This window comes from Labrys sp. F242, assembly GCF_057813875.1.
In genome coordinates this window covers 568,955-662,717 of sequence record NZ_JBVASG010000004.1, presented here as the reverse complement: position 1 = coordinate 662,717, position 93,763 = coordinate 568,955, and the positions used below count along the sequence as shown (strand labels likewise).

Sequence of the window (93,763 nt, the reverse complement as noted above, 5' to 3'; positions counted from 1 at the left end):
AAAAGCGCAGATCCGGCCTTCTGCAGAAGGCCGGATCTGCGCTTGATGCCACTTCAACCGCAGCGCAATGACAAGGGGGTCAGTTCCTCACTTCGCCAAAGGGGTCAAATCCTCGCTTCGCTTGACATCCTTGTTGACGGTGGCCCAGGCGCGCCTTTCGGCCTCCTTCTCGGATACGCCGCGAGCCTCGTAACCCTCGGCGATATGGTCGGCCTTGCGTTCCTGCTTGTCGGTATATTTCGACTTGTCTCCACGGGGCATGATGGGCCTCCTTTGTGCTGGTCCTCCAAACCAATACGGCCGTGCCAGGTTCCCGAATGGCCTCGACATGGCGAAAATCGTCGAGGAAATCGAGGAGGGCCCGCATGTCCGGACGCGAGCGATCCGATCAGACGGTCTGCTCTTTTGTGGCCAGAAGATGCAGCGCCGCTTCCGCGCGGCGGCGATAGCTGCTCGAACGGGCCTTCATGAACGCTGCGCGCAGCTTGCCGGTTTTGAAGGAGTCGAGGATGAGGGCCGGGACATAGCTCTTGCGGGCGACCGCCGGTGTGTTGACGAGATGATATGATACCTGGCGTATGACGGCGGCAATCTGCCGTTTGCGGCCTGTTATGTTAAGAGCCGGCGTCAGGGCGGCGAGTTCCTGGACGGCCCATTTGCTGGCGCCCAGCAGGCGCAGATCCTTGGCCGTGACGTCGATGCCGGAAATGTCGCGCAGATAGGCGTTGATGTCGCCTGCTTCGATGGGGTGGAGGGCGCCGTCCGCACTTACGAACTGGAACAGCCTCGGCCCCGACAAGGCGCGCAGGCGGCCGAGGGCGCGGGCGAGGGCGGCATCGTCCGTCATGCAGCGTATGGGCTTGCCGCCCTTGCCGCGAAACCGCAGTTCGACCCGGCCCGCCTTGATAGTGAGATGCCGTTTGAGCAGGGTGGCGGCGCCATGGCTGCCATTGTCCCGCGCATAGGCGGTGCCACCGACCCGTATATGCGTGCTGTCGATCAGGGCGACGGCGCAGGCGATGGCCTTGTTCCGATCCAGCTTCGGAGAGGCGAGGTCGCGGCGGACAGCGGCCCGGATCCTGGGAAGCGTGCGCAACAGCTTTACCATGTTCAAGGCCTTGCGGTTTTCCCGCCGGCGTTCCCACTCGGGATGATAGCGATATTGCAGCCGTCCCGCTTCATCCCGACCGACCGCCTGGATATGCGCCCGTTCGTCGGACGCGATGCGGACCTGAGAATAGGCCGGTGGAATGGCCAGGGCGCGAAACCGCGCCAGGGCCGCCTTGTCGGCGATCCGATGGCCCTGAGCATCGAGATATGAAAACCCCCGCCCGCAGCGGCGCCGGCAAAGGTCGAGTTGATTGGGCGATACGATCCTCAATCTTGGCATCGCTCCCTCCTAGAGCAACGTGCGATTTCTCCGAACCGCACTTTTACTCTAACTCTTTGTTTCGACGCGTCTTTGCGATTCCAGGTGACCCGGTCAAATCGCAAAACGCTTTAGCAGCGGATCAACGGCGCAAAAAGGGACTGGTTCCAAACGCAGCGAACACATCAGGCTATCCGCCCAGGGAACCCCTATGGTTGTCGAGGGTTAGGGAGAGTGTACCGAGCCATGTGTGGCGTAGTCCACGAGACGGTTGCCGCAAGGATGGCTGTGCTCAAAGGAGCGATACCATGAGATCCAAACAAGGCGGAACCGGCATGGCGCCCTATGCGGCCGAGTCTCGGCACGAAATCCGCACGCTTGGTCGCGATGGACAACGAAATGCTGAAGGGCAGCTGATGCCATCCGGCGCGGCGTTACCCCCGCACTCGTCAGGCAGGCTGCAGAGAGATCGGCTCCCAAACCAGGGAGCGTGGAAGAAGGCGGCACGAAACGCAAGCGGGCACCGCCGTCGTCCCAGTCTCGATAGAATCACAATCGACCTAACAGGAGCAGCAAGAGCAGAATGACGACGACAAGGCCGAGGCCGCCACTCGGCCAATATCCCCAGCCGGTCGAATAAGGCCATCTTGGCAGGGCGCCAAGCAGTGCAAGTATAAGAATAACGAGGAGAATTGTGTAAATCATGCTAATCTCCTTTCAATCGGTGGGTAGAAACTCACATGATTGGGAAATTGTTCCGTGTATGTATGATAATTACTGACAGATTTCTGAAGGCATATTCAGGTATCTGGAGAATTCCTTGTGAAGATTGGCTGAAATCGACATTCCGCGGCACGCTCGCCCTGTTGCAGATGCCGATATCGGACCAGTCAGCAATCTTTCTGGTTGGGGAGGATACGATGTCCCGCCTTCGTCTACTGGTATCTCTTGCGGGTGGATTCGCCATCGTCAGGCTGCTCGACGAAAATCGGCGTCTACGGGTGGAACTCGACGCCCGTATGGCCCGGGAAGCAATCTTGGACGAGAAGTCCAAGCGCGGATTGGGCGGGGAGCGCCATGCCGGGACTGAGGCGATGCGCTATCCTCCTGGGCAGTGGGATGAAGTGGATGAGGCGGCGGACGCATCCTTTCCCGCCAGCGATCCCCCCGCTTTCAATAGCCGCCGCACGACATGAATGGGCTTCAGAACATTTCGGCTCCTGGCGAGTTTGGTAGCGGTCTCGAAACAGGAGGACGACATGGATTGGAATCGCGTGGAAGGAAACTGGAAGCAGCTCAAGGGTCAGGTGAAGGAGCAATGGGGCAAGCTCACCGACGACGACCTGGATGTCATTGCGGGTCAGCGTGAGCAGCTCGAGGGCAAGCTTCAGGAGCGCTATGGTCTCACCAAGGACAAGGTCCGCTCGGAGATCGATTCCTGGTACGCCAGCCGGAACTGGCAATAAAACAAGCGCCCCGGATCACCGTTCGCGTGGTCCGGGGCGCGCTTGATTTCGGGGGAATCGCGGCCACGGCGGCGCGTAGCGCCTCAATCGGCACAATAGGTCTAACTCTTTGCTTGAATCGTAAAACGTTGGAGCCGCTCCATCAAGGTCTGGGCATCATGTGGTGCCTGCAGCTTGTCGGTATTGTCGAAGAAGACGAAAACGTCGCGCCGTCGCGATATGTCCTCGGGCTGTCCCACCAGCCGGCTTTCGACCGGTGTCCTGCCCAGGGCCCACGCCTTTACCCGTCTTGCCCAGAGATCGATCGCCTCAGCATCGTAAGCGCTGCGATAGAGTTCCTTTGATCCATGCAGCCGGCAATAGATGAATTTCGACGTGACATCCATGACAAGCGGCCAGTCGACACTGTCAGCGCAGACGAGGGTCACATCGTGCTCGCGCAGCAGTGTGATGAAATCGCTGACGAGGAAGCTCTCGTGTCGGATTTCGAGAGCATGTCGTATCGGCTGCTCTCTCGGCGTCTTCAGCCACGGTTCGGTGCGGAGTTTGTCGTCATGCTTCCTGGCGGCATGCACGGCGGCGGCGGTATCGCGAGGCAGTTGCTTCAGGAAATCCGCGAGTAGATCCGCATCGAACCGGAAACTGGGCGGCAGCTGCCACAGGATCGGGCCCAGCTTGTGCTCCAGGCGTAATACGCCGGAAGCGAAGAAATTGGCGAGCGGCGCCGAAATCTCGCGCAGCCGCTTGACGTGGGTGATGAAGCGCGGGGCCTTGACGGCGAAGACGAAATCATCGGGGGTCTGCTCGAACCATCGCGCGAAGGTCGTCGGCGTCTGCAGACGATAGAAAGTGCTGTTGACCTCTATCGTCTTGAAAACACTGCTGGCATAGGCGAGTTCGCTCCTGTGCGGCAGTCCTTCGGGATAGAATTTGCCGCGCCAGGGCGGGTAGTTCCAACCCGATATGCCGATGCGGACATCTGCACGGCGCATGCCGATCTCCCCCACGCGGTCCAAACCCATTTTTGATCAAACCGGCACCGGCACATGCTGTTCCAAGTGCGCTATCCAAAGGAACGAGCGGCAGCAATCGGGACGACGCGGGTATCGAAGATGAAGGACGGCGGGCTGCGGCGACTCGAATGAAGGTGTTGAGGTTTATCGCTTAGGGGCGGAACAACCTTCGCGCTCCCTGCGTTGAATTAGCACACCACACCATCTCAGCCGCCAAAGGAAGGGGATTTTCCTTGCCGGATATTCATGTGACCGAGAACACTGAGCGGACCGACATAGTAAAGCTGATCCCTGCCTTGCGCGCTTTTGCACGCACCTTCTGTCAGGAACCCACCGATGCCGACGACCTGGTTCAGGAAACGCTTCTCAAGGCTCTCGCCAATATCGATCAATTCGAACCGGGAACCCGGTTGAAGTCCTGGCTCTTCACGATCATGCGCAACAGCTATTGCACAAAGGCCAAGAAGAGGAGCCGTGAGGTGCTGCGCGGCGACGACACGCTGTTCGATAGTGCGGTGCCGTCGGGCGAACAGGAATGGAACGTCAGGATGGGTGAAGTCGGCCGAGCGTTCCAGAACCTGCCCGACAAATACAAGGAGATCATCGCCCTCATCGTGATCCTGGGCGAATCTTATGAGAACGCGGCGCAGATCTGCGGCTGTGCCGTGGGCACGGTCAAAAGCAGGCTCAACCGGGCGAGGGCCCGCCTGACCTTTGAAATGGGCGAGGAGGATTATAGGCAAGCGAGCTAGTCACGCACGCTCGGCCTGCCGCAATATCCGCGTTCCTGGTAGAAGTCGGAGCGCCTCGCCAGCCAACCGTTACAAGCTTGTAGCGGCACCGTGTTGGCAGGCCTCCTGTCGGGCGACTCCCGGGGAGCGGGCAGGGTAGCCGTCATGCATGCCTTCTCAAGGCATCACGGGAATTTCAAGGCATCACGGGAATTTCGGCTTCCTTGCAGGCTTCGAGGAAGGCGGCTCGCGCATCGTCGGGCCCCCCGATCCCGGCCAGAACATCCAGACAAGTCCGCTGCGCTTCGATGAATTTCGGCCCGATATCAGCAGACCATTCGTTCTGCAAATAATAGGATGCCTCTTCGGTGGAAGTCAGAATCCTGACGTTTCCGCTGTCGGCTCCGAGCTGGACCGGGCGGCTCCAGGGTTGGGTGTCCATATCACATCTCCTGATTAACAACCCGGGTAGGGTCGGATGGTTCCGGGCGGAGCGCGCCATGACCGGTTGGCGCAGGCAGGCAGTCTCCGCCCTTGAGGAACGTATCGGCAGGAAAAGGGTTTGGGGGCGACAAGCAGATCGAGAGAAGGAGGCTGACATGACCCCTACGATCGAAAAGGACAATGTCCAGCCGGCCCCGCGCGATGGGCGGGATACGCAAAACATTACAGCCGATACCGTTCGGCAGGGGCCAGCGGGCTGGCGGGTCCTTTATGTGCTGGTGGTGGGAACGGTTGGCGCTGCCCTGGCCTGCCTCGTTGCTTATCTGGCCTGGGCATATCTCCGATAGGATTGGGCCCTTTCGTTCCGACGCCATCGGACGGCAAGGCCGACAACGACGGAGCGCAGGAACAATCGCACCGACGCTCGGTTTGAGGAATAGTCGCGGGTGTCGTCGCCAGAGCTCTCGCGGCGGTCATCGTCGAGCCTGGAGGTAGATCTATGGCGCCACGAGCGAACTGGAAGGGATTCCTGAAAATTGCGGAGGTTGCTTGTCCGGTTGCGCTCTACACGGCCGCATCGGCTTCCGATCGCATAGTATTTCACACGCTCAACCGTGCAAACGGCCATCGCGTCCATCGTGTCTTCATCGATGGCGAGACTGGCAAGACCGTGCCTCGGGAAGAGCAGGTCAAAGGCTATGAGACAACACCAGGCGACTATGTCGCACTGGAGCCGGAGGAAGTCGCATCCGCCGTGCCGGAAAGCGACAAGACTCTGGCCGTCGACGCCTTCGTGCCATGCAGGGAGATCGACGATGTCTATTTCGACAACCCCTATTATCTCGCGCCGGCCAATGGGGAGGCCGAGGAAGTCTATGCGGTGATCCGCGATGGCATGAGCGCCGGCGAGGTCGCGGCGCTGGCCCGAACCGTACTGTTCCGGCGGGTCCGGACGGTGCTGATTCGGGCGCATGGGCCGGGGCTGATCGCGACCACGCTCAATTTCGACTATGAGGTGCGCCCGGCCGAGGAGGTCTTCGATGACGTTCCGGACCTCACCATCGAAGGCGAGATGCTGGATCTGGCCAAGCACATCATCCAAACCAAGTCCGGCGCATTCGATCCATCGCAATTCGAGGATCGCTATGAACAGGCCCTCGCCGATCTGGTCAAGGCCAAGATCGCAGGAAAGCCGGTTCCGGTCCGCAAGGAGCCTGCCCGCGAAAAGGTGGTTGATCTGATGGCGGTCTTGCGCGAAAGCGCGGGGGTGACTGGCATCAAACCGGCGCGGCGATCCTCGGCGCCCCCCAAGGCCGCTCGCAAGACGACCACGCGCAAGACGACTGCGCATAAGACTCGGCGCAAGGCGGGCTGAGATGAGCGCGCTCGAACCCTATCACCACAAACGCGATTTCAAGGTGACCCCCGAACCCAAGGGACGAGCCGGTCGCAGGCGCGGCAACAGCTTCGTGATCCAGAAGCACGACGCCAGGCGGCTGCATTATGATTTCCGGCTCGAGATGGACGGCGTGCTCAAAAGCTGGGCGGTAACCAAGGGACCCAGCCTGGTCCCCGGCGAAAAGCGCCTTGCCGTGCATGTCGAGGACCATCCGCTCGACTATGGAGATTTCGAGGGAACCATCCCCAAGGGGGAATATGGCGGCGGCACCGTGGTCCTGTGGGATCGGGGCACTTGGCAGTCGATCGGGGATGCGCATCGGGGCTATGACAAGGGGCATCTGGAATTCGAGCTGAAGGGCGAAAAGCTTGCCGGCCGCTGGCATCTGATCCGGATGCGCGGCAAGCCACGCGAAAAGCGCGAGAACTGGCTACTGATCAAGGCAGAGGACGAGGCCGCTCGTCCGCCGGACGCCCCCGACATTCTGGAGGAACGGCCGGAATCGGTGAAGACGGGCCGCGATGTCGCCGAGATTGCGGGCGAAGAACCGGGCTGGTCATCCAAGACGGGCAGGATTGCTCCCAAGGCCAGGCGGACCCGGCAACCAGCAGGTCGACACAAGCCCGGCACCGTCTCCGATCCGGCCTCGATCAAGGGGGCAAAGAGGACGCCGATGCCGGATTTTGTCGAGCCGACGCTCGCGACGCTCGTTGCCAAGGCGCCGACCGGTCCCGATTGGATCCACGAGATCAAATTCGATGGCTATCGCCTGCAGGCGCGCATCGAGGCAGGGCGGGTCAAGCTCCTGACCCGCAGCGGTCTCGATTGGACCGGAAAGTTCGGCAAGCGGGTGCCGGCAGCATTGCAGGCCCTGCCGATAGGCTCGGCGCTGCTCGATGGCGAGTTGGTGGTCGAGGCCGGCACAGGAGCCTCTGATTTTTCCTCTCTGCAGGCCGATCTGAGCGAGGGTCGCTCCGACCGCTTCGTCTATTATGGCTTCGATCTCATCCATCTTGACGGCTATGACCTCCGGGCCTTGCCGCTCGTCCGGCGCAAGATGCTTTTGCAGGAACTGCTCGCCGATGCCGGGGCGGAGATCCGCTTTTCCGATCACTTCGAGGCGAGCGGCGCCATGGTCCTGCGTCACGCCTGCCGGCTGAGCCTCGAAGGCATCGTCTCCAAGCTTCGCACAGCCCCCTACCAATCCGGGCGCGGCAGGAGCTGGGTCAAGTCCAAATGCTCGGCGCGCCAGGAGTTCGTGGTCGCCGGCTATGTGCCATCGACGATATCCCGAAAGGCGATCGGATCGCTCGTCCTCGGCGTCTATGAAGACGGGGGCCTGGAGCCGGTCGGCCGGGTCGGCACCGGATTCACCCGTTCGGTCGCCGAAGCTCTGTTCGGGCGCCTGGAGGGCATGCGCGTCAAGCAGAACCCGTTTGCCCGCCCGCTCACCGCCGAGGAAGGGCGGGAGGTGCGTTTCACGCGCCCGGACTTGGTGGCCGAGGTGGAATTCCGGGCCTGGACGGCCGATCGTCATCTGCGCCATGCTGCCTTTCGCGGTCTTCGCGAGGACAAGCCGGCAAAAGAGGTCGTCAGGGAGACCAGGAAAAAGGCAGGAACCATGGCTGCAGCACCGCGCCGAACCGTGAAGCTCACCCATCCCGACCGGCTCTATTGGCCGCAGGAAGGCGTGACGAAGGAAGGGCTTGCCGATTACTATGCCGAGGTGTGGCGCGCCATGGCCCCCTTCGTCGTCGGCCGACCGCTGGCCCTGCTGCGTTGTCCCGATGGCATCGAGGGACCTCGCTTCTTCCAAAAGCACGCCTGGAAGGGCGTGAACGAGCACATTCTTCAGGTGAGCGACCCCAAGGACCGGGATGGCGAGCCCCTGATCGCGATCGAGGACCTCGACGGCCTGATCGGCCTGGTCCAGGCTGCCGTCCTGGAGATCCACCCGTGGGGATCGACGCTCGCCGATTGGGAGCGGCCCGATATGATCACAATGGATCTCGATCCCGGTGACGATGTCGCGTGGGGCGAGGTCATCGCAGCCGCCGAACAGGTGAAGGAGCGGCTGGAACAGGCCGGGTTAACTGCTTTCGTGAAGACGTCGGGTGGCAAGGGGCTGCATGTAGTCGCTCCCTTGAAGCCGAAAGCCAACTGGCCGAAGGTCAAGGCTTTCACCAAGGCCATGGCCGATGCCATGGCCGCCGACAGTCCGGATCGCTTCGTCTCAACCATCGCCAAGGCAAAACGCCACGGCAAGATCCTGATCGATTATCTGCGCAATCAGCGCGGCTCAACGGCGGTTGCGCCCTATTCGACGCGAGCGCGGCCGGGTGCCGCCGTTTCCATGCCGCTCGCCTGGGAGGAACTGGCGCCCGCGATCGGGCCGGCCTATTTCACCGTGACGAACACGCCGACGCGGCTATCGGCCCTTGCCGCCGATCCCTGGGCGCATTTCCTCGAGGCGGCCGTGCCCCTCGAAGCCCGGACGGTGCGCAAAACAGCTTGAGAGAGGGCGGTACGGAGATCAGCGTCGTGCCTCGCGCGCCAGGCTCCGGCGCAGGGCATCCATGATGCTGACCACCTTGCCGGGCACTTCGGTCTTGGGCTGGGCCGCGGACCGACGCCGCCCTTTCTTCTTGGTGGCGATAATTTCGAGAAGACGCTCCTGCACGGGATCGCGGACCATCTCCGGGCTCCAGGATTTCGTGCGCCCATCGATCAATTTTTGCATGAGCTGCAGCGCGGCCTGATCGGGACTGATATTGCCGAGCTTGTCGAAATAGGTGCCGGGGTCACGGACCTCGTCGCCGAAACGCAGGGTCCACACGACGATGCCCTTGCCGCGGGGCTCCAGCATTACCGCACGCTCCCGCCGATACATCACCAGGCGGGCAATGCCGACCATCTGCGTCGTCGCCATGGCGTCCCGGATGACCGCGAAAGCTTCCTCCCCGACAGGATCGTCCGGCGTCAGATAATGCGGTTTGTCGAGCCAGATCCATTCAATGTCCTCCTGCGGCGCGAAGAGTTCGATGTCGATGGTACGGGTGCTCTCCAGAGCGACGGCCTCGATCTCGTCTTCCTCGAGCATGACATAGTCATCCTCGCCGCGCTGATAGCCCTTGACCTCGTCGTCCTCCTCGACGTGCTTCCCAGTGACCGCATCGACATATTGACTGACGATACGATTGCCGGTCGCGCGGTTGAGCGTATGGAACCGGACTTTCTCGCTCTCCGACGTCGCCGGCGTCAGCGCCACCGGGCAGGTGACCAGCGAGAGTTTGAGGTAGCCTTTCCAGAACGGGCGAGAAACCATGGGGCTTTCTCCTGAGGCAAGGCACGTTCATGTCTGAACGCCGGGAGGCTCTTTCTATGTCTCCCGCACGAAGATATCGGCGTTTGTCGTCACCGCGTGGGGCCAAGGGCGCTCGGTGATGCGGGCGTCCGGATCGAGCTGACCATCGGAGATGACATGCCAGACCGTGTTGAGGCGGTCGCCGCGCGACAATCCGCTATAGGAACAAAGCAAATCTCCGCCAGCGGTCGAGGCCGTGAAGGCAAAACTGATGCAATGTCCGAGATGAAGGCCCGAGACGGCGATCTCCGTGCCGTAGAAGCCGCTTTCGAGGAGCGCCGTCTTGAAAGTGCCGGTGATCCTGCCTTCCGCATCATCGGTAATGGTGAGGATCGATCCGTATTGGTTCTTCCATCTGCCTACCCAGCTCATTCCAGTCCTCCCTATCGGCTCTCCCGCCCTTGTCGGCGCGGTCGCGCCGGGCGAATGAGACGATGTGCGCCGACGGGACGGCGTGCTCTCGGCATGTCCGCGAGGGATCATTCCTGAAGAAGAACAAGCTTCGGCGCGGATTGTTTCATGCCGCCGACCGGAGCTGTGGCCAACCTCGATGGCCTGAGCGACGCGAAGGCTTGCCAATCACCGTGGTGTGACGGGTAGCGACAAACCCAACCAGCCTCGTCCCTCGGGATGCCTTGAGGAACTCCATATCCGCTGGGCAGTTAGATTCTCGATTACACGAGAGGGAACGGCCATGATGGATATCCGCGAAAATATGGAAGTCGTTGACGCCAATGATCAACATGTCGGCATTGTAGAAAGCGTGGAAGGCTCCTCGATCAAGTTGAGCAGCGAGGATATCCTGGATCCCCGGGAGCCTTTCATCGACATATCCCAGGTGTCCGCGGTCGAGGGGAACAAGGTGAGGTTGCGGCAGAAGGTATCGGCCGTTGCGACGCGAGCTTTCCTGTCTTCCGAGGAATAGGCAGCCGCGCTTGCCAGAGCGACGGCTGCCTCATGCCACAACGGGTATTTTCCGAGCCACTTAATGCGCGGGCGCGTAGGTCACGATTTCGCTCGCCGCATTTTCGACCGCTGGCTTAGAATAGAGCAGGGGCACATATTGTCCATCGGCCCAGAGCGGCGCGAGATCGCGATAATGGGGGCTGAAGGGATTTCCCGATTGTCCGGGCGCGTTGATGACGCGGCTGGCATCCCAATTGCCGACATCCAGCACCATGCGGAAGGAAGCGCCAGAGGTCAGGCGAAAGTCCGAGCTGCGATAGCTCGTGGCATGGGGCACGTTGCTGGCACCTCCGAGCTCGAGCGGGCCCACACGCATTTGCGCCTGGGTCGAGGGGTCGGCAAGCGACGTGAGCGCGTGATCGAATTGGGCATGGTGCAGCCGCCCCCAGCGCCATTGGCCGGCCTCCTCGCCGAGAAGCTTGGAAACCTCCGCGACCGCCGCGCCGATGCTCCGCAGCAGCAGCTTGTCGCGTGCCGCGGCCGGATCGGTGCCGAGCGAGGCATCCGGTTTCTCCAGAAGCTCGAACATCGCGCCGACGCTCGGCTTGGGAATGAGGGAGCGAGCCGCCTCCGGTACGGTGGCGTTCACCAGCGCCGGACCGATATGCTTGCTGATCCACACCTCGAACAGGGCGGCGGCCGCGCTGTCGCGGTCATCGCGCGCATTCCAACCACGCAAGAGCTGCAGCCCCTTGCCTATCTGGGGATCATCGGATTGCAGCGGCTTGAGAAGCGCGATCAGGCGCCGGCCAAGCATGGTGGTGTCGTCGTTCTGCAAGGCCATTGCGTCGGCGAGGCTGAATTTCTTCTTGTCCTGCAGTACCTCGACGATGCGGTCCCAGCGGGCGGGATTGGCCCAGGAATCGAAGCCGATGCGGCGCTGCGCGACCGGATAGTCGGGCGGCAGGTTCATCTGGTTGGCGGTGGCGAAATAGCCGGTCTTCGGATTGAAGACGCTCGGCAATTCATCCAGGCGCAAAAAGCCCTGCCATTCATAGCGCCCGTCGCCCGGCACCGGCAGCAGACCGTCATAGCTAAGGCGGCGCGGCGCCATCCCACCCGGCTGCCAGCCGATATTGCCCTTGGTATCGGCATAGATCTGGTTTTCCGAGGGCGCGCCCCAGCGCTTCATCGCAGCCTGGAATTCAGGCCAGGTCTTCGCCGTCATGTAGTCGGACGAGCCGAAATAGGCCGAGGTTCCCGGCTCGAACCAGACGGAGCGAATGGTAAAAGCCAGATTGCGCTTGGCATCGGTGGCTAGAACCGGCCCGTGCCGGGTGAAGCGCATCTCGATCTCTTGTGGCTCGGCGCCCTTGACCTCGACCTTTTCGCGCACGATCCGGATCGGTTCCCAGTCCGTGCCGAACTTGACCTGATCGGGATTGCTCGGATTGAGTGCCTCGACATAGAGATCTTCCTGATCCATGCCGAAGATCGTCAGGCCGAAAGCGATGCGGCCATTATGGCCGATCGAAATGCCGGGCAGCGCCGGTTCGCCGGCGCCGATCACATTCATGCCCGGCGCGACGAGGTGAACGATATAGCGCAGGGACGGCACGCTATGGTCGCGATGCGGATCATTGGCCAGGATCGGGCGCCTGGTTGCCGTGCGCTTGCCGGAGACGACCCAATTGTTGGAGCCGATCGTCTCGACCTTGGTCTGCGCCTGGGCAAGGAGGGTGTCAGGATCATAGGCCTGCGCCGCCTTCTTGCCCGCCCCGAACTTCACCGGATCGGTCGCAAGCGTGTAGTCCTTGAGCACATCCCGTGGAATTGAACAGGGATCGAGGCCATCGGGAAGCTTCGTCGTCCAGGCGGGTTCGAATTGAGCCTGGAGCCTGTCGGCCTGGAGCCCGGCAGCGCAGGCAATTTGTGCGCGCTGCACTTCGAGCTCGACATTGCGCGTCAGACCGTGACTGCGGATACGCACGATATCGTCCGCATTCCACAGATCGGGACGCGAGCCGGCGATCTTGAACTCCTCGGGTAGCGGCTGCGCACCCTCCCGCGTTTCCTGGACATAGGCGTTGACGCCGGCAACGAAGGCGTCCGCGTAGTCTTTCGCATGCGGCCCGTAGGACTGCCATTCCTTGCCCATGTCGCCGCGATAGAGGAACAGGCGTGCCGCACGGTCCTGCTCGACATAGCTCGAACCGAAATCCCTGGCCAGAAGACCAAGGCCGCGCTTGCGCCACAGATCAATCTGCCACAGGCGGTCGCGCGCGGCATTGTAGCCTTGCATGAAGAAGGCATCGCGCCGGTTGGCGGTATAGAGATGCGCGATACCCCAGTGATCGAGGATCATTGTGGCAGGTTGCTGCAAACCGCGGATATTGTGGGTCTGTTGCCGTACACCCGATGAGATTTCCGCAAGAGCAGGTGGAACCCAAGCGACCAACGCGACGGAGCTTAGAAAGATGGTCAGGCTACGAAGCATATCAATGACCTTATTTTTCTATGCGGTACACTTTTGAAAATTATGATTATTTTGAACAGGACGCGAATAGTGGCGTCATTTCTATCGTCAGACAAGATGCTTATCTTCGTCTCTTCCGGAATATCCGTCGCCAGAGCCGCATGTCTTGCTTGAATTGGACACCGCGAGGCCAAGCCTCGCCGTCGCAGGCGGATAGCGTGCATGGGCGGGGGCAGACCTGGGCCGTCGTGTCAAAATAGGTTTAATTTACTGAAAAAAATCTTGCAGTAACAATATGTTATTGCATATTTTTCAATTCATGAATGAAATCTTGTGCCGTATAGGCGAAAGGGCTCAAGGCACCATTTGCGATGCCCTAGCGGCCGTGAAGATCGCCGTTCTTGACGGTGTTGTTCTCTTTGGAGCTGTCCGCGAGCACGAGAAAGCGCGCCGATAAAGGCAGGCTGGCGCCGCCGAGCGCGCGGGCATGAATGCCCACGGTTCCCTCGCGCACATGGGGCGTTCTAAGTCCCTCAACGTCGATTCTGCCGAATGCCTCGCGCACGGCGTCGACCAGGCGCGCCCTGACATCGGACGGCATCCAGCCATCGATGACGGCTGCCTCGAAATCGATCACGGCACAGGACGAGACGATGGCGTACGCCAGGGCGTCGGCCGCCTTGCGGATCCAGAGCTCGACTTCCTCACCCAGATCGCCCCATACCTCGGGCGATGTCCATAGATGCGCGGCTTCGATGCCGCGTTCCTTCAACGCCTTTTCCAGCATGGCGATGGAGGCGACGTCGATAAGCTGGGTCGGCCTGCCGTCAGGGCCGGGGACAGGCATGGAGCCGAGCGCGCCGGCATTGCCGGTCTGGCCGCCGAACAGGCGGCCGTTCAACACGATACCCCCTCCGGCAAAGGCGCCGATATAGAAATAGACGAAGTCACGCACGCCTGCGAACTGACCGAAGACGAGTTCGGCCCCACAGGCTGCGGTGGCGTCATTCTCCAGATAGACCGGAAAATCGCAATTCGACTGGAGGTCGGCCTGGATGCTGCGATCGCGCCATTCGTCCATCACGGCGGGCGGGGCACCGGCCGCATCGGCCCAGTTCCACAGCTCGAACGGCATGGCGATGCCGAGCCCCGCGATGCGTTTGTTCGCGGCAGGACTGAGCGTTGCCCTGATGGACGCGATGCCTTCGAGCGCAAAGCCAATCGTCTCGCCCGGAGCAGGGTAGTGGTAGGACTTGTGCAGCATCGCGCGCACATTGCCCAGGAAATCGATCAGCACCAGATCGGCGCTGCGCCGGCCGATCTTCAGGCCGAGGAAATAGGCGCCTTCCGGATTGAGCGCCATGGGGATCGAGGGCTGGCCGATGCGTCCGCGCACCGGCTCCTGGCGCGTCAGCAAGCCTGCTTCTTCCAGTTCCCGCATGATCACCGAAACGGTCTGCAGTGACAGGCTGGTCATGCGGGCGATGTCGGATTTGGCCAGGGCGCCGTGCTCGCGAACGAGCGAGAGCACGATACGCTCGTTGTGGTCGCGCATACCACTCTGGTTGGTGCCGCGATGAAAGCGGTTCTCGGCCAGTTCGGGCGAACCAGCCTTCTGGGTGCCAGCCTCCATCCCATTTCCTCCCCGTAAGCAGAGTTTCTTAATATTGCCCGTTCGCGGACAATATTAAGAAACTCTGCAAGTGTCTGAAATCTTGCACCTTCCTCTCGTTCGAATCCGTGGCTCGAACGAGAGGAAGCTGCATTGGGCTACATCGCTCCTTTCACCAAGAATGGGCGCTTCGTGCAAGGGCGTCAATAAATAACTAAATAAGACTTATTTATTTATTGACAAGGCAGGCAGGGATGATGTTTTTTATGTCCAGGCGCCAATGCGGCAATGAAGGCGCCCCGAAAGCGAGGTCCGGGCAGCCGGCCAAGCGATCCAAAATGGGAGGAATATGATGAAAAAACGTGTCCTGAAGTCGGCGCTGTTGTGCGTCAGCGCCCTGTCTCTCGGTGTCTTTGCGACCCCAGGCTTTGCAGCCGATGTCGGTGCCTGCCTGATCACCAAGACCGACACCAATCCCTTCTTCGTAAAGATGAAGGAGGGCGCGACTGCCAAGGCCAAGGAGCTTGGCGTCAACCTCAAGGCCTATGCGGGCAAGATCGACGGTGACAATGAGAGCCAGGTCTCGGCCATCGAATCCTGCATCGCCGACGGGGCAAAGGGCATTTTGCTGGTGCCTTCGGACTCCAAGGCCATCATCGACTCCGTCAAGAAGGCCCGCGCCGCCGGCATCCTCGTTATCGCGCTGGACACGCCGCTGGAGCCGATCGACGCCGCCGACGCCACCTTCGCCACCGACAATTTCAAGGCCGGCGAACTGATCGGCCAATGGGCGCAGGCGACGCTGGGCGGCAAGGCCAAGGAAGCCAAGATCGCCTATCTCGATCTCAATCCGAGCCAGCCGACCGTCGATGTCCTGCGCGACCAGGGCTTCATGAGTGGGTTCGGCATTTCCAAGATCGCCAATCCGACCAAGATCCAGGATTGGGGCGATGCCCGCAACGTCTGCCACGACGTGACCAACGGTAATGAAGAGGGTGGCCGGTCCGCCATGGAGAATTGTCTCCAGAAGGACCCGATGATCAACGTCGTCTACACCATCAACGAACCGGCCGCCGCGGGCGCCTATGAGGCGCTGAAGTCCGTCGGCCGCGAGAAGGACGTGCTGCTCGTCTCGGTCGACGGTGGCTGCCCGGGCGTGAAGAACGTCGCTGAGGGCGTCATCGGCGCCACCTCGCAGCAATATCCGCTCAAGATGGCGGCCATGGGCATCGAAGCCATCAAGAAATTCGCCGATAGCGGCGAGAAGCCCAAGCCCACCGAAGGCAAGGCGTTCTTCGACACCGGCGCCACCCTCGTCACCGACAAGCCGGCTTCCGGCGTCGAATCCATCGACACCAAGAAAGGTAAGGACCTGTGCTGGGGCTGATCTGAGCTCAGCCCGGCCAACGTTCAATCTTGTTCTTACGGAGGAGCGGCCCCCGCGCCGCTCCTTTTGCGAGGGGCCCCGCCCCGCGGGAGGAGACCAAAGATATGACCGATCCTTCGGCAAATGTCGGACGTCCACAGGACTTCGAAAAAGTCCTCTCGGGCAGCGACACCAGCGTAGCCAGTTTCGACGTTCACAAGAAATCACTCCTGGAAAAGGCACAGCACTTCCTGCACGGAAATCCGGCGATGGTGCCGTTGATCGTGCTGGTACTGTCCACCGCCATCTTCGGCATCATCCTGGGCAGTAAGTTCTTTTCGGCCTTTTCATTGACGCTGATCCTGCAGCAGGTGGCCATCACCGGTATCGTCGGCGCAGCGCAGACTCTGGTCATCCTGACGGCCGGCATCGACCTCTCGGTCGGCGCGATCATGGTGCTGTCCTCCGTTGTGATGGGGCAGTTCACCTTCCGGTACGGCCTGCCGGTTCCCCTATCGATCCTGTGCGGCTTCGCCTGCGGTGCCCTCTGCGGCTATATCAACGGACTGCTCGTCTCCCGCATGAAGCTGCCGCCCTTCATCGTCACGCTGGGCAGCTGGCAGATCATCCTGGCAGCCAATTTCCTCTACTCGGCCAATGAGACGATCCGCAGCCAGGACATCGCGGCCCAGGCCCCGCTGCTGCAACTCTTCGGTGCGAGCTTCCGCTTCGGAGGCGCGGTCTTGACGGCCGGCGTGGTCGCCATGGTGCTGTTGGTCGCGGTCCTGTGGTACGTGCTCAATCACACTGCCTGGGGCCGGCATGTCTATGCCGTGGGCGATGATCCCGACGCGGCCGAACTTTCCGGCGTCGGCACCAACAAGATGCTGCTCCAGGTCTATACGTTGTCCGGCCTCATCTGCGCCCTGGCGGGCTGGGTCCTGATCGGCCGCCTCGGCTCGGTTTCACCGACCTCCGGCCAGTTTGCCAATATCGAGTCGATCACCGCGGTGGTCATCGGCGGCATCTCCCTGTTCGGAGGCCGCGGCTCGATCCTGGGCATGATCTTCGGCGCCCTGATCGTCGGCGTGTTCCAGCTCGGCCTCAGGCTGGTCGGCACCGACCCGCAATGGACCTACCTGCTCATCGGCGTTCTCATCATCGGCGCCGTGACCGTCGACCAGTGGATCAGAAAGGTTGCAGGCTAATGGCACAGGAACCCATTCTCAGCGCACGCGGCCTGATCAAGCGCTATGGCCGGGTCACCGCTCTCAACAATTGCGAGTTCGACCTCTATCCCGGTGAGATCCTCGCCGTGATCGGCGATAACGGGGCTGGCAAATCGTCCCTGATCAAGGCCTTGTCGGGCGCCATCACGCCCGACGAGGGGGAAATCAGGCTCGACGGCAAGGTCGTCAACTTCAAGTCGCCCATCGATGCCCGCGAAGCGGGGATCGAGTGCGTGTACCAGAACCTGGCTCTGTCGCCGGCCCTGTCCATCGCCGACAACATGTTCCTGGGGCGGGAGATCCGCAAGCCCGGCATCCTCGGCCAATGGTTCAAGATGCTCGACAGGCCCGCCATGGAAAAGCGGGCCCGCGAGAAGCTGACCGAACTCGGCCTGATGACCATCCAGAACATCGGCCAGGCGGTCGAGACCCTGTCGGGTGGCCAGCGCCAGGGCGTCGCGGTGGCGCGTGCGGCCGCCTTCGGATCGAAGGTGGTTTTCATGGACGAGCCGACTGCCGCTCTCGGCGTCAAGGAAAGCCGCCGTGTCCTGGAACTCATCCTCGACGTGAAGCGGCGGGGGCTGCCGATCGTGCTGATCTCGCACAACATGCCGCATGTCTTCGAGGTGGCCGATCGCATCCACATCCACCGGCTCGGCCGGCGGCTCTGCGTTATCAATCCCCGAGACTACACGATGTCCGACGCGGTCGCCTTCATGACGGGTGCCAAGAGCCCGCCGGAGGAACTGGTCGCAGCCTGACAGATACGAGGGCCGGGGGGCGTTGTCCCCCCGGCTGGCGTGTTTCTTGCTTCGCCTCCTTATCGACGAAGCCATCAGGAGACGATGCTCCATACCAAAAGCAGCATCGTCTCCCAACCCGAGAAAGGCCACCATGGCGCTGAACCCAACGCTCGCACGGGTCACCGATCGGATCGTGGAGCGGTCCGCCGCCCTTCGCCGTCCCTATCTCGCGCGCATGGCGCGCGCCCGGGCCGCCGGCACCGTTCGCGCCCATCTGTCCTGCGGCAACCAGGCCCATGCCTATGCGGCCATGCCGGCGGACGACAAGGCGACGCTGGTCAAGGGCGGCGCAGGCAATCTCGGCATCATCAGCGCCTATAACGACATGCTCTCGGCGCACCAGCCCTATGAAAGCTACCCCGACCTGATCCGCGCGGCGGCGCGTACGGCCGGCGGCACGGCGCAGATGGCCGGCGGTGTTCCGGCGATGTGCGACGGCGTCACCCAGGGCCAGGCCGGAATGGAGCTGTCGCTGTTCTCGCGCGATGCCATCGCCATGGCAGCCGGCATCGCGCTCAGCCACAACACCTTCGATTCGATCGTCTATCTCGGTGTCTGCGACAAGATCGTGCCGGGCCTCGTCATTGCGGCGGCCGCCTTTGGCCATATGCCGGCGATCTTCGTGCCGGCCGGGCCGATGGCGAGCGGCATCCCCAATGATGAGAAGTCCAAGGTGCGCCAGCTCTTCGCCACGGGCCAATGCGGGCGCGACAAGCTGATGCAAGCGGAGATGGCGGCCTATCACGGGCCGGGCACCTGCACTTTCTACGGCACGGCCAACACCAACCAGATGCTGATGGAATTCATGGGCCTGCATTTGCCGGGTTCGAGCTTCGTCAATCCCAACACGCCCCTGCGCGATGCGCTCACCGTGGAAGCCGCCAGGCGTGCCTTGTCGATCTCGGCCCTGGGCAACGACTACACGCCGGTCTGCGACGTGCTCGACGAGCGCGCCTTCGTCAACGGCATCGTCGGGCTCAACGCCACGGGCGGCTCCACCAATCTGCTCATTCACATGATCGCCATGGCGCGGGCGGCCGGGATCGTGCTCGACTGGCAGGACTTTGCCGATCTTTCGGACGTAACGCCCCTGATGGCACGCGTCTATCCGAACGGGCTCGCGGACGTGAACCATTTCCATGCCGCGGGCGGTCTCGGCTTCATGATCGGCGAACTGCTCGAAGCCGGGCTGCTGCATCCCGACACGCGCACCGTGGCCGGCGAGGGGCTGGCCCGCTACACCCACGAACCGAAGCTGATCGATGGCGCCCTGGTGTGGTCGGAGGGTACGAGCGCGTCGCTGAACCCCAAGGTGCTGCGGTCGGCCGGTGAACCATTCCAGCCGACAGGCGGCCTCAAGCGGCTCCGAGGCAATCTCGGCACCGGCGTGATGAAGGTTTCGGCCGTGGCACCGGAGCGCCATGTCGTCGAGGCGCCGGCACGCGTCTTCGCCGACCAGGAGGCGGTCAAGCAGGCCTTCCGCGCCGGCGAATTCACCGACGATACTGTGGTGGTGGTGCGCTTCCAGGGGCCGAAAGCCAATGGCATGCCGGAACTGCACAGCCTGACCCCGATGCTCTCCGTGCTGCAGGACAAGGGGCTGAAGGTTGCCCTCGTCACTGATGGCCGGATGTCGGGCGCTTCCGGCAAGGTGCCCGCGGCGATCCATGTCAGTCCCGAGGCGCTCGACGGAGGGCCGCTTGCCAGGCTCGAAGACGGTGACCTCGTGCGCGTCGATGCGGTTTCGGGCACGATCGACGTGCTGACGCTGGGAGCGCTCGAGCGGGCGAACGTCCAGCCGGATCTCGCCGGCAACGAATTCGGGGTCGGGCGCGAGCTCTTCGGCTTGTTTCGCCGGCAGGTCTCGGCGGCGGAAAACGGCGCCTCGCCTCTGTTTGGATGATCGGGGCGCCCATTCCAGCGTGCACCGGCATCGCGGGTGTGCATTCGGCTTATTCGGTTGAGTCGAAATCGTCCTCTCGCATGGCCAGCATCGCGGCCAGCGTGGACAGGCCGCTATCGAGCTGGTCCATGGTCGGGCTGGCCAGCGCCAGCCGGACGGCGTTGGGCGCATGGCCTGGCGTCACGGCGAAGGTCGTGGAGGGAGACAGGGCAATGTCGCGCCTGGCCGCCGCCGCGACGAAGGTTTGCGAGCGCCAATGCGCCGGCAATGTCAGCCATAGATGGTAGCACTTTTCGTTGGTTTGAATCTCGAAGCCCGAAAGGCGCTCGGCGGCCAGCTTCTGGCGCGCGCGGGCATCCAGGCGTTTCAGCCTGGAGAGTTCGGCAGCGGTGCCATCGCCCATCAGTCGCTGCGCCGCCGCAAAGGCAAAGCCGGAGGCGGTCCATCCGCCCGAGCGCACCGAAGCCATGATGGTCTCGCGCAAACGCTGCGGCGGCACGATGAAGCCCAAAGTCAGGCCCGGCGCGACCTTCTTGGACAGGGAGTCGATGACGACGCACCGTGCCGGCGCGAGAGCTGCGAGCGGCGGCTCGTCGTCGAGGAAGCCGTAGACATTGTCCTCGATGATCGGAAGGTCGAGCTTTTCGGCGACGTGCAGAAGGTCGGCCCGGCGCGCCGCGCTCATCGTCATGTTCAGCGGGTTTTGGACAGCCGGCTGGACGTAGAGCGCCGAAAGATGGGCCTCATGGTGCGCCTTTTGCACCGAGTCGGGACGCAGGCCGCCCTCGTCCATCGCCAAGGGCACCAGCGTGATGCCGAGCCGCGCGGCAACGCCCTTGATGAAAGGGTAGGTCAAGGCCTCGACGCCGCAGCGCCCGCCGGTCGGAACGATGGCGGCAAGGGCGGCCGCCAGGCTCTGGCGGCCATTGCCGGTAAAGACGAGTTGCTCCGGGGTTGGCGACCAAGCGTCCCGCGAAAGGAAGGAGGAGGCTAGGGTTCGCAACGCCGGGGTTCCGATGCTGGTCGCCTGCCTCAGTGCAATGTCGAGGGCGGCGGGTTGTTCCAGGCCATCAAGACTTTTAGCAATGAGCGTAGTCTGATTGGGAAGCAAAGGGTAATTGAATTCGAGATCGATCCGAATGCCGCTCGGCTCGCTTGGCGCTGCCACGCCGCGCCTGGCATCGCCCGAAATGAAGGTGCCCCGGCCGGTTTCGCCGACCACAAGGCCGCGACGCAACAGCTCGGCGTAGACGCGGCTTGCCGTCGAGGCGGCAATCTTGCGCTCATAGGCAAAGTTGCGTTGAGGGGGCAGGCGATCGCCTGGGCTGAGCCTGCCGTCCGCTATGTCCGCGGCAATCTCGTCGGCCAGCTTCAGATATTCGGACTTTGACATTATTGCACCGAGAGCAATGTTATAATTGCACCGAGAAGCATATCGGATCATTCTATCTTCATCAACCGGATTGTACCGGGAATTGCGAAGATTTCTACGGTTCGGAACGGCCAGCTCGCCAAGGCTTGCGGCAACGGCGTCGCATTGCCCGAAGCAATTATTGGAGATCGGAAATGTCTGCTCCCCTGTCGACCATCACTCACCCCGCGATCGCGAAGAAGCCCGACGCATTGTATCGGCAGCTCGCGGCGTTTTACGATGGAATGCTGCGCTTTTTTGCCCGGCGTGCCGCCCTCGCGGACTTGCGCGAATACGATGATTTCGCCCTGCGCGACATCGGCCTCACACGCGGCGATATCGAAGCGGCGGTCTATGGCCGTGCCGTCCCGCCCGACCGGACGAGGATGTCATGATCCCCGCTTGGGCAGAGGTGAGGCGGCACCGGCAGGAATGCCTGCGCGTGATGGAGGCGGTGCCATGGACCTGAGCGCTGCCACCATCCTGGTCGCCTTCGCGGGCGTGTTCCTGATCAGCTTCATGAGGGGCGCATTCGGTGGCGGCTTTGCCATTGTCGGCATCCCGCTGCTCTCGCTGGTCATGGATCCTGTCACCGCGGGCGGACTGCTTGCGCCACTATTCATCGCAATGGATCTCTATGCATTGCGCTACTGGAGGCCCTCGACCTGGTCCAAGCCGGACCTCGTGCTACTGCTGCCGGGACTTGTGATCGGCATCGGCTTCGGCTTCCTGCTGTTCCGCGTACTCGACCATCGAGCCATTGCGGTCATGACGGCGGCCATTACCCTGGCCTTCGTCGGCCTCTGGCTCGTGCGGGGCGGGGAAATGACGCATCGTCCGCGCTCCAAGCCGAAGGCAGTCGCCGCCGGCCTCACGTCGGGCATCACCACCATGGTGGCGCATTCGGGGGGACCGCCGCTTGCGATGTATCTGCTGCCTCTTGGACTTGGGAAGGAGATCTACGCGGGAACGACAAGCCTGTTCTTCACCGTCGGCAATGCGACCAAACTGGTGCCGTGGCTGGTGTTAGTGCAGCCTGCGGCCACGACCTGGGCGTTGATGGCGATCTGCCTGCTCGCCATTCCCTTTGGTATCTGGTCAGGCTGGCGGCTTCATGGCGTTCTGGATCAGCGCCAAGTCTATCGTGCCTGCTATGGCTTGCTGGTCGTGACGGCGCTGAAATTGCTGTGGGACGGAGCTTCCGGCTTCTTGGGGTGAGCCCGGACGCCCGGCATGCCCTCGAGGCGTGACGTGCCGGTGCCGATTCACTGGCTGGGTGAACCCTGATGGATATGGGTTCGATCGGGCTTGGCGAGTCCGGTGTGCGTATTGGAATATTTTTGTTTCGCCATCCATAATCCTTCGCCAGGATCGGTCGCATTCGAGTGTGAGTGCGAGGATCAGATGTCGGATGCAGCAGAAAAGTCGACCGTATCCGAAACGCCGCCGCCCGCGCGCAGCCTGAGGTCGCGCTGGCTCTATCCGGCCTTGCGCGTCGGCTTCCTGCTGCTTGCTGCCTGGCTCGTCTGGTATGTCGCCGGCAATTGGAACCGCTGGACCGGTGCCGCCCGCCTCGCGGAGACCGACAATGCCTTCATCGTGGGCGACGTCACGCCCTTGTCGGCCCGCGTCTCCGGCTACATCAAGGAAGTCCCCATTCGCGACTATCAGGCGGTGGAGGCCGGCGATCTCATCGCCGAGATCGAACCGTCCGACTATCAGGCCCAGCTTGCATTGGCACAGGCCAATCTCGCCGCGGCCGAGGCCAGTCTCGCCAATGTCGCCAATCAGAAGAACGTGCAGAATGCCCTGATCCGGCAGGCAGGCGCCAATATCGACGCGGGCAGTGCTGATGTGCGGCGCTATCAACTCGAAAGTACGCGCCAGCGCGATCTGCTCAAGACCGGCACGGCCGGCACCCAGCAATCGGTCGAGCAGGCCGATGCCAATGCCCAGCGCGCTTTGGCCCAGAAGGCGCTCTATGAGGCCCAGCTCGACCAGCAGAAGGCCCTGCTTGCCGGCCTTGATGTCCAGGAGCAGCAGGTCAAGGCCCAGATCAAGGCCGCGGAGGCGCAGGTCACCCTCGCCACCAACAATCTAGGCTACACCAAGATCCGCTCGCCGGCCAAAGGGCTCGTCGGCCAGCGCCAGGTTCGCCCAGGCCAGTTCGTCAATGTCGGCACGCAGGTGATCGCGGTGGTGCCGTTGCCCAATATCTGGGTGGTGGCGAACTACAAGGAAACGCAGATGACCAATATCCGCCTTGGTCAGCCGGCGCATGTCACCGTCGATGCCTTTCCCGACCTGGTCCTGGCAGGACGTGTCGAAGCCTGGTCGCCCGGCACCGGCAGCACCTTTGCCCTGCTGCCGCCCGACAACGCCACCGGCAATTTCACCAAGGTCGTGCAACGCATTCCGGTCAAGATCGCCCTCGACCCCAATCCGGCCCTGGGAACCTTGATCCGGCCTGGCATGTCCGTGGTTGCCACCGTCGATACCGGAGCCGGTGACAAGGCAGGCACCGGCACGGCAGCGGCGCCATGACGGCGGCCGGCATGACGACGTCAGCCGCCCCCCTGACGGCGACCGGCGCAGCCCTTGAGCCGGCAGCGCATGCGCCGCCGCGCTTTCGTGCCGATACGCTGCGTCCCTATATCGGCATCCTCGGCGTGCTGCTCGGCTCCATCATGTCGACGCTCGGCAGCCGAGTCACCAGTTTCGGCCTCGCCGATCTGCGTGGCGGGCTGCATCTGGGCTTCGACGAAGGCGCCTGGATGACCACCACCTTCGCTGTCGGCCAGATGCTGGTCGGGGTTGCCTGCCCCTATCTCGGCGCCATTTTCGGGGTCCGGCGCATGCTGTTGCTGGGTATCACGCTGCTCTTCGTCGCCAGCCTGCTTGCGCCTCTCTCCCCCAATCTCGGAGCCTTCCTGGCCGCCCAATTCCTCGCGGGGGTCGGCTCCGGAACGTTCATTCCACTCACCATCAGCTTCATCGCCCGCAGCCTGCCGCCACGCCTGATCATCTACGGCATCGCGGTCTACGCCATGAATTCGGAGCTCTCGCAGAATGTCGCGGCCTCGCTCGAAGGCTGGTATGCGGACAATCTCTCCTGGCGCTGGATCAGCTGGCAATATTGCGGCCTGCTGCCGCTGATGTTCACCTGCGTATGGTTCGGCATTCCACGCGAGGACGTTAAGACCGAACTCCTGCACCATTTCGACTGGCCGGGTCTGGTCTATGCCGGGGCCGGCTTCAGCCTACTCTATGCCGGCCTCGACCAGGGTAACCGGCTCGACTGGACCAATAGCGGCCTGGTCAACGGCCTGCTGATCGCCGGCGGCCTGGTGACGGCGGCCTTCGTCGTGCGCGAGCTATGGGTCAGCCGCAGGCCCTTCCTCAATCTGCGGCTCTTGATGCAGCACCATCTCCTGCTGTTGCTGCTCCTATTGGCAGGCTTTCGCTTCATCATCCTGTCAACAGCCTATATCATTCCCAATTATCTGCAGTCGGTGCAGAATTTCCGGGAATTGCAGGTCGGCGCCGTGCTGCTGTGGATCGCCTTGCCCCAGCTCATCATCGTGGTGCCGCTCGGCTATGTCCTCAAGCGCTTCGACGGGCGGTGGGTGCTGGCCGCCGGCACCGCCCTGGTCGGTATTGCCTGCCTGATGGCGGCCCAGCTCACCAGCGCATGGGCCACCGACGATTTCCTGCAATCCCAGATCCTGCAGGCCCTCGGCCAGTCCTTCGCGCTCACGGCGCTGGTCGTCCTGGCGGTGCAGTCGATCAATCCGGCCGATGCGCTGACGATCGGTGCCCTGCTGCAGATCAGCCGCATGTTCGGCGGCGAAATCGGCACGGCCTTCATGCAAACTTTCGTGCGCGTGCGCGAACAGGTTCATTCCAATCTCATCGGCCTGCATGTCGACAGCCTCGCTGGCGCGACGGTCGATCGCCTGGCAGCCTATCGCAATGCCGTCAGCGCCCACACGGCGGATGTGGCGATCGCCAGCGCCCGGGCGACGAGCCTGTTGTCCTCGGCCATCGCCAAGCAGGCGGCGGTGCTCTCCTATATCGATGGCTTCCTGGCCGCCGCCGGCGGTGCCTTTGTCTGCCTCCTGCTGATCGCCTTGCTGCCCAGGCCCAATCGACTTCCTATCTAGATAGAAGTACGATTTATCCAGATAATTCTGAGTTATACCTGATTGGCTTAATCTTTTTTCTTAGCAAGACTGCTGCAGCGATGCGCCTACCTTGACGGAGACGAGACGAACGTCGTAGGGCGGGTTGGGATCTCCCAGCGCCCGACAGCGCGTCTCGTCTCTTTCGCAATCAGAACCTCCAGACGAAATTGCCTTTGACGCTCTGGTCGACGGCCTTCTCGCCAAATTGTCCGCTATAGGACACGCCGAGGCTGGCCGAATGTGACAGCGCCACGCTTAGCCCGGCATCGACCGCCAGCGCATCGCGAGCGATTGGTGTACCATTGGCGAGGAAGCTCGAACCATTGGCCAAAGCGAGTGCCGCGGTTGGCCTGAGATTACCATAGGCATGCCGCCAGCCCAGGGTCGCCTGCGCGGTGGCGACGATGTCCCCGGTCAGGTCGAAGCTGGTCGCGGCCCGAGCGCCCAGGGTGGTGAAGCCAAGCTTGCTGGTTTCGCTCCGGCCGGTCAAAGCCGCGTCGCCGCCGGTCTCCCGGAAGCCGTCGGTATGCAGGTTGAGATAGGCCGCGTTGACGAAGGGCTCTAAGCGCAAGGCTCCCCTGTCGATCCGATAGCCGAGCTCACCGAAGAGCTGCGCTGTACCGGCGTCATAGCTGGTGCTGAGCCGGTCGGCGTAGCTGGGCAGGATCACGCTGCGGTCGCTGTCGACGTCGTGCCATGTATAGGTGGCGCCTAGCCGTAAGGCGAGGGCGTTCCACTGCCGACCGGCATAGAGGCCGACATGGTAATTATCGGCCTTGCCTGAGGCGGAGCTGGTATCGGCATCGAAGCTCGAATGGCTGTAGCCGGCGAGGGCGCCCAGGCGCCAGTCCTGCAGGAACGAGCCCTGGACCAGCGCATCGAAGCCGAGGAGGAAGCCGCCCGTGCTGTGATCGATGCGGACATCGTGACCGCCGCCGAAATGGCCCCAGGAACCAAACCCCTGTGCCCAGAAGCCGGAAGGGGCGGGCGAAGTATCCGAGCCGAACGGCGTCGGGCCGTGGGGCGTCGCGGTTTCAGCATAGGACAGCAGGCCGGTGGCTGGGGCAGTGGGGGCGACGGCAGCCAGATCGGCGGTATAAAGACGATTCAGCACGGCATCGCGCAGCAGCCCGCTGTCCTGGATCAATACGCTCCGGGCCGAGGCATGGATGTCGCCGGACAGGGTCGAGAAGGCCTGACGGGCGCTGGCGACATCCGGAGCCTTGGCGACGGCTTCATAGAGAGAGCTGCCGCCTGCCAGCGTCTCGACGCTTTCGGCCACGGAGCGCTGGCTCTCGCTGGTGGCGACGGAGGCGAAGCTGGCGTCGTTGCGTGTCACCTTCAGATAGATGTTATTGGCGTTCTGCGACAGGCCGAGATCGACGAAGGGGGCGTTGTCGACCACCTTGGAGAACTGGCCGGTGATACCGCCATTGGCGCTCAGGATCTTGTAGGTCTGGCCGATCGAATAATCGCCGGAAGCGGGGATGACGGAAACCGTGCCGCCATTGATGGTGGCGGTGCCGGTGGCGTGGATGAAATCGTTCTGGCCTGCGGCGTTGATGTTCACCTGGATGGTGCCGCCGTCATTGACGAAGTTGCGCACCGTCAGCGTCGTTGGCCCGCCGGTCTGAAAGGCGATCTTGCCGGCGTTCTTCATCGTGCCGCTGACGGTGGAATTGCCGCCTCCCGGGATCGCCCACAGGGCATCGGGAGAACTCAGCACGACGGTCGTGGCATTGCTTGCCGAGCCGATCCAGCGGGCAGAATCGGCTAAAGTCACATTGCCTCGCGAAGCACCGTTCACAGCCAGATTACCGGTCCATGTCGTGATGCCCCGCAGACTGGCCGACAGGATATTTGCTCCATCCGCAGCAGGTGCCTCCACCTCCATGTTCCCAGAGAGCGTGGAATCGATTGCGGTGAGGCTGAGTGCACTGGGTAGATGGAAGATCCGGCCCGTACCGACATCGGCAAGCAGGCCCCCGGTGCCTTTGAAGGCCGTGACGTCTGAACCGATCAAGCGCACCGTGGCTCGCCCACCATCTGCATAGATGGCGGCTCCGGCCGAGTTCATCGTAAGCTTGGTATTATCCAGAGCGAAGGTCGCATTCTCGGTCACTGCATTCGAGACATGGACGCCCCAGATCGCTCCCTCAGAATTGGCGCCATCCAGCTCGCTGTTGGAGACCTTGATAGTGCTCAAACTGCCTCCGGTCAGCAAGGAGGTACCACTGCCTTGGTCCGTATCGGCGTGGATCTTCAGACCGGTCGCCGTCAAAATTCCGTCGGCGCTCGCCGAAAAAACACCCTGGCCTGCTCCGGTCAGCGAAATGGTTCCCCCGTCCTTCAAATCGACCCGGCTGCCGTCGCCGCTGTGGGCGACGTAGAGCCAGGCACCGCTGGCATCGATCGGGCCATTCACGGTAATGGTGCTGTCGAACTGCGCAGAAAGACCATCCGACCAGGCACCATGGCCAACCAAGGTGGTTTGGCCGCTAAACGTCATGCGGCTGCTCCGGGAGGCTATCGCACCGTTGGCAACGTCCGCGACATCGAGGTTTAGGTTGGTCGCGTAGATCGTACCGCCCGGCGCGTCTGCCCAATTGGCCTGCAGCCCCGTCGAGCCCCCGCCGACGCGAACGATCCCCCCACCCTTGAGATTGATGGTGGTCTCGTTCTCCGCAAAAATACCGATGTCGTAATCGTCACCATTCAAGGCAGGTGGCACCGTCACGTCGATGGGCGTATCGGCGTTGCTGTAAAGCAGCGAGCCCTTGTCGATGGCATGAAAGCAGATCTCGTTCCTACAGGTCGCCTGGGCCGGCGTGATGCGCACCGTCCGTCCGCTGCTGGCTGTCGCCTGTGCATGCGCGGATTGGCACAGCATGACGGTGCCTGACGCCAATAGGAAACTCAGGAGCGACCGCTTGGGCAGGCGGGAGCGAACTCGAGCGTTTCCGGTCGACGTCATGGGGGCCCTCCTTTTCCACATAACCCGGTCGGTTCAGGTCTGTGCACCTGACTGAATGGGCCGCACGGTGCCTTTAGGCAAAGCCTGCCCCGCACCGGAATAATGAGAAAATATCTCAAAATTTCACAGAATATGAATCAAAATTATCGTGTTTTAATGATACTTTCAAGTGTATGATTTTTGAATGATCAATTATCATATAGGAATAAATTATCGTAGAATCATTGTTTATGAATAATATTCAAATTATGAATTGATGCATCGGCATATACGATCGAATTGTTTGCTGGATGTGGAAGTTTTTATTGAGAATGGCGCGATTCTACCCATGCTCAGCCTTAAGTTGTGCGGGGCGAGTCAAATACCTGAGGACTGAGGGACTCGGGAACATCCGGTTTTGCGGACAGGCAACGGAGCCACCAAAGCCATAGTGGCTCCAGCCGGGGGGTGAGATCGCCGTTCTATCCATCGCGTCGGGGCGCTGCGTGGATCAAGGCGCGGATGGCGTTGCTGAGGGAGGAGGCGGGATCCGACAGCGCCAGTGCGGAGGAAAAGTGATCCTCCTCACTCTGCACCAGCAATGAGGGCGGCGAATTACCGGCCTGGGTCCAGGCCGTGGCGAAGTCGCGTGACTGGCGCTGGAACTCACCGGTCTCGCGACCGCCATAGGCAACCAGAAGCTTCGCCTGCGGCATGGGCCGCGCCAGAAGCAAGGGGCTGTTGCGACGCACCATGCCCCAATCGAGCTGGAGCTGCGGCTGTATGAACGTATAGGGCAGGGGGCTGAGGTCGTAGAGGCCGCCCACCAGAATGCCGCCCTGAAGCATGTCTGCGGGCAGGTCATAGTCTTCGTGCCATTCAGCCAGCAGACACATGGCGGCTAGATGCGCGCCGGCCGAGTGCCCGCCGACATGCAGATGGCGGGTATCCAGGCCGAGAGTGGCACCGTTGCGATGGATCCAGGCGACGGCCGCCCGCGCCTGGCGGACGATCTCGCCGATGGAGACGCCTGGGCAGAGCGCGTAGTTCACATTGGCGACGGTTATGCCATTGGCAGCCGCGCCGGCGGCGGCGAAGGCGAAATCTTCGCTCGAGAGCATGCGCCAATAGCCGCCATGGAAGAAGACCAGCACCGGAGCATCGGGAGCCTTGGCCAAATAGAGATCGAAATATTCGGCCCGCGTCGGGCCATAGGGGATGCGGCGGCGGGGCTGCAGGCTGGCGAGGGCCTCCAGGCTGGCGGCATCGAAGCGCCTGCGATAGGCCGAAAAATCGGGGACCGAGGCCTCGACATCATAGTCCCGATCGAGCTGGGCCTGGTCGAGGAAGTCGCGATAGAGCGGCACGGGCATGTTCGGTCCTCACTTGGCGATGGAAAGTGCGTGTACCCGGTTCGATCGGGCTTGTGCCAGACTTGGGAACAGCCGACGCGCGGAACCATGGTCGATCGCCTCCCGGATGCGGTCGTCCAGGCGTGGTGACTGTGCCAGCTGGCTGATCGAGAGCGCCGCCGCCGGCACCGTCCCGAAAGGCAGGTCCGATCCGAACAGGAGCTGCGAGGGCTCGACCAGGGACAGCAGGGCCGACAGAGCCTCCGGCGCGGTCGCAAAGGCGGTGTCGAAGTAGAAGCGGCTGAGATAGTGGCGGACGGGGTGGGCAAGCTCGAGGCCCGGAATGCGCTGGCCCATATCGAGGCGGAAGGACAGGAAAGGCAGCGTGCCCCCGCCATGGGCCAGGATGATCGGAATGTCGGGGTACCGGTCGAGCGTGCCGCTATAGATAAGGTGCATTGCGGCTCGTGTCGTGTTGAACACGAACTCTAGGATCCAGGGGAAATAGGAGAGCGGTGCGTCATAGGCGGGCATTGCCGGATGGAGGAAGACCGGCAGCCGCCGGCGTGACAGCTCCGCGAAGAGAGGATCGAATTGCGCATCGCCGAGATAGGCCCCGCCATAGTTCGAGAGCAGGACGACCCCGGAAAGATTCAGCCGGTCGGCAGCATGGTTCAGTTCGACAAGGGCATCCTCGACATCCGGCAAGGGCAGGACGGCGAGGGCACCGAAGCGGCCATGGGCCTGCCCGGCGATATCGGCCAGATATTCGTTGCACTCGCGGGCGAGTTCGCGCCGGAACCCGGGATCGCCGATCGAGGCACCGGGATCGGAAAAAGACAGCAGCGCAGCGGCAATGCCGAGCTCGTCCATCTGGCCGAGCGCGCTTTCCGGGCTCCATTGCAGGCTCGGCTCGTCGGGCGAGCGTCCGCCGAGCTTGGCGAGACCGGCATCGGCCAGCCTCCTCAGATACCAGCGCGGCAGCGGATGTTGATGGACATCGATGATCTGACCTGTGTCGCCCATTGAAATCTTGCTCCTTGCCGAGGCACTCTTTGCCCATGTTGGCTTGCTGGCCGGAACCTAGGGCTGGCGGGCTGCGCGCCACAGAGGGATAGTTCGCAACGGCGTGTCCGAATATTTGGACGATGGAGCAGGGCATTTTGCGATCTGGTGAAACCGCCGGGAATCGCGAAGATGCTCTAGCCAGTCCGACGGATTGGCTTGGAAACGGGGAGTGAGAGCGGTTGCGTTCCGGCCCGAACGCCTCTGGCTCTCAGGATGCGGGGCGTGACGATGATCTATGAAGACATGGCGATATTCGCCGCCGTGGTCGAGACTGCCGGCTTTGCCGCCGCCTCCAGGCGTTTGCGCATGTCCAAGTCGACCGTCAGCCATCGCGTGGCGGAACTGGAGGCGCGTCTCGGCGCCCGGCTTCTACATCGCAATACAAGGACGGTTCGTCCCACGGATATCGGCCTGTCCTATTATGAGCGCTGCGTGCGCATCATCGCCGAAATCGAGGCGGCGGAAGCGGCGGTCCAGGACCAGCAGGGCCAGCCGACCGGCATCCTGCGCCTTTGCCTGCCCATCGAGCTGGGCATGCACATCATCGGCCCCGCCATTGCGCGATTCCGGCGCGAGAACAGCCAGGTCGACATCGATGTCGAGGTGACCAGCCGGCATATCGACCTGATCGAGGAACGCTTCGATCTGGCTTTCCGGATCGGCACATTGGCCGATTCACGCTTGATCGCCCGCAAATTCCTGACAGTTCCCCGCGGGGCTTATGCGAGCCCCGACTATGTGGCCGCGCGCGGCATGCCCACCGTTCCGGCCGAACTTGCCGAGCAGGACTGCCTGCACTTCTATTCGCCCTATGTGCCGGCCGACTGGACCTTTTTGCGGGGTGAAGAGCAAGCCAGCGTTTCCCCCCATGTCGTCGTGCGCATGAACAATCTGACGATGCTGCGTGACATGGCGCTGGAGGGCCAGGGGATCGCCGTGCTGCCGCGCTATATGTGCGCCTCGGCCCTGCGCAAGGGAACGCTGGTGTCGGTTCTGCCCGATTGGCAGCCACCCGGCGCCGATGTCTATGCCCTCTATCCGAGCGGGCGGCATCTGCCGCTGAAGGTGCGCAGCTTTCTCAAATTCATCGAGCGCCAGTTGCGCGCCACGGCCAGGCAGATCGTCGAGATGGCCGATTTCTCGCTCGACATCGAGGACAGGATTCCCGCCGAAACCGGGAGCCGGCCCAAAACCGGCCCCGCAAAATTGGCCTGAGGCAGGGACGCCGCCGACTGGTCTCCGCCCATCCCGGCCTTTCGATTGCAGTGATTTCCTGGACGGTGCGTTCCTCCGATCCGCGCTAGTCCCACGACCGTGCTCGCTTCATCGTCGAGAGCAAGAAGGCACCTGCTCCGCCCTGCGGACCAGGGTGCCCACATAGCGTTTTGCGATTTGGCGGATCTCCAAGAATCGCAAGGACGCGCTTTGCTCGAGGGGAGGAAAACACGATGCCGATTTCCGAAGCGCGGCCAAAGGCCTGGAGCGCGAGTGACCTAAGCGTACCGGCTGGAGCCGAGGCCTATCTGATGCTTGGCGGGCGCATTCTGCTCACCGTCATCTTCGTGGTGTCGGGTGTCCGCAAGATCGTCGAGTTCGACTTCTTCCTTGCCTATATGAAAGCCTTCGGCGTGCCGGCATCCTCCCAACTCCTGCCGCTGGCAGCGGCTTTCGAGATCATCGTCGGCATGGCCTTTGCCCTCGGAATAGCGACGCGCCTCTGTGCCGTCCTGCTGTTCCTGGAAACCCTGCTGCTCAATTCGATCTTTCACAATTTCTGGAACTATCCGCTCGAGCAGCGCCTGGCCCAGCTCAATTTGTTCCTGTTCCACCTAGCGACGCTGGGCGGCTTTCTCTACGTGATCGCTCATGGCGGCGGACGTTTCAGCCTGAGCAGGCCGGATCAAGCCCGGGACGTGGACCAAGCCGGGGCGGCCGTGAAATGACGGTTTCAGGCAATGACATACCGGCATCCGCTCCGGCCCGCATGGCAGGGAGGTTTGGCAACCGATGGTGGGTGGTTCTCGCCGCGGGCCTGGGGGTCATCGTGGCCCAGGGGCCGGTCATCGTCTTCACCTTCGGTGTCTTCGTCGACCCCGTGGCCAGGACGCTCGGCTTCGAGCGCAGCACGCTGTCCTCGGCCCTGCTGGTACTGACCTCGGCCGCCGCACTCGCGACGCCGGTGATCGGCTGGCTGATGGATCGCTACGGCATACGCCCCGTGATGATTCCGCTCATCGCCCTGTTCGCAGCCTCGACGGCTGCCCTGAGCCTGATGCAATCTTCTTTGGCGATGCTCTACGGGCTCTTCATCCTGCAGGGGATCTTCAGCGCCAGCCAGAATCCGACGGGCTATGTCAAGGCGATCGCGGCCAGATTCGACCGGGAACGCGGCCTTGCCATGGGAATCGCGATGGCGGGGGCAGGGCTGGGCGTGGCCCTGGTGCCGCTGTATGCCAGCCTGCTCATCGAAGCCTATGGCTGGCGGGCGGCCTATCTCGGCCTCGGCCTCCTGATCGTCGTCCTGGCCCTGCTGCCGGTCTGTCTGTTCCTGCATGAAGCCAGAGTTCTGCATGAAGCCAGGGCGCTCGATCGCCGCGCCGTGACGGAGGCCCGGCCGGGCGGCCTCACCCTGGCACAGGTGATGAAGCGCTCGCCTCAGTTCTGGTTGCTTGCTGCTGCTCTCCTGCTTGCGGTGACCTCGATCAACGGCGTCCTCGCCCAGTTGGTCCTGCTCCTGCGCGAACGTGGCTTTGCGCCTGCCGCGGCGGCGACTGCGATGAGTGTCGCTGGGGGGGCGATGATCCTGGGCCGGTTGATCGTCGGCTATTGTCTCGACCGCTTCTTCGGCCCCCATGTCGGCATGATCTTCTTTGCCCTGCCGGTGCTGGGTATCGGGGTGCTGCTCGCAGGAGGCAATAGCGGCTTTCTGCCCTATGTCGCGGCCGCCCTCTGCGGCCTCGGCATCGGCGCCGAAATCGACCTGATGGGCTTCCTGGTCAGCCGCTATTTCGGTCTTCGCGCCATGGCGGCGATCTATGCCGTCCTGTTCGCGCTCTTCACCGTCGGCTCGGGCCTGGGGCCTCATATCATGAGCCTGTCCTGCGATCTCAGGCAGTCCTACGATCCGGCCCTGATCGGCTTTGCCGCCGCTCTCTCGCTCGCCATCGCCCTGTTGTCGCTGCTCGGCCCCTATCGCTTCCCGGCTGAACGCGAGGGCGGAGCGGGTCAATGATCCCACGTCGCCGTCCCTTCAGTCGATAGCGAAGGCGAGGGCGACGAAATCCTGGCCTGCATGGCTGAACTCGCCGACAGGGGTCATGCCGAGCTGGTCGATATGGGCCGAAAGGGAACGGGGATTGGCCTTGGCGACGAACGCCGTGCCGGCCTGGTAGCGCTGCCGGACTTCCGGCAGCATGGCGGCGAAAAGCCGGCGCAGGAGCCCCTTGCCGCGGGCCGATACATCGATGCAGACAGGCCCATAGGCAAAGCAGCGCCATGCCGACAGCGCTGTGCCGCGAAAGAGCCACTTGTCGAAATGGCCGCTCATGGTGCGATAGGGCGGCGGCAGGGCCGGCGAGGCACTGTCGTAGCAACACAGGCAGGCAAGGATCCGCCCCTCGGAAGCGGCGACGAACACGCCGATTTCCTCGGCCATGTCCTGCAACTGGGCCGGCGTGAACAGGGCGGAGATGAAGCCGTCCTGGCGCTCCTCGGTACTGAGCCGATCGACATGATAGCGGTTCAGGAGCTCGCTTGCAGGGCCGAAATCCTCCTGGCGGGCCTTGCGGCAGACGATTTCGGCTTCGGCGGCAAGGTGGTCCTGCATGGCGAAATCCCCGGTTGGACTGATCATCTCGATACAACGGATCGGCGGTCGAGATTGTCCAAATTTCTGGACAGGCCATTCCGGCGGCGAGGCTTCTGTCCCCGATCCGATGCCGATACCCAAGGCAGCAGATACATGTGATTGCAAGGGAGAACAGGATGTCCGCCACCAAGATCTTCGAAACGGGAGGCTATCGTTTCATACCGGCCGTTTTCCAGTATTCCAGCGGCGTTGCGGCTCTTGAGGGGTACGCCATCCGGCGCCATCGCCTTGCCAGACCGGTTTCACTGGAGGAAGGGTTCGGGCTGATCGGGCGGACATTGCGGGAAGCGGGCCGTCCGCTGACGGCCTTCTGTGCCTGCGAATTGCGCTCGCCCGGCCAGTTCAGCGATGCCGGTTTCCGGGCCTTCAACCAGCATTATGTCGAGACGCTGCGCGCCTGGGGCCTGTTCGACGGGGAGACCAATCCGGTTGCACGTTCCAATGTCTGCCCGAAAGTCGAAGCGCCGCGGCAGACGGTCTTCCACGCCTTCTCCTATACGGTTCCCCAAAATACGATTCCAACGACCAGTCCGGCGCCGAGTTTCGTGATATCGGGCAGTGGGGAAGCCAGGGCCGGCGACGGACCCTATGCCGGGCGCATCATTCGTCTTGGCGACACCTCGCCAGATGCGATGCGCGAGAAGGCGGCCTTCGTGCTCGGCGAGATGGAACGACGGCTTGCGAGCTTCGACATGGCATGGGGCGATACCACGGCCACCCATGTCTATACACTCGGCGACATCCATCCCTTCCTCGAAACCGAGATTCTGCGGCGAGGGGCAGGACATGCGGGGATCGACTGGCACTTTTGCCGCCCCCCGGTCGAGGGCCTCGAATATGAGATGGATTGCCGTGCCGTCCATGACGAGCAGGTGCTTGCGATCTGAAGTCGGTACCACGACGTTGAACGGACGGCTCTCAGTGCCCTGGCTCGATAGATGGTGATTTTGGCAGGATCGCCTCGACGCCAGCGGCAATCTCCAGCAATTGCCGGTCGCTGCCATGCCTGCCGACGAGCATGAGGCCCGTCGGCAGGCTCGACCACGGCAAGGGCAGGGAAATGGCGGTCAGATCGAACAGATTGGCCATGACGGTGTTGCGCAGGACCTGCGCATTGGTGGCGAGATAGAGTGCGTCATCGCCGATCAGCGGCCCCAACAGCGGCGGTGTGATGGCGACCGTCGGCAGCATGAGGGCATCATGAGGCCGCAGCCGCTCATCCATGGCTGCGCAGAGCCTGATACGCTCGCGCAGGGCCCGGATATAGGCGGACGCCGCGACCTCGCTGCCCGGCCGCATGCGTCTGGCGACCCGGGGATCGATGTGGGTTTCGCCGTCCTGCAGCGCCTGCCAGTGAATGGCAGCTGACTCGATCGCCGGGATCGATGCCGATGGGATGGCTTGTGCCAGTGCCGTCAGGAGATCGTCGATGGTGATATCGGTCACGACGGCGCCCCGATCGGACAGATGGCGCCTGGCCCGCTCGAAGGCATCGGCCACCTCGCCATCGAGGCCGTCGAGCAGCCGGCCCGCCGGTATGCCTAGACGCAGGCCGGCAATCTGCTGACGCGCAAGGCCCCGGGGTTCTTCGCCCGCCATGATCGCATCGGCATCCGCACAGGCCTGCACCGAGCGGGCGAGGGGCCCGATCGAGTCGAGCGAGGGCGAGAAAGGCAGGACGCCGTCCCTGGGGTGACGCCCGGCCGTCGGCTTGAAGCCGACGATAGCGTTGAAGGCAGCCGGCACCCGGATGGAGCCGGCCGTGTCGCTGCCGATCGCGATCTCGCTGGTGCCTTCGCCGACCGAGACGCCCGCCCCCGAGGATGACCCGCCCGGAATGCGCTCCGCCGCCACCGCATTTGCCGGTGTGCCGTAATGGGGGTTGAGGCCGAGGCTGCTGAAGCCGAACTCGACCATGTTGGTCTTGCCGAGAATGACGGCGCCTGCCCGCCGCAAGCGCCTCACGACAAGGGCGTCGGCCCGGGCCGGCTGCCCACCGGCCAGGACCTGCGACCCGGCCAGCGTGACCTCGCCGGCGATATCGAAGAGATCCTTGATGGAGACCAGCGTGCCGTCGAGGGGTCCCAGCGTTAGCCCGGTGCGGTGGCGGGCGTCGGCCGCATCGGCCGCGGCTCGGGCCGCCTGATGATAGAGGCGGGTGAAGACATGCCGGCCACTGTCGCCACCGTCGATACGCCCGAGGACCATTTCCAGCCCGTCTCGGATCGTTTCCATGCCGCTGTCTCCCCTATCGATAGTGGCGCCAGCCTAGGCGGCTGCCCCAGCCCTCAATAGCCCCGTGAAGCAGGACAGACTGTCTCGTCGGGGCGAACGCTGTGTCCGCGCGGGGCAGCCTTCCGTGTCCATAAAGGCGAGGGCTAGATATCCACCGAGGCGACGGCTCGCCCACCACGGCTGAGCCCTGCTGCCAAGAACTGATCTGCATGAGCTGTTGTGAAGGAGTGGATATGAAGATTGCCCGTTTTCTGGGGGCGGATGGGCCCGAACTTGGCTTGGTCAAGGGAGATCGGCTGCACAGTCTGCCAAGGGCCGCCCAGGCTGCCGGACTGGCATGGCTGGCCCCGATGTTCCGCGACATTCGCTTGTTCCTGCTGGCCGATGAGCCGACGCGTGCAGCGCTGATCGGCCGGATTCTGTCCGCCGGCGATGCCGGCTCGGTTCCCCTGGCCCAGGCCAGGCTCCTGGCGCCCATCGAGACGGGGTCGAAGATCCTCGCCCATGTCGTGAATTATCCCGGCCATGATGCGGAAGCGCGGGTGAAGATGCCCGAAAAGCCGTTCTTCTTCGTCAAGACCCCGTCATCGGTCGCCAATCCCGGCGATCCGATCTTCGCACATCCGGTATCGGCGAAGCTCGATCACGAGGTGGAGGTCGCCATCGTCATCGGACGCGCCGGTCGGGACATCCCGGCGGGGCGCGCGCTGGACCATGTCGCGGGATATACGGTCGCCAATGATGTGAGCTATCGCGACCTCCAGATGAACGAGGATTTCCCGGCCCTCAATCAGAGCTACGGCAAGAACTGGACGCAGGCCAAGGGCCTCGACAATGCCTGCCCGCTCGGGCCGGTGCTGACGCTGGCCGACGAACTTGCAGAACCCTATCCGCTGGCGATGACCTGCCGGGTCAATGGCGAGATCCGCCAGAAGGCATCCACCGCGGAGATGGTCTGGAAGGTGCCGCAGCTCATCGCCGAGGTCTCCCGTGGGATGACGCTGCTGCCGGGCGACGTGATTCTGACGGGGACATGCGCCGGTGGTGGCCTTGCCGATGGCCGTTTCCTCAAGCCGGGCGACGAGGTCGTCTGCGAGATCGAGGGGCTTGGCGTCCTCATCAACAAGGTTCGCGCGGCGGCCTGATCCGCGGTTCCGCATAAGTGCGCAGCTACTATCACGAGAGGAGATGGAGATGGCCAGAACAAGAGTGGTCCGCCATGGCGACGGCGCTGTGGTCGCGCCCTGGCGGGTCAAGTCGTCGGGCGATTTGAGCGATGGACGCTTCGACCTGATGGTAGGGGAGGTGTCCTATCGCAGCGGGCCGCCTTTGCATCGGCACGAGGACCAGGAGGACACCTTCTATGTGCTTGAAGGCATCCTCACGGTCCAGGGCGATGAGGAGATCTTCGAGGCCGGCCCCGGCGACTTCGTGACCTTTCCGCCCGGCGTCGCCCACACCTTCGACAATCTCAAGCCGGACCAGCCGCCAGTCAAGGTGATGAACATCATGACGCCCGGCGGCTATGACCGTGCCATCGCGGCTTTCAACGAGTTGGGTCCCGAAATTGTTGATTTGGCCAAGGCGCAGGCCGTCGGCAAACGCTTCAAGGTCGAGATCGTCGGCCCGCCTATCCATGAAAAGCTGGGCTGAGCCGCCGCCAGTGGCACCGGATGCAACAGGCCCTAAACCGGCCGCAACGGGAAATGGAGCTGGCCATAGAGACCGGTAACGACGTTTGCGATCCGTTGGCCGGTGACAGGGAATCCGCCGTTGCCATAGCCAGCGGTCATGACGAAGAAACGCAACTGCGCGAAAATATAAGCGGGCCGGCGATGACATTTCAATAAGCGCCCTTAAATGGAATTGGCGTCCTATTCCCGGTGCGGGGCATTCCGTGGCCGGAACGAGCGTTTTGAACAGGTTAAAAGGAGGCCGGCTCGATCATGACGACGTCAACCCTTGTAAATCGGCGAATAGTGCTCGCTTCCCGGCCCGTCGGTGCGCCTTCGCCTGACAATTTCAGGGTCGAGGATGTGCCGGTCAGCGAGCCTTCGGAGGGGCAGCTCCTTCTCCAGGTCCTCTATCTCTCGCTCGATCCCTATATGCGCGGCCGCATGAGCGCGGCCAAATCCTATGCCAAGCCCGTGGCGATCGGCGATGTCATGGAAGGGGGCACCGTCGCCCGCGTGATACGCTCGCGCCATCCCGATTACAGGGAGGGCGACATCGTGCTCTCCCATTCCGGCTGGCAGAGCTTCGCGCTTTCCGATGGCGCGGGGTTGCGCAAGCTCGACCCGCAGGCGGCACCGGTGAGCACGGCGCTCGGGGTGCTCGGCATGCCCGGCTTCACGGCCTATGCGGGCTTGTTGACGATTGGCCAGCCCAAGCCAGGCGAGACCGTCGTCGTTGCCGCCGCATCCGGCGCCGTCGGCTCGGTTGTTGGTCAGATTGCCCGGATCAAGGGCGCCCGCGCCGTCGGTATCGCCGGTGGCGCGGACAAATGTGCCTTCGTGCGGGATGAACTCGGCTTCGATGCCGTGGTCGATCACCATGCTCCCGATTTCGCCGCGCAGCTCGCTGCTGCCTGCCCCGAGGGGATCGACATCTATTTCGAGAATGTCGGCGGCCGGGTATGGGATGCAGTGTTTCCGCTGCTCAACGATTTTGCCCGTATCCCTGTCTGCGGCTTGATTGCGCAATACAATGCAGGCCCCGATGCCCATCCCGGCCCCGACCGCCTGCCGCCGGTGATGCGGGATGTCCTGAGCAAGAGCCTTCTCATTCGCGGCTTCATCCAGCGCGAATTCGCCGACCAGCGCCCGGCCTTCTATCGGGAGGCGGCGGAATGGATCGCCTCGGGGCGCCTTCGCTACAAGGAGGATATCGTGGACGGGTTGGACAAGGCGCCCGAAGCCTTTATCGGGCTGCTCGAAGGTCGCAATTTCGGCAAGCTCGCCGTGCGTGTTGCCCCCGAATAGCGTCCGAGCCTCTCCCTCGAGAGCCGGGCTATCCCGCGGGGTCGGCTCGCCGAGTGGGCATTGGCCGGTCTCGATCCTGGGCTGCGTGCAAACAAACAGCGAGCCGGGCAGCCTATCGGCGGCGCGAATCGCTGTTTCGCATAAAATTGACTAATTCAATAGACTTTCTATATTTGAGAGGATTCTGAGCAACGAGCGGGTGTTTCATGAAACGTCATTTGCGGGCGATGGTTGGGGTGCTGGCCGGCGCGGGGTTGCTGATTGCCTCAGCGGCACGGGCCGAAGAGGGCAAATTGCGCATCGCCCAGCAATTCGGCGTCGTCTATCTCACGCTCAATGTCGCACAGGCGCAGAAGCTGTTCGAAAAGCACGGCAAGGCCGCAGGCATCGACATCAATGTCGAATTCGTCAAGCTCTCGGGCGGGGCGGCGGTGAACGATGCGCTGCTATCGGGCAGCATCGACATTGCGGGGGCAGGCGTCGGACCGCTGTTCACGCTGTGGGACCGCACCCACGGCAGGCAGAACGTCAAGGGCGTCGCCTCGCTCGGCAATTTCCCCTACTACCTCGTCACCAACAACGCCAATGTGAAGACGATCGCCGACTTCACCGACAAAGATCGCATCGCGCTGCCGGCCGTCGGCGTTTCGGTGCAATCGCGCATCCTGCAATGGGCCTCGGCCAAGCAATGGGGCGATGCGGATTATGCCAGGCTGGACCAGATCTCGGTCGCGCTGCCGCATCCGGAAGCCGCCGCGGCGGTGATCAAGGGCGGCACCGAAATCACGGCCCATTTCGGCAATCCCCCGTTCCAGGAACAGGAACTCGCCGAAAATCCGAAGGCCCACATCGTTCTCAAATCCTATGACGTGCAGGGTGGGCCGGCCTCCTCGACGGTGCTCTACGCCACGGAGAAATTCGTCAAGGACAGCCCCAAGACCTACAGGGCCTTCCTCGACGGTCTCGATGAAGCCGCCAAGTTCATCCGCGACAATCCCGAGGCGGCGGCCGATATCTATCTGGAGGTGACGGGCGCCAAGACCGACCGGAAGCTGCTCCTGCAGATCATCAAGAACCCGGAAGTGAGCTTCAAGATCGCCCCCGACAACACGCTGGGGCTCGGCCAGTTCCTGCACCGCGTCGGCGCCATCAAGAACGAGCCGAAGAGTCTTTCGGACTATTTCTTCGATGAGCCTCGCATTTCCGGCGGCAGCTGAATGCTTCGTTCCAAGGAAGACTTTGAGATGGGTGATCGGTAGACCGCATGACGGACAGCCTCCTGCACGGTTTTTCCAAGCCTGCTTTTCGCAGGCCGCGCGACGTTCCGCGTGCGCTGCAGCCCGTTGCCGAGAGCGGCTTGCCAGGGCCGCTGCTGCAGGCACGCTCGGTGACCCTGGAATATGTGACCCGCCATCAGGTCGTCCGGGCCACGCATAGGGTGGATCTCGATGTCTATGAGGGTGATCGTTTCGTCCTGCTCGGGCCGTCGGGTTGCGGCAAGTCCACGCTGTTGAAGGCGGCGGCGGGGTTCATCAGGCCGGTCGAAGGCGAATTCGTGCTCAGGGGGCGGCCGATACGCGCGCCGGGTCCCGACCGTATCGTCGTCTTCCAGGAGTTTGATCAACTGCCGCCGTGGAAGACGGTGTTGCAGAACGTGGTCTTCCCGCTCGTTGCTTCGGGAAGCCTGCCGCGTCAGCGGGCGCGGGAGCGGGCCCTGCATTACCTTGACAAGGTGGGCCTCGCTGCCTTTGCAAACGTCTTCCCGCACCAGCTCTCGGGCGGCATGAAGCAGCGGGTGGCGATCGCCAGGGCGCTCGCCATGCAGCCGGAGATCCTCTTGATGGACGAGCCTTTCGCGGCGCTTGATGCCCTGACGCGGCGCAAGATGCAGGAGGAACTGCTGCAATTGTGGGATGAGGTCCGTTTCACCCTGTTGTTCGTCACCCATTCCATCGAGGAAGCGCTTGTCGTCGGCAACCGCGTGGCGCTGCTCTCGCCGCGCCCGGGCCGGGTGCGCGCAGAGATCAACAGCCACGAATGGGACCTGACGAGCGTCGGCGGAACGGCCTTCCAGGCTGCGAGCCAGCGTATCCATCGCCTGCTGTTCGAGGAGGAGAGCGCAGAAGTGCAGGGGGCAGTCGAGGCGAGGGTCGGTTGGAGAGGGCAGGCATGAGTACGGCCGTGAATGGGCCGCTCGTTCCACCGGTCCGCCCGGAATTCGAGCACGACCTGGCGCCCTTCATCGAAGTGGCGCTCGAACGCCGGCTGCCGCTGGCGACCCGCCTGTGGCAGCAGGGTTGGCTGCGCAAGGGCCTGATACTCATCGTCCTCGCGCTCTTGTGGGAGATTTTGGCTCGCTATCAGGACAATGATCTGCTGTTGCCGACCTTCACGGCGACCGCACGGGCCTTCGCTGCCGATATGGCCAGCGGCGAACTGCCCGAGCGGGTGCGGCTGTCGCTCCTCGTCCTCGTCCAGGGGTATCTCGCCGGTATCGTGCTCGCCTTCGCGCTGACCACGCTCGCCGTCGCCACCCAATTGGGCCGGGACCTTTTGTCGACGCTGACGGCCATGTTCAACCCGCTACCCGCCATCGCCCTGCTTCCTCTGGCGCTGCTGTGGTTCGGGCTCGGTGCCGGAAGCCTGATCTTCGTGCTTATCCATTCAGTGTTGTGGCCGCTTTCCCTCAACATCTTCGCCGGTTTCCAGGCCGTGCCAGAGACCCTGCGCATGACGGGCCGCAATTACGGCCTGCGGGACGTACGTTATGTTTTTCAGATCCTGGTGCCCGCTGCCCTGCCGGCGATCCTCTCGGGGCTGAAGATTGGGTGGGCCTTTGCGTGGCGGACGCTGATCGCGGCGGAACTGGTGTTTGGCGCCTCGTCCGGCAAGGGCGGGCTCGGCTGGTTCATCTTTCAAAACCGCAACGAGCTCTACACCGACCGTGTCTTTGCCGGCCTCGCCCTCGTGATCCTGATCGGTCTGGTCATGGAGAATGTGGTGTTCGCGACGCTGGAAAGGATCACCATCCGCCGCTGGGGGCAGGTGCGCTGACCTCGGCTTACCTCAAAGTCACATGCTAGGGGCGCGGGCGCTTCGGGACATCGGGAATGATCACGGAAAGACGAACCATGTCGAACAGGATCGCATGCCACGCCGGCAATCATGACGGCTCCGCAGCCACGGGCAATGGCAGGCCGAACCCATGAGTGGGGCTGGCGAATATCTATGGTACATCCCCAATGACATCAGGGCCGGCCATCGCGGTGATTCAGCCGTCGAGGATCACAACAGCCTGGAAACGCTGACTCGTCAGGCCAGGGCCCTGGAGCACCATGGCTGGAAGGGGGCGCTGATCGGCACCGGCTGGGGCCGGCCCGATACCTTCACCCTCGCCACTGCCCTTACCGTGCGAACCTCGACCTTCGAACCGTTGATCGCCATCCGGCCCGGCTATTGGCAGCCGGCCCAGTTCGCCTCCGCCGCGGCCACGCTTGATCAGCTGAGCGGCGGCCGCGTGCGCGTGAACGTCGTGTCGGGCCTGGATAAGCTGGCGGCCTATGGCGATGCCGAGGGGGAGCAGGCGCATCGCTATGCCCGCACCCGGGAATTCATGCGCCTCGTGCGCAGGCTTTGGACCGAAGAGAACGTCACCTTTGACGGTGAGCATTTCCGGGTTGCCGCTTCCACTGCGGCGCCACGCATTTCCCCGCATGGCCAGCGTCGACATCCCAGGCTCTATTTTGGCGGCGCCTCGGAGGCGGCGGAGCGCGTGGCTGCAACCGAGGCCGATGTCCAGCTTTTCTGGGGAGAGCCGTTTGGCGGCGTACGGGAGCGGATCGAACGCCTCAGGGCCTTGAGCACGGCACTCGACCGCGACCTTCCGCCTTTGGAGTTCGGCTTGCGGATCACCACGCTGGTCCGCGACACGACAGAGCAGGCCTGGGCCGATGCCGAGGCGAAGGTCGCCGAGATGGCCAGGACCAATGGTGCCGGCTGGCATGACCATCGCCAGGCCGTCGCCGAGGGGCAGCGCAGGCTGCTCGATCTCTCCTCGCGCGGCGACGTGCTCGACGACAATCTCTATACCGCCCCCGGCAAGTTCGGCGGAGGCGGCGCCGGCACAACCTGGCTGGTCGGCTCGGCTGCCGATGTCGCCCGTTCGCTGCGCAAATACCGGGAGCTCGGCATCACGCACTTCGTGCTTTCCGATACGCCCTATCTCTCCGAGATCGAGCGGCAGGGCAAACAATTGCTGCCGCTGCTGCGCGATTGACGCCGGTACCGAACAGCTAGAACAGCCGGATCTGGCCGACGTCGGCATCGGCGTCGAGGTCGGTTATCAGCATATGCCCCGGCGTATTGGTGATGAACATCTCCGGCGTCGAGCATTTCAGTACGCTTTGCGCCGTCAGGCCTGAAGCCCAGAACACGGGAATCTCGTCGGGTCGGACATCGACCGCATCGCCCCAGTCGGGGCTATCGACCTCGTCAATGCCGATCTCGGCGGGATCGCCGACATGGACCGGCGAGCCATGGGCGTGTGGAAACCGCGCCGTCATGGCGCGAACCCTGTCGACGAGGTCCTTTCGGATCGGCCGCATCGATACGACCATGTAGCCGCCGAACACGCCCACGCTCTGGGTACGGATAGAAGAGCGATAGAGGGGTACGTTCTGGCTCATGGCGACATGGCGCACCTCGATGCGGTTTTGCTGAAGCATGTGCTCGAAGGTGAACGTTCCACCGAGTGCAAAGGCGACCAGATCCTCGCGCCACAGGCTGATGATGTCGCTCCTGCTCCAGATCTGCGGACCGGCATGAAAGACATCATATTGCGGCAGGTCGGTACGCACGTCGATCTCGCCGAGAGTCGGCAGGCTTGGGTCTCCAGCCTGGTTGACGCCCACCAGGGGCAGCGATTTGGGATTGCGCATGCAATATTCCAGGAAGTTGTCGGCGAGGCTGTTCGGCAAGATGACGACGTCCGCTTGCAGCCTGCCATCCGCCAACCCGGCGGTGTGACCGCGATAGTGGCCGAGCCGGATTGCTTCGCGCAGACTGGTAGCACCAACCATGCGGAATTCTTCGTACCTCGTCGCGATATGTGGACGTCCCATTGATCTCTGTGGCCCCCTGCTTGTCGCGAGAGTAGAGAAATCCCGAGCAAGCAATTAGAATTATTGTATTTTCTGGTTCTTTCGAAGGATGGATCAGCTCTTTGTCGTTCGACTGCCGGCCCGAGCACTCACACAGCTTCCATATGGCCTGGCAGTCTGTTTTTGCTTTTGCGACCATCGCTACCTCGCTCCACCGACAAGCGCCTTGAGGTCGCTCATGCCCTGGTTCAGGAAGGCGAGGCTGCCGGTCATGTAATGGACGAGGAAGGCGGCATAGAGCACCGAGACGAGGCTGAAGACGAGGGTCTTCACCACCAGCGACAGCGCAAAGATGTTGAGGTGTGGCGAGGCGCGGGCCAGAAAGGCGAGGATGACGTCGGAGAGCAGCAGGCTGACGATCAGTGGAGCCACCAGCGTCAGTGCCATGCCCAGGATTCGGGTCAGCAAGGTGAGGAGGATGGCGCCGGCGTCGCGGCTGAAGATTGGCGAGAGGCTGTCGATCGCCCATAATGCATAGCTGTCGTAGAGTGTGCTCAAGGTGTGGTGGAGGCCGCCGGCGGCCAGATAGATGCCCACCATGACGATCATGAGAAGCGTGCCGGTGGCGCTCGTCTCGTGGGTCATCATCGGATCGATCAGCGTGCCCATGGTCGAGCCGCGCTGCAGATCGACGATGTTGCCGGCGGCCTCGGCCGCCCAGAACGGTATGCCGAGCACGAAGCCGAGCAGGGCGCCGATCACAACTTCCTTGAACATCAGCATGAGCATCATGGGTGCGTCGACATGACCCCGGCCGGCGATCTCGACGGTCATCGGGATGACCGGCAGCGCCAGCGCCAGCGCCACGCCCGTGCGCAAGATTCCCGCCAGCCGGGTTCGGGAAAACAGCGGCATCAGCGCAACCAGGCCGACGATGCGCGCCGTGGCCAGGGCACTTGCGAGGATAAGGGTTTCCAGCCCCTTGAGGGATGCAAACAGGTTTTCCATGACTAGCGCGTCACGACAGGAAACTCGTCCATGACCTTGGACGCCTCATTGGCGATCTGGTAGCCGAGGAGCGGGCCGACCAGCAGGATGACCACGAGGACGACGACAAGCTTGACGGTCTGCGGCAGGCTCTGGTCCTGGATCTGGGTCAACGCCTGCGCAAAGCCGATGAGCAGGCCGACGACCAGGGCTGCGACGATGGCAGGGCCAGAGAGGATCAGCACCATCCACAGGGCGCTCTGGACCTTGGCGAGGATGAAATCATTGGCCATTGGACGGTCCTTGCGGTGCAACCTTCAATTGTAGCTGAGGATGAGGCCGTGCATCAGGCGCGACCAGCCGTCGATCGCCACGAAGAGAAGCAGTTTGAGAGGAATGGAAATCAGCGTCGGAGAGACCATGATCATGCCCAGCGTCATCAGCACATTGGCGACCACCACATCGATGATGAGGAAGGGCAGATAGAGCAGGAAGCCGATCTCGAAGGCCCGCGTCAGTTCGGAAGCGACAAAGGCAGGCACCAGGATCTGCAGGTCGTCATCCTTGACCTCGGCCCGCGTCTGCTCGGGCCATAGCCGCTTGGTGCCGTCCAGGAAGAACTGACGCTCCTGCGGCTGGGTGTAGCGCAGCAAATGCTGCTTGAGCGGCTCGCGTGCCAGTTCGGCTGCGCGCGTCAGGTCCTGCGTGGTCTGGAACTGAATGTTTTCCTGCTGCAGTCGCCCTGAGATTTCGCCGATCAAGGGTGTCGTCACATAGACCGTCAGCACCAGGGCGATGCCGTAGATCACCAGATTGGGCGGTGTCTGCTGGACGCCGAGTGCATTGCGGATGAGGAAGAGGACGACGGAGATCTTCAGGAAACCCGTCATGGTCACCACGGCCAAAGGCAGAATGCCGACCAAGCCGACCGCGACGAGAAGGCCGAGAAGATTGGGCGAACCCTCAAGCATCGGCGGAAATGCGAACGATACGCACTCCCATGCCGTCACCGACCTTCACGATCTCCCCGCGTCCGATGCGCTTGCCATTGGCTACGAGATCGACCGTGGGGTCGGAAAGCTCAGGCAGTGGCACGATGGATCCGGCAGCGAGCCGGCTGACCTCGTGCAGCGGCATGGTCATACGGGCGAGTTCGAAGACGACGGTCACCGGCAAATCCTCCAGGCCCGTGTCGTCAGGCCGACCGCTCGCCGATTGTGGCTCATCCATGATCCATCCCCATCTCGTTTTGCTGATCGGCATCGGCGCCGAAACAAGTCTGCCGCTCTGTCCGATCGGCTCGGCCAGCGCCGCCCGACGCTCGGCCAGCACCACCAGGACCGTCTGCGCTCCGCGGGTCCAACCGTCGGCCATGACGACGTCGCCAGGCTGGAGGGAACGCAATTCCCCAATGGAGAGGCTGGTCGCGGCCCACCAGAGGCTGACGGGCAGCGGCAGGCCGAGCCGATGTGCCGTGGGCGTGTCCGATGCGGCATCGAGGAGGCCACCGATCTTGGTGGCGAGCTCAGCGTTCGCTTGCAGGAGACAGGTACCGTCGGCCTGGCCGGTGGTCCGGACAGCGAACGCGAAAGGCATATCGGCTACGCGGTCGAGAGGGGCGACCGCGATCAGCTCGATCGCCTCGTCCAGTTGCCGTTCCAGCCAGGTGATCTCCTCGCGCAGGAAGGATTCCAGCAGCAAGGCGGCATGGGTGGGGGCCGGCGGGCCGGCGGTGATACCGGGGTTGGCTCGTATCAGCCAACGTTCGAGCACTGCGCGCGTGAGGCAAAGCCGGCCTCTTGCGGCACCGAATTTGAAGTCGATGGCTGTGACGTTGCCCAGATCCATCGCCGGCAGCGGCCATCGGGCAGAAAGGAAGAACTCCTCGCCGGCAATGCGGATCCTCGCAGGCTGACGATGGCGATAGAAAGCGTTGAAGGCAGCGGCGTCCGCGGCGCCGATCGCTTGCAGGCGCACAGCCGAGACCGTGGATCCGACTGAAGGGCGCTGTTGCGTTTTTCCAAGTGCCATTAGTCTCTGATGCATGCGAAAATCACGCTCTTACTGGCCTGGGCTTTGACGCGCCCGCGAGGGTTGCTTCCTCCTCGATCATCATTTCCTCGATCGCTTCCTGCCGGCGCACGCTGCGCGATCGCAGATCGTCGACGAGACGGGTCAGTTTCTCGATGGCCTTGCGCCGGGCGTGATGGTCCTCGCGTGCCTGCGCCAGTTTCTGCTGCTGCTCGGTTTCAGCCTGCCTTGCCTCTTCCGTCGCCTGCCGCAGCTGTTCCACTTCGCTTGCGGTCAACTGGAAGCGGCCGCGCAGCCGCAGCAGATCCTGTGCCGTTAGCGCCTGGCGCATGAGATCGGCAAACGAGGCTCGTTCGTCGGCTGCGGCCCGTTCGAGCCGGGTGTCGAGAGCAGTGGCCGCCGATTGCGCCTGGTCCTGTGCCTCACGAGCCAGGCGTTGCCTGCGGACAACCGCTTCCAGGGCGCGTCGCTCCCGCAAGCTGCGGATCTTGTGGAGCTGGGAAATCACCGCCTGCCTAGCCATTGACGATATCCCGCAAGCGCTCGGTGGTACGCTCCATGGCTTCCTGCTGGTCGGAGGGTTGCCGCAGGAAGGCGTTGATCCGGTCGATCTTGGTGACAGCTTCGTCAGCGACGGCGTCGCTGCCCTTCTGGTACTCGCCGATGCGCACCAGCAGTTCCACCTCGGTGTGGCGCGACATCAACTCGCGTATATGGGTTGCATCCGCCCGGTGCTGTTGCGAGATCACCTTATTCATCAGGCGGCTTCTGCTGCGCAGGACGTCGATCGCCGGGAAATGATCACGCCGGGCAAGATCGCTCGACAGGAAGACATGGCCGTCGAGTAGTGCCTGCAGTTCCTCCGCGACGGGGTCGAGCGTGCCGTCGCCCTCGAGCAGGACGCTGTAGAGGCCGGTGATGGTCCCGGTCTGGCCTGGGCCGGCCCGTTCCAGCAAGCGCGGCAGCGCCGCGAACAGGGAGGGGGGAAAGCCGCGCCGTGTCGGCGGTTCGCCCGAAGCCAGGCCGATTTCGCGCTGGGCGCGGGCGAAACGGGTGATGTTGTCCATCGCCAGCAGGACGTGGCGGCCCTGGTCACGGAAATATTCGGCGATGGTGGTGGCGACGAAGGCCGCCTTGACGCGTTCGATGGCCGGCCTGTCCGAGGTCGCGGCGACGATGATGGTACGCGCCATGCCCTCGGGGCCCAGCGCATGCTCGACGAATTCACGGACCTCACGGCCGCGCTCGCCCACCAGCGCGACGACGGCGACATCCGCGTCGGTGCCGCGCACGATATTGGCGAGCAGGGTCGATTTGCCGATACCCGGCTCGCCGAACAGGCCGATGCGCTGGCCGCGGGCGCAGGTGAGCATCCCGTCCAGCGCACGGATGCCGAGCTGGATCGGCTCGCTGATCAACCCGCGAGAAAGCGGCGAGGGGGGATAGGCATGCACGGGGCGCTGGTCCTCGAGCGTATCGGCGTGAAGCGGCCGGCCGTCGAGCGGCTCGCCGAGGGCGCTCACCACGCGACCGAGCAGGCCGGGACCGACGCCGATCTGCAATTGTGCGGCGACGGGGATCACTTCCGTCAGGCTCGACAGGCCGGCGAGGTCGTCGAGCGGGACCAGCACCGCCGAGCCATCGGAAATGCCGACGACCTCGGCTCTGACGCGGCGGCCCGTCTTCGGATCGACCAGGTCGCAGATTTCGCCGAGCCGCGCCTCTTCCACTGTGGCATGGATGACGACGCCGACGACCTCGCGCACCCGCCCGCTGCGTCCCCGCTGATGTTCTTCGCGCAGCCGCCTGCCAAGGCGCGGAACGATATCGGCGAGCCTCGCGTCGATGTCGATGGAGGCGTTGGTCATGACACCGCCTTTCTCGCCGATCCAAGCGCAGCGGCGATGGCGTCGAGCTGGGTAGCAACACTGGCATCGATCACGGCGGCCTCGCTTGCTACGATGCAGGCGTCGCGGGCGAGGGCAGGGTCCGTCGTGGTCTCGATCGGAAAGCCGAATTGCCGCTCCCGCAGGAGTGCTTCGAGTTCTTTGCGAACCCTGTCATGCGCGTCGGGGTGAACGGTGAGCCTGAGATATTTGGCCTGCCTGACCTCGGAAACGGCCTGGCGGGCGATCTTGGCGACGAGCTCGTCGAGGTCGAAACTGCCCAGCATGCGCCGGGTGACCTCCAGCACCAGATCGGTCACCTGGTTTTCAACGCCCTGGAAATAGCGATCGAGCTTGGCCGTCGTTTCGGTGACGAGATGGGCTGCCTCCTGCTTGCCCTTGGCAAGCCCGTCCTCATAGCCTTGCGCATATTCGGCGGCATAGGCCCGGCGGCCGGCCTCGCGCAGGCGTTCGGCGTCCTGTTGCGCCGCTTCCAGAAAGCCATAGCCGTCCTGCCAGGCTTTTGCCTCCGCCGCGCGCAGGATGCGCCCGGTCGGGCGCTTGGGTCGATCGGCCAACGGCCCTGTGTCCTGCCCCGCCATCCCCTACCTCGAGCTTGCGGCCCGCCGCACGATCGGCGGGCCCAATTGCGCAAAAGGCGTCGGTGCGACGTCGTCGAGTTCCGGGCTGGGAGGAAGCTTGAGACGAACGCGCGTCCCCACCCCCGCGGGCATGGCGTCGCACCAGGCGCCGAGACAGCGCCAGCCATCGGCCGCAACCCGCTCCGCCAGGTCATCGATCGGATCGAGTTCCTGTTCGGGACCGGTGAGGTCGCGATTGACCACCGCGAATTCGCACAGGGCCTCGCCGAGCTGCGCATGCAGTGCTGCCGTCGTCTCGCGGCGGATCACGCCGGCGAACGACGCAGCCCAATAAATCGCTCCGGCCTTCAGTGCGATGTCGGCCAGCCGGTCCGCATCGCAAAGCGCGATAGGCCGGTCGTTTTCGTCGACCTCCGGTTCCTGGCGGGAAAAGCCGTAATGGTCACCGATCAGGCTCGAAAGCCGCGTCTCCAGCCGTTCGGCGGAGAGCATATGCGCGCAGGCCTCGTCACCGAGCGTGCCGCCGAAACAGGGAACCAGGCGGGAGGCAATGGCATGAAGGGCCGGTTTGTGCAGAAAGGACTGCCAAGCGTCGGCGGTGTCGACCGTGTCGGTCATGGCGCCCTCTTCACGGCACGAAGAGCGGGGGAGCCGTCGAGGGCGTAGACATCGCGTCGCCGCCGCCAGTGAAGATAGGCCAGGCTCCCGGCCAAAAGCACGACCATGGCGACGAGCCCATAGACGATCCACATCGCACGCACCAGATCGTCGGGATGCAGCCAGATGCCCAGGAAGTTCGTGAGGCCCGGCTCGCTAGTCGCCGGCTCGGCCGGTGCCGCGACCGGCACGAGGATGACGGAGACATTGTCGTAGGTCAGTCCGGCAACGCCGTTGGCGACCAGCATCTTCACCTGCGGCACCAGTTCCTTCATGTCGACCGAGGTGCGGTGGCGGATGAAGACCGATGCCGAGGACGGCACCAATTGCTGCTTGAGTGGATCGTTCTCCGGCAGCACGAGATGCACGCGGGCGGACAGGACGCCGTCGATGTCGGAAATGGTTTGCGAGAGCTCCTGGCTGAGCCCGTAGATCATCGCAGCGCGCTCTTCTACTGGGGAGGAGACCAGCCCGTCGCGCTTGAACACCTGGCCGAGGGTCGCGAACTTCTCCTTTGGCAGCCCGATCGCATCGAGCACGGACATGGCTTCGGCAAAGCGGGCCTTGTCGACCAGGACGGTCACCGTGCCCTCCTTGTCGATCTGGCGTTGGGCGGGAATGCCCTTGCGCACCAGAGCGGCGACGACTTCGTTGCCCTGGCGCTGGCTGAGCCCCGTATAGAGTTCCACCGTGCAGGCCTGCAGGAACAGCACGCCGACAAGGGCAAAGACGGTGCCGAACCGGCGCAGCCAGGCCGGCAACCGATGCATCGATACTGGCCTCACGGAGCCCCCGCCACGCACTATTGCTGTTTGATCAGCGTGTTGACCGAGCCAGTGGCGGCCGTCACGCTGTTGATGGCGACGGAGACATTGGCCGCCGCCCACATGAAGGAAATGGCGCGATCCAGCGTCAGATCCGCGTTCGGCTGTCCCGGCGCCCGTTCATTGCCGGCCGGGCTATTGCCGGCTCCTTCGCTGGCCGACGAGGCGACGCCCGCCTGCGGGCCGTTCTTGGCAAAGGCAGACTGGGCCTGCTGCACCACCCCTTCGAGCGAATGGAGGGCACCGCCGACGAGAGCAGCGGGATCATTGGGCTGCCCGGTTTTCCCGACGCTCTTTTCCATTTCCACGAGATAGTCGAAGAGCTGGTGCTCGACATTCGCCTGGGGCTGGGTCGGCTGGGACTGGCTGGGCGCCGCCGAAACCGCGCCGATGGCAGCGTCTGCAAGCTGCATGTTCATTCCTCATCGATCGCCGATTGCGGGTGGCTGCCTCCCGGCTCCGGCTCAGCCTTCCTCGTTACGGGCCTGCTGCATGCCTTCGAGAGCCCGGTCACCCTGTTGCTGGGCCATGCTCACGGCAAAGTTGGCGAGGGTTTCTTCCATCTGCTTTTGAAGGGCTGCTTCCTGGCTTTCCTTGGTCGGATCGGGCTGGTTGGTCGGGCTGATGCCGTTGCTCTCGATCTTCATTTGCTTTCTCCTGGATGCTTGGCGGCGGGCGGGGTCTCGACCTCGGCGCGCCGGCCTCGGAAAACACGTACAGGCACGACATTTTCAGCCGAACCGTCGACTTCGCGCGCCCGGGCGGGGCCGGACGGCTCCGTCATCACGCCGAGCGCCTTGCGAACGGCGTCGATATAGGCGGGCGGACCGGAGACCGAGACGGCCCGCTCGTTCTGGGCGATCTTGATGGGATAGCGCGCATCGGCGACGCCGAGTTCAAGCAGCCGTCCGGGAATGCCAGGCAGGGCTGTTGCATCGACCTTGAACATGTCGGTGCGCATTTCGGCCTCGGTCGCCACAGCCAGGCTGGAGCCATCATAATACCAAACCAGGCCGTAGCGGTCGCAAACCCATTGCAGGAACTCGCGGGCCGTTCCCATCGGCATGCCGGCACTCAACCGCCCCTTCACCCCGTCGGTGAGCTTCACCGGGACGTGAATGTTGCGGCCGAACTCGGTCAAGGCGTCGCGAACCGACTGGTCGATGGTGATGTATTTGTAGGGGCCGGAAGGCCACTCCGGTTCCGCCGCACGCGCCGGCAACGCCGCCACGCACAGGCACAATCCGACTGCGAAGCCGAGAATGGCGGGAGACCGATGGTTCGTCCCCATGGCCATCCTGCTGGTTTCAATTTCCATGCCCCTTACCTGTGCAACGACGCATTCGCTCTTCGAGCGCGAGTCCCGTACGGCATGATTTACCTGCCAAATCGTGCCGCACATTATCGTGATCGTCGCTGAAATGAAAGTCCAATTGGATTATAGAGCCATAGGTAAGTGCCAAACGCTTCAGATTTTTATTGTGTCTGGAGGTACATTGTTACAGTTTTGGGCGATACGACGGGCCCGGGGAGACCATAGGAATGATGGTTGAGGCAGGATGTTTTCACGCGTGTCGCTCGTTACGAGGGAGGGGCATGATCCTGCGTTCCATCTTGCGCAGTGTCACTCTGGTCGCCGCCATCGCCGGCATCATCTCGTTGATGATGGCAGGCATCGCTGAGGCCCAGGTCGGTGCCTATGATCCACGCACATGGAGCTATGACAGCGAGCAGGACATGGTCATCGCGCCGTCCGACAATCCGCAGGGATATGTCGTCGACCAGCCTGCCACGGGACCGGCGCGCCCACCCGTGACAAGGCGCACGCCGCCGATCGCACGCGAGGTCGTGGCGTTCACCGAACCCCACCCTAAGGGATCGATCATCGTCGATACCGGCGAGCGTCGCCTGTACTACGTATTGGGGGACGGCAGGGCTCTCAGATATGCCATCGGTGTCGGACGCGAGGGCTTTTCCTGGTCGGGGCGGGATCGCATCCTCGACAAGAAGGAATGGCCCGACTGGCGCCCGCCTGCCGAAATGCGGGAAAGAGAGGCTGCGCAAGGGCATGACTTGCCGGTGCGGATGGCGGGTGGTCCCAACAATCCGCTCGGCGCCCGCGCGCTCTATATCGGCAACACGCTCTATCGCATCCACGGCACCAATGCGCCCTGGACGGTCGGCACGGCTAATTCCTCAGGCTGCATCCGTATGACCAACGACGACGTCATCGATCTGTATCAACGCGCCGCGATTGGCGCCGAGGTCGTCGTGCGCTAGAGCAAAGCGCGTTTAGAGGGAAACGCCTTTTTGCTCTAGCTCCTTGGTTCGACGCGCCTCTGCGATTCTTGGTGATTCCACCAAATCACAAACGCTATGGCGGGAGGTAAAAAAATACTGTTAGATTCTTGTAGAAATTGCCGGCGGGGACCTGTCGCAACCGTTCCGGGTGCCGTGTGAGTTTCAAAAGTCGACGGGTAAGAGCGTGGCCTCTCCGCATCGAGATTTTCTCTAACTTATTGTTTTAACATGTCTTCTTAACTGGCAAGCTCACCAGTTTTTGAAGCGCCGTGCCGGAAGAATCAGGTCTTTTTCCCGGACGCCCAGAACGCGGCAACCACCCCAACGGCGATGAAGATCGTCATCGCGAAAAACATCTGGGCGAGCTGGAAGTTCAGGGAATCCTTGGCCACAAAAAGGGCGGCGATGGGCGCCGCCACGAACAGCAACAATCGAACGATCAGGCCCATCTGCGCCCCCAATGGCTTACCTCGAAGCGATGGGGCGCAGATTGGACCCGTCATGGAGGGTTTGCATTGACTTGAATCAAGGCGAGATCGGTCCTTCTCCGCGGAAGCGGAGCGCTTGCGAACTCACCTCACGCCGTCGCACCCGGCAGGTAGATGCGGTCGCCGGCGAAGAGGATGTCCGGGATGGCGATGTGGCCCATGTTCAGCAGCACCGTTTCCCGCACATCGGCCGAATGGTTGCGCGCGATGCCGCCCATCGTATCGCCGTCGCGGGCGATGATCGGCTGGTAACCCTGGCGTTCGAGCTCGGGATTGAGGCGTCCCGCACCGTCTTGCGGCCCGGCCGGATGGGTCTGTACGAAGCTCGCCTTGGCCGGCTCCTTGGGCCGGGGTTTGTTCGGCCCGGTTTTGGTGGTGGTCGGCGAGGGCGTTGAGGAACTCGTGGCCGTGGGGGAGGTCGTGGGTGTTGGCGTCGTCCCTGATGGCGTCGGTGTTGGAGTCGCCGGCGTCGGCGTTGCCGGCGTCGGTGTCAGCGTGGAATTGTTGTTGCCGGGGGGCTGTACGCCGGGGGCATTTGCCTTCTTCTGCTGATCCAGCCAGTTCGCGACCACGATGCCGCTGAACAGGATCATGCCGCCGCCGAAGGTGACGCCGAAGACGACACGATCCCAGCCCGACATTTTGGGCTCCCAATTCCCCCGTCCCAATCCCTTTCGGGCGCCCCGTACCCACAAATAGGCCGAGCCGAAGAGGAAAGCGGCATTGTCGACCGTATCGGCGCCGCCCGGAACGAAGTCGAACCCTTTCGAAACGAAATCAGGCACGCCGGGTATGCTCGAAAGATTCGAACCATCCTTGGGGATGGAATCACCGAGCGAGAGGCCGCTCCCGATCGCATAGGAAGGCAGGTTCCATTTGTCGGCCATCGGCATGGCTGGCCGGCCCGTGCGGGCCTCACGTACCGCCTTGGCGAAATAGAAGGCGTTGCTGCCTTCAAACAGAGCCCCGCCGGCCCCGCCCAGAGTGACTGAGGTCGGGATGCCGGCCGCCTGGGTCGGTAGATAGCTCAGCGCATCGCCGATTTTCATGATGCGGCCCAGCGGCGTGTGCAGCGCCGTCCATTTGCCCGGCAGGGCAGCGGCGGTGCTCATGGTCAGGCCGCGCCAGGCGAGGCCACCGGCCCGGATATAGGCCTGGAGATGCGGCGGCAAAGCCGGCCAGACGGCGGCGAAGGTGGCCGTGGCGGTTGTGGTGAGCACGAGATCGTCGACACCCATCGCGCGCATTTTTGCCAGCGCCCGCACCGGCGCCGAGGCGGGCGTGTAGCCGTTGAGGGCCGAGCGCTGGTCAGCCTTGAGCAGAGCTGTCTGGAAGGGCTTGAGCACATCGACCTGAGCCGGCGTGAGGGCCTTCAATTGATCGTCCTTCAGCCCCGCGAGCTGGCCCGGCCTGAACTTCTTCACCTGCTCTGGCGTCAGCTCGCTCAGTTGCGAGGGGTTGAGCTCGGCCAGATCGAGATATTTGATGCGCTTGGGTGCGATGGCGCGCAATTGGTCCGGCGTCAGGCCCTTCAACTGGTCGGCCGTGAGATTAATGATTCCGCTCGGCGAGAGGCGGGCGATGTCGTCCGGTGAGAGGTTGCGGACCTCGATGAGTTCGTCCAGGAGCGTGCGCCCTTCCTCGCTCATCGCCTTCTTCTGGGCGTCGCCAACCGCTTCCATCTGGGCAAGCGTCAACTCGGGTATCTGCCTGCGCGTAAGGCTGGCTGCCATATCTGCGACAGACGCATCGGGCAAAGCGCGCAGCTGTTCGCCAGAAAAGGCCCTGATCTGCGACTTGGTCAGTGCCGAAAGCTGGTCGGGTTTCAGCCATCCAGCCTGCTTGGCGCCCAGCCCGGCGATGTCGAGATATTTGACACGGTTGGTCGGGATTGCACCGATCTGGGCCTGCGTCAGCTGCCCCTGGAGGCCGGATCGCTTGAAGGCTTCCCATTGCTTCAGGGTCAACCAGGAGACCTGCTTGGGCGCCATTGCGCCGATATTCAGGTCTGCAATGCGGTTCTCTGGGATCGAGCGTGTTTGAGCCCGCGACAGATGAGGCAGTAGCCCTGCCTGATTGAAGGCTTTCCACTGGCTGTTGGTCATCGCGGCGATCTGGGCCTGGGAGAGGCCGCCGATCTGTCTTTTCGTCAAACTGACGCTATCGAGATATTTGACGCGATTATCAGGTATCGCCCCGATCTGGCCCTGAGTCAGATGCTCCTGCAGGCCGGCCTGATGGAGCGCCTGCAATTGCTTGCTATTGAAGGCCGCAACCTGGGCCCTGGTCAGCGAACGGACCTGGGATTTCGACAGGGCGCCGGTGTCGAGATTTCTGACCCGGTTTTCCGGAATCGCCTGCAATTGACTGCGCGTGAGATGGCCCTGCAGCCCGGCCTGTTTGAAGGCCTCCCACTGCTTGGGCGTGAAAGAGGCGATCTGGTCCGGCTTCAGCCATGGCACGTTCTTGGCGGTGAGTTGGGTGAAGTCCAACTGTTTGGGATCGGTGGCTTGCAATTGCTTGCGTGTGGGAGCCGTGTTTTTCGGCGACTTGGCCGGAGGGGTGTTGGCTGCTGCCGCCGAGGGATTGGACCCTGTCTTCTTGCCAAGGGTGATTGGATCGATCGGCCCGTCTCCAGCAACATGCACGCTGATCGGGGAGGCGGGCGGCGCCGTACCCTTGCCTCCTCCAAACCAGAAGTCGGTTTGAGCGGCATGGTTGGGCTGCTTGATCGTTCCTCCCCCTGAAACATCGGTCAGGGGCAGGCCGGGCAACTCGACCACTTCCCGGCCTCCCTGGGCCGGCTTGATGTCGCCGGCAAGCTCGACGGGCCCGTCATAGGCGCGCGTCCGTACGCCCAACCTGTCGGCGAGCTCACCGGCGAGAGAGCGCGTGAGGGGGCCGCCCGCTTGATGGTCAAGGGAGCCGGCGCGGCAGGCGAGGATCGTGATGCTCTGGCCCTCCCGGTACCCGGTGTTGCGGAGATCGTCGATCAATTGGGTCGCACCGGGCAGGTTGGTCTCATCGGCGACCACCAGGAAGGTGTCCTTGTCGACGGCGCCTTTGCTTGACAGCCCGATCGACAGATCTTTCGCCGCGACCGGTTGTCCGCCGACCGTCACCGTTCCGTCTGGGAGGTAGCTCAGCGTGCGCCCGCTTTCCGAACTGAAGGGCCGTGAAATTGGCCCATCGGCTGCAACAACCGGCTTGGTGGCCCTGAGCCCTTTGACGCCCAGGCCAGTGCCGGCGACACCCACGCCGAGGCTGGTCAACGCGCTGGCGAATTCCAGGCCGCTCATCTGGTCGCCATAGGCGGCAAGGTCATGGGCCGATACCGCCGTCAACGGCACGCCCGTGCCGATGGCCGCCCAGTCGAGACCGCGCGCGGTGCGGTTGAGCCCGCCCGAACTCCTCATATAACCGTCCGCCGTCGTGGCGACGGAGGTGCCTTGCCCGGTCATGCCGATGCTGGCTCTGAACGCCTGCGCCACCGACAGTTCCGTGGTTTTCGCCATGCCGATGGTGCGCAACACACTCGACCCCATCGGCAGGACGGTGGTGGCCACCGTGCCGATGTTCATCATCGACTCCATGTCGCCCAGTTCGCCGCCATGCTGGAGATAGTCCACTTCCTTGATGACCGCGCGGGTACCGAGATAGGCACCACCGGCATAGGCCAGGCCTGCCGCGAGCGGCGAGAAGGGGTTGGGAATGACGGCAACGGCCGTGGCGAGGGCCGTGCCGATGCCCACGATCGGATCGATGATCTTGTCGAAGGTCGAGACGTTGCGGGCCTGGACGACCTCCAGGTCGATCTTGCCGTCGGCCCCGGGCTTCATGTTGAGGCCGGTCGGCGCGATAAGCTTGCCGCTTTCCTGGAACTGGCGGTTGCCGTCCTGGAAATCCTTGATGGACTCGAATTTCTGGCCCGTGGCGTCGATATACCAGGTCTTGTCGCCATCCTGGACCGCGAAAAGCGCGATCTGCTGCGCGCCGACCTTGTCGTCGACATAGAACAGGGGCACGACCTTGACCGAGGCGGCGTTGCCGCCGATGTCGCGGATCTCGTCGACCACGTTGTCGAGAGCTGTCCGGCCCTCTTCGCTGGAGGTATCCAGGCCAAGGGTGCGAGCGACCAGGCCTTCCTGGGCCTGGCGACCTTCGAGCGGCGTGAATTGGTCGTTGTAGCCTGATTTATAGAGGTTCTGGAACGTGGCCTGATAGACCGACATCGCCTGGTCGCGATGGTCGTCGAGATAGACGCTCTGGAGATGGGCGTAATAGGGCGCCGATCCCGCATCGTCCAACAGCTTGAGCGGCTGAGTCAGCAGGAAGGAATACCATTGCTCGGAGCGCTCGGCCGATTGGCGGGCATTCTCGACGCTTGCGCGCCGATCCTGCGCCGTGTCGAGCCGGATCTGGGCCGCTGCGACGTCGGGATGAACCCACAGCCACTGGCCGTCGATCTCCATGCGAACCGGCTTGCCGCTCTTGACGATGGCATCGATGCCGCCACGCTGCACGTCGCCGGCCATGTCTGGGGTCACCTGCACCTTCTGGCCGTTGACCGTGACCTCCACGGGCTGGGTGCCCTGGGGCAGCAGGCCTGCCGGCGCCTCCACACTGCCCGGGCCGTGCTGCTTGAGGGCGCCATCGAGGTCGGTCTTGAGGCCGGTGATCTGCTTGTCGAGACCGTCCCGCACCAGGCCGAGCTGGTCCTTCATCATCGCCTGGATCTGCTGGCCGGCCGAGACCTGCGCCGCCTTGGCCGCCGCCAGGCCGCCGCTGCCATCGGCGTAGCACATATTGGTATTTGCGGGGCTGTTGAGAAGCGCCTGCCACTGCTGGTTGAGCGAATTGTTGCGCAGATCGTCACGGATGTTCTTGTCGCTGTTTGCGAAGGTAAGCTGAACACGCTTGGTGTCGTGCTCGTATTTGGTCTCCAGATAGAGCTGATGATCCTTGGGATCCTCTATGACGTGCTGTTCCTTGATCTTGCCGAGATAATCGCCGCCATAAGTGGAATATTCCTTGTTCATGTCGAACGAGCCGGGATTGGCAGCGCGGTACTGTGCCAGAATCTTCTGCCTGAGATCGGTGGCCTGGACCTCCTGGCCCGAAAGCGTGCTCGTGGCAGAATAGAAGTTGGCATAGGCGGTGGCAGCATCGACCTGCTTGCCAGCATTCTCGCTCAATGTCTTGGCATCGCTAAGATTTTTCTCAGCCGCCGTGCGCTCCGGCGTGCCCGGCTTGGTGGCGTTGACTTCCTGTTGCCGAATGCCGACCAGATAGTCCGCCAGCGCCTTGTCGCCCTGGCTGGCAGAGAGTCCGGCCTGATAGAACAGTGAGGTCACGTCGTCATGGGCCGCCTTGGACTGGGCGTCCTTCAATTCGTAATTGGTATTGTCGTTCGTGGCCCGTACCGTCGTCTGCCCGGGCGGCGGCGGCGGAGGTGGCAATGTCGCCTGCTTGGTGATCGCCTGGTCGAGGAGGCTCTGGGCCTTCTCGTAATTCTCGCGCGCTGTCGTCGCGTTGGTGAGCTGGGTGTTGGCCTCCGTAAGATTCTTCTTGGCGTCGGCGAGCGAGCCTTCCGGCGTCGGTGCATTCCATTGCAGCCCGAAGGGCGCCAGCTTGTCATCGAGCAGGGCCTTGGCGTCGGTCATCGCGCCCTTGTAGGCGGGATCGAGCGCATAGACGTCCAACTGCGCCTGTGACTGGTTGACCTTGGCACTCGCCTCGGCACGACGCCCGAGGGCTACGTTTTCGGCAGCCATTGCCTTGGCGACCACCGGATCGACCCATTTGCCGTTCATCGGCACCCAGGCGCCTCCGGACGGCGCCTTGCCGGGAGGCGGCGTGCCATAGGGATTTTCCGCCGTCGGATTGGTGCCAGGCTGGCCCTCGCCATATGTCTTGATGGCGTCCTGGGTTTTCTGGTGCAGGTCGTTGACAGCCTGCTGCAGGTCCGGCAATTCCTCGCCGGCGAAGATGCCGTCGAGCGTCGTCTTGACGATCTCGGCCTTCTTGGCTTCCTTCGGATCGGAGCTCTTGGGATCGATGGAAACCAAAGTCTGGGCAAGCGCCGCCTCGGCGCTGTCGGGCTTGACCTTGACGTCTCGCCCGGTGGCGTCGTCGTGCAGCGTCATGCTGCCGTCCGGCTTGGTGGTCAGCGTGTAGCCGTTGAAGGTCACGGAGACGGTGGTGTCCTTGCCCTGCTTCACGGTGCGGGTGGTACGGCCATTGCCCTCGACCACGCTCTTCGTCTCGGTCCCGTTGCTTTCCGTGCTGGTGGTAACCGCATTGCCCTTTTCGTCGGTCGTGCGCACCGTGTGGGAACCGTGCTGGTAGTCCTGGTAATAGGCGGTGACTGTCTTGCCGGTCTTCTGATCGATGATCTCGGTCGACTGCACATCGCCATTGTCGCTGGTGGGCTGGCTCGTCTTGATCTCCAGGCCAGCGGCTGCGAGCTGGGCGGTCACCTGTTCCTTGGTCAGTCCGCGTTCGGCCGCGATCTGGTCGATGCTCTTGCCATCGGCGACATCCTTTTCGATGCCTGCTGCACCCTTGCGGGTCGGGTCCTGGTTGGCGGCGAGCGTCGTCTTCTGTCCCTTGGCATCGGTCACCACCGTGGTGGTCTTGCCGTCCGCGCCGGTCGTCTTCACTGTCGTCACGCCATTGGAGAGCCGCGTCGTCTGGGTAATCGTTCCCGTGCCCAGATCGTCCTCGCGGCGGGTGGTCGTCGTCCCTGTCTTCGGGTCATAGTCGGTGGTGAGCTTCTGGCCGGATTCATCGCGCACCGGCGTGTCGGTCTCCGTCCCCTTGGCGTCCTTCACCTGCGTGTAATAGGTGCCGTGCTGGAAGTCGTAATATTCGGTGACGATCTGGCCGGTCTTGGGGTCCCGAATCTGCGTCGTACGGACATCGCCATTGTCGCTTTTTGGGTCGGTCGTCTTGACGTCGAGACCGCCGGCCTTGAGTTCATTGAGAACCTGGTCGCGCGTCAGCCCGCGTTCGGTGGCGATCTGGTCGACACTCTTGCCTGCCTGCACGTCCTTCACGATGGCGCTGGCATCGGCCCCTGGTTTCGGCGTATCAGCGGGAGCCGGGTTGTCGACGAGGGTGATCGCGGGCGTGGTGGCCGGCGGCGCGAGAAACAGGGCGGGGGTCGCCGTCGTCGGGCCAGATGTGGTGATCAGGGGCGTGTTGCTCGCCAGGACCAGAGGCGTGACGGCGGGGGGCGCTGCCACCGCCGGCGGCTCGAGTTTCGTCAGCTCCGTATTGGTCTGCTTGAGTTCCTTCTGCAGCTTGGTGGCCTCTTCGGCCTCGCCCATCTTCTGCGCGAGTCTGATCTGCTCGCGCAGCTTTTGCGCCTGGGCTCTAAGTTCCGCGATACGGTCGATGTCGTTCTTGGGGGTGATCTTCGGTGGGGGTGGCGGCACAAAGATGGGACGAACGACCATGCGTTGAATCTCCAAAAGCAGTCCGATCTCCCGCGCACCTCCACCGGAACGCCTGAGCCGGATCTCAAAGTGACGGTGGCGGCCTCATCGTGAAGGCGTCCAGTAGACATCGTATTCGCTGAGGTGCTGCTCCACGGCACGCATCGCTTCCTTGACGTCGACGCCGGACCGTTGAGCAATAAGGGCGATCAGGATCTCCGCCGCCGCGAGGGCCGGCGTGACGCTCCTGAAGAAGGAATGGGATTCGACCGTGACGACGACGCTGGCACGAGCCAGGCGCGCCAATGGCGACACTCGGCTGTCGGTGATCGCCACGATGGTCACACCGCGCTTGGCGGCACGGCGCGCAACCTCGACCGTGGCACGGGCATAGGGCGCCATGCCGACGACCAGCATGACATCCTCGGGGCCGGCGTGGCGAAGTGCGTCGACCTCGCCCTTTGCGGCGGCATCGAGTAGCGTGCCACGATCGTCGAAGAGCGAGAGCAGGCGGGAAAAGTGGGTGGCGACGACCTGTTCTGAACGCAGCCCCAGGCAATAGACGCGCCGCGCGCCGATCAATATGTCCGCGACGGCGACATGCTGCATGGCGCTGGTGTATTCGCCCAGACGGGCGACCTGTGCGGCAAGCATGTCGGTGGTGGCGCTGACCGTCGAATAACCTTGGCCGTCCTCCGCCACGCTGGGCGTCTCGACCGTCTCTGCCGGTTTGGCGCCCGGTTCGCGCAGCGCCTGCGCATAAAGGGCGCGCATGTCTTCATAGGCTTCCAGGCCCAGCCAGCGGGCAAGGCGCATCATGGTGGAATGCGAGACGCCGGCCCGCTGCGCCTGCTCGCGCATCGATATCAGCGCAACTTCCTGGGGGTGGTCCAGCACGAACCGGGCCGCCAGCTTCAGTTGCGACGGCATGGTCTCGAACCGCTCGACCAGGAGCTGCGTCAACGGACCTTCTCTCATTGCTGTGACCCAAATTTGTTGATGACGAGAGTATGACATGGCCTTCGCCAATGCAACAATTGGAACTTATTAATAACGCGCATTCCAAATGGACTTTCATTTCGAGATTCACTAGCATGCCGACGACGGCGATCCGAGCGATGCCCTTCGCGGTCTTGTGATCTCGCCGTTCGAAGCGCGATTCAAGGAGTGAACGATGTCCGTGTCTTCCCTAAATCCAAACGCATCAAGCAGCCCCAGCGGAGCTGTCGACGATGCGATCGCGAAAATGGAAAAGATGTTCTTGCTGAACCTGAAGCTTCAGGTGGCGACGACTGAAATCGGCGTCAAAAACAAGGCCGCCGACAACATTACCCGCGGCAGCAAGACCTGAGTCACGAGCGCCGCCGGCTTCGGCTGGCGGCGCTTGAACCGCATTGTCGGAGTCGCTTTCCGAAGACGCAGATCGGAAAAGGAGGCCCGATTGGGGATTGGGGACGGGATCGATGCCCACCGGATTGATCGACAAGGCTCAAGGTGAGGCGCGTGCCCTGCGTCGGCCCTCGTCACCGCCGGCCGCGGATGCGAACAAGGCGCGATTCGAGCCCGAAGCCACCATGGACTTCGAGGTGACCGGCGGCCTCCATGAGGGCGCCAGTCTCGGCCTCGATGAGGCGGACTATACGATCGGCTCGGGCAAGGACGCCGAGATCGTCCTGAGGGATGCGGGAATTGCGCCCATGCATGCGCGCCTGCGTTGCCGGGGGCGCCGGGTGGAGATCGAGGCGCTCGGCGGGGCGCTCAGCCTTGCAAAAGGGGAAATCCTGCCACAGGGCCATGGCCGCCGCTGTCACCTGCCGCTCGAGGTCGGCATCGGCGAGGCGCGGTTTCGGCTCGATTTGCGCGGCCGCTCGGCGATGGCGACGCGTTTTGGCGGCGGTACATGGCTCCGCAGGCTGCTGTTCGCGAGTGGCGGAATCGTCGTCATGGTGCTGGGAGCCTCGCTCGCCCTGAATTGGCTGCCGAGCGCCACGGCATTTTCCTCCCAGGCCCATCCGGCCGAAGAGCCGCAGCCGCTTCCGCTTGTTTCCGAAAAGCCAGGTGCGCAGCCGGCTGTCGCGAGCCTGAACGGCGGAGCCAACCCGGCAAGCCGTGCTCGCGACGATCTGGCAGGCCGTTTGGCCGCCGCCGGATTCTCCAATCTGACGATCGGCGCCGAAAAGGACCGCCTGGTCGTTTCGGGCGTGCTGCCGGTGCAGCAAGGTGAGGCCTGGCGGGACATCCAGGCCCGCTACGACCAAGCCTATGGCGACCGCGTCCCTCTCGTCTCACGCGTCGAGACGGGCAAGCCGGCCCAGTCGCCGCCGCTCACCTTGCGAGCGATCTGGTTCGGGGAGCGGCCCTATGTCATCGCCAGCGATGGTGCGCGCTATCACGAAGGGGCTTTCGTCACCGGCGGCTGGATCATCGAGAAGATCGGGGAGGATGATCTGAGGCTGGCCAAGAACGGCACGACGCTCACCTTGAAATACCGATGACCCGACGGCTGGATGCAATTCGCCTCGATGCCCCCAATCTCGGTTCGTCCAGCCAGGAGACGAACGTCAAGGGCTTGCAGGGACCTCCGGTCAACCGGCGGCGGCTGCATTCGATCGAGTCGCGTTCCGGAGAAGCCGGCAAGACGAACAAGAGCGAGCGTTCGGAGACGGCGGCGCGATCGACCGGCAGGCCGGCGGGACCATCGGCAAAGCGCTCCCTCGATGACGAACTCCTGGATTTCACCATGCCCAAGGGAGCGGGCTCGGCCATCCTGCGCCGCTCGGTGTCCATTCTACGCTATTGCATTGCCGATTTGGTGCCCCAGTTGGAAGGAGGAGACCAGCTTCGCAGCCTCGCCCGATCGCTGATGGAGGAAGAGATCGAACGTCATCGCGACCTGATGGCGCGGCTGCAGAAGGAAACCGAAAGCTGACCGACCGGCAGGACACCGTGAAGCTGCTGCACCTGCTGGGCCATCTCTATGGCCGCCACGGGCAGGTCAAGCGCGGCACCGCCTATCTCCTCATCGCGGCTCAGCTCGAGCCGGCGAATACGGAAGTGCTGCGCACCCTGGCCCATCTGCTCGTGCTGGGCGGAGAGGCGGACAAGGCGCTCGCCACGATCGAACGGCTGGAGAAACTGGGAAGCGCCGATCATCCCGCCCTCGCCTTGCTCAGGGGCAAGGCCTTGCTGGCGGCAGGGCGCACAGTGGAAGCGCGCCAGTCCTTTCAGGACTTTCTGGCGCAACGAGAGCTGAATGACCATGCCTGACCGCGTTCTGACGTTCCTTGCAAAAGCCTCCAAACGCGCCGATCTCGTCATCGCGATCATGATGCTGGTCGCCGTGGTGATGATGCTGATTCCCCTGCCGACGGAATTGCTCGACGTCCTCATCACCACCAACATTGCGATCAGCGTGCTGGTGCTGCTTGCCGCGCTCTATGTCAGCCATCCGCTGGATTTCTCGTCGCTGCCGTCGGTCATTCTGATCGCAACCCTGTTCCGGCTTGCCATCACCATCACCACGACCCGCCTCATCCTGCTTCAGGCCGACGCCGGCCAGATCATCACGGCGTTCGGTACCTTCGTGGTCGGCGGCAGCATCGCCGTGGGGCTGGTGGTGTTCCTGATCATTACCATCGCGCAGTTTCTGGTCATCGCCAAAGGCGCGGAGCGGGTCGCGGAAGTCGCCGCGCGCTTCACCCTGGATGCCTTGCCCGGCAAGCAGATGAGCATCGACGCCGAACTGCGCAATGGCGACATCGACAAGACGGAGGCGCGCCGGCTCCGGCAGCGTCTCGAACGCGAAAGCCAGCTTTTCGGCGCCATGGATGGCGCCATGAAATTCGTGAAGGGCGACGTCATCGCCGGCATCGTCATCATCCTGGTCAACCTGATCGGCGGCATTGCCGTCGGCACCCTCCAGCATGGCATGTCGATCGGCGTGGCGGCGTCCACCTATGCCCTGCTGACGGTGGGCGACGGCCTGGTCGCCCAGATCCCTGCGCTGTTGGTGGCGGTGGCCTCGGGCACCATGATCACCCGCGTCGCCGGGGCGGATGGGGAAGGCGATCTCGGCGGCCAGATCGCCGGACAATTGCTGCGCGATTCGCGCACGCTGGGCCTGGCGGCGGTCATCCTGCTCGGTCTCAGCCTGGTGCCCGGCTTCCCCACCATCGTCTTCCTGATTCTCGGCGCTATATTGGGGGCCGGCGCCTATGCCCTCCATCGCAATGCCAAGGGGACGAAGGAAGAGGGACAGGGCTCGGGCCCTGTCGCCGCCGCCGACATCGCGCGGTCGGGCGCGGCTTCTGGTTCGCTTCCAACCCAGGAAGGGGAGGAGGCCCTGCCTTCGACCCGGATCCTGGTCCGCTATGGCAAGGGCACCATGCTCGCCAGGATGGCGCTGGACGATCATGTGGGCGGTATTCGCCAGCGCCTCTATGACGATCTGGGTGTCGAACTGCCCCGCATCGGCGTCTATGAGGACCCGGCCTTGCCGAGGCAGCACGTCCGCATCGACGTGGAGGAGGCACCGGTGTTCGAGGCGGATCTGCCCGAAGACCGCATCAAGGTCGAAGGCGATGCCGCCAATCTCACTTTGCTCGGCCTCGCCTATGAGGAACATCCGGCCGGGCCGCGGGAGAATGCGGTCTGGGTCGAAGCCGGTGCGGCGCCAGCGCTGGCCGAGGCCGGGCTGACCTCCTTCGGGCCGGGGGAGGTCGTCGGCAAATGGGCCGAGGACGTGCTGAAGCGCTATGCCGGGCACTTCGTCGGCATCCAGGAGACCCGTACGCTGCTTTCCGAGGCAGAGGAAGACTATGGCGAGCTGGTCAGGGAAGCGCGCGAAGCCGTGCCGCTGCAAAAGATTGCCGAGGTGCTGCGTCGGCTGGTCGCGGAAAATGTGCCGATCCGCAATCTGCGCATCATTCTGGAAGCCTTGGTGGAAGCCGGCGCTCGCGAGCAGGATCCGGCACTGCTTGCCGAGCATGTGCGCGCTGCTCTGAAACGGCAGATCAGCTTCCGTGCCGCCGGCCGCAACCGCGTCATCGCCGCCTATGTCATGCAGCCTTCGGCGGAAGAATTGCTGCGCGCCGGCCAGCAATCGGTGGCGCTGGGTGGCTTTCTCGGCCTGCCGGAGGAGCAGGCCCAGTCCATCGTGGCTCAGATCGGCCGGGCTTTGGCCGAAACCGCGCCGGACGCCACCCCCGTCGTCCTGACGGCTGGAGACGTCCGGCGCCACATGCGCGCCTTTCTGGCCCAGAACGGCCTCGAACTCGCGGTTCTGTCCTATCAGGAGCTTGCGCCGGAATTCAACGTGCAGCCGCTCGCCACCATCACCAGCCTGCAGGGCCAGGGCGCTGCCCGGCCATCGCTCGCCACCACCCGCCCGGCCAAACAACATGAAGGGGCCGCCTGACACGGGGCAGGGCGGGCACCGACGGCATCAAAAGGAGAGGAACGGAATGACAAGTCACGGCAGGGCCGGCCTTTGCATGGTCACACATGCAACGGGTCTCGCCCCGGAAATCGGTTGGTCTCTCCTGTATCGGCAACTGGCCGTGCTTGCCGCTTTCGTGCTTCTCCTGCTGGGCCTGATGCAAGGTGTCCATGCCCAGACCATGACCAGCTTGCCGAGCAAACCCAGTGTCGACCTCGCCGTGGGGCAGGGCCGCCTGTTCCGCTTCAAGCAGCCGGTCGAAGCTGTGCTGGTCGCCGATACGACCATCGCGGATCTGCAGATCGTCTCGCCGCAGCTGGTTTATGTCTTCGGGCTGAAGCCCGGCCTGACCAATCTGATCGCGGTGACGGCCGACCAGAAAATCGAGGCGACCACGGAATTCCGGGTCAGCACCGATCCCAGGCCCGCCCAGCGGGCGCAGAAGGTATTGCAGCCTCGGGGCGCCACCAATCTCACCATTTTCGGGGACCGCATCGTCGCCACCGGCAATGCCGGCAGCGTCGACGAAGCGCTCGACACCGACGATGTCGCGCGCACCTATTCGCAGCCCGACCGGCCGCCGATCAATGACACCACCATCTCCGGCTCGCAGCAGATCAATATCCGGGTGCGCTTTGCCGAGGTTTCGCGTTCCGAGCTGCTGTCCTTCGGCGTGGACTGGGGCGTGTTCGCCAATTCGGGGAATTTCTCCTTCGGCCTCTTGAAGACCGGCGGCGTGAGCGAGGGCGGCGGCAATCTCGGCATCGGTGTGCGATCCAATGCCGTCAATGTCAGCGCGCTCATCGAAGCCCTGCAGCGCAACGGCATCGTCAAGATCCTGGCCGAGCCGAACTTGACCGCGGTGACGGGCCAGACGGCCAGCTTCCTCGCCGGCGGCGAGATTCCCGTGCCGATTCCGCAAAGCCGCGATACCGTGACGGTGGAATACAAGTCCTTCGGTGTTTCGCTCAACTTCACCCCGACCCTGCTCCCCAACAGCCACATCGCCATTCACGTCAAGCCGGAGGTCAGTTCGATCTCCGATTCCGGCGGCGTTACCCTGGGCGGCTTCAACCTGCCGAGTTTCGTGGTGCGCCGGGCCGATACCACGGTGGAGGTGGCAAGCGGGCAGACCTTCGCGATCGCCGGGCTGTTCCAGCAGAGATTTGCCAAGAGCCTGCAGAAGTTCCCCTTCCTGGGCGACGTGCCCGTGCTCGGCACGCTCTTCCAGTCGGAGCGCTTCCAGCGCGAGGAAACCGAGCTGGTGATCCTGGTCACGCCCTATCTCGTCCAGCCCGTGCGAAGCCATGACCTCGCCACGCCGATCGACCGGCCCGCGCGAAACAAGAAGGCTCGCAAGCCGGCGAATACCGCCGGCATGGGCCTCATCGTGAAATAGGAAGGACGGCAGCGATGAACGCGAATTTCCTGCGAGCCGGCCTTGGCTTTTGCCTGATTGGCCTGGCCGGTTGCTCGGCGGGCTCCACGGCCGATTATTCGCCTGGCTATAGCTATGTGGCGACCAATGGCGGCCATGGCTCGGCCAAGGGAGCGACCGGCTCGGTGCTGGTGCCCGATGCCTGCCTGGGACCTCCGGCCGACGTCCAACGCCCGGCCTGGGGCACGGTGGAAGCCGCCATGCCCGACCTCGGGGCCCATCTGCCGCCAGGTTGTGCCAATGCCTATAATCTGCAGCGCATGGCCGAAAGGCAGGGTGACCTTGTCGAGGGCCGGCGCATGGGTCCTGCCGCCGGCGCCCCTACGGCGCGCGCGGCCCGCAAATATCTGCTGGGGGAGAAGGAGGGGGATGCATCCTCATCGGGAAATCTCGGCGGTGCCGGCGGCAGCGCGACGCAGCAGTCCTCGGATTAGGGTCGGATCCGGGCCGAGGGAAGGATCACACCATCGACTAACTTGCGCTGGCCGCGGTGTTCATCAGGCCGAGCGCCTCGGCGCGCTCCCTGGGGCTGGCCTTGGCACGGATCGAGCGGGTGCGGGCCAGCAGCGCATCGACCTCGCTGCTGGAAAGGCCGACAGGTGGCGTGGTGCGGACTTGGCTGTCCTGACCCAGCAGCCCGTAGCAGACCACGAGGTTGCGCTTGTGATGCAATTGCGCGTCCGGAGCAGCCGCAACCTGCTGGATGAACGGCATTGCCTTTGGCGCGTCGCCGGCGAGGGATGCGGCGAGCGCCATATTGGCCTTGATGTCGAGGTCGGCAGGCGACAGGGTGAGGGCGCGCGAGAAGGAGGCTTCGGCCGCACCGGTCTGTCCGGCCACGGTCTGCGCTACGCCGAGCCGGTTATAGGCGCTGCTGGTGTTGACGATCTGCGCACCCTCGCCGAGGGCGCGGAGCCCGGCCTCGTTGTCGCCGGTCGCCATCATCGCCGAGCCCAGCCCGACCAGCGCCTTGCCGTCCTTGGGCGATTTCGCCAGCGCAGTGCGATAGGCGCCTATCGCATTGGGATAGGAGCCCGCACGCACATAGGCGTCGCCGACCTCGACATTGGCCGTCGCCGATGCGTCGGGTGCGGCCGCCGCCCGTTCGTAGAGGGCGAGGGCGGTTCCCTTGTCGCCATGCGATTCGACATCGGCGGCCAGCCGCATCAGGCGGGAGGATTGCGTGTTCGATGCGCCGCTCAGGCCGACATCGGGCGTGTTGGCATTATGCGCCGTGGTGCATGCCGACAGCACCATCATCGCAAAGACGGGACAAAACGCCGTGCGCAGCCGCATGCCGATCCTCCTGAAAGCCGCCGGATCATATCGCAAGCCTCCTGCCACGGAAACCATATACGCAGGTCATCCACGAGGAACCTTGGAAACGCGCAAAAACGCGCAGGAAATAGTGTGCGTACGCATGGTATAGGGCGCTGACATGTCCCAGGAAAGTGAAGAAAAGAAACTTCCCGCTTCGGAAAAGAAACTGCGCGATGCACGGCGCAAAGGCCAGGTTTCCAACAGCCGGGACCTGGTTTCAGGCTTTTCGATCTTCGCCGCTCTCGCTTTCCTCTATATCGCCGGGTCTGGCATCATGGATCGCATCAAGCAATTCGCCGAGCTTGTCGCGGAGGCGCAATCGGCCCCTTTCGCCGAGACCGCCAGTGCCATGATCCATCAGGCGATGATCACGCTCCTCTATATCGTAGTGCCATTGGCGGGCGTCGTCATCGGCGTGACGATTCTGGTCAGCACCATCGCAACGCGCGGCCCGGTGTTTTCCTTCGAGCCGCTCAAGCCGCAATTCGAACATGTCAACCCTGCCAAGGGGCTCAAGCGCATCGCGTCCCTGCGCAATGTCGTCGAGTTCGCCAAGAGCCTGATGAAGACGCTGCTGCTCGCAGCCGTCTTCGTCGCCATCCTGGCCGCCTGGCTGCAGCCGCTCTTCGAAGTTCCGGCCTGCGGCCAATCCTGTCTGGAGCCGACGCTGCTCGCCATCCTCACGCCCCTCGGCGCTGCGGCTGCGCTTGCCTTCATCGTCGTCGGCCTCATCGACGTGCCGATCCAGCGCGGGCTCTTCCTGCGCGACATGCGCATGACAAAGACAGAATACAAGCGCGAACACAAGGACTTGGAGGGAGATCCTCTGATAAGACAGGAGCTGCAGCGCCAGCGTCGCGACGTGACCAGCCGACCCTATAAGCTCGGCCTCGCCAATGCCGTCCTGGTCGTCGGCGGCCGAGACCATCTGGTCGGCCTGCGCTATGTGCGTGGCGAAACGCCCGTTCCGGTGGTGGTCGGCAAGGGTGAGGGGGCGGCCGTCGCAAGCCTCCGCTCGCAAGCCCGCGAACTGGACCTGGCGATCGTCGAGGATGCCGCCCTGGCGGAGGCGCTGTTCGAGCGAACGGCCCTGGGCGCCTATGTCGAGGCGGATTATTTCCCCGCCATCGTTGCCCACCTCGTCAAGAACGGGCTGGTCTAGTATCGAGTATCGAGCCGCCAGCCTTGGCAGTCGAGGCGATGTCCCAAGGCCGCAAGGCGTCCGGTCCCTCAGGCCACGGGGACGGCGATGCCGAGTGCCGTGAGGGCGACATCGATCTGCGCGACCGAGGCCGGGCCGGCTTCGCCCTTGCGAACCTTGGAAGCGGTGTTGTCGATATGCACCGTCACCTCGCCCGAACCGTAGTCGTCGGGGGCGGTGAAATCCTCCTTGGCGTTGAAGCGCGAGGGATCCGTATAGGTTGAATCGGACGATGCCGTCGCCGTGAGCTTGGAGGCATCGCCCTTGAGGCCGGCGAGCGTGTGGTGCAGGTTGCTGATCAGCGTGTCGCGTGCCGCCTTGGGCATGGCGTCGATCCAGTCGATGAAGGCCTGGCGGCTGGCGGGATCGTTCATCTTGAAGCCCTTGGCCTCGCCATATTTGATGAGGAGCGGCACGGGGCTGTAGCCTTCGCGGCTTTGGTTCCTGAGGGCGGTAGCGGCCTCCTCCGACAGGCCGGCACGCTTGAGGAAGGCGGTCGCGTCGCCCGTCTCGAACTCATGGTTGTCGCGATTACCAGCCACGACGAACTGGGCGATCACCGCGCCGATGACGACGGCCAGTCCGATCGGGCCGAAGGCTGTGCCGGTGCCGAGCGCGGCCATGACGGTGCCGCCGCCCGCGGCGAGGGAGAGGCTCCCCATCGTCGGATCACCCGCCTTGAAATAATCGACCGCGTTCCAGACATCGAAGACCGCGCCGACGGCACCGAGAACCTTCACGGCCGGCTTGCTGCTGGATCCGAACACCTCCACCGACTTGTTGCCGCCCGAGAGAAGGCCGAAGCCATGCGAGAGCTCGATCACGCGCTGGCTGACGCCGGCGGCATCGATCACCATCTTCAGGCCACCCTTCCAGGTTGGGTTGTTGGCAAAGTTGACGCCGGAATTGGCAAGACCTGCCAAGGTGGCGGCGGTGCCGATGATGCGCAGGATCTTGCCCGGTGTCGTGTCGTTCTTGAAGGCCTTGATGCCATTGGCGTCGGTGATGTCGTCCAGCCCTGCATTGAGCTGGCGCATCTTGCGCTCCACCTCGGCGGGCGCGTCACCGGCCTTTGGCAGTGAATCCTCGACCAGCTTGATGGCCTTGTCGAGTTCGCCCTGCTTGACGCCGAGCATCTTGGCCATGCTGCCGTCCTTGAAGGAAACGAGGGCTTCGTCGACCTTCTTGAAGGTCGCGGGGTTTCCGGGATCGAAATCGGCGAAGCCGGGGATCACCGTGCGCCGGATCAGCTGGGTCGCAGCTTCCTCGACGATCTTGCGGCCTCGATCGGTCAAGCGCAGCGTGCCGGCAAGCTTGTCGAACCGCGGCAGGCCGAGCAGGGTCGGCTCCTGCGTCAGCGTCATGTTGAGCGCCATTGCGGTCTTGTCGTCGCCGAGGAGCTTGGCAAGGGTGTCGTTGGCATGCTTCTGATATTGGGCGAGCTCGGGCGGCAGATGGCCCAATTGGTCGATCTGGACCAGGAGCTTCTTGCCGTCCTCCCGGATCTTGGCGGCCAGATCCTGTTCCTTCTGCTGCCATTGCGGGCCCTTGCCCGTCTTGTAGTCCGCGATCGCCTGGGTGAGCTGCTCCGGCGTCATCAGCGGGCCCTTGCTGGCGATCAGATATTGCAGCTCCTTGGTGTGTTCCAGATAGGCATCGACATCCTTGTTCACTGTGCCAGCCGCAAATTGTTGCACGTTCGGCGTGATGGTTTCGTCGACTGGATAGCCGAGGGCGAGCGGGTAATCCAGGCGCGAACCGCTGGCGATGGCCTGGGGGATGGAATTGATGTTGTAGCTGCCGATGTCGGCGAAGCGCTCGACGATGGCCGAAGCGCCGGGTGCATCGCCCATCTTGTCGATGATCTTCATCAGGTTCGACAGGCCTTCCATGCCGACCAGATTGGTGCCGATCTCGCGCTGGCGCGTGGCATTGGCGGCCTCGATGGTGGGCAGGGCGGCCTGCATCAGCTTCACCGCCAGAGCGGGATCAGCCTTGTCCACCAGGCTGCGCAGATTGTACATCACGGTCGCGGCATCGCCCTGGTCGCTGCTCGCCTTCTTGGGGTCGTAGCCCTTCAGCTTCTGCGTTGCCTCGTCGGCTGCCGCCTGGATGAGGATGCGGGCATCCTGCGAATTCGCGATGGCCTGCTTCACCTCAGGTGTCGCCTTGGCATAACCGTCGGCCAGTTTCTTGAAGGCTTCGCCCGGGCTGCCGGCAGCATTGGCATCATCGATTATCTTGCGCGCCGCGCCTTCCACTTGCGGGCCGGCATGGCCTGAAGGGCGCAGGGTGATGCCCAATTCCTTGCCGGCGGTCTCGATCGCGCCCAAGACGAGGCCGCCATCGGTCCAGTCGCGATCGAACAGGCGCTGCAGCGCGGCCGGCCGCTCGGCCTTTGGCAGACCGGCCAGATAGACCTTGGTATCGGCGGTGAGCTGCTTCTGCTCGGCTGCGAAATCATAATTCGGGTCGTCGGAATCGGCACCCTTGTTGCCGCGTTCATAGAGGCCTTTCGCAAAGGCCTCCTCGGGATCGGTCTCGAGGCCGCGCTCCTTGATCGCTGCCTCGGCACTGGCCTTGGCCGGCCCGCCATCCGACCAGTCGTAAGCGGCGATCCGGAGGGCAGCCGCCTGGCGCTGGGACGGCGGCAGGGCGTCGAGATAGGCCCCGATATCGGCCTTGATGGCCGCCCCGCCGGCATTCAGCTCTTCCAGCGAGATCCCGTCCTGGTAGCCGAGCTTGTTGCCCTGGCCGTAGAGGTCGTCGAGAAAGGCCTTTTCTCCAGACGGTACGCCATCGGCACCAGTGGGGGATTTGGCGACCAGCTCGGGCGCGCTTTCGGGGATGATGACGACGTCGTTGGGATGAAGCGCCTCGCCATTGGCATCGAGATGCCCCTTATTGGCCGCGATGAGGTCCGCGAATTTGACGTTGCTCTCGGCGGCGATCTTCCACAGGCTGTCGCCCTGTTCGACGACGACCGTCTTCTCCGTCTTCGAGTCGAGTTGTTTGGGCCCGCCAGCATCGGCCCGTTCGCGCACGGCCTTGTCGACCTGCGATTCGAAGAATTTCTGCTGCTGCGGGGGGAGCGCGAAGCTGACATTCCGGATTGGATCGAAGCGAAACCGTGCGTTCGGATCTATGCGAAAAGACATGCTGCATTACCCCGCCAAAACCAGTCGTGCCATGGCGACAGCGCATCCACCGCGAGCGGGCGCGTGGCCAGTTTGTGGGTAGCACTATGGCCGGGGGTGGATGATGGTTTAATGACACGTCGGACATTTGGCGTGCGGCCGGCGAGCTTTGCGCTGCATCGCCGAACACTTCAACGCTCGGACTATCGTCGCACGTCGCGCGACGTGGACGAGTTGCTTTCTGAAAGATCTCCGCACCCAATGGAATCTTCAATAATCAATTTATTGGGCGCGGATTCGATCCAGATTCTTCTTCTCGTTCCTATATGTCGCGGCAAAGGAAGTGCAGCTTCGTTGCGCGGCCTTTCGCTCGCCGGGCCGAGCCGGCGCCGCCTGCTCCAGGCACTTGTCCAGGCGTCTTTTACTGTCGGCCGCCTTGCGTTCAGCAAGTCCGATATCATCGGCCTTCATATCCGCGGCGTTGGACTTGAAGGTGAAGCAGCTCTTGGACGGGCTGGTATTGCCGGTGTAATCGCAGTTTCCGAAGGTGAAATAGATGCGGCCACCGACATCGATGACCTCGTAGCCCCCCACATTGCGCTGATAGGTCACCCTCTGGAATTGCCGCAGTTTGATGCAATCGGTGGGAAGCGGGCGCCCCGCTTTGATCTTGTCGAGGGAGACGAAAAGCGTACAGGCGGGCTGGCCAGGGTAGCGCGTGTATTTCTCGCCGAGCAACTGGGCCGATGCCGAAGTTGCTGCCGCAAGCGATAACGACAAGATCGCAACGAGGGACAAACTATGCATGGCGCACTCCTACTTCCACTGTGATCGAACGAAACTGATCATTCAGGTGTGGAGTAAGTGAGGCCAACAGGCGGTTGCGGGACTTTTGGGCATGGCTTGGCAAAGGTTCGGACAGCCAGCAGCGGACGCGACGCCGCATTTTTCCTAGCCGCCGATCTGCTCCAGGACCGCATCGCAATGGTCGACGAAGGCGTCAGCATGCTCCCTGCCGAAGCAGAGGGGCGGACGGATCTTCAAGGTGTTGCCATAAGCGCCCGCCGCGCCGATCAGTACCCCGCGCTCGCGCAGTCCGTTTATCATGGCACTGGCCGTTTCCGGCGCCGGGGTCTTGCTTTCGCGGTCCGTGACGAATTCCAGGCCGATGAACAGGCCGGCGCCGCGAACTTCGCCGATGGCAAGATGCCGGTTGGCAATCTCCTGCAGGCCGTTGCGAAGATAGCGGCCGACCTCTCGGGCATTCTCGATGAGGCCTTCGTCCCGGATCACGTCGAGCACGGCGAGGCCCGCGGCGGCGGCCACGGGATTGCCGCCGAAGGTGTTGAAATACCTGTCGCTGGTGTTGAAGGCGGCGAGCAGATCCGGGCTTAGTGCCATGCCGCCCATGGGGAAGCCGTTGCCCATCGGCTTGCCCATGGTGACGATGTCGGGAACGATGCCGTGGCGCTGGAACCCCCAGAGGGCGTCGCCGGTACGACCGAAGCCCGGCTGGACCTCATCGGCGATGAAGAGGCCGCCTTGGGCGTGCACGGCATCGATGACGGGCACCAGCAGGCTGGGCGGGTCGGCATGGACGCCATCGCTGGAGAAGATGGTGTCGGCGATCATGCCGGCAAAGCGGATGCCTTTGCCCGCCATGTCCACGATCGCTTCGGTCACGGCGGCGGCCATGGCCTCGCCGGGATGCTCGTCCGTTCTGCGGTAGGAATCCGGTGCCGACACGGTCCGCACATGCGGTGCAAGCGGGCGGCCCGGGCGCGAGGACGGCGAGATATCGGTCACCGCCGCCGTGTTGCCGTGATAGGCCATTTCGGTCACGATGAAACCTGTGCCGCCAGTGGCCGCCTGGGCGACGCGCAGCGCAAGGTCGTTGGCCTCGCTGCCGGTACAGGTGAGGACGACATTGCCGATCGGCTCCGGCAGGGTCGCCAGCAGGCGCTCGGCATAGCTGTCGACGACCGCATTGAGATAGCGCGTGTGGATGTTCAGCGTGCCGACCTGCTGCCGGATGGCCTCGACCACACGCGGATGGCAGTGCCCGACGGAGGGCACGTTGTTGTAGACGTCGAGATAGCGCCTGCCATCCGCCCCCTGGATCCACACGCCCTCGGCGCTCACCGCCTCGATGGGCTCACGATAGAACAGCACGGCTGCTCGCCCGAAAGCACCCAGGCGCCGCTCCACCGCGCGGCGCGTTTTTTCGTCGCCGGGCGCGGCCGCCGCTGGGTCATAGGCGTTGAGGGCGAGGATTTCCTTCTCGATCTGCATGGCTGGTCCAGGCGGTTTCCGGTGGGGCTGACGGGCATCTCCCTGCGGGAGATGAGCAACTTTGCATCCAACATTGAATTGTGTGTGAGGTTCCACAATCTTCAAAGACGCTCAGCACACAGTTCGAAGAATATCAGTGTCAGACCGTGCCTCATTTTGAAAATTACATAAAAACCGACATTTATTTTATCCATTTGGTCAAGAAACAGAATGGTTGAGAGAAGGCGGTAGCATGTAGATGTGAGGAAGGTTCCGCATTTTTTGTGGACATTCCACATTTATTGGAACAAGATCATGGGAGAGGACGCCAAGTCCCGTTTCCAGCAGCGACGCCAACCGGTGGAGTGATCGATGGCAAGCGATGCGCCGTCCGCGGAGAAGGAAGACAGACATTCCCGTTCGGCTCAGCCGAGCCAGGAACGTGACCGGCTTTCCAAGGAAGTGCGCCAGCAGCGCATCATCGCGCAGCTTTCCGCCGCGCCGACCCTGCGGGCGTCCGAACTCGCCGCCGCCCTCGGTGTCTCCGGTGAGACGATCCGGCGCGACCTCCTCGAATTGCATGAACAGGGCCTGATCAATCGAACCTATGGCGGGGCTTCGCGTCCCTTTGCGCACGAACCCTCTCGTAGTGATCGCCGCCATGTGATGATCGCCGAGCGCGAAGCCATCGCCGCGGCGGTGTCGGCCATGATCCTGCCCAAGGAAGTGCTGATGCTGGGTGGCGGCACCACGACCTATCATGTCGCCCGCTTCCTGGCCGCCCGCAACCGCGACATCACCGTCATCACCCATGATTTCGCCGCCGCGATGGCGCTCGGCACCAACCCGACCATCCGCGTACTGTTCTGTGCCGGCCGCGTCCATGCCAGCGAAGGCTATCTGCTGGGATCGCAGACGATTGCCAGCATCAATGGCTACGAGGCCAATCGCGCCATTGTCGGCGCCACTGGCCTGGGTGCCCGCGGCATCTACGATGCCGACGAGGAGGCCGGTGCCGTCTATGCCGCCATGGTCCAGCGGGCCGCGGAGGCGATCGTGGTGGCCGATCACGCCAAATTCGACCAGCTCGCGGTCGCCATCTGCTCGCGCTGGGATGCGATCGACCGCCTGGTCACCGACAGGCAGCCGCAAGGCTCGCTCGCCGGCGGCCTCAAGGAGGCCGGCACGGAGATCATCGTTGCCGGTCCGCGAAGCGAGAATACCGGGGAGGGGACGCGCTAGAGCATTTTCCAGAAAAGTTGACAGACTTTTCGATCAAGAAAAGGCGTTAAAACAAAGAGTTAGAGAAAGTTGCGATCCGCTAGGATCGCAACTTTCTCTAACCTCTCAGGCCAAGTGGCCGCAGAGCCATCGATAGGCCGAGTCTGCACCAGATTGCGGGCCGAAACCATAACAAGACCAAACACCATCCAGACAGATCGAACGGGGCCACCTCATGCATCATCCTGCCATCCGCACGCGACCCGCGGCATCACGGCCGATCCATATCGGCCGGCTCACTTTGGAAATCACGCAGGCCGAGGGAGAGCGGGTCTGTCATTGCGAGCCGGCCAGAGGTGCAAGCGAGGCCTGCTACATGCTCCTGGTTCCCCTGAGCGGGAGGCTGCACTATGCGCAGGCCGGCCGTACAGGCAGCGTGGGGGCCGGCGAGTATGGGCTGTTCAGCCAGATGGAATTTCACGAATTCTCTGCCCAGGAGAACACCACGCTCATGGTGCTGCGCATTCCCGTGCTGGAACTGCGGGGGCGGATGACGTCGGTCGACGATCACATCGGCCGCCGCTTCGGCGCCAATGTACAGATGACGCGTCTCATGGTGGATCTGCTGCGCAGTGTTGCAGAAGTCTTCGCCGATTGCCCGCCGCCCAATCCGGAAGCGCTCGCCACCGAGATCTTCAGCTTCGTGGCGCTAGCCATCGGCGCGGAGGATCGCGGCTCGACCGTGGATGTGCGCAATGCGCGCTACCATCTGCGCAGGCGCATTTTCGAGTTCATCGAGAAGAATCTCGGCGACCAGGAACTGACACCTCGCAAGATCGCCGCCAGCAGCAGGATCTCACTGAGCTATCTCTACAGCCTGTTCAATGACGACGACACCACGGTGAGCCAGTTCATGCAGTTGAGGCGTCTGCAGCGGGCCTACGAGCTGCTGGTGGGCGATCCGGGGGGACGACTCACGGTCTCGGAGATCGCCTACCAGGTCGGCTTCAAGAACGTCTCGCATTTCTCGCGCAGCTTCAGCCGCCAGTTCAACATGGCGCCGCGTGATGCGCGGCGTACCGCGCAGGAGGTGCCAGAGTTGAAGGCGCCGCTGCCGGCCGTGGAGACGCAGGAGCGCCTGCCGCGCCATAGTTTCAGGTCCCACACCCTGCAGGCTTCGCCTTGATTGGGGGGCGGGTCTTCGGACCCGCCCAACCTTGCCCGCAGGTGCGGTGCGTGAAAGGCTGGTCGCAAAACCAGCCCCCCAAGATGATCAGATCTGCCGCAGCCAGCTCTCCCACCGCGGGTCGTACATGACCTGGCGCGCACGCATATATTTCCACACGCCATATTTCTGGTAGTCGAAGTCCCAGCTGTTGAGCTTGCGGTTGACCACGGCCCAGCTCGCCCATTTGACGTCGGCCAGGGCGCGGTTAAGCATGACGCGGGCAACCATGTCGGGCCGGACCGAGCCGCAATATTCCTCGATGAGCTCCAGGGTCTTGCGCTCGTCGTAGAACATCTCGGCGAACAGCACACCGAGCTCATAGGCCCGTTCATTGTTGGAGGCGAACTCATAGTCGATCAGTTTCATCGGCCGCGAATTGGGGGCACCGTCGGCACTGATCAGGAAATTGCCGGGCATCGGGTCGTTGAAACAGGGTACGAGATCGAGCCCCGAGGCCAGGAAGGCGGTTTTGGCCTGGCGATAGCGGTGCTCGATCCAGGGCATGGCCGGCGGAAAATGGGCGCCGAGTTCGTGGCCCTGCTCGATATGCTCCTCGATCATGTCGAAGATGGTCTTGGTCAGGGACAGAGCCGGGCTGGCATGCAGGCGGCGATAGATGTCGAGCACGTCGGCCTGGATGGCCGGATCGGAGAAATCGGCATTGGTGCAAGCCCGGTAGCCGTCGAGGAATTCGCTGATCTCCAGGCCATCCGCCGCATCGAAGAACACCACTTCGGGCGCCACGTCGATCGCGTGGGCGTTGCGCGCGGCTTCATTGGCGGCGACCCGATCGATGAACATCTCCGAGCCCGCACCAGGCACCTTGATGAAATAGCGCCTGGCATCGCCTTCGATCTCGGCAACCCAGTTCTGGTTCATCAAACCGCCTACCAGGGAGGTATAATGCACGCTGCGGCCTTGCCAGGACGGCACCCGGGCGACTGCTTGCTCGAGGCGATGTTCGGCTTCGCTGGCGGCCTCGCCGAGACGTTTCTTGACGGACATCAGATCCTCCGCAGCGCTTCGCCGAAACGGGACGAATGCGCGGCCATGCGGCAGCGCACCAGGCGCCAGCTGGCGAATTTATGGAATTCCAGGGTGTTGCGCGGCGAGCGGGCGGCTACCAGGGTGCCGATCAGCCCCCAGCGCAGATCATCCGCCACGCCGTAGAGCCAGGCGCGGTTGTAGGCGGCCTCGTCGAAGCCGCCCTGGCTGCGGGCGAAAGCATCCCTCGCCTCCGGTTCCTGGTCGAAGGCTTCGGCGAGGAAGCTGCCGAGATCCTCCAGTGGGTCGGCATTCCCAGCCCTGTCCCAGTCGACCAAGCGGATCTCGCCAGCCTCGCTGATCATGATGTTGGAGACATTGCCGTCGCCATGGCTGGGCACCGGCGCCTTTCGGCCAGGCGCCAGCGCCTCGCCGGCATAGCGCAATTCCGCCAGCAGCCAGTCCGCATCGGCAGGCAATTGGCCTTTGGCCGCGCGAGCATCCCGGTGGAAGCGCTCGATCTCGTCGAACACGCTGCTGGTGCGGGAGAGCGCGGAGCTTTCCTGAAAACGCCGGCGCGCGACAAGAACGCGATCGACGATATCCTGTTCGAGCAGGCGCTCCAGCGTGGCGGTACGCCAGCCGGCGTCGAGGTCCTCCATCACCAGGGCACCCGTGCCGTCGTCCGCGAGGTAGACATGAGGACCGATACCGAGTTCGGAGGCCTGCCGCGCCGCCTGGAAGGCGCAGGCGACATCGATGTAGAAGGCGGCGTCGGGATGCATGAGTTTGACGAACAGGCTGTCGCCGCTTGCCTTGTCGCGGACCCGCCAGGGCGAGCCGTCGACGCCTCGCCAACTCGGTGAGGCAAGCACCGGTATGGCTGGTTCCGTCGTGATCGCGCGTGCTGCCCAGCCGGGCAGCTGTCGGACATGGGCCTCGGCACGTGCCCGCTCCTCCTCGAACATACTCATTCCGTCGTCGGCCCCCGGAGTCTTTGTGGTGTCGCCAAGACCTTTGCGAAATCGCCTGGAATCACAAAGGCATGTCGAAACAAGGAACTAGAGCCGGAGCGTTTCGTTTGACGCACTTTGCCCTAGCGATGGTGATTTTGGAGGCTATGGCGCAAGCCATTGCCCCGATCCTATCTTCGCCGCGAAAGGCTGCGGTGAGGATGTCTGATGCTCCATGATTTCTTGTCCGGCAGACTGCGCCTCTACCCGAGCTTGGCCAAAACCCGTTAGGTCGAGCGGTATCACCGGTGCTCCTATCCGCGCCGGAACAGGGAGCCTTCCATGTCCATCACCAGCCTTGTCGCCATGAGTGTCGGTGAGATCGTCGACGCCTATGCGGCAGGGGAGCTTTCCCCGGTCGAGGTTACGCGCACGGTGATCGAACACGCCGAGGCGACCAATACCGCCGTCAACGCGCTGTTCTGCCTGCGGCCGGACGAGGCCCTCGCCACGGCCCGGGCCTCCGAGGCCCGCTATCGGGCCGGTACGCCCGCTGGTGTGCTCGACGGCATCCCGGTCACCGTCAAGGACAGCGTGGCCATGGTGGGCTGGCCCTACACCCACGGCATTGCCGCCAACCGAAACCAGCCGGCCTCGACCTACAATTCGCCGCCCGCCCTTGCCCTCATGGAGACCGGCGCCCCGATCTTCGCCAAGACGACCATGCCCGATTGCGGGTTGATGGCATCAGGCATCAGCTCGCTGCACGGCATCACCCGCAATCCCTGGGGCCTGTCCTGGAATACGGGCGGATCCTCCTCCGGTGCCGGTGCCTCGGTTGCGGCCGGCATGGGCTTCCTGTCTGTTGGAACCGACATTGCCGGCTCGGTGCGTCTGCCCGCGGCCCATTGCGGGCTCGCCTCGCTCAAGCCGAGCCATGGCCGGGTGCCGCATCTGCCGCCCGACACCATGCGCATGGCCGGCCCGATGGGACGGCGGGTCGCGGACATAGCCCGCATGCTGAGCGTGCTGACGCGTCCCGACGAGCGCGATACCTGGAGCTTCCCGGGCGACGGCATGCAGTATCACCGGCATCTCGAACGCGACCTCAAGGGGCTGCGCATCGGCGTCCTTACCGATATGGGGTTCGGGCCGAAGCCGGAACCCGCCGTGCATGCAGCCGTAGAGGCTGCCGGCCGGTTGCTGGAGGGGGCCGGGGCTATCGTCGAACCCTTCGTCTCGCCGCTGGACCAGGACGCCTATGCCCCCATCGACCTCTATCTGCAGGTCCGCGGCTTCGTCGAATATAGCGACCTGCCTGCGCATGACGGCAACGGTATCAATCAATACGTGCGGGATTGGGCCCTGCAGGGGGCCTCGCATTCGGGTGAGGATCTCTTTCGCAGCCTCAGCGCCATCACGAAGATGAAAGCGGTGCTGCTCGCCGCTTTCGAGGGCTGGGACTATGTGATCGCCCCGACCTTGCCGGTGGTGAATTTCCCAGCCGAGGAACCGGGCGTCTCGCGGGAGGTGCCGCTGGCCCATACCGTGTTCACGGCCCTGTTCAACCAGACCGGCCAGCCAGCCTCCACCGTCTGCACGGCCTTTGACGATCGGCATCTGCCAATCGGAATCCAGGTCATCGGCCATCGCTGCGACGATCTCGGCGTCTTGCAGGTGACCAAGGCACTGGAGGACCTTAGGTCGATTACCATGGACTGGCCGCTCCAGCCCCGGGCATGAGGCGAGCATGACCTCGACATTGAACAGCCTGCTGGAGACTTTTGCGCGGATCGGCGCCACGCCCGATGGCGGCGTCTGCCGCCTGACCGGAACGTCGGAGGACGGGCAGGCCCGTGCCCTGCTTGCGGCGGAAATCAGTGGCCGCCAGCTCGCTCTGCATGTCGATCCCATCGGCAACATGTTCGGCATTGCCAGCCTGGCCCCGTCGTCGAAGGATGCGGTGGTCGTCGGCTCCCATCTCGACAGCCAGCCGACCGGCGGTCGTTTTGACGGCGTCTATGGCGTCTTGGCGGGCCTTCTGGCGATCGAGGCGGTCGCCGCGCGTGCGGCCGTCGAGCCGGGCAAGGCCAGGCGCAATCTCGTCCTGGCCAACTGGACCAACGAGGAGGGCGCCCGCTTCCAGCCGAGCCTGACCGGCAGTTCAGTCTTTGCCGGCACACTTGCGCTCGATGCCGCCCTCGCTCTTGCTGACGGTACTGGCGTCACCCTGGCGGAAGCGCTAACCGCCATCGGCTATCGTGGCACCGCAGACCTGCCCCTGGAACCCCGGCGCTATGTCGAGCTTCACGTCGAGCAGGGGCCGCTTCTGGAGGAAGAGGGGGTCGAGATCGGCGTCGTCACCGGCTGTTGGGCGGCGCGCAAGCTGTCGCTGGTCTTTCATGGCGAGCCCTCACATACGGGCCCGACCCGCATGGCCCGCCGCCGCGATGCCCTGCGGGCGGCTGCCAGGGCGATCGAGCTGCACCACTGCCTGATCGAACTCAGCCGCACCGGCTCCCATGCGTCAGCGGCCCGCATCACCGTCGCTCCCAATTCGCCCAATGTGACGCCGAGCCGGGTCCAGGTCTGGTTCGAGTTCCGACATGAGGATGCCGCGATCGCCCTCGGGCTCGGCGACCGCTTTCTGGCCGAGACGCGGGCTGCAGTGGCGTCCTTGGGCGTCGACGTCGAGGTCGCGGCCGACGAGCAGCGCGGCACGGCAGCGCTCGATCCACATGGCGCAGCGCTGACCGCTTCGGTCGCCCGGGATCTGGGCTTTTCCTCGATGGAAATGAAGACGATCGCCGGCCATGACGCGCTTGCCCTCAACAAGTGCGTGCCGGCTTCATTGATCTTCGTGCCAAGCCGGAACGGCCTCAGCCACAACCCCGCCGAATTCACCGACGAGACCTCCCTCGACAAGGGGCTCGCGGTGCTCACGGAAGTGATCTGGCGCCTGGTGACGGAAGAGTAGGGGCGGGATGCTTGAATCGCGGCGGTAGCCGCTTCATGCTTTCTCCATGAATGAGCCGCGTTCCTATCGACAATCCAGCCGCAAATTCGCGCGGGAACGCCGGCGGCTGATGACCAAGTCGGAGAGCATGCTGTGGTGGGAATTGCGAGCTGGTGGCGTTGGCGTCAAGTTCCGCCGGCAGGTGCCGATAGGTCCCTATACCGTGGATTTTGTTGCCCATGAGGCCGCTCTGCTCATCGAGGTCGATGGCCGCACGCATGAGAATGAGGAAGCTGCGGCTTATGATCGAGAGCGCCAGGCCTGGCTGGAACGCCAGGGGTGGCGCGTGTTGCGCCTGCCGGACGATCTGGTGATCGGCTCGCTGCAATTGGCCGTCGACCGCATCAAGGCGGCTTGTGTTCGCCTTACAAAATAGAGCGCAACCAGCCTTCTCCACGTAGTGGGGAAGGTGTCATTTCGAAGAAATGACGGATGGGGTGTGGCGGGCAGCGCGCTGAAAGCAACGCGATGGCACTACCGTCGTGCCAGCTTTCGAAGAATGGAGCGTTGCTCACCACACCCCATCCGACCCGGCTTTGCCGGGCCACCTTCCCCACTTCGTGGAGAAGGCTGGTTGCGCTTTATTCCAGACTAATCGTTCTATTATGCCGCCGCCGACTTCTCTCCCGCCTCCGCATCGAGCAAATGGCAGGCGGCAAAGCTGCCCGGGCGATGTTCCTTCAATGCTGGCGTCTCGGTGCGGCAGCGCCCGAAAGCCTTGGGGCAGCGGGAAGCGAAGCTGCAGCCGGGCGGGATGTCGATGGGGCTCGGCGGTTCGCCTTCGAGCAGATAGTCCTGCGGATCGAAAGGCTTTTCCTCCAGGGTCGGCGCAGCCGAGAGCAGGGCCTTGGTGTAAGGATGCTGCGGCTCGAAGAAGAGATCGTGATTGTCGGCGATCTCGACCATTTCGCCCAGATACATCACCGCGATGCGGGTGCACACCTTCCGGACCATGGCGAGGTCATGGGAGATGAAGACATAGGTAAGATCGTTCTTCTCCTGCAGGCTGGAGAACAGCTCAATGAGCTTGGCCTGTTCGCGCTGGTCGAGGGCGGACAGGGTTTCGTCGAGGATCAGCAGCTTGGGCGAGAGCACGAGGGCGCGGGCAATCGAGATGCGCTGGCGCTCGCCGGTGGACAAGGCATTGGGCAACTCGTCATAGAGGCGGGGCGACAGGCCGACCTCCTGCATGGCGGCGAATACGCGCTCGCGCAGTGCTTTGCCGCTATGGCTGCCGCGGATCAGCAGGCTTTCCTCGATCATCCGCCCCACCGTCGTGCGCGGGGGCAGGGCGTTGTAGGGATCCTGCAGCAGCAGCTGGAACTCGCCGCGCTTGGCAAGCAGCTCACGGGCGGAAAGGGTGCGCAGCGAGACGCCGCCAAGGATGATGTCGCCCTTGTCGGGCGCTTCCAGCCAGGCGAGCAGGCGGGTCAAGGTCGACTTGCCGCAACCGGATTCACCGACGATGCCGAAGTTCTCGCGCGGCAGGATGTCGAAGCTGACGCCACGCACCGCCTGGATATGGCGATAGGTGTTGAAGGTGCCGCGCTTGCGGGCGAGATAGGTGCGATGAGCGTCAGCCACCCGCATCAGCGGCGCGTCGGCCTCGTTGCGGCGCGAGAGCGGCTGTTCGCTTGTCGACCAGATGCGTGGCACGCTGGCGATAGCGCGGCGGGTGTAGTCGTCCTGCGGCGTCCGCATCAACTCGGAGAAGGGCTGCTCTTCCACCAGGCGCCCCTGGTGCAGCACGGCCGTGCGCCCGCCGAACTGGCCGAGCGTCGCCAGCGACGACGACAGGTAGATCGTCGCCATCTTGTGGCGTTGGCAGAGATCATGCAGCAGTGCCACGATCTGGGCGGCGATGGTGACGTCGAGCGGCTGGGTGATGTTGTCGGCGATCAGAACGGCCGGCTCGGCGCAGATCGCGTCGACGATCATGGCACGCTGCATCATGCCGCCGGAGAATTTGGACGGGTATTCCCAGTAGCGCTCCCTCGGGGAGGGGATGCGTACCTCGCCGAGCAGCTGGATGACACGCTCGTGGCATTCCTTCCTGCTCCAGGCCGGGCGCACACTGCGCAGCTTTTCGCAGATCTGCACGCCGACCGGCTGGGTCGGATCGAGCGAACTCTGGGGCTTGGAACCGATATAGGCGATGTCGCGGCCGACGATGAAACTATTTCCGGCGGAATCCGTGGTGACGTCCTTTCCTGCGAACAGCACCGAGCCGCGGCGATAAGTCAGGCTCTCGGGCAGCCAGTTGGCGAGGGCACGGCTGAGCACCGTCTTGCCGGCGCCGCTCTCGCCATAGATGCCGAAGATCTCGGCGCTGTGGAGCGTGAGCGCGATGTCGTCGAGCACGGGCGCCTCGTCGCGCGGCGAGCCGACAGTGAGATGGCGGGTTTCCAGGATCGGGGAATTGTCCATCTCAGGCGCCTCCATAGATCTTGTTGCGCGCCTTTTCGAGGGCGGACCCCATCAGGTTGATCGATGTCAGCGCCAGGGCCAGGAACACGCCGGGGCTGGTGGCGATCCACCAGGCGTTGATGAGATATTTGCGGCTGTCGGAAATGATCGAGCCAAAGCTCGGCGTCGGCGGCTGGATGCCGAGGCCGAGAAAGCCGAGGATCGCCTCGAAGATCATCATGCGGGCGACGTCCAGCACGGCGACGAAGGCAATCGGCGGCAGGATGTTCGGCGCGGCATAGAGCAGGAGGATGCGCCAGTCGCCGGCGCCGAGCACCCGCAGGCCGCGGACATATTCCTTGCCGCGCTCGGTGACGGCGGCGCTGCGGGCGACACGGGCATAGAGCGGCCAGCCGGACAGAGCCAGCACGATGATGATGGTGTGCACTTCGGGCTTGGTCACGCCCAGGATGGTGATGGCCAGGATGATCATCGGGATCGAGAGCTGCGCGTCGGTGATGCGCATGATGACGGTATCCCACCAGCCGCCCTTGAAGCCGGCGAGCAGGCCGAACCCGCAGCCGATCAGGAAGACCAGCGCCACGGTGACGATACCGATCAGCAGCGAATAGCGCAGGCCGATCAGGCAGCGCAGCAGCATGTCGCGGCCGAGCTGGTCGGTGCCGAGCGGGTGGAGCCAGGTCCACTTCTCGCCAAGGAACAGCGGCGGAATGAACTTGTCCTTCACCACCATCTTGGTGGCGGAAATAGAGGAGAACTCAGGATAGATCGCCGAGACGAGGAGCAGCGCCAGGAAGACGAACAGGCCGACGCGAAAGCTCGGCATGGCCCAGGCGCTGGCCAGAATGCGGCGGCTGATCGACTGGGCCCGTTCATGGGTAGGCACGGCGTCGCTGGTCACGATACTCATGCTCAGATCTCCACGCGGGGGTCGATGAGATAGGCCACGAGATCGACCAGGATGTTGATGAAGACGAAGACGGCGCTGGTGGTGATGGCGATGCCCTGGATCACCGGAAAATCGCGGCCGAGCACCGAGACCACGGTGAGATTGCCCAGGCCCGGATAGTCGAAGATGTATTCGATCACCAGCACGCCGCCGATCAGGGTGGAGAGCTGGATGCCGAGCAGGTTGACCAGGGGCACCGAGGCGTTGCGCAGGGCATGGGAATAGACAATGCGCCGGCGCGACAGGCCGCGTACGCGGGCTTCGTCGATGAAGGGCGCCTGCATCACCTCGCCCAGCGAGGTCGTCAGGGTGCGGATGATGAAGGGCGAGATCTCCACCGCCAGCACGAAGGCCGGCAGCAGCACATAGCTGAAGCCCTTGTAACCCAGTGCCGGCAGCCAATCGAGCTTCACCGACAGGAACAGGATCAGTACGATGGCGAGCCAGAAATTCGGGATGGAGACGAACAGCGACTGCACGCCGAAGGCCAGCGCATTCGGCCAGCCATGCTGGTTGAGACCGCCCGCGAGCCCGATCGGAAAGGAGATCAGCAACGCGAAGACCAGGGCGACACCGGCGAGCTGCAGGGTCAACGGCAGGCGTTCGAGGATGAGGCTGGCCACCGGTGCCATCTCGGCCTTGGTCGGGTCGACATATTGCCCGCCTGCCGCGACACCGCCGCTGCGCGGCCTGATATAGGATTGGCCGAGATCGCCCTTGGCGAGGCCTACCATGTAGCGGCCATATTGCACGATGATCGGATCGCGCAGTCCCATCTTGGTGGCGACTTCTTCGACGACATTGTCCGGCGCCATGCCACCCACGATCAGGCGGACCGGGTCGCCCGGAACCACGCGCAGCAGCGTGAAGATGATCAGCGACGTCAGGGCCACGATGAGCAGGCCCTGGGCGATCCGCTTGATCAGGAATTCGACAATCAGCATCGGCAACGATCCCGCACCGCCTGGAAAAAAGAGGAGCCGGCCGGGGGGACCGGCTCCAGTCCCTTGCGGCTCAGGCCAGGTTTGCCTTGCTCATGTCCTGCATGCCGTTCGGGTAGATGTAGAGACCGTCGAGCTTCTTGGAGTAGGCGTGGATGAACACCGAGGTGAACAGGGCCAGCGCCGGCGCCTTGCGCGCGATGGTCGGCAGGGTTTCAGTCTGCAGGATTTTCTTGCGCTCCTCGATCGAGGCGGCGTTGCGCTCCTTGTCCAGTACCGCATCGATCTCCTTGTCGACGATGCCGGTGATGCGCTTGGAGGAGGAATGGAAATGGGTGCGGATCACCAGGTCCGGCTCGGGCGAGCCCGTGCACCAGCCGCAGTCGATCATGTTGCCTTCACCGCCGCCGGGCTTGTCGTAGAGCAGATTGCCCCAGGCCGCGACTTCCAGGGTTTGCAGGTTCACCTTGAAGCCCTGTTCCTCCAGCATGCCGGTGATCAATTCGGCATATTCCTTGGTCTTCGGATAGAAGCCGACCGAGGAGTAATAGGTCAGTTCCGGCAGGCCCTCGCCCTTGGGGAAGCCCGCCTCGGCCAGCAGGGCCTGGGCCTTGTCCGGATCATATTCGGGATAGTCGGCCACTTCGGTGTAGCCGAACTTAACCGGCGAGATATGGGCCTTGGAGAAGGTGCCGGAAACGCCGAGGACCTCGAGCACCTGCTTGCGGTCGATCGAGTGGCAGGCGGCGAGGCGGATGCGCGGATCGTCGAAGGGCTTCTTGGAGCAGCGGAAGAACAGATATTTGTTCTCCACCGAAACAGCCTTGTGGATGGCGAAACGGTCGTCCTTGGCGATGGTGTCGACCTGCTCCTGTTCCAGGCGCTCGATGATGTCGGCCTGGCCGTTGAGCAGGGACAAAGTGCGTGTCGTGGTGTCGCCGACGAAATGATATTCGACGCCGGGGATCTTGGGCGCGCCGAATATGAAATCGGTATTGGCGGCCAGGATGGTGGTGTCGCCCTTCTGGTCGACATATTTGAACGGGCCGGTGCCGTTCATGCGGGCCGAGAGCTGCGCCTTGTTGGCGATGTCCTTGGCAGCCATGATCGGCAGGAAGGACGAGAGGTAGTAATAGAGCGCAGCCGGATAGCCATAGTCCTTGGTGTTGATATGGCAGGTGTGCTCGTCGACGATGTCGACCTTGACCTGGCCCGGATACCATTGCGCCGGCCTGTCGGGCTGCGAGCCATATTCATAGGTGGCCTTGACGTCGGCCGAGGTGAAGGGCGTGCCGTCGTGAAACTTCACGCCTTTGCGCAGCTTCACTTCCAGCGTGTAGGTGTCGATCGGCTTGAGGGACTCAGCCAGTTCGAACACCAGTTCTTCCGGATTGTCGGGCTTCATCGGTGCCCGGGTGAGATAGCCGAACACGAAACCCTCGACGATGAGCTGGCCGAGATTGGTATGCGTGGTCGGGTCCCAATTGCCGGTCAGCGCCTCGGCGCCGAGGAAGCGCAGGGACCGGCCTTCGGCGGCGAAGGCCGAACTGACCAGGAAGTCGGGGTTGACGCGGCCGAAGCCGAAGGCGCCGGCTCCAGCCAGCGCGCCCAGCATAAGGTCTCTGCGGTTGATCATCTCTCGTTCCTCTGAATGGGGGCGCAGAAGTTTTTCGGGCTCGCCTTCCGATCCGACGCAGTGCCGAGCCGTCCCACCTTGTCGTTGGTGGGTGATGAAACTCTAGACCAGATGGCGCCGGAGCCTGATGCCTACAGCTCCACGATTCCATTGCTGACCCTTCTCGCGCCATGCCCAATCAAGAGGCATGGAAAACCGGACTCTGCGCGGGGTGGTTACAGGCACAGGAATGCAGGAGTTCAGGCAATGGCCGCTGCGTACCAGGCCAGCCTATGATCCCGGCCGAATCGTGTCAGGGAACCTCGTCGATGCCGTCATTCCAATCCATGAGTCTGAAAGGGATCGTTTCGGATCTCGATGGGGTGGCCTATCGTGGCGACAGCCCGATTCCCGATGCTGTCGAGGCCTTCCGGCGCTGGCATGCCGACGGCATTCCCTATGCCTTCGTCACCAACAACGCCACGAAATCGGCGGCCGATTTCGCCGCTAAGCTGACGCGGATGGGCATTGTTACCGAACCCGAACAGGTCTTCTGCGCGGTCTCGGCTACCGCCAGCCTGATGCGCCGGCGCTGGCCTGCGGGAGCGCGGGTCTTTGCCATCGGCGAACAGCCCTTATTCGCAGCGCTGGAGGCGGCGGGCTTCACCCTGGCGGGGGACGATGCCGAGGTCGTGGTGCTCGGCTTCGACTATCAGCTCAGCTATGCCAAGCTGAGCACGGCGGTGCGCGCGGCACTCGGCGGAGCCGCGGTGGTGGTGACCAATCCCGACATGCTGGCTCCGGTCGAGAGGGGCTTCGAGCCCTGCGTCGGCGTGCTGATGGCGGCCGTTCAGGCGGCGGTGCCGTCCTGCCGGCCGATCGTAGTGGGCAAGCCCGAGCCGCTGATGATCGAAGAGGCGCTCGGCTTTCTCGGCACGCCGCGCGAGGGGACGGTCATGATCGGAGACCAGATCGCCACCGACATACTGGCCGGCAAGCGGGCGGGCATGCGTTCCGTGTTGGTCACGACCGGAGTGGTGGCTGCCGCCCGGCCGGATGTGACCCCCGATCTCGAGGTGGCGAGCCTGCTAGAGCTGTTCGGGGATTGAAATACGCAACCTGGAGGGTCGATCTCCAGATCGACCATCTTCGCCTTCCATCGGGCGCGAGGTTTCCAAAGACGGTCGATCCCGCTCCATCTCTTGATGGGGCTGAGGAGATCGGCCCTCCGATCCCAGGGCATTTCCGCTCTCAGGCGAAATAGATGCTCACTGAACCATAGGGGCCGAAATCGGCGTGGATCGTGTCGCCATGCCGCGCCTCGATGGGACGGATGAAGGAGCCGGCGAGCACGATCTGTCCGGCCTCGATGCCCTGACCATACTCGGCCAGTCGGTTGGCGAGCCAGGCGATGCCGCGCGCCGGCTGGTTGAGCACACCGGCGCCGAGGCCGGTCTCCTCGACCTCGGCGTTGCGCGTGACGATGGCACCGATCCAGCGCAGATCGACCTGATCCGGTCGCATCGCTCGACCACCGGTGACGATGCCGGCATTGGCGGCGTTGTCGGAGATGGTATCGAAGATGGTGCGGGCCTTCCCGGTCTCGGGATCGACGCGAAGAATGCGTGTATCGAGGATTTCGAGGGCGGGGGTGACATAGTCGGTGGCTTCAAGCACGTCGAAGACGGTGACGCGTGGCCCCCGAAGCGGTGCCTTCATCACGAAGGAGAGTTCGGCCTCGACGCGCGGCTGGATGAAGCGGTCGGCTGGGATGGTGGCGCCGTCCTCGAACAGCATATCGTCGAACAACACGCCGGAATCGGGAATGTCGATGTTCAGCGCAGATTGCATCGCCTTGGAGGTAAGGCCGATCTTCCAGCCGATCACCCTGGCGCCGCGATCGATCTTCCTGCTCACCCAGCGGGCTTGGATCGCATAGGCGTCGGCCATGTCGATGCCGGGATGCTTGAGGGAGAGGAGGCCGGTCTGGATGCGGGTGCGCTCGGCCTCGTCCAGGCTTTCCGCGGCGGCTTCGATTTCAGCTGCTGTCATCATCTCAGACCTCGTCGGCGATCGTGTTGCTGAGGGTGCCGAGACCCTCGGCGCTGACCTCGACGACGTCGCCGGGCTTGAGCCAGATCGGCGGATCGAAGCGCGCGCCGGCCCCGGTCGGCGTGCCCGTGACGATCACGTCGCCGGGAACCAGCGTGGTGAAGGTCGAGATATAGGCGATGATCCGGGTGAAGGAGAAGATCATCCGGCTGGTCCGGTCCTTCTGGCGAATCTCGCCATTGACGCGGGTCGTGAGTTCGATGTCGGCAAGCTGGGTGCTGTCTGTATAGGGGACGAGCCAGGGGCCGATCGAACCGGTGCGATCGAAATTCTTGCCCTGGGTGACGTTGAACTTGGCGTGGCGCACCCAGTCGCGGATCGTGCCTTCGTTGCACAGTGACAACGCGGCGATGTGGTCGAGCGCTTCGGTCTCGGCTATGCGCCGGCCACCCTTGCCGACGACGATGACGATCTCGCCCTCATAATCGAGCTGCGGGCTTTCGGGCGGGCGGATCAGCGGCTGGCCGTGGCCGGTGAAGGAGCGCGGAAAACGGATGAAGAGGGAGGGGTTGGCCGGCGCGGCCTGGCCGTCCTTGTATTCCTCGTTGCGGTCGGGAAAGTTCACGCCCACGCAGATCAGCTTCTCCGGAGTAGGGATCGGAATTTCGAAGGTGATGTCCGAAAGGGCATAATCGGGGGGTAGCGATACTGCTTCCTCGGCGAGTTGTGCCAGGGCGCCGGCTTCGATCACCTCCCGCAAGCTCGGCCAGCGCTCGCCATGGCGCTTCGACAGGTCGATGATGCCCTCGCCCTTCGCAAGGCCGTATTTCAGGGCTCCCTGATGGGAGAAGGCGGCAAAACGGGGCCTGTCGGTCACAATCGTCTCCTTGACAGTGCAGGGCGGAGTGCATTCAGGACAGAACACGCTCCGTTTCGTTGGTTCCGGGGCAGCGATGCCCAAACTGGCGATCAGGGGGCGATGATCGGCTGGGCCTTGAGGATGGAGTCGATGATGGGCGTGTCGGCGAAGGGACTGCCATGCTCGAACCAGGATTTGGGGGCGGGGGCTCCCCACAGAGTCTGGCGCTGCGGATCCTTGAGGTCCCATTTGATCGGCTCCAGATCG

General features: G+C 63.5%; 84 protein-coding genes and 1 pseudogene (1 of these 85 only partly in view). 41 read left to right on the top strand and 44 right to left on the bottom strand.

The window, feature by feature from the left end; genetic code table 11:
- Positions 1-126: 126 nt before the first annotated feature.
- From ACZYTC_RS26475 to ACZYTC_RS26465, 3 genes and pseudogenes are all read right to left on the bottom strand, one after another.
- Positions 127-261, bottom strand: a pseudogene (locus tag ACZYTC_RS26475) (plasmid stabilization protein); the annotation flags it as partial.
- A gap of 127 nt (positions 262-388) precedes the next feature.
- Positions 389-1,390 carry a DNA topoisomerase IB gene (locus ACZYTC_RS26470; RefSeq protein ID WP_441770623.1) on the bottom strand — a complete coding sequence of 334 codons (1,002 nt, stop codon included), beginning with the start codon at positions 1,388-1,390 and terminating at the stop codon, positions 389-391.
- 528 nt (positions 1,391-1,918) lie between these two features.
- The gene (locus tag ACZYTC_RS26465) at positions 1,919-2,074 is read right to left on the bottom strand and encodes a DUF3309 family protein (protein ID WP_434960621.1); all 156 of its coding nucleotides are present in this window, start codon (positions 2,072-2,074) and stop codon (positions 1,919-1,921) included.
- 35 nt (positions 2,075-2,109) lie between these two features.
- On the opposite strand from ACZYTC_RS26465, the gene ACZYTC_RS26460 reads away from it, so the two are divergent.
- Both ACZYTC_RS26460 and ACZYTC_RS26455 read left to right on the top strand, forming a co-directional pair.
- A complete protein-coding gene (locus tag ACZYTC_RS26460; RefSeq protein WP_434960622.1) occupies positions 2,110-2,565 on the top strand; it encodes a hypothetical protein in 456 nt (151 codons plus the stop codon).
- A gap of 63 nt (positions 2,566-2,628) precedes the next feature.
- Positions 2,629-2,835, top strand: a complete 207-nt coding sequence (locus ACZYTC_RS26455) for a CsbD family protein (RefSeq protein ID WP_434960623.1) — start codon at positions 2,629-2,631, stop codon at positions 2,833-2,835.
- 101 nt (positions 2,836-2,936) lie between these two features.
- On the opposite strand, the gene ACZYTC_RS26450 is transcribed toward ACZYTC_RS26455, so the two are convergent.
- Entirely contained in the window at positions 2,937-3,827 is an 891-nt protein-coding gene (locus ACZYTC_RS26450; protein ID WP_434960624.1) for a DUF72 domain-containing protein, read from the bottom strand.
- A 269-nt stretch (positions 3,828-4,096) separates the two neighbouring features.
- On the opposite strand from ACZYTC_RS26450, the gene ACZYTC_RS26445 reads away from it, so the two are divergent.
- Entirely contained in the window at positions 4,097-4,600 is a 504-nt protein-coding gene (locus tag ACZYTC_RS26445) for a sigma-70 family RNA polymerase sigma factor (protein WP_434960625.1), read from the top strand.
- A 175-nt stretch (positions 4,601-4,775) separates the two neighbouring features.
- Here the strand turns inward: ACZYTC_RS26445 and ACZYTC_RS26440 are convergent, their stop codons facing one another.
- Positions 4,776-5,021, bottom strand: coding sequence for a DUF982 domain-containing protein (locus ACZYTC_RS26440; protein ID WP_434960626.1), 246 nt, complete (start codon positions 5,019-5,021; stop codon positions 4,776-4,778).
- Between the two features lie 157 nt (positions 5,022-5,178).
- Between ACZYTC_RS26440 and ACZYTC_RS26435 the strand changes: the two genes are divergently transcribed.
- The 3 genes from ACZYTC_RS26435 to ligD all read left to right on the top strand — a co-directional run bounded on the left by ACZYTC_RS26435 (position 5,179) and on the right by ligD (position 8,937).
- Positions 5,179-5,370 (top strand): hypothetical protein, encoded by a 192-nt coding sequence (locus ACZYTC_RS26435; protein WP_434960627.1) that lies wholly within the window; start codon positions 5,179-5,181, stop codon positions 5,368-5,370.
- A gap of 152 nt (positions 5,371-5,522) precedes the next feature.
- Positions 5,523-6,398 (top strand): non-homologous end joining protein Ku, encoded by an 876-nt coding sequence (gene ku, locus ACZYTC_RS26430; protein ID WP_488990920.1) that lies wholly within the window; start codon positions 5,523-5,525, stop codon positions 6,396-6,398.
- Between the two features lies 1 nt (position 6,399).
- On the top strand, positions 6,400-8,937 hold the full coding sequence (ligD, locus tag ACZYTC_RS26425) for a DNA ligase D (protein ID WP_488990919.1): 2,538 nt from the start codon (positions 6,400-6,402) through the stop codon (positions 8,935-8,937).
- 18 nt (positions 8,938-8,955) lie between these two features.
- On the opposite strand, the gene ku (ACZYTC_RS26420) is transcribed toward ligD, so the two are convergent.
- Both ku (ACZYTC_RS26420) and ACZYTC_RS26415 read right to left on the bottom strand, forming a co-directional pair.
- The gene (gene ku, locus ACZYTC_RS26420) at positions 8,956-9,747 is read right to left on the bottom strand and encodes a non-homologous end joining protein Ku (protein ID WP_488990918.1); all 792 of its coding nucleotides are present in this window, start codon (positions 9,745-9,747) and stop codon (positions 8,956-8,958) included.
- A gap of 54 nt (positions 9,748-9,801) precedes the next feature.
- Positions 9,802-10,158: an avidin/streptavidin family protein gene (locus ACZYTC_RS26415; RefSeq protein WP_434960631.1), complete on the bottom strand. Its 357-nt coding sequence runs from the start codon at positions 10,156-10,158 to the stop codon at positions 9,802-9,804.
- Positions 10,159-10,480: 322 nt separating this feature from the next.
- Between ACZYTC_RS26415 and ACZYTC_RS26410 the strand changes: the two genes are divergently transcribed.
- Entirely contained in the window at positions 10,481-10,711 is a 231-nt protein-coding gene (locus ACZYTC_RS26410) for a DUF2171 domain-containing protein (RefSeq protein ID WP_434960632.1), read from the top strand.
- A gap of 60 nt (positions 10,712-10,771) precedes the next feature.
- Here the strand turns inward: ACZYTC_RS26410 and ACZYTC_RS26405 are convergent, their stop codons facing one another.
- Both ACZYTC_RS26405 and ACZYTC_RS26400 read right to left on the bottom strand, forming a co-directional pair.
- Positions 10,772-13,057, bottom strand: a complete 2,286-nt coding sequence (locus ACZYTC_RS26405; RefSeq protein ID WP_488990917.1) for a penicillin acylase family protein — start codon at positions 13,055-13,057, stop codon at positions 10,772-10,774.
- Positions 13,058-13,544: 487 nt separating this feature from the next.
- A complete protein-coding gene (locus ACZYTC_RS26400) occupies positions 13,545-14,801 on the bottom strand; it encodes an ROK family transcriptional regulator (protein WP_441770631.1) in 1,257 nt (418 codons plus the stop codon).
- A 331-nt stretch (positions 14,802-15,132) separates the two neighbouring features.
- Here ACZYTC_RS26400 and ACZYTC_RS26395 point away from each other — a divergent pair, with 331 nt between their 5' ends.
- From ACZYTC_RS26395 to edd, 4 genes are all read left to right on the top strand, one after another.
- Positions 15,133-16,167, top strand: a complete 1,035-nt coding sequence (locus ACZYTC_RS26395; RefSeq protein ID WP_441770632.1) for a sugar ABC transporter substrate-binding protein — start codon at positions 15,133-15,135, stop codon at positions 16,165-16,167.
- 104 nt (positions 16,168-16,271) lie between these two features.
- Positions 16,272-17,354 carry an ABC transporter permease gene (locus ACZYTC_RS26390; protein ID WP_434960635.1) on the top strand — a complete coding sequence of 361 codons (1,083 nt, stop codon included), beginning with the start codon at positions 16,272-16,274 and terminating at the stop codon, positions 17,352-17,354.
- Complete coding sequence (locus tag ACZYTC_RS26385; RefSeq protein WP_434960636.1) at positions 17,354-18,136, top strand: ATP-binding cassette domain-containing protein; 783 nt, start codon at positions 17,354-17,356, stop codon at positions 18,134-18,136. Before ACZYTC_RS26390 ends, ACZYTC_RS26385 begins: the two co-directional genes overlap by 1 nt.
- A 133-nt stretch (positions 18,137-18,269) precedes the next feature.
- Complete coding sequence (edd, locus tag ACZYTC_RS26380) at positions 18,270-20,081, top strand: phosphogluconate dehydratase (RefSeq protein ID WP_488990916.1); 1,812 nt, start codon at positions 18,270-18,272, stop codon at positions 20,079-20,081.
- A 49-nt stretch (positions 20,082-20,130) separates the two neighbouring features.
- Here the strand turns inward: edd and ACZYTC_RS26375 are convergent, their stop codons facing one another.
- Complete coding sequence (locus tag ACZYTC_RS26375) at positions 20,131-21,474, bottom strand: aminotransferase-like domain-containing protein (protein ID WP_441770634.1); 1,344 nt, start codon at positions 21,472-21,474, stop codon at positions 20,131-20,133.
- Between the two features lie 173 nt (positions 21,475-21,647).
- Here ACZYTC_RS26375 and ACZYTC_RS26370 point away from each other — a divergent pair, with 173 nt between their 5' ends.
- From ACZYTC_RS26370 to ACZYTC_RS26355, 4 genes are all read left to right on the top strand, one after another.
- On the top strand, positions 21,648-21,887 hold the full coding sequence (locus ACZYTC_RS26370) for a DUF1127 domain-containing protein (RefSeq protein ID WP_441770635.1): 240 nt from the start codon (positions 21,648-21,650) through the stop codon (positions 21,885-21,887).
- A 64-nt stretch (positions 21,888-21,951) separates the two neighbouring features.
- Complete coding sequence (locus ACZYTC_RS26365; protein WP_434960640.1) at positions 21,952-22,710, top strand: sulfite exporter TauE/SafE family protein; 759 nt, start codon at positions 21,952-21,954, stop codon at positions 22,708-22,710.
- A gap of 186 nt (positions 22,711-22,896) precedes the next feature.
- Positions 22,897-24,036 carry an HlyD family secretion protein gene (locus ACZYTC_RS26360; protein ID WP_434960641.1) on the top strand — a complete coding sequence of 380 codons (1,140 nt, stop codon included), beginning with the start codon at positions 22,897-22,899 and terminating at the stop codon, positions 24,034-24,036.
- Between the two features lie 11 nt (positions 24,037-24,047).
- Entirely contained in the window at positions 24,048-25,655 is a 1,608-nt protein-coding gene (locus ACZYTC_RS26355) for an MFS transporter (protein ID WP_441770636.1), read from the top strand.
- A 169-nt stretch (positions 25,656-25,824) separates the two neighbouring features.
- On the opposite strand, the gene ACZYTC_RS26350 is transcribed toward ACZYTC_RS26355, so the two are convergent.
- From ACZYTC_RS26350 to ACZYTC_RS26340, 3 genes are all read right to left on the bottom strand, one after another.
- The gene (locus ACZYTC_RS26350) at positions 25,825-28,650 is read right to left on the bottom strand and encodes an autotransporter outer membrane beta-barrel domain-containing protein (RefSeq protein ID WP_441770637.1); all 2,826 of its coding nucleotides are present in this window, start codon (positions 28,648-28,650) and stop codon (positions 25,825-25,827) included.
- A 461-nt stretch (positions 28,651-29,111) separates the two neighbouring features.
- Positions 29,112-30,002, bottom strand: a complete 891-nt coding sequence (locus ACZYTC_RS26345; RefSeq protein ID WP_441770638.1) for an alpha/beta hydrolase — start codon at positions 30,000-30,002, stop codon at positions 29,112-29,114.
- A gap of 9 nt (positions 30,003-30,011) precedes the next feature.
- Positions 30,012-31,007 carry an amidohydrolase family protein gene (locus tag ACZYTC_RS26340; protein ID WP_441770639.1) on the bottom strand — a complete coding sequence of 332 codons (996 nt, stop codon included), beginning with the start codon at positions 31,005-31,007 and terminating at the stop codon, positions 30,012-30,014.
- A gap of 270 nt (positions 31,008-31,277) precedes the next feature.
- Between ACZYTC_RS26340 and ACZYTC_RS26335 the strand changes: the two genes are divergently transcribed.
- The 3 genes from ACZYTC_RS26335 (at position 31,278) to ACZYTC_RS26325 (ending at position 34,281) form a co-directional block, all read left to right on the top strand.
- Positions 31,278-32,264: a LysR family transcriptional regulator gene (locus tag ACZYTC_RS26335; RefSeq protein WP_441770827.1), complete on the top strand. Its 987-nt coding sequence runs from the start codon at positions 31,278-31,280 to the stop codon at positions 32,262-32,264.
- A gap of 233 nt (positions 32,265-32,497) precedes the next feature.
- Positions 32,498-32,992 (top strand): DoxX family protein, encoded by a 495-nt coding sequence (locus ACZYTC_RS26330; RefSeq protein WP_441770640.1) that lies wholly within the window; start codon positions 32,498-32,500, stop codon positions 32,990-32,992.
- Between the two features lie 71 nt (positions 32,993-33,063).
- A complete protein-coding gene (locus tag ACZYTC_RS26325) occupies positions 33,064-34,281 on the top strand; it encodes an MFS transporter (RefSeq protein WP_441770641.1) in 1,218 nt (405 codons plus the stop codon).
- A gap of 18 nt (positions 34,282-34,299) precedes the next feature.
- Here ACZYTC_RS26325 and ACZYTC_RS26320 read toward each other — a convergent pair whose 3' ends face one another.
- On the bottom strand, positions 34,300-34,875 hold the full coding sequence (locus ACZYTC_RS26320; RefSeq protein WP_441770642.1) for a GNAT family N-acetyltransferase: 576 nt from the start codon (positions 34,873-34,875) through the stop codon (positions 34,300-34,302).
- Between the two features lie 158 nt (positions 34,876-35,033).
- Between ACZYTC_RS26320 and cnbZ the strand changes: the two genes are divergently transcribed.
- Positions 35,034-35,804, top strand: coding sequence for a 2-amino-5-chloromuconate deaminase CnbZ (cnbZ, locus tag ACZYTC_RS26315; RefSeq protein ID WP_441770643.1), 771 nt, complete (start codon positions 35,034-35,036; stop codon positions 35,802-35,804).
- Positions 35,805-35,835: 31 nt separating this feature from the next.
- On the opposite strand, the gene ACZYTC_RS26310 is transcribed toward cnbZ, so the two are convergent.
- Positions 35,836-37,152: an amidase gene (locus ACZYTC_RS26310; RefSeq protein ID WP_441770644.1), complete on the bottom strand. Its 1,317-nt coding sequence runs from the start codon at positions 37,150-37,152 to the stop codon at positions 35,836-35,838.
- A 233-nt stretch (positions 37,153-37,385) separates the two neighbouring features.
- Here ACZYTC_RS26310 and ACZYTC_RS26305 point away from each other — a divergent pair, with 233 nt between their 5' ends.
- The 7 genes from ACZYTC_RS26305 (at position 37,386) to ACZYTC_RS26275 (ending at position 44,409) form a co-directional block, all read left to right on the top strand.
- The gene (locus ACZYTC_RS26305) at positions 37,386-38,297 is read left to right on the top strand and encodes a fumarylacetoacetate hydrolase family protein (RefSeq protein WP_441770645.1); all 912 of its coding nucleotides are present in this window, start codon (positions 37,386-37,388) and stop codon (positions 38,295-38,297) included.
- 49 nt (positions 38,298-38,346) lie between these two features.
- Complete coding sequence (locus ACZYTC_RS26300; protein WP_441770646.1) at positions 38,347-38,805, top strand: cupin domain-containing protein; 459 nt, start codon at positions 38,347-38,349, stop codon at positions 38,803-38,805.
- A gap of 293 nt (positions 38,806-39,098) precedes the next feature.
- Positions 39,099-40,133: an NADP-dependent oxidoreductase gene (locus ACZYTC_RS26295; RefSeq protein WP_441770647.1), complete on the top strand. Its 1,035-nt coding sequence runs from the start codon at positions 39,099-39,101 to the stop codon at positions 40,131-40,133.
- 227 nt (positions 40,134-40,360) lie between these two features.
- Positions 40,361-41,350 (top strand): ABC transporter substrate-binding protein, encoded by a 990-nt coding sequence (locus tag ACZYTC_RS26290; RefSeq protein ID WP_434961350.1) that lies wholly within the window; start codon positions 40,361-40,363, stop codon positions 41,348-41,350.
- Positions 41,351-41,397: 47 nt separating this feature from the next.
- Positions 41,398-42,306: an ABC transporter ATP-binding protein gene (locus ACZYTC_RS26285; protein WP_441770648.1), complete on the top strand. Its 909-nt coding sequence runs from the start codon at positions 41,398-41,400 to the stop codon at positions 42,304-42,306.
- Positions 42,303-43,187 (top strand): ABC transporter permease, encoded by an 885-nt coding sequence (locus ACZYTC_RS26280; protein ID WP_441770649.1) that lies wholly within the window; start codon positions 42,303-42,305, stop codon positions 43,185-43,187. The genes ACZYTC_RS26285 and ACZYTC_RS26280 overlap by 4 nt, the downstream gene beginning before the upstream one ends.
- Positions 43,188-43,338: 151 nt before the next feature.
- The gene (locus tag ACZYTC_RS26275; protein WP_441770650.1) at positions 43,339-44,409 is read left to right on the top strand and encodes an LLM class flavin-dependent oxidoreductase; all 1,071 of its coding nucleotides are present in this window, start codon (positions 43,339-43,341) and stop codon (positions 44,407-44,409) included.
- Positions 44,410-44,425: 16 nt separating this feature from the next.
- Here the strand turns inward: ACZYTC_RS26275 and ACZYTC_RS26270 are convergent, their stop codons facing one another.
- The 13 genes from ACZYTC_RS26270 to ACZYTC_RS26210 all read right to left on the bottom strand — a co-directional run bounded on the left by ACZYTC_RS26270 (position 44,426) and on the right by ACZYTC_RS26210 (position 53,510).
- Positions 44,426-45,211 (bottom strand): putative hydro-lyase, encoded by a 786-nt coding sequence (locus ACZYTC_RS26270; RefSeq protein ID WP_434960657.1) that lies wholly within the window; start codon positions 45,209-45,211, stop codon positions 44,426-44,428.
- A 222-nt stretch (positions 45,212-45,433) separates the two neighbouring features.
- Positions 45,434-46,240 carry a type III secretion system export apparatus subunit SctT gene (gene sctT / locus ACZYTC_RS26265; protein WP_441770652.1) on the bottom strand — a complete coding sequence of 269 codons (807 nt, stop codon included), beginning with the start codon at positions 46,238-46,240 and terminating at the stop codon, positions 45,434-45,436.
- A 2-nt stretch (positions 46,241-46,242) separates the two neighbouring features.
- Positions 46,243-46,512 (bottom strand): EscS/YscS/HrcS family type III secretion system export apparatus protein, encoded by a 270-nt coding sequence (locus ACZYTC_RS26260; RefSeq protein WP_434960659.1) that lies wholly within the window; start codon positions 46,510-46,512, stop codon positions 46,243-46,245.
- 24 nt (positions 46,513-46,536) lie between these two features.
- A complete protein-coding gene (gene sctR, locus ACZYTC_RS26255; RefSeq protein WP_149249595.1) occupies positions 46,537-47,190 on the bottom strand; it encodes a type III secretion system export apparatus subunit SctR in 654 nt (217 codons plus the stop codon).
- Complete coding sequence (gene sctQ / locus ACZYTC_RS26250) at positions 47,183-48,250, bottom strand: type III secretion system cytoplasmic ring protein SctQ (protein ID WP_441770653.1); 1,068 nt, start codon at positions 48,248-48,250, stop codon at positions 47,183-47,185. Before sctQ ends, sctR begins: the two co-directional genes overlap by 8 nt.
- Before the next feature lie 22 nt (positions 48,251-48,272).
- Complete coding sequence (gene sctO / locus ACZYTC_RS26245; protein WP_434960661.1) at positions 48,273-48,773, bottom strand: type III secretion system stalk subunit SctO; 501 nt, start codon at positions 48,771-48,773, stop codon at positions 48,273-48,275.
- Positions 48,766-50,118: a FliI/YscN family ATPase gene (locus ACZYTC_RS26240; protein ID WP_434960662.1), complete on the bottom strand. Its 1,353-nt coding sequence runs from the start codon at positions 50,116-50,118 to the stop codon at positions 48,766-48,768. The genes sctO and ACZYTC_RS26240 overlap by 8 nt, the downstream gene beginning before the upstream one ends.
- Entirely contained in the window at positions 50,115-50,714 is a 600-nt protein-coding gene (gene sctL, locus ACZYTC_RS26235) for a type III secretion system stator protein SctL (protein WP_434960663.1), read from the bottom strand. The genes ACZYTC_RS26240 and sctL overlap by 4 nt, the downstream gene beginning before the upstream one ends.
- 27 nt (positions 50,715-50,741) lie before the next feature.
- Positions 50,742-51,356, bottom strand: coding sequence for a hypothetical protein (locus tag ACZYTC_RS26230; protein WP_434960664.1), 615 nt, complete (start codon positions 51,354-51,356; stop codon positions 50,742-50,744).
- Positions 51,353-52,165 (bottom strand): type III secretion system inner membrane ring lipoprotein SctJ, encoded by an 813-nt coding sequence (sctJ, locus tag ACZYTC_RS26225; protein ID WP_488990915.1) that lies wholly within the window; start codon positions 52,163-52,165, stop codon positions 51,353-51,355. The genes ACZYTC_RS26230 and sctJ overlap by 4 nt, the downstream gene beginning before the upstream one ends.
- A 32-nt stretch (positions 52,166-52,197) precedes the next feature.
- The gene (locus ACZYTC_RS26220) at positions 52,198-52,632 is read right to left on the bottom strand and encodes a hypothetical protein (protein ID WP_434960666.1); all 435 of its coding nucleotides are present in this window, start codon (positions 52,630-52,632) and stop codon (positions 52,198-52,200) included.
- Positions 52,633-52,683: 51 nt separating this feature from the next.
- Positions 52,684-52,866 (bottom strand): hypothetical protein, encoded by a 183-nt coding sequence (locus tag ACZYTC_RS26215; RefSeq protein ID WP_434960667.1) that lies wholly within the window; start codon positions 52,864-52,866, stop codon positions 52,684-52,686.
- Positions 52,863-53,510 carry a type III secretion protein gene (locus ACZYTC_RS26210; protein ID WP_488990914.1) on the bottom strand — a complete coding sequence of 216 codons (648 nt, stop codon included), beginning with the start codon at positions 53,508-53,510 and terminating at the stop codon, positions 52,863-52,865. Before ACZYTC_RS26210 ends, ACZYTC_RS26215 begins: the two co-directional genes overlap by 4 nt.
- A 305-nt stretch (positions 53,511-53,815) precedes the next feature.
- Between ACZYTC_RS26210 and ACZYTC_RS26205 the strand changes: the two genes are divergently transcribed.
- On the top strand, positions 53,816-54,499 hold the full coding sequence (locus ACZYTC_RS26205) for a L,D-transpeptidase (protein ID WP_488990913.1): 684 nt from the start codon (positions 53,816-53,818) through the stop codon (positions 54,497-54,499).
- Between the two features lie 302 nt (positions 54,500-54,801).
- On the opposite strand, the gene ACZYTC_RS26200 is transcribed toward ACZYTC_RS26205, so the two are convergent.
- The 3 genes from ACZYTC_RS26200 to ACZYTC_RS26190 all read right to left on the bottom strand — a co-directional run bounded on the left by ACZYTC_RS26200 (position 54,802) and on the right by ACZYTC_RS26190 (position 63,410).
- On the bottom strand, positions 54,802-54,969 hold the full coding sequence (locus ACZYTC_RS26200) for a hypothetical protein (RefSeq protein ID WP_434960670.1): 168 nt from the start codon (positions 54,967-54,969) through the stop codon (positions 54,802-54,804).
- Positions 54,970-55,097: 128 nt separating this feature from the next.
- On the bottom strand, positions 55,098-62,468 hold the full coding sequence (locus ACZYTC_RS26195; protein WP_488990912.1) for a hypothetical protein: 7,371 nt from the start codon (positions 62,466-62,468) through the stop codon (positions 55,098-55,100).
- A gap of 84 nt (positions 62,469-62,552) precedes the next feature.
- The gene (locus ACZYTC_RS26190; RefSeq protein WP_441770662.1) at positions 62,553-63,410 is read right to left on the bottom strand and encodes a MurR/RpiR family transcriptional regulator; all 858 of its coding nucleotides are present in this window, start codon (positions 63,408-63,410) and stop codon (positions 62,553-62,555) included.
- Positions 63,411-63,621: 211 nt separating this feature from the next.
- On the opposite strand from ACZYTC_RS26190, the gene ACZYTC_RS26185 reads away from it, so the two are divergent.
- The 7 genes from ACZYTC_RS26185 to ACZYTC_RS26155 all read left to right on the top strand — a co-directional run bounded on the left by ACZYTC_RS26185 (position 63,622) and on the right by ACZYTC_RS26155 (position 69,756).
- Positions 63,622-63,798 (top strand): hypothetical protein, encoded by a 177-nt coding sequence (locus tag ACZYTC_RS26185; RefSeq protein WP_181160973.1) that lies wholly within the window; start codon positions 63,622-63,624, stop codon positions 63,796-63,798.
- Positions 63,799-63,910: 112 nt separating this feature from the next.
- Complete coding sequence (locus tag ACZYTC_RS26180) at positions 63,911-64,942, top strand: SctD/MshK family protein (RefSeq protein ID WP_488990911.1); 1,032 nt, start codon at positions 63,911-63,913, stop codon at positions 64,940-64,942.
- Positions 64,939-65,376, top strand: coding sequence for a hypothetical protein (locus tag ACZYTC_RS26175; protein WP_441770664.1), 438 nt, complete (start codon positions 64,939-64,941; stop codon positions 65,374-65,376). Before ACZYTC_RS26180 ends, ACZYTC_RS26175 begins: the two co-directional genes overlap by 4 nt.
- A gap of 17 nt (positions 65,377-65,393) precedes the next feature.
- Positions 65,394-65,714: a hypothetical protein gene (locus ACZYTC_RS26170; protein WP_434960675.1), complete on the top strand. Its 321-nt coding sequence runs from the start codon at positions 65,394-65,396 to the stop codon at positions 65,712-65,714.
- The gene (gene sctV, locus ACZYTC_RS26165; RefSeq protein ID WP_488990910.1) at positions 65,701-67,863 is read left to right on the top strand and encodes a type III secretion system export apparatus subunit SctV; all 2,163 of its coding nucleotides are present in this window, start codon (positions 65,701-65,703) and stop codon (positions 67,861-67,863) included. The genes ACZYTC_RS26170 and sctV overlap by 14 nt, the downstream gene beginning before the upstream one ends.
- Positions 67,864-67,909: 46 nt before the next feature.
- On the top strand, positions 67,910-69,283 hold the full coding sequence (locus tag ACZYTC_RS26160) for a type II and III secretion system protein family protein (RefSeq protein ID WP_441770666.1): 1,374 nt from the start codon (positions 67,910-67,912) through the stop codon (positions 69,281-69,283).
- 14 nt (positions 69,284-69,297) lie between these two features.
- Complete coding sequence (locus tag ACZYTC_RS26155; protein ID WP_434960678.1) at positions 69,298-69,756, top strand: hypothetical protein; 459 nt, start codon at positions 69,298-69,300, stop codon at positions 69,754-69,756.
- 37 nt (positions 69,757-69,793) lie between these two features.
- On the opposite strand, the gene ACZYTC_RS26150 is transcribed toward ACZYTC_RS26155, so the two are convergent.
- Positions 69,794-70,618 (bottom strand): tetratricopeptide repeat protein, encoded by an 825-nt coding sequence (locus ACZYTC_RS26150; protein WP_434960679.1) that lies wholly within the window; start codon positions 70,616-70,618, stop codon positions 69,794-69,796.
- Positions 70,619-70,760: 142 nt separating this feature from the next.
- On the opposite strand from ACZYTC_RS26150, the gene ACZYTC_RS26145 reads away from it, so the two are divergent.
- Positions 70,761-71,804 carry an EscU/YscU/HrcU family type III secretion system export apparatus switch protein gene (locus ACZYTC_RS26145; RefSeq protein ID WP_488990909.1) on the top strand — a complete coding sequence of 348 codons (1,044 nt, stop codon included), beginning with the start codon at positions 70,761-70,763 and terminating at the stop codon, positions 71,802-71,804.
- Between the two features lie 68 nt (positions 71,805-71,872).
- Here the strand turns inward: ACZYTC_RS26145 and ACZYTC_RS26140 are convergent, their stop codons facing one another.
- The 3 genes from ACZYTC_RS26140 to ACZYTC_RS26130 all read right to left on the bottom strand — a co-directional run bounded on the left by ACZYTC_RS26140 (position 71,873) and on the right by ACZYTC_RS26130 (position 77,272).
- Positions 71,873-75,001, bottom strand: a complete 3,129-nt coding sequence (locus tag ACZYTC_RS26140; protein ID WP_488990908.1) for a LysM peptidoglycan-binding domain-containing protein — start codon at positions 74,999-75,001, stop codon at positions 71,873-71,875.
- A 261-nt stretch (positions 75,002-75,262) separates the two neighbouring features.
- The gene (locus ACZYTC_RS26135; RefSeq protein ID WP_488990907.1) at positions 75,263-75,778 is read right to left on the bottom strand and encodes a hypothetical protein; all 516 of its coding nucleotides are present in this window, start codon (positions 75,776-75,778) and stop codon (positions 75,263-75,265) included.
- A 153-nt stretch (positions 75,779-75,931) separates the two neighbouring features.
- Positions 75,932-77,272, bottom strand: a complete 1,341-nt coding sequence (locus tag ACZYTC_RS26130; protein WP_434960683.1) for an aspartate aminotransferase family protein — start codon at positions 77,270-77,272, stop codon at positions 75,932-75,934.
- A 351-nt stretch (positions 77,273-77,623) separates the two neighbouring features.
- Between ACZYTC_RS26130 and ACZYTC_RS26125 the strand changes: the two genes are divergently transcribed.
- Together ACZYTC_RS26125 and ACZYTC_RS26120 are read left to right on the top strand one after the other, a co-directional pair.
- Positions 77,624-78,493, top strand: a complete 870-nt coding sequence (locus ACZYTC_RS26125; protein ID WP_434960684.1) for a DeoR/GlpR family DNA-binding transcription regulator — start codon at positions 77,624-77,626, stop codon at positions 78,491-78,493.
- A gap of 214 nt (positions 78,494-78,707) precedes the next feature.
- Positions 78,708-79,658: a helix-turn-helix domain-containing protein gene (locus tag ACZYTC_RS26120; protein ID WP_454817780.1), complete on the top strand. Its 951-nt coding sequence runs from the start codon at positions 78,708-78,710 to the stop codon at positions 79,656-79,658.
- A gap of 87 nt (positions 79,659-79,745) precedes the next feature.
- On the opposite strand, the gene ACZYTC_RS26115 is transcribed toward ACZYTC_RS26120, so the two are convergent.
- Together ACZYTC_RS26115 and ACZYTC_RS26110 are read right to left on the bottom strand one after the other, a co-directional pair.
- On the bottom strand, positions 79,746-80,705 hold the full coding sequence (locus ACZYTC_RS26115; RefSeq protein WP_434960686.1) for a phosphotransferase: 960 nt from the start codon (positions 80,703-80,705) through the stop codon (positions 79,746-79,748).
- Entirely contained in the window at positions 80,705-81,658 is a 954-nt protein-coding gene (locus tag ACZYTC_RS26110; protein ID WP_441770670.1) for a phosphotransferase, read from the bottom strand. Before ACZYTC_RS26110 ends, ACZYTC_RS26115 begins: the two co-directional genes overlap by 1 nt.
- 321 nt (positions 81,659-81,979) lie before the next feature.
- Between ACZYTC_RS26110 and ACZYTC_RS26105 the strand changes: the two genes are divergently transcribed.
- Genes ACZYTC_RS26105 through ACZYTC_RS26095 form a run of 3 tightly spaced genes read left to right on the top strand, consistent with a single transcriptional unit; the run spans position 81,980 to position 85,029 of the window.
- A complete protein-coding gene (locus ACZYTC_RS26105) occupies positions 81,980-83,380 on the top strand; it encodes an amidase (RefSeq protein ID WP_434960688.1) in 1,401 nt (466 codons plus the stop codon).
- A gap of 7 nt (positions 83,381-83,387) precedes the next feature.
- Positions 83,388-84,614, top strand: a complete 1,227-nt coding sequence (locus ACZYTC_RS26100; RefSeq protein WP_441770671.1) for a Zn-dependent hydrolase — start codon at positions 83,388-83,390, stop codon at positions 84,612-84,614.
- Positions 84,615-84,660: 46 nt separating this feature from the next.
- Positions 84,661-85,029, top strand: a complete 369-nt coding sequence (locus ACZYTC_RS26095; RefSeq protein WP_441770672.1) for an endonuclease domain-containing protein — start codon at positions 84,661-84,663, stop codon at positions 85,027-85,029.
- A gap of 227 nt (positions 85,030-85,256) precedes the next feature.
- Here ACZYTC_RS26095 and ACZYTC_RS26090 read toward each other — a convergent pair whose 3' ends face one another.
- The 4 genes from ACZYTC_RS26090 to ACZYTC_RS26075 all read right to left on the bottom strand — a co-directional run bounded on the left by ACZYTC_RS26090 (position 85,257) and on the right by ACZYTC_RS26075 (position 90,606).
- Positions 85,257-87,080, bottom strand: coding sequence for an ABC transporter ATP-binding protein (locus ACZYTC_RS26090; RefSeq protein ID WP_441770673.1), 1,824 nt, complete (start codon positions 87,078-87,080; stop codon positions 85,257-85,259).
- A gap of 1 nt (position 87,081) precedes the next feature.
- A complete protein-coding gene (locus ACZYTC_RS26085) occupies positions 87,082-87,990 on the bottom strand; it encodes an ABC transporter permease (protein WP_441770674.1) in 909 nt (302 codons plus the stop codon).
- Positions 87,991-87,992: 2 nt separating this feature from the next.
- The gene (locus ACZYTC_RS26080) at positions 87,993-88,973 is read right to left on the bottom strand and encodes an ABC transporter permease (protein WP_434960693.1); all 981 of its coding nucleotides are present in this window, start codon (positions 88,971-88,973) and stop codon (positions 87,993-87,995) included.
- A 70-nt stretch (positions 88,974-89,043) separates the two neighbouring features.
- Positions 89,044-90,606 (bottom strand): ABC transporter substrate-binding protein, encoded by a 1,563-nt coding sequence (locus ACZYTC_RS26075; RefSeq protein WP_434960694.1) that lies wholly within the window; start codon positions 90,604-90,606, stop codon positions 89,044-89,046.
- 308 nt (positions 90,607-90,914) lie between these two features.
- On the opposite strand from ACZYTC_RS26075, the gene ACZYTC_RS26070 reads away from it, so the two are divergent.
- A complete protein-coding gene (locus tag ACZYTC_RS26070; RefSeq protein ID WP_441770675.1) occupies positions 90,915-91,694 on the top strand; it encodes an HAD-IIA family hydrolase in 780 nt (259 codons plus the stop codon).
- 142 nt (positions 91,695-91,836) lie between these two features.
- Here ACZYTC_RS26070 and hpaH read toward each other — a convergent pair whose 3' ends face one another.
- From hpaH to hpaD, 3 genes are all read right to left on the bottom strand, one after another.
- Positions 91,837-92,640, bottom strand: a complete 804-nt coding sequence (gene hpaH, locus ACZYTC_RS26065) for a 2-oxo-hept-4-ene-1,7-dioate hydratase (RefSeq protein WP_441770676.1) — start codon at positions 92,638-92,640, stop codon at positions 91,837-91,839.
- Position 92,641: 1 nt separating this feature from the next.
- Entirely contained in the window at positions 92,642-93,514 is an 873-nt protein-coding gene (locus ACZYTC_RS26060; RefSeq protein WP_441770677.1) for a fumarylacetoacetate hydrolase family protein, read from the bottom strand.
- Positions 93,515-93,606: 92 nt separating this feature from the next.
- Positions 93,607-93,763, bottom strand: partial view of a 3,4-dihydroxyphenylacetate 2,3-dioxygenase gene (hpaD, locus tag ACZYTC_RS26055; protein ID WP_434960698.1) — the 3' end only. 824 nt of this gene lie beyond the right edge of the window; the window shows 157 of its 981 coding nt (coding positions 825-981); its start codon lies off the right edge, out of view; the stop codon is at positions 93,607-93,609.

Bases quoted from the DNA above. Each gene is read 5' to 3' on its own strand.
- ACZYTC_RS26470 (WP_441770623.1), bottom strand. From the start codon at position 1,390: ATGCCAAGATTGAGGATCGTATCGCCCAATCAACTCGACCTTTGCCGG.
- ACZYTC_RS26465 (WP_434960621.1), bottom strand. From the start codon at position 2,074: ATGATTTACACAATTCTCCTCGTTATTCTTATACTTGCACTGCTTGGC.
- ACZYTC_RS26460 (WP_434960622.1), top strand. From the start codon at position 2,110: ATGATTGGGAAATTGTTCCGTGTATGTATGATAATTACTGACAGATTT.
- ACZYTC_RS26455 (WP_434960623.1), top strand. From the start codon at position 2,629: ATGGATTGGAATCGCGTGGAAGGAAACTGGAAGCAGCTCAAGGGTCAG.
- ACZYTC_RS26450 (WP_434960624.1), bottom strand. From the start codon at position 3,827: ATGCGCCGTGCAGATGTCCGCATCGGCATATCGGGTTGGAACTACCCG.
- ACZYTC_RS26440 (WP_434960626.1), bottom strand. From the start codon at position 5,021: ATGGACACCCAACCCTGGAGCCGCCCGGTCCAGCTCGGAGCCGACAGC.
- ACZYTC_RS26435 (WP_434960627.1), top strand. From the start codon at position 5,179: ATGACCCCTACGATCGAAAAGGACAATGTCCAGCCGGCCCCGCGCGAT.
- ku (WP_488990920.1), top strand. From the start codon at position 5,523: ATGGCGCCACGAGCGAACTGGAAGGGATTCCTGAAAATTGCGGAGGTT.
- ligD (WP_488990919.1), top strand. From the start codon at position 6,400: ATGAGCGCGCTCGAACCCTATCACCACAAACGCGATTTCAAGGTGACC.
- ku (WP_488990918.1), bottom strand. From the start codon at position 9,747: ATGGTTTCTCGCCCGTTCTGGAAAGGCTACCTCAAACTCTCGCTGGTC.
- ACZYTC_RS26415 (WP_434960631.1), bottom strand. From the start codon at position 10,158: ATGAGCTGGGTAGGCAGATGGAAGAACCAATACGGATCGATCCTCACC.
- ACZYTC_RS26410 (WP_434960632.1), top strand. From the start codon at position 10,481: ATGATGGATATCCGCGAAAATATGGAAGTCGTTGACGCCAATGATCAA.
- ACZYTC_RS26405 (WP_488990917.1), bottom strand. From the start codon at position 13,057: ATGATCCTCGATCACTGGGGTATCGCGCATCTCTATACCGCCAACCGG.
- ACZYTC_RS26400 (WP_441770631.1), bottom strand. From the start codon at position 14,801: ATGGAGGCTGGCACCCAGAAGGCTGGTTCGCCCGAACTGGCCGAGAAC.
- ACZYTC_RS26395 (WP_441770632.1), top strand. From the start codon at position 15,133: ATGAAAAAACGTGTCCTGAAGTCGGCGCTGTTGTGCGTCAGCGCCCTG.
- ACZYTC_RS26390 (WP_434960635.1), top strand. From the start codon at position 16,272: ATGACCGATCCTTCGGCAAATGTCGGACGTCCACAGGACTTCGAAAAA.
- ACZYTC_RS26385 (WP_434960636.1), top strand. From the start codon at position 17,354: ATGGCACAGGAACCCATTCTCAGCGCACGCGGCCTGATCAAGCGCTAT.
- edd (WP_488990916.1), top strand. From the start codon at position 18,270: ATGGCGCTGAACCCAACGCTCGCACGGGTCACCGATCGGATCGTGGAG.
- ACZYTC_RS26375 (WP_441770634.1), bottom strand. From the start codon at position 21,474: ATGTCAAAGTCCGAATATCTGAAGCTGGCCGACGAGATTGCCGCGGAC.
- ACZYTC_RS26370 (WP_441770635.1), top strand. From the start codon at position 21,648: ATGTCTGCTCCCCTGTCGACCATCACTCACCCCGCGATCGCGAAGAAG.
- ACZYTC_RS26365 (WP_434960640.1), top strand. From the start codon at position 21,952: ATGGACCTGAGCGCTGCCACCATCCTGGTCGCCTTCGCGGGCGTGTTC.
- ACZYTC_RS26360 (WP_434960641.1), top strand. From the start codon at position 22,897: ATGTCGGATGCAGCAGAAAAGTCGACCGTATCCGAAACGCCGCCGCCC.
- ACZYTC_RS26355 (WP_441770636.1), top strand. From the start codon at position 24,048: ATGACGACGTCAGCCGCCCCCCTGACGGCGACCGGCGCAGCCCTTGAG.
- ACZYTC_RS26350 (WP_441770637.1), bottom strand. From the start codon at position 28,650: ATGACGTCGACCGGAAACGCTCGAGTTCGCTCCCGCCTGCCCAAGCGG.
- ACZYTC_RS26345 (WP_441770638.1), bottom strand. From the start codon at position 30,002: ATGCCCGTGCCGCTCTATCGCGACTTCCTCGACCAGGCCCAGCTCGAT.
- ACZYTC_RS26340 (WP_441770639.1), bottom strand. From the start codon at position 31,007: ATGGGCGACACAGGTCAGATCATCGATGTCCATCAACATCCGCTGCCG.
- ACZYTC_RS26335 (WP_441770827.1), top strand. From the start codon at position 31,278: ATGATCTATGAAGACATGGCGATATTCGCCGCCGTGGTCGAGACTGCC.
- ACZYTC_RS26330 (WP_441770640.1), top strand. From the start codon at position 32,498: ATGCCGATTTCCGAAGCGCGGCCAAAGGCCTGGAGCGCGAGTGACCTA.
- ACZYTC_RS26320 (WP_441770642.1), bottom strand. From the start codon at position 34,875: ATGCAGGACCACCTTGCCGCCGAAGCCGAAATCGTCTGCCGCAAGGCC.
- cnbZ (WP_441770643.1), top strand. From the start codon at position 35,034: ATGTCCGCCACCAAGATCTTCGAAACGGGAGGCTATCGTTTCATACCG.
- ACZYTC_RS26310 (WP_441770644.1), bottom strand. From the start codon at position 37,152: ATGGAAACGATCCGAGACGGGCTGGAAATGGTCCTCGGGCGTATCGAC.
- ACZYTC_RS26305 (WP_441770645.1), top strand. From the start codon at position 37,386: ATGAAGATTGCCCGTTTTCTGGGGGCGGATGGGCCCGAACTTGGCTTG.
- ACZYTC_RS26300 (WP_441770646.1), top strand. From the start codon at position 38,347: ATGGCCAGAACAAGAGTGGTCCGCCATGGCGACGGCGCTGTGGTCGCG.
- ACZYTC_RS26295 (WP_441770647.1), top strand. From the start codon at position 39,099: ATGACGACGTCAACCCTTGTAAATCGGCGAATAGTGCTCGCTTCCCGG.
- ACZYTC_RS26290 (WP_434961350.1), top strand. From the start codon at position 40,361: ATGGTTGGGGTGCTGGCCGGCGCGGGGTTGCTGATTGCCTCAGCGGCA.
- ACZYTC_RS26285 (WP_441770648.1), top strand. From the start codon at position 41,398: ATGACGGACAGCCTCCTGCACGGTTTTTCCAAGCCTGCTTTTCGCAGG.
- ACZYTC_RS26280 (WP_441770649.1), top strand. From the start codon at position 42,303: ATGAGTACGGCCGTGAATGGGCCGCTCGTTCCACCGGTCCGCCCGGAA.
- ACZYTC_RS26275 (WP_441770650.1), top strand. From the start codon at position 43,339: ATGAGTGGGGCTGGCGAATATCTATGGTACATCCCCAATGACATCAGG.
- ACZYTC_RS26270 (WP_434960657.1), bottom strand. From the start codon at position 45,211: ATGGTTGGTGCTACCAGTCTGCGCGAAGCAATCCGGCTCGGCCACTAT.
- sctT (WP_441770652.1), bottom strand. From the start codon at position 46,240: ATGGAAAACCTGTTTGCATCCCTCAAGGGGCTGGAAACCCTTATCCTC.
- ACZYTC_RS26260 (WP_434960659.1), bottom strand. From the start codon at position 46,512: ATGGCCAATGATTTCATCCTCGCCAAGGTCCAGAGCGCCCTGTGGATG.
- sctR (WP_149249595.1), bottom strand. From the start codon at position 47,190: ATGCTTGAGGGTTCGCCCAATCTTCTCGGCCTTCTCGTCGCGGTCGGC.
- sctQ (WP_441770653.1), bottom strand. From the start codon at position 48,250: ATGGCACTTGGAAAAACGCAACAGCGCCCTTCAGTCGGATCCACGGTC.
- sctO (WP_434960661.1), bottom strand. From the start codon at position 48,773: ATGGCTAGGCAGGCGGTGATTTCCCAGCTCCACAAGATCCGCAGCTTG.
- ACZYTC_RS26240 (WP_434960662.1), bottom strand. From the start codon at position 50,118: ATGACCAACGCCTCCATCGACATCGACGCGAGGCTCGCCGATATCGTT.
- ACZYTC_RS26230 (WP_434960664.1), bottom strand. From the start codon at position 51,356: ATGACCGACACGGTCGACACCGCCGACGCTTGGCAGTCCTTTCTGCAC.
- sctJ (WP_488990915.1), bottom strand. From the start codon at position 52,165: ATGCATCGGTTGCCGGCCTGGCTGCGCCGGTTCGGCACCGTCTTTGCC.
- ACZYTC_RS26220 (WP_434960666.1), bottom strand. From the start codon at position 52,632: ATGCAGCTTGCAGACGCTGCCATCGGCGCGGTTTCGGCGGCGCCCAGC.
- ACZYTC_RS26215 (WP_434960667.1), bottom strand. From the start codon at position 52,866: ATGAAGATCGAGAGCAACGGCATCAGCCCGACCAACCAGCCCGATCCG.
- ACZYTC_RS26210 (WP_488990914.1), bottom strand. From the start codon at position 53,510: ATGGGGACGAACCATCGGTCTCCCGCCATTCTCGGCTTCGCAGTCGGA.
- ACZYTC_RS26205 (WP_488990913.1), top strand. From the start codon at position 53,816: ATGATCCTGCGTTCCATCTTGCGCAGTGTCACTCTGGTCGCCGCCATC.
- ACZYTC_RS26200 (WP_434960670.1), bottom strand. From the start codon at position 54,969: ATGGGCCTGATCGTTCGATTGTTGCTGTTCGTGGCGGCGCCCATCGCC.
- ACZYTC_RS26195 (WP_488990912.1), bottom strand. From the start codon at position 62,468: ATGGTCGTTCGTCCCATCTTTGTGCCGCCACCCCCACCGAAGATCACC.
- ACZYTC_RS26185 (WP_181160973.1), top strand. From the start codon at position 63,622: ATGTCCGTGTCTTCCCTAAATCCAAACGCATCAAGCAGCCCCAGCGGA.
- ACZYTC_RS26180 (WP_488990911.1), top strand. From the start codon at position 63,911: ATGCCCACCGGATTGATCGACAAGGCTCAAGGTGAGGCGCGTGCCCTG.
- ACZYTC_RS26175 (WP_441770664.1), top strand. From the start codon at position 64,939: ATGACCCGACGGCTGGATGCAATTCGCCTCGATGCCCCCAATCTCGGT.
- sctV (WP_488990910.1), top strand. From the start codon at position 65,701: ATGACCATGCCTGACCGCGTTCTGACGTTCCTTGCAAAAGCCTCCAAA.
- ACZYTC_RS26160 (WP_441770666.1), top strand. From the start codon at position 67,910: ATGACAAGTCACGGCAGGGCCGGCCTTTGCATGGTCACACATGCAACG.
- ACZYTC_RS26155 (WP_434960678.1), top strand. From the start codon at position 69,298: ATGAACGCGAATTTCCTGCGAGCCGGCCTTGGCTTTTGCCTGATTGGC.
- ACZYTC_RS26150 (WP_434960679.1), bottom strand. From the start codon at position 70,618: ATGCGGCTGCGCACGGCGTTTTGTCCCGTCTTTGCGATGATGGTGCTG.
- ACZYTC_RS26145 (WP_488990909.1), top strand. From the start codon at position 70,761: ATGTCCCAGGAAAGTGAAGAAAAGAAACTTCCCGCTTCGGAAAAGAAA.
- ACZYTC_RS26140 (WP_488990908.1), bottom strand. From the start codon at position 75,001: ATGTCTTTTCGCATAGATCCGAACGCACGGTTTCGCTTCGATCCAATC.
- ACZYTC_RS26130 (WP_434960683.1), bottom strand. From the start codon at position 77,272: ATGCAGATCGAGAAGGAAATCCTCGCCCTCAACGCCTATGACCCAGCG.
- ACZYTC_RS26125 (WP_434960684.1), top strand. From the start codon at position 77,624: ATGGCAAGCGATGCGCCGTCCGCGGAGAAGGAAGACAGACATTCCCGT.
- ACZYTC_RS26120 (WP_454817780.1), top strand. From the start codon at position 78,708: ATGCATCATCCTGCCATCCGCACGCGACCCGCGGCATCACGGCCGATC.
- ACZYTC_RS26115 (WP_434960686.1), bottom strand. From the start codon at position 80,705: ATGTCCGTCAAGAAACGTCTCGGCGAGGCCGCCAGCGAAGCCGAACAT.
- ACZYTC_RS26110 (WP_441770670.1), bottom strand. From the start codon at position 81,658: ATGAGTATGTTCGAGGAGGAGCGGGCACGTGCCGAGGCCCATGTCCGA.
- ACZYTC_RS26105 (WP_434960688.1), top strand. From the start codon at position 81,980: ATGTCCATCACCAGCCTTGTCGCCATGAGTGTCGGTGAGATCGTCGAC.
- ACZYTC_RS26100 (WP_441770671.1), top strand. From the start codon at position 83,388: ATGACCTCGACATTGAACAGCCTGCTGGAGACTTTTGCGCGGATCGGC.
- ACZYTC_RS26095 (WP_441770672.1), top strand. From the start codon at position 84,661: ATGAATGAGCCGCGTTCCTATCGACAATCCAGCCGCAAATTCGCGCGG.
- ACZYTC_RS26090 (WP_441770673.1), bottom strand. From the start codon at position 87,080: ATGGACAATTCCCCGATCCTGGAAACCCGCCATCTCACTGTCGGCTCG.
- ACZYTC_RS26085 (WP_441770674.1), bottom strand. From the start codon at position 87,990: ATGAGTATCGTGACCAGCGACGCCGTGCCTACCCATGAACGGGCCCAG.
- ACZYTC_RS26080 (WP_434960693.1), bottom strand. From the start codon at position 88,973: ATGCTGATTGTCGAATTCCTGATCAAGCGGATCGCCCAGGGCCTGCTC.
- ACZYTC_RS26075 (WP_434960694.1), bottom strand. From the start codon at position 90,606: ATGATCAACCGCAGAGACCTTATGCTGGGCGCGCTGGCTGGAGCCGGC.
- ACZYTC_RS26070 (WP_441770675.1), top strand. From the start codon at position 90,915: ATGCCGTCATTCCAATCCATGAGTCTGAAAGGGATCGTTTCGGATCTC.
- hpaH (WP_441770676.1), bottom strand. From the start codon at position 92,640: ATGATGACAGCAGCTGAAATCGAAGCCGCCGCGGAAAGCCTGGACGAG.